Annotated in this window: 76 protein-coding genes, 1 tRNA gene and 2 pseudogenes (2 of these 79 cut by a window edge); 22 read left to right on the top strand and 57 right to left on the bottom strand. The window is 43.6% G+C overall.

The window, feature by feature from the left end:
- Positions 1 to 91, top strand: the end of a protein-coding gene (locus tag HMPREF9447_RS08545; protein ID WP_009129309.1) for a patatin-like phospholipase family protein. The gene continues 1,946 nt to the left of window position 1, outside the view; 91 of the gene's 2,037 nt are visible here — the last part of the coding sequence; the start codon falls outside the window, past its left edge; it ends in the stop codon at positions 89 to 91.
- A gap of 2 nt (positions 92 to 93) precedes the next feature.
- On the opposite strand, the gene HMPREF9447_RS08550 is transcribed toward HMPREF9447_RS08545, so the two are convergent.
- Together HMPREF9447_RS08550 and HMPREF9447_RS08555 are read right to left on the bottom strand one after the other, a co-directional pair.
- Positions 94 to 429 (bottom strand): hypothetical protein, encoded by a 336-nt coding sequence (locus HMPREF9447_RS08550; RefSeq protein WP_009129310.1) that lies wholly within the window; start codon positions 427 to 429, stop codon positions 94 to 96.
- Positions 426 to 734: an FtsB family cell division protein gene (locus tag HMPREF9447_RS08555; protein ID WP_009129311.1), complete on the bottom strand. Its 309-nt coding sequence runs from the start codon at positions 732 to 734 to the stop codon at positions 426 to 428. The genes HMPREF9447_RS08550 and HMPREF9447_RS08555 overlap by 4 nt, the downstream gene beginning before the upstream one ends.
- Before the next feature lie 148 nt (positions 735 to 882).
- On the opposite strand from HMPREF9447_RS08555, the gene HMPREF9447_RS08560 reads away from it, so the two are divergent.
- From HMPREF9447_RS08560 to HMPREF9447_RS08570, 3 genes are all read left to right on the top strand, one after another.
- Positions 883 to 2,736, top strand: coding sequence for a DNA polymerase III subunit gamma/tau (locus HMPREF9447_RS08560; RefSeq protein WP_009129312.1), 1,854 nt, complete (start codon positions 883 to 885; stop codon positions 2,734 to 2,736).
- 90 nt (positions 2,737 to 2,826) lie between these two features.
- The gene (locus tag HMPREF9447_RS08565) at positions 2,827 to 4,704 is read left to right on the top strand and encodes a tetratricopeptide repeat-containing sensor histidine kinase (RefSeq protein WP_009129313.1); all 1,878 of its coding nucleotides are present in this window, start codon (positions 2,827 to 2,829) and stop codon (positions 4,702 to 4,704) included.
- Positions 4,701 to 6,656, top strand: coding sequence for a tetratricopeptide repeat-containing sensor histidine kinase (locus HMPREF9447_RS08570; RefSeq protein WP_009129314.1), 1,956 nt, complete (start codon positions 4,701 to 4,703; stop codon positions 6,654 to 6,656). The genes HMPREF9447_RS08565 and HMPREF9447_RS08570 overlap by 4 nt, the downstream gene beginning before the upstream one ends.
- A 2-nt stretch (positions 6,657 to 6,658) precedes the next feature.
- Here HMPREF9447_RS08570 and porT read toward each other — a convergent pair whose 3' ends face one another.
- Positions 6,659 to 7,360: a type IX secretion/gliding motility protein PorT/SprT gene (porT, locus tag HMPREF9447_RS08575; RefSeq protein ID WP_009129315.1), complete on the bottom strand. Its 702-nt coding sequence runs from the start codon at positions 7,358 to 7,360 to the stop codon at positions 6,659 to 6,661.
- 173 nt (positions 7,361 to 7,533) lie between these two features.
- Here porT and HMPREF9447_RS08580 point away from each other — a divergent pair, with 173 nt between their 5' ends.
- Complete coding sequence (locus HMPREF9447_RS08580; protein WP_007211130.1) at positions 7,534 to 7,704, top strand: DUF362 domain-containing protein; 171 nt, start codon at positions 7,534 to 7,536, stop codon at positions 7,702 to 7,704.
- 74 nt (positions 7,705 to 7,778) lie between these two features.
- Here HMPREF9447_RS08580 and HMPREF9447_RS08585 read toward each other — a convergent pair whose 3' ends face one another.
- From HMPREF9447_RS08585 to HMPREF9447_RS08650, 14 genes are all read right to left on the bottom strand, one after another.
- The gene (locus HMPREF9447_RS08585; protein ID WP_009129316.1) at positions 7,779 to 8,972 is read right to left on the bottom strand and encodes a pyridoxal phosphate-dependent aminotransferase; all 1,194 of its coding nucleotides are present in this window, start codon (positions 8,970 to 8,972) and stop codon (positions 7,779 to 7,781) included.
- Positions 8,973 to 9,055: 83 nt separating this feature from the next.
- Entirely contained in the window at positions 9,056 to 10,270 is a 1,215-nt protein-coding gene (locus HMPREF9447_RS08590; RefSeq protein WP_009129317.1) for a bifunctional 3,4-dihydroxy-2-butanone-4-phosphate synthase/GTP cyclohydrolase II, read from the bottom strand.
- Positions 10,271 to 10,294: 24 nt separating this feature from the next.
- Positions 10,295 to 12,193: an LptF/LptG family permease gene (locus HMPREF9447_RS08595; protein WP_044137929.1), complete on the bottom strand. Its 1,899-nt coding sequence runs from the start codon at positions 12,191 to 12,193 to the stop codon at positions 10,295 to 10,297.
- 76 nt (positions 12,194 to 12,269) lie between these two features.
- A complete protein-coding gene (locus tag HMPREF9447_RS08600; protein WP_009129319.1) occupies positions 12,270 to 12,656 on the bottom strand; it encodes an START-like domain-containing protein in 387 nt (128 codons plus the stop codon).
- 136 nt (positions 12,657 to 12,792) lie between these two features.
- Complete coding sequence (locus HMPREF9447_RS08605) at positions 12,793 to 13,230, bottom strand: helix-turn-helix transcriptional regulator (protein WP_044138093.1); 438 nt, start codon at positions 13,228 to 13,230, stop codon at positions 12,793 to 12,795.
- 34 nt (positions 13,231 to 13,264) lie between these two features.
- Complete coding sequence (locus HMPREF9447_RS08610; RefSeq protein WP_009129321.1) at positions 13,265 to 15,226, bottom strand: discoidin domain-containing protein; 1,962 nt, start codon at positions 15,224 to 15,226, stop codon at positions 13,265 to 13,267.
- A 5-nt stretch (positions 15,227 to 15,231) separates the two neighbouring features.
- Positions 15,232 to 16,899 carry an O-antigen ligase family protein gene (locus HMPREF9447_RS08615; protein ID WP_009129322.1) on the bottom strand — a complete coding sequence of 556 codons (1,668 nt, stop codon included), beginning with the start codon at positions 16,897 to 16,899 and terminating at the stop codon, positions 15,232 to 15,234.
- Positions 16,896 to 17,807: a signal peptidase I gene (gene lepB / locus HMPREF9447_RS08620; protein ID WP_009129323.1), complete on the bottom strand. Its 912-nt coding sequence runs from the start codon at positions 17,805 to 17,807 to the stop codon at positions 16,896 to 16,898. The genes HMPREF9447_RS08615 and lepB overlap by 4 nt, the downstream gene beginning before the upstream one ends.
- Positions 17,797 to 18,675: a DUF1573 domain-containing protein gene (locus tag HMPREF9447_RS08625; RefSeq protein ID WP_009129324.1), complete on the bottom strand. Its 879-nt coding sequence runs from the start codon at positions 18,673 to 18,675 to the stop codon at positions 17,797 to 17,799. Before HMPREF9447_RS08625 ends, lepB begins: the two co-directional genes overlap by 11 nt.
- A 30-nt stretch (positions 18,676 to 18,705) precedes the next feature.
- A complete protein-coding gene (locus HMPREF9447_RS08630) occupies positions 18,706 to 19,704 on the bottom strand; it encodes a 6-bladed beta-propeller (RefSeq protein ID WP_009129325.1) in 999 nt (332 codons plus the stop codon).
- Between the two features lie 110 nt (positions 19,705 to 19,814).
- A complete protein-coding gene (locus HMPREF9447_RS08635) occupies positions 19,815 to 20,819 on the bottom strand; it encodes a 6-bladed beta-propeller (protein WP_009129326.1) in 1,005 nt (334 codons plus the stop codon).
- Positions 20,820 to 20,939: 120 nt separating this feature from the next.
- Entirely contained in the window at positions 20,940 to 21,173 is a 234-nt protein-coding gene (locus tag HMPREF9447_RS08640) for an NVEALA domain-containing protein (RefSeq protein ID WP_009129328.1), read from the bottom strand.
- A gap of 272 nt (positions 21,174 to 21,445) precedes the next feature.
- The gene (locus HMPREF9447_RS08645; RefSeq protein WP_394330286.1) at positions 21,446 to 22,429 is read right to left on the bottom strand and encodes a BF3164 family lipoprotein; all 984 of its coding nucleotides are present in this window, start codon (positions 22,427 to 22,429) and stop codon (positions 21,446 to 21,448) included.
- Positions 22,430 to 22,484: 55 nt separating this feature from the next.
- A complete protein-coding gene (locus HMPREF9447_RS08650) occupies positions 22,485 to 22,727 on the bottom strand; it encodes an NVEALA domain-containing protein (RefSeq protein ID WP_009129330.1) in 243 nt (80 codons plus the stop codon).
- A gap of 28 nt (positions 22,728 to 22,755) precedes the next feature.
- Here HMPREF9447_RS08650 and HMPREF9447_RS29255 point away from each other — a divergent pair, with 28 nt between their 5' ends.
- Positions 22,756 to 22,884, top strand: a complete 129-nt coding sequence (locus tag HMPREF9447_RS29255; RefSeq protein WP_262482424.1) for a hypothetical protein — start codon at positions 22,756 to 22,758, stop codon at positions 22,882 to 22,884.
- An 11-nt stretch (positions 22,885 to 22,895) separates the two neighbouring features.
- On the opposite strand, the gene HMPREF9447_RS08655 is transcribed toward HMPREF9447_RS29255, so the two are convergent.
- The gene (locus HMPREF9447_RS08655; RefSeq protein ID WP_009129331.1) at positions 22,896 to 24,008 is read right to left on the bottom strand and encodes a hypothetical protein; all 1,113 of its coding nucleotides are present in this window, start codon (positions 24,006 to 24,008) and stop codon (positions 22,896 to 22,898) included.
- Positions 24,009 to 24,236: 228 nt separating this feature from the next.
- Between HMPREF9447_RS08655 and HMPREF9447_RS08660 the strand changes: the two genes are divergently transcribed.
- A tRNA-Met gene (locus HMPREF9447_RS08660) sits at positions 24,237 to 24,310 on the top strand.
- Positions 24,311 to 24,454: 144 nt separating this feature from the next.
- Here the strand turns inward: HMPREF9447_RS08660 and HMPREF9447_RS08665 are convergent.
- The 13 genes from HMPREF9447_RS08665 to HMPREF9447_RS08725 form a co-directional block, all read right to left on the bottom strand.
- Positions 24,455 to 24,853, bottom strand: coding sequence for a VOC family protein (locus HMPREF9447_RS08665; RefSeq protein WP_009129332.1), 399 nt, complete (start codon positions 24,851 to 24,853; stop codon positions 24,455 to 24,457).
- 115 nt (positions 24,854 to 24,968) lie between these two features.
- Positions 24,969 to 26,276 (bottom strand): glutamine-hydrolyzing GMP synthase, encoded by a 1,308-nt coding sequence (gene guaA / locus HMPREF9447_RS08670; RefSeq protein ID WP_009129333.1) that lies wholly within the window; start codon positions 26,274 to 26,276, stop codon positions 24,969 to 24,971.
- A gap of 198 nt (positions 26,277 to 26,474) precedes the next feature.
- On the bottom strand, positions 26,475 to 27,224 hold the full coding sequence (locus HMPREF9447_RS08675) for a NigD1/NigD2 family lipoprotein (RefSeq protein WP_009129335.1): 750 nt from the start codon (positions 27,222 to 27,224) through the stop codon (positions 26,475 to 26,477).
- Between the two features lie 746 nt (positions 27,225 to 27,970).
- On the bottom strand, positions 27,971 to 31,168 hold the full coding sequence (locus tag HMPREF9447_RS08680; RefSeq protein ID WP_009129336.1) for a S41 family peptidase: 3,198 nt from the start codon (positions 31,166 to 31,168) through the stop codon (positions 27,971 to 27,973).
- Positions 31,169 to 31,507: 339 nt separating this feature from the next.
- On the bottom strand, positions 31,508 to 35,488 hold the full coding sequence (locus tag HMPREF9447_RS08685; protein WP_009129337.1) for a hybrid sensor histidine kinase/response regulator transcription factor: 3,981 nt from the start codon (positions 35,486 to 35,488) through the stop codon (positions 31,508 to 31,510).
- Positions 35,485 to 36,369, bottom strand: coding sequence for a DMT family transporter (locus HMPREF9447_RS08690; RefSeq protein WP_009129338.1), 885 nt, complete (start codon positions 36,367 to 36,369; stop codon positions 35,485 to 35,487). Before HMPREF9447_RS08690 ends, HMPREF9447_RS08685 begins: the two co-directional genes overlap by 4 nt.
- Before the next feature lie 46 nt (positions 36,370 to 36,415).
- Positions 36,416 to 37,738: a DUF6055 domain-containing protein gene (locus HMPREF9447_RS08695; RefSeq protein WP_009129339.1), complete on the bottom strand. Its 1,323-nt coding sequence runs from the start codon at positions 37,736 to 37,738 to the stop codon at positions 36,416 to 36,418.
- Positions 37,739 to 37,755: 17 nt separating this feature from the next.
- Complete coding sequence (locus tag HMPREF9447_RS08700; protein WP_009129340.1) at positions 37,756 to 40,089, bottom strand: glycoside hydrolase family 127 protein; 2,334 nt, start codon at positions 40,087 to 40,089, stop codon at positions 37,756 to 37,758.
- Between the two features lie 21 nt (positions 40,090 to 40,110).
- The gene (locus HMPREF9447_RS08705) at positions 40,111 to 41,595 is read right to left on the bottom strand and encodes a DUF6055 domain-containing protein (protein WP_009129341.1); all 1,485 of its coding nucleotides are present in this window, start codon (positions 41,593 to 41,595) and stop codon (positions 40,111 to 40,113) included.
- 116 nt (positions 41,596 to 41,711) lie between these two features.
- On the bottom strand, positions 41,712 to 42,698 hold the full coding sequence (locus HMPREF9447_RS08710; protein ID WP_009129342.1) for a DUF4859 domain-containing protein: 987 nt from the start codon (positions 42,696 to 42,698) through the stop codon (positions 41,712 to 41,714).
- An 18-nt stretch (positions 42,699 to 42,716) separates the two neighbouring features.
- Positions 42,717 to 44,387, bottom strand: coding sequence for a RagB/SusD family nutrient uptake outer membrane protein (locus HMPREF9447_RS08715; protein WP_009129343.1), 1,671 nt, complete (start codon positions 44,385 to 44,387; stop codon positions 42,717 to 42,719).
- Positions 44,388 to 44,400: 13 nt separating this feature from the next.
- The gene (locus HMPREF9447_RS08720) at positions 44,401 to 47,427 is read right to left on the bottom strand and encodes a SusC/RagA family TonB-linked outer membrane protein (protein ID WP_009129344.1); all 3,027 of its coding nucleotides are present in this window, start codon (positions 47,425 to 47,427) and stop codon (positions 44,401 to 44,403) included.
- A 74-nt stretch (positions 47,428 to 47,501) separates the two neighbouring features.
- Positions 47,502 to 49,937 carry a glycoside hydrolase family 127 protein gene (locus tag HMPREF9447_RS08725; protein ID WP_009129345.1) on the bottom strand — a complete coding sequence of 812 codons (2,436 nt, stop codon included), beginning with the start codon at positions 49,935 to 49,937 and terminating at the stop codon, positions 47,502 to 47,504.
- 411 nt (positions 49,938 to 50,348) lie between these two features.
- On the opposite strand from HMPREF9447_RS08725, the pseudogene HMPREF9447_RS08730 reads away from it, so the two are divergent.
- The 9 genes and pseudogenes from HMPREF9447_RS08730 to HMPREF9447_RS08770 all read left to right on the top strand — a co-directional run bounded on the left by HMPREF9447_RS08730 (position 50,349) and on the right by HMPREF9447_RS08770 (position 72,004).
- Positions 50,349 to 52,096, top strand: a pseudogene (locus tag HMPREF9447_RS08730) (AAA family ATPase).
- Between the two features lie 183 nt (positions 52,097 to 52,279).
- Positions 52,280 to 55,009, top strand: coding sequence for a glycoside hydrolase family 97 catalytic domain-containing protein (locus HMPREF9447_RS08735; RefSeq protein WP_009129348.1), 2,730 nt, complete (start codon positions 52,280 to 52,282; stop codon positions 55,007 to 55,009).
- A gap of 9 nt (positions 55,010 to 55,018) precedes the next feature.
- Entirely contained in the window at positions 55,019 to 57,421 is a 2,403-nt protein-coding gene (locus tag HMPREF9447_RS08740) for a family 43 glycosylhydrolase (RefSeq protein WP_009129349.1), read from the top strand.
- A 22-nt stretch (positions 57,422 to 57,443) separates the two neighbouring features.
- Entirely contained in the window at positions 57,444 to 59,849 is a 2,406-nt protein-coding gene (locus HMPREF9447_RS08745) for a glycoside hydrolase family 127 protein (protein WP_009129350.1), read from the top strand.
- Positions 59,850 to 59,860: 11 nt separating this feature from the next.
- Positions 59,861 to 62,110: pseudogene (locus HMPREF9447_RS08750) on the top strand (DPP IV N-terminal domain-containing protein).
- Between the two features lie 200 nt (positions 62,111 to 62,310).
- On the top strand, positions 62,311 to 65,133 hold the full coding sequence (locus HMPREF9447_RS08755; RefSeq protein WP_244267596.1) for a two-component regulator propeller domain-containing protein: 2,823 nt from the start codon (positions 62,311 to 62,313) through the stop codon (positions 65,131 to 65,133).
- 205 nt (positions 65,134 to 65,338) lie between these two features.
- Positions 65,339 to 68,341: a SusC/RagA family TonB-linked outer membrane protein gene (locus HMPREF9447_RS08760; RefSeq protein ID WP_009129354.1), complete on the top strand. Its 3,003-nt coding sequence runs from the start codon at positions 65,339 to 65,341 to the stop codon at positions 68,339 to 68,341.
- A 19-nt stretch (positions 68,342 to 68,360) separates the two neighbouring features.
- Entirely contained in the window at positions 68,361 to 69,980 is a 1,620-nt protein-coding gene (locus HMPREF9447_RS08765) for a RagB/SusD family nutrient uptake outer membrane protein (RefSeq protein WP_009129355.1), read from the top strand.
- A 35-nt stretch (positions 69,981 to 70,015) separates the two neighbouring features.
- The gene (locus tag HMPREF9447_RS08770; protein ID WP_009129356.1) at positions 70,016 to 72,004 is read left to right on the top strand and encodes a beta-L-arabinofuranosidase domain-containing protein; all 1,989 of its coding nucleotides are present in this window, start codon (positions 70,016 to 70,018) and stop codon (positions 72,002 to 72,004) included.
- 63 nt (positions 72,005 to 72,067) lie between these two features.
- Here HMPREF9447_RS08770 and HMPREF9447_RS08775 read toward each other — a convergent pair whose 3' ends face one another.
- The 10 genes from HMPREF9447_RS08775 to HMPREF9447_RS08815 all read right to left on the bottom strand — a co-directional run bounded on the left by HMPREF9447_RS08775 (position 72,068) and on the right by HMPREF9447_RS08815 (position 82,800).
- On the bottom strand, positions 72,068 to 73,507 hold the full coding sequence (locus HMPREF9447_RS08775; protein ID WP_009129357.1) for a HAMP domain-containing histidine kinase: 1,440 nt from the start codon (positions 73,505 to 73,507) through the stop codon (positions 72,068 to 72,070).
- 21 nt (positions 73,508 to 73,528) lie between these two features.
- The gene (locus HMPREF9447_RS08780; RefSeq protein ID WP_009129358.1) at positions 73,529 to 74,653 is read right to left on the bottom strand and encodes a hypothetical protein; all 1,125 of its coding nucleotides are present in this window, start codon (positions 74,651 to 74,653) and stop codon (positions 73,529 to 73,531) included.
- 158 nt (positions 74,654 to 74,811) lie between these two features.
- On the bottom strand, positions 74,812 to 75,561 hold the full coding sequence (locus HMPREF9447_RS08785) for a hypothetical protein (RefSeq protein ID WP_009129359.1): 750 nt from the start codon (positions 75,559 to 75,561) through the stop codon (positions 74,812 to 74,814).
- A gap of 178 nt (positions 75,562 to 75,739) precedes the next feature.
- The gene (locus HMPREF9447_RS08790) at positions 75,740 to 76,312 is read right to left on the bottom strand and encodes a K(+)-transporting ATPase subunit C (protein ID WP_009129360.1); all 573 of its coding nucleotides are present in this window, start codon (positions 76,310 to 76,312) and stop codon (positions 75,740 to 75,742) included.
- A gap of 24 nt (positions 76,313 to 76,336) precedes the next feature.
- Positions 76,337 to 78,385, bottom strand: coding sequence for a potassium-transporting ATPase subunit KdpB (gene kdpB, locus HMPREF9447_RS08795; RefSeq protein WP_009129361.1), 2,049 nt, complete (start codon positions 78,383 to 78,385; stop codon positions 76,337 to 76,339).
- Positions 78,386 to 78,404: 19 nt separating this feature from the next.
- The gene (gene kdpA / locus HMPREF9447_RS08800) at positions 78,405 to 80,111 is read right to left on the bottom strand and encodes a potassium-transporting ATPase subunit KdpA (protein ID WP_009129362.1); all 1,707 of its coding nucleotides are present in this window, start codon (positions 80,109 to 80,111) and stop codon (positions 78,405 to 78,407) included.
- Between the two features lie 43 nt (positions 80,112 to 80,154).
- Positions 80,155 to 80,235, bottom strand: coding sequence for a potassium-transporting ATPase subunit F (locus tag HMPREF9447_RS29425; RefSeq protein ID WP_074435147.1), 81 nt, complete (start codon positions 80,233 to 80,235; stop codon positions 80,155 to 80,157).
- A gap of 394 nt (positions 80,236 to 80,629) precedes the next feature.
- Entirely contained in the window at positions 80,630 to 81,040 is a 411-nt protein-coding gene (locus HMPREF9447_RS08805) for a HEPN domain-containing protein (RefSeq protein ID WP_009129364.1), read from the bottom strand.
- Entirely contained in the window at positions 81,037 to 81,348 is a 312-nt protein-coding gene (locus tag HMPREF9447_RS08810) for a nucleotidyltransferase domain-containing protein (protein ID WP_009129365.1), read from the bottom strand. Before HMPREF9447_RS08810 ends, HMPREF9447_RS08805 begins: the two co-directional genes overlap by 4 nt.
- Positions 81,349 to 81,456: 108 nt before the next feature.
- Positions 81,457 to 82,800 (bottom strand): sigma-54-dependent transcriptional regulator, encoded by a 1,344-nt coding sequence (locus HMPREF9447_RS08815; RefSeq protein WP_009129366.1) that lies wholly within the window; start codon positions 82,798 to 82,800, stop codon positions 81,457 to 81,459.
- A gap of 287 nt (positions 82,801 to 83,087) precedes the next feature.
- Between HMPREF9447_RS08815 and HMPREF9447_RS08820 the strand changes: the two genes are divergently transcribed.
- A complete protein-coding gene (locus HMPREF9447_RS08820) occupies positions 83,088 to 84,425 on the top strand; it encodes an amino acid kinase family protein (protein WP_009129367.1) in 1,338 nt (445 codons plus the stop codon).
- On the opposite strand, the gene HMPREF9447_RS08825 is transcribed toward HMPREF9447_RS08820, so the two are convergent.
- The 12 genes from HMPREF9447_RS08825 to HMPREF9447_RS08880 form a co-directional block, all read right to left on the bottom strand.
- Positions 84,422 to 85,612 carry an AGE family epimerase/isomerase gene (locus tag HMPREF9447_RS08825; protein WP_009129368.1) on the bottom strand — a complete coding sequence of 397 codons (1,191 nt, stop codon included), beginning with the start codon at positions 85,610 to 85,612 and terminating at the stop codon, positions 84,422 to 84,424. The two genes, HMPREF9447_RS08820 and HMPREF9447_RS08825, sit on opposite strands and share 4 nt — an antisense overlap.
- Positions 85,613 to 85,658: 46 nt before the next feature.
- Positions 85,659 to 87,038, bottom strand: coding sequence for an MFS transporter (locus HMPREF9447_RS08830; protein WP_009129369.1), 1,380 nt, complete (start codon positions 87,036 to 87,038; stop codon positions 85,659 to 85,661).
- A gap of 64 nt (positions 87,039 to 87,102) precedes the next feature.
- Positions 87,103 to 88,290, bottom strand: a complete 1,188-nt coding sequence (locus HMPREF9447_RS08835; protein WP_009129370.1) for a glycoside hydrolase family 130 protein — start codon at positions 88,288 to 88,290, stop codon at positions 87,103 to 87,105.
- Between the two features lie 32 nt (positions 88,291 to 88,322).
- Entirely contained in the window at positions 88,323 to 89,489 is a 1,167-nt protein-coding gene (locus HMPREF9447_RS08840) for an esterase (protein ID WP_244267597.1), read from the bottom strand.
- A 42-nt stretch (positions 89,490 to 89,531) separates the two neighbouring features.
- Entirely contained in the window at positions 89,532 to 91,223 is a 1,692-nt protein-coding gene (locus HMPREF9447_RS08845) for a carboxylesterase/lipase family protein (RefSeq protein ID WP_009129372.1), read from the bottom strand.
- 18 nt (positions 91,224 to 91,241) lie between these two features.
- On the bottom strand, positions 91,242 to 92,744 hold the full coding sequence (locus tag HMPREF9447_RS08850) for a glycoside hydrolase family 30 protein (protein ID WP_044137935.1): 1,503 nt from the start codon (positions 92,742 to 92,744) through the stop codon (positions 91,242 to 91,244).
- Positions 92,745 to 92,757: 13 nt separating this feature from the next.
- Entirely contained in the window at positions 92,758 to 94,443 is a 1,686-nt protein-coding gene (locus HMPREF9447_RS08855) for a DUF5060 domain-containing protein (protein ID WP_009129374.1), read from the bottom strand.
- Between the two features lie 14 nt (positions 94,444 to 94,457).
- The gene (locus HMPREF9447_RS08860) at positions 94,458 to 96,194 is read right to left on the bottom strand and encodes a RagB/SusD family nutrient uptake outer membrane protein (RefSeq protein WP_009129375.1); all 1,737 of its coding nucleotides are present in this window, start codon (positions 96,192 to 96,194) and stop codon (positions 94,458 to 94,460) included.
- Between the two features lie 6 nt (positions 96,195 to 96,200).
- Entirely contained in the window at positions 96,201 to 99,395 is a 3,195-nt protein-coding gene (locus HMPREF9447_RS08865) for a SusC/RagA family TonB-linked outer membrane protein (RefSeq protein WP_009129376.1), read from the bottom strand.
- Between the two features lie 115 nt (positions 99,396 to 99,510).
- Positions 99,511 to 100,479, bottom strand: coding sequence for a hypothetical protein (locus tag HMPREF9447_RS08870; protein WP_009129377.1), 969 nt, complete (start codon positions 100,477 to 100,479; stop codon positions 99,511 to 99,513).
- A 17-nt stretch (positions 100,480 to 100,496) separates the two neighbouring features.
- The gene (locus HMPREF9447_RS08875; protein WP_244267598.1) at positions 100,497 to 101,576 is read right to left on the bottom strand and encodes a glycoside hydrolase family 26 protein; all 1,080 of its coding nucleotides are present in this window, start codon (positions 101,574 to 101,576) and stop codon (positions 100,497 to 100,499) included.
- 286 nt (positions 101,577 to 101,862) lie between these two features.
- Entirely contained in the window at positions 101,863 to 102,750 is an 888-nt protein-coding gene (locus HMPREF9447_RS08880) for a helix-turn-helix domain-containing protein (protein WP_009129379.1), read from the bottom strand.
- Positions 102,751 to 102,939: 189 nt separating this feature from the next.
- On the opposite strand from HMPREF9447_RS08880, the gene HMPREF9447_RS08885 reads away from it, so the two are divergent.
- The 3 genes from HMPREF9447_RS08885 to HMPREF9447_RS08895 all read left to right on the top strand — a co-directional run bounded on the left by HMPREF9447_RS08885 (position 102,940) and on the right by HMPREF9447_RS08895 (position 105,726).
- Positions 102,940 to 103,947 carry an aldo/keto reductase gene (locus HMPREF9447_RS08885; RefSeq protein WP_009129380.1) on the top strand — a complete coding sequence of 336 codons (1,008 nt, stop codon included), beginning with the start codon at positions 102,940 to 102,942 and terminating at the stop codon, positions 103,945 to 103,947.
- A 445-nt stretch (positions 103,948 to 104,392) separates the two neighbouring features.
- Positions 104,393 to 105,025 (top strand): DUF4136 domain-containing protein, encoded by a 633-nt coding sequence (locus HMPREF9447_RS08890; protein WP_009129381.1) that lies wholly within the window; start codon positions 104,393 to 104,395, stop codon positions 105,023 to 105,025.
- A gap of 71 nt (positions 105,026 to 105,096) precedes the next feature.
- Complete coding sequence (locus HMPREF9447_RS08895; RefSeq protein ID WP_044137937.1) at positions 105,097 to 105,726, top strand: outer membrane beta-barrel protein; 630 nt, start codon at positions 105,097 to 105,099, stop codon at positions 105,724 to 105,726.
- Between the two features lie 127 nt (positions 105,727 to 105,853).
- Here the strand turns inward: HMPREF9447_RS08895 and HMPREF9447_RS08900 are convergent, their stop codons facing one another.
- The 4 genes from HMPREF9447_RS08900 to HMPREF9447_RS08915 form a co-directional block, all read right to left on the bottom strand.
- Complete coding sequence (locus tag HMPREF9447_RS08900; protein WP_009129383.1) at positions 105,854 to 109,054, bottom strand: glycoside hydrolase family 3 N-terminal domain-containing protein; 3,201 nt, start codon at positions 109,052 to 109,054, stop codon at positions 105,854 to 105,856.
- 130 nt (positions 109,055 to 109,184) lie between these two features.
- The gene (locus tag HMPREF9447_RS08905) at positions 109,185 to 112,187 is read right to left on the bottom strand and encodes a glycoside hydrolase family 3 N-terminal domain-containing protein (RefSeq protein ID WP_009129384.1); all 3,003 of its coding nucleotides are present in this window, start codon (positions 112,185 to 112,187) and stop codon (positions 109,185 to 109,187) included.
- Between the two features lie 8 nt (positions 112,188 to 112,195).
- On the bottom strand, positions 112,196 to 113,125 hold the full coding sequence (locus HMPREF9447_RS08910; protein WP_009129385.1) for a bifunctional metallophosphatase/5'-nucleotidase: 930 nt from the start codon (positions 113,123 to 113,125) through the stop codon (positions 112,196 to 112,198).
- A 52-nt stretch (positions 113,126 to 113,177) separates the two neighbouring features.
- Positions 113,178 to 113,951: a 5'-nucleotidase C-terminal domain-containing protein gene (locus HMPREF9447_RS08915; protein WP_009129386.1), complete on the bottom strand. Its 774-nt coding sequence runs from the start codon at positions 113,949 to 113,951 to the stop codon at positions 113,178 to 113,180.
- A gap of 344 nt (positions 113,952 to 114,295) precedes the next feature.
- Here HMPREF9447_RS08915 and HMPREF9447_RS08920 point away from each other — a divergent pair, with 344 nt between their 5' ends.
- A complete protein-coding gene (locus HMPREF9447_RS08920; protein WP_009129387.1) occupies positions 114,296 to 115,261 on the top strand; it encodes a GNAT family N-acetyltransferase in 966 nt (321 codons plus the stop codon).
- Positions 115,262 to 115,282: 21 nt separating this feature from the next.
- A protein-coding gene (locus HMPREF9447_RS08925) for a DegT/DnrJ/EryC1/StrS family aminotransferase (protein ID WP_009129388.1) crosses the window boundary here: on the top strand, positions 115,283 to 115,343 show its start. 1,082 nt of this gene lie beyond the right edge of the window; 61 of the gene's 1,143 nt are visible here — the first part of the coding sequence; it begins with the start codon at positions 115,283 to 115,285; its stop codon lies off the right edge, out of view.

Below are 115,343 nucleotides of genomic sequence, written 5' to 3' on the forward strand. Positions count from 1 at the left end.
TAGTATCATCGGACCGATTGAGGCAGAACTGAATTATTCTAACCAATCAAAGAAGCTGGGATATTATATCGGGATTGGATTTACATTTTAAAATTACTCTTTCGCCTCTTCCTGCGGAATGCGTATCGATGTGTACAACTCCAGCACAGCCGCAACCGTCAGGCAGACAATCCACTCATTGCCACGAGTGAAGAGCATGAATGCGCCTGTAAGTACCAATAGCAACGCACCGAAAATCTGTTGACGGCGAAGACGTTTCACATTAGGTTTATTACTCTTGGAAGGGGAATTAATCTGGGCCAGCGCCACCATAGTAGCGCCAATCGTATATATATAAGGTGCAAATTCCCAGCCGGTGATGTACACGGCAGCACCAAACAGCGCCATCACAGCGCCTACAGTAAACAAAGCAGGTATCAGGGATTTCATTCTTCGATGTCTTCTTCAAATACGTAAATATCTTCATTCGGTTTCTTCATCAGGTACTTCTCGCGCGCAATGCGCTCGATGGCACCGGAATCCACAGCCAACTCGTTCAGCCGTTCCGTGTTATCTTCATACTCCACCCGGTATTTCTCTATTTCAGAGTTCAGGCGGCTGATTTCATTCGCATACCCCATACGGCGCACAATGCTGTTCTCGTCCAGAAAGCCGACAATCACCACAAACGCCACAAACGTAATCAGGTATTTATGCTTGCGGACAAATATCCAAAGCGTCGCTAATTTATCCATTGATAAACAAATTAATAATGAAAGAATTAATAATTAAAAAGAAGCCGGGGACAGTTTCTTCGCCTACAAAGATAAGAGGAATAACTGAGAAATTCCTTTTTTTTGTGTACATTTGCACAAATTGTAACGGACAAGAATATCCCGAATCATGGAAAACTATATCGTATCGGCACGAAAATACCGCCCTGCCACCTTTGAGTCGGTAGTGGGACAACGTGCCCTGACCACTACGCTGAAGAATGCCATCGCCACCGGTAAACTGGCTCATGCCTACCTGTTCTGCGGACCACGCGGTGTAGGGAAAACAACCTGTGCCCGCATCTTCGCCAAGACCATCAACTGCATGAGCCCCACAGCAGACGGAGAGGCCTGCAACCAATGTGAGTCATGCACAGCTTTCAACGAGCAGCGGTCATACAACATCCATGAACTGGATGCCGCATCCAACAACTCCGTGGATGACATCCGCCAACTGGTGGAACAGGTGCGCATTCCGCCCCAGATAGGAAAATACAAAGTATACATCATTGACGAGGTACATATGTTGTCAGCATCAGCTTTCAACGCTTTCCTGAAAACTCTGGAAGAACCGCCCCGTCATGCCATCTTTATCCTCGCCACCACGGAGAAGCACAAGATTCTGCCGACCATCCTGTCACGCTGCCAAATATACGACTTCAACCGCATCAATGTGGACGATACGGTCGCTCATCTGGCATACGTTGCCTCCAAAGAAGGGATTACCGCAGAGCCGGAAGCTCTGAACGTCATTGCCCTGAAAGCCGACGGCGGTATGCGCGATGCCTTGTCCATCTTCGACCAGGTAGTCAGCTTCACCGGCGGACACATCAGCTATAAGAGTGTAATCGAGAATCTGAATGTGCTGGATTATGAATACTACTTCCGGCTGACAGACCATTTTCTGGCAAACCAAGTCGGCAATGCCTTGTTATTGCTGAATGATGTACTGAACAAGGGATTCGATGCCAGCCATTTTGTAACTGGTCTGTCTTCGCACTTCCGCGACCTGCTGGTAAGTAAAGACCCTGCCACATTGGCATTGCTCGAAGTGGGTGCCAGCATCCGCGAACGCTATCAGGCTCAGGCACAAAAGTGTCCGTTGCCTTTCCTCTATCGGGCGATGAAACTCTGCAATGATTGCGACCTGAATTACCGTGCCAGCAAGAACAAGCGATTGCTGGTGGAACTAACCTTGATACAGGTTGCTCAGCTTACCGCCGAGGGGGACGACGTGAGCGGTGGGCGCCGCCCTAAACAAGCTATAAAACCCATATTCTCGCAACCTGCCGCTGCTCAGCAGCCACAGGCTGTATCTGCTATGCCCCAACCACAAGCAACAACTAATGCCGCTCCGGCTCATCCCCAGCCGACACAGCAAGCCCCCGCAGCCCAGGCTGCCCCTGCATCACCGCAATCTCAACAGCCCTTTGGTTCACAGGCTGCCATGCGCCCCACTCCTACCGCCGTATTGATGGCACAAGGAAAAGAAGAAAAGAAGATACCTGTAATGAAAATGTCCGGCCTGGGTGTCTCCATCAAGCGTTCACAGGCTGAAGAAGATAAGAAGCAGGCTGCTGAAACCGTTACTGCCCGGCAAAACGCACAACCTGAAGAAGACTTCATCTTCAATGAGAAAGATGTGAATTACTACTGGCAGGAATATGCCGGACGTCTGCCTCAGGAACAGACCGCTCTTGCCAAACGTATGCAAGTAATCCGTCTGACGATGCTGGATGCTACAACTTTCGAAGCTGTAGTAGAAAATGACATCGCAGCCAAAGAGTTCACCGACCTGATTCCTACCCTGCAAGGATACTTGCGTAAACGGCTTAAAAACAGTAAAGCTACTATGACTGTCCGCGTCAGCGCCCCCACCGAAAAAGTGCGTGCCTACAGCCGCGTAGAGAAGTTCCAGTTGATGGCACAAAAGAATAATGCACTATTACAGCTAAAGGAAGAGTTCGGTCTTGAGCTCTATTGACAACTAAATAAAACATTTATCCAACAAAAAATTTTATTTTTTTAGTTTTATCATTACATTTGCGAAGAAACTAATAAAATATCTTCTACTTTGAGAAAGATTGCTATTATATCGGCAATGGCTGGCCTTTTACTCTTATCCTTCGCGACGGGAATATGTGCCAACAACACAGACCAGAAACATCTGGCTGCCATGCAATCGCTCATAGCTCGGGAGGTACCCTATGATGCTAACATACCGGTAGATAGCGTCATTGCATGGAGCAATGAATTAGCCCCTACACTGAAATCCCATAAAACAGAAGAAACATACTTTACGATGCTATTATGGCAGGTGAGCGCATACATCATGCGAGGTGACCTCAGTCTGGCAATAGACCGTGCACGTTTGATGTACGAGAATGCCAAAAAAATGAATTCGACTTTTGGTATCGCTCTCGCTAATCAGGCTATCGGACAGGCTTATACCGCCTCTTATATCCAAGAAAAGGCATTGAGTTCTTATCTTGACGCTCTGCGCTATCTACCCGAAAACAATCCGCAAACTTATCGGTTGCTGGTGAAGATCTCTACACTTTTACAGCAAATGAACCGTCTGGATGAAGCGATGATATACGTATCCAAATTGAACCCGCTTCTCGAACAGCAGCCAGAGCACCCACTTGCCGTTCCTATACTTATAGAGAACGCCACCTATTATATTTCATCGGGTGATCAGGACACCGCACTCAAATATCTGCAACGGGCAGACTCAATCTATAAAAATCACACCCATGAGCTTGCCCATGAGTTTTCTATCAACTATTATACAGCTGCCTGCTACAGGGCATTGGCCGCCGATCATAACGATAAGCAGAAGGCAGACGAAGCTCTGGCGCTTTATAACAAACTACTGGAAGTGGTATCCAACAATAAACGTTCTCTGGAATACCGTTGGATTTGTGCGGAGAAAATCTACTTATACAAGTTACTGGGACGTTTTGATGAAGCATGCAAAATCTATCAGGAATTATACACTGTCACCGATACCCTTGCTTCGAAAAGCTATATCCGGCAAATAAATGCACTGAAAGCTACGTACCAGATAGATGAACTGGAATTGGAAAACAGAGCACAACAGAACAGGATGATAGTTTATTTCATATTCATTGGTCTCGGTCTGCTGACTTTTATTTCAATACTTGCCGTCTGGATCAGAAGACAGAAACGGATAGTGACAATATCTAAAGAGACATTGGAAGAATCGAGATGGAATGCAGAGAATGCGACACGTGCTAAAAGTGTCTTCCTGTCAAACATGAGCCACGAGATACGAACACCGCTCAATGCCTTGTCCGGTTTTTCATCCCTGTTGACAGAGGAGGGACTGGATGAAGCAACCCGCAGACAATGTACCGAGATTATACAGCAGAACTCAGAGCTTTTACTGAAGCTGATTAATGATGTAATTGACTTATCGAGCCTGGAATTCGGAAAAATGCAGTTCAGCATAGGCAAACATGACGCCGTAGCAATCTGTAAAAATGTAACAGACACTGTAGGAAAAGTAAAACAGACACAAGCGGAATTATTGTTCGACTCGTCACTGGAAGAACTATACATAGAGACAGATGCTTCACGGTTACAGCAAGTATTGATTAATTTACTGATCAATGCCACCAAGTTTACACCAGACGGTAGCATTACACTGAAACTTGAAAAAGAGTCGGACGAAACAGCCTCGTTTTCCGTCACAGATACCGGTTGCGGCATCCCGAAAGAAAAACAAGCGAGTATATTCCAACGTTTCGAGAAACTGGATGAAAACGCACAGGGAAGCGGTCTCGGCTTATCTATCTGTCAACTAATCATAGAACATATAGGTGGCAGAATATGGATTGATCCGGATTACACGGAAGGGTCTCGCTTTATGTTTACCCATCCCATCAACCAGACACGGAGCAAACAAAAGAAGGAGGCCCGGTCATGATGAAGCATTTATTTACTATATATCTGATTTTAAGTCTCGGTTGCCTCTCAGTCAGTGCCCAAAGTAGTGCCGTGAAAGATAGTTTGTTGCGCATCTATGTTAATGCACCGCACGATTCTGCCCGGTTGGCTGTATTGCATGACATTGCCCGCCTGGACCAGCAAACACCGGTGTTCCTCTATTATGAAAACAAAATGTTGGAAGAGGCTACGGCACAGAACAACATACGTTATCAGAGTCTTGCCACTTACGAGCATATCATTTACTTTTTCAACAAACTGGATCTGAAACGCGCAACGTACTGGATGGGCAGGATGGAAACTTTGGCTGAGAAAAACAATTATTATAATGATTATTTCAAAGCCAAAAAGCTACAAATTGAATTGTACACCATCAACCAGCAGATAGAGCTTGCCATCCACGAAGCACACATTATGTACGAGAAAGCAAAGAAGCTGAACAACCGCAACGGTATGCGAGAAGCACGCCTGTGCCTGATGACCAGCTACATTGCAACACTACGCTACGAAGACGGAGCACAAGCACTGGAAGAAGCATTCCAGCTAATGAGTCCGCAAGATAGCCCGATGGATAAAATTAACTTGTTATCGAAAGCAGTCCTGGCTTATTCATTCTTACATAAAAATGAGAAGATGTATGCCTCGCTGGAACAAATGAAAGTGGCCACACAAGAACTAATCGCCGCCGCCCCGACACTCAAAAATGCATACTCAGCTTTATACATGGGAATGGAAACCCAGTATGCCCTTTATTATGTTCGTACGGAGGACCTACAGAAAGCCTGGGAACATCTGCTAAAGGTAGATGAATATTATACTCCCAATACCTTCCTGCCTTATAAGGTGTCACGCCTGCAAGCTTATGCAGAATACTATCGTGCAAAGAAGGAGCATGATAAAGCTTTGCAGTGTCTGGATGAAGCCATTACCCTAACGCTTCAGATGTCTTTTCCCGATGCTATATTGTATATGGCTATGAAAGCGGATATATTGGTAGATATGGGACGGTCGGATGTGGCTATCGGCATCTATAAGAAGGTGATGCATGACAAAGACTCACTATACAGAGGTCTGTCAAATTCACAAATGGAACAGATACAAAGCCTGTATAATATGGACAAGTTGGTGCTGAAAAGAGAACAGCAACAGGAAAAGATACATTACTTTATTCTGGCTGTAATCGGAATAGCCCTGCTGGCACTCATTTTTTTTGTGGGCCGTATGTATATCAGCCGGAAAAGGTTGCAGAAAGATGAAAAGGAAGTAGCCCGGTTGAGCAAGATTGCCGAAGAAGCCAATGAAGTGAAAAGTCGCTTCCTCGCGAACATGAGTTATAATATCCGTATCCCCCTGAACAATGTAGTAGGTTTTTCACAACTACTCTCTACCGATACTGAATTGGATGATAAAGAGAAGCTGGAGTATTCCGAAATTATCCAGGCTAACTCCACCGAACTTATCCAACTGGTGAACGATGTGCTCGACCTCTCACGGTTGGAAGCTAAAATGATGAAATTCCAGATACTTGATTGCGAGATGCGTGAAATATGCAACGACCTGATATATATGGCCCGGAGAGATAGTGAGGGACACATTCATGCCGAACTGGAAAGCGATATGGAGCATCAGATGCTCAGAATGGATGCCAACCGTTTCAATCAAGCTGTACTAAGTATGCTGATTTATCCGGTATCCAATAGCACTGACCGTGAAGTAAGGATGAAATTGAGTAAGGACGAAAGAAATGAATTATTGATATTCCATATCATCAATAGTCCGCTGGCTGATCCGGCATTTGCTTCTCAGAAAGTTTCCATACGTCTTAAAATCAACCAGTTGTTATTCGAGCACTTCGGCGGCAGTTTCATGGTAAGTGATAGCGCCGAGGACGGGTATCCTATTACTTTCACAATCTCTTACAAAGAAAGATAAGTCTATTCAAAATAGAAGGTGAGCACAATCATACGGGAAGTAATTTTGTCGACTGATTGTGTGAACTTCAATAATGACTGATCCGTAAGGTCTTTACGATCTTTCTTAATCAGGTTTGCCAGTCCGAAGCAGAATTTCAGTTCGGGTATCAACTTGAAATAAGGTAAATAAAAATCGCATCCCAATCCTACTTCCACATAGCAATCAAAAGGTTTTACCAATAAAGCGCCCTGTTTTTTCACACTGAAATCATATGTAGGGGCAATACCCGCCATCATATAGGGACGGTAGTTATTAAAGCGCTCAGCAGCAAACTTCACATCTATCGGCACAGAAAGATAAGCCGACTTCATAGATTGTGAATGCTCTTCACCACTCTCTTGCTCACGGAATATCACTCTCTTATCTCCAAAATGCAGTGTCGGCACAAGACGCAGGGAAAGGAACTGGTTCAGGTAAAGTTCACCCAACACACCAACCGTAAATCCGGGAGAATATTCAGGAACGTCAGCAAACCAAGTTTGCCCGTCTTCAGTCACATAGCCGGTATTCACCAATTTATAATCCTGTACATGGATGCCTGCTAAAAAACCATAGTGCCATTTCCGCTGGTCGATATACGGGCGGTTTTGCACCTTACGTTTCTGTGCCGAGACACCGAAAGCAAGTAGTAAAGTAAGGATTATCAGACTAATGCGCTTCACAACCCTAAAACGGTAAAAGTGACATTTTATTGCATTTATCCCTAGTTTTCTCCCTTCTATTATTTAGACGAGGTACAAATTAAGGGAATTTAAACAGGATTGATAACAACTAATCAAGAAAACCGTTATTTTTGTCGAACTAATTAGTACTAATAATTTAAATTTTTAAGAAAATGGCTTACGTAATTAATGACAGTTGTGTTGCTTGTGGTACTTGTATTGACGAATGTCCGGTAGGAGCTATCTCTGAAGGTGATATCTATGCTATCGACCCCGAAACTTGCACAGATTGTGGTACTTGTGCTGATGTTTGTCCGTCTGAAGCAATTCACCCGGCAGAATAATAACAACACTCAGAAAAAAGAAAAGCCCGGTTTCAATTATGAAACCGGGCTTTCTCATTTTTATATACCGTCTCTTATTTCAGTTCAGCCAATGCTTCCTTTATGCGGCGGATAGACTCAACGATATTCTCGTCGCTGGTAGCATAACTCATACGGATGCACTCAGGTGCACCGAATGAAGCACCACCCACACAAGCCACGTGAGCTACTTCCAACAAGTACATTGCCAGGTCGTCAGAGTTCTCAATCTTACGATCACCAACAGCCTTGCCAAAGAAAGAATCACATTTCGGGAAAAGATAGAAAGCGCCCTGCGGAACATTCACCTCAAAGCCCGGTACTTCTTTAGCCAACTTCACAATCAGGTCACGGCGACGCTCGAAAGCCTTACGCATTTCTTCTACCGGTGCCTGTGTTCCTGTATACGCAGCTTCAGCAGCCTTCTGAGATACAGAACAAGGACCTGAAGTATACTGACCTTGCAGTTTGTTGCAAGCCTTCACAAGCCATTCCGGTCCAGCAATGAAACCAATACGCCAGCCTGTCATAGCATACGCCTTAGAAACACCATTTACGATTACCGTACGGTCTTTCATTTCGGGGAACTGAGCAATGCTCTGATGTTTGCCGATATAGTTGATATGCTCGTAAATCTCATCAGCAATGACGATTACCTGCGGATGTTTTGCCAATACGTCAGCCAGACCTTTCAGTTCTTCCTGAGAATAAACAGACCCGGTCGGATTGGAAGGTGAACAAAGAATCAGCGCCTTGGTCTTCGGAGTAATGGCAGCTTCCAGTTGTGTAGGGGTAATCTTAAAATCTTGTTCGATACCTGCAGTAACAATCACCGGAGTGCCCTCAGCCAGCTTCACCATTTCCGGATAGCTTACCCAGTAAGGAGCAGGTACAATTACTTCATCACCCGGATTCACTAATACCAATACAGCATTACAAACCGATTGTTTGGCACCGTTAGCACATGAGATTTGTGCGGCTGTATATTCCAGACCGTTTTCCTTTTTCAATTTCTCCACGATTGCATTGCGCAAAGCCGGGTATCCCGGAACCGGAGAATAGCGAGAGAAGTTGTCGTCTATCGCTTTTTTCGCAGCCTCTTTGATGTGGTCAGGAGTATTGAAGTCGGGTTCTCCCACACTCAGGTTAATTACGTCAACGCCTTGAGCTTTCAGCTCAGCGCTCTTTTGCGACATAGCCAGCGTCGCTGACGGCGACAAACTGTTCAAACGATCTGATAATTGATTCATTTTTCTATCTATTTTATGGTTGTTGCATAAATTTGGCTACAAATTAAGCTATTTTCTTTGATATTAGAAAACAAAACAGCAAATTACTTATTAAAATGTAACGTATGTCCCATGCGCTCTTTTTTTGTACGCAGGTAACGTTCATTGTATGGGTTGGGAGTTGTCTCGATAGGGACAATTTCCGTAATCTCCAATCCATAGGCTTCCAGACCGACACGCTTTACAGGATTATTCGTCATTAGTCTCATCTTGTGCACACTCAGTTCTCGCAAAATCTGAGCGCCTACACCATAGTCGCGTTCGTCCGCCAAGTGTCCCAGGCAGATATTGGCATCCACCGTATCCAGTCCGTCTTCCTGCAACTTATATGCTTTCATCTTCTCCATCAAACCAATTCCACGACCTTCCTGGTTCAGATAAACCACTACTCCCTTGCCGGCTTTATCAATCATCTCCATCGCTTTGTGCAGTTGGTCGCCACAATCGCAACGTCTGGAACCGAAAATATCTCCCGTTGCGCAAGAAGAATGTACACGCACCAGAATCGGTTCATCCTGTTCCCACGTTCCTCTAAACAAAGCCACATGTTCCAGGCCGTTAGATTTCTGGCGGAACGGAATCAGGCGGAAGTGCCCGTGCTCAGTAGGCATATCTACTTCTACACCTTTCTCTACAATAGATTCTTGTTTCAGGCGATAAGCAATCATGTCGCGGATAGAAATCAGTTTCAGATTAAACTCATCAGCCATCTTTCTCAACTCTGGCAGACGTGCCATGGTACCGTCTTCGTTCATGATTTCCATAAGCGCACCTGCGGGATATAAACCTGCCATGCGGGCCATATCAATCGTAGCTTCCGTATGTCCGGCACGACGCAAAACACCTTTTTCCTGGGCATACAACGGGTTGATGTGTCCCGGGCGCCCAAAAGTAGCCGGAGTAGAAGCAGGATCGGCAAGTGCCTGAATAGTAGCGGCGCGGTCGGCAGCAGAAACACCAGTTGAGCAGCCTTCCAGCTTGTCAATAGTCACTGTGAAAGGGGTGCCCAGCACAGAAGTGTTGTCACTCACCTGATGGGGTAAGTCCAGCTCCTTGCAACGGGATACGGTAACCGGTGCACAAAGCACACCACGCGCATGTTTCAACATGAAGTTCACTTTCTCCGGAGTTATCATCTCCGCAGCGATAATTAGGTCACCCTCGTTTTCACGATCTTCATCGTCCACCACAATCACAAAGTTACCGGCCTTGAAGTCTTCAATCGCCTCTTCTATTGTATTTAATTTCACTTTTTCCATTCTGGATTCTCCTTATTATTTAGGTTATTTCAGATTAGTTTCTATTATCTTTTGAACGTCTTCATTGGTTTTAATAATCCGCTCCATGTCCTTATTCAGCCGGATGCGGAAAGCCCAGATGCGGAAGTAGAAGAACAGTCCTATGGGTACTAACAATCCACAGGCCAGATTCAGCCAGTAATTGCGGAAAGGCCGCAAGTGGGCAGAAACTGGAATAATAGGATAGTTATTCAATGCATTCAGCAGATGAATGGATTTGGTATTGGACATTTCGTCTACCAAACTTTCAAGACGTTCGTTAATTCCTTCTATCTCTTCATCATTCGCCCCTGCCATCCACAATTTAAAGTAATTGGGAGCACGCCTCAATGCTTTCTTCTCGGCATACGCGCGACAGTCGGCCGACAACGCCTGCAAGTCGGCAGGCAAGTGCGTGTAGTCAGGATCATGTATGATTACTTCCTTACGGAACAAATGACGCATACTGCGAATGCCCAGAATCCTCTTGAACCAATTGACGTAAGCATCAGCATTCAGCACCACCGAGTCATTATTCGACTTATAAGTAAGGAATGCACCCAGTGGAGCCAGGATAGCTGTACTTGTCCACATACCCATCCAGACAATCCACTGTCCGTCACGTGCCATCTTATAACCCGTATTATTGATGATATAATAGATAATAAAGATAAGCACGGACACTACAACCGGCATGCCTAAACCACCTTTACGTATAATTCCACCCAACGGCGCACCAATAAAGAAAAAGATGAGACATGCCACTGAAAGCGTCAGCTTCTCATGCCAGGACGTCATATGGCGGCGCAGACTGGTATCTGTCTGCGAAATATTGTAGCTCTTGAAACTCCAATCGCTCCCCGCACTCTCAGCACGGTTCACGGCAGTTGAAATAATCTTCTGTTTTTGCGACAGGGTAGCTACATTAAAAAGACTATCTACATTGTATTCACCCAAATGCGCTTGTTCTATTTTCAGCGTATCAGCTTTCTTTAAGTCTGCTGTAATCTTGTATGTGCCATTCATGGCTTCCTTAAAGTAACCACGTCCTACACTATCGTTCTGCACTTTCATGGAGTCGATGCCGGCTTGCAGCATCTTCATGTTCTTGCTATTGGACTGATTGCTCATAATACCGGCATCCACCATGTTGAAGTCAGAGTTGAACTCAATAATGGCATGCTTTTCTCGGAATGCTTCCCGACGATAAGGCACATTCTTTTGGTTCATATTCTGCGATTTCAAGTTCTCAAACTGCTCACCATCATAGAGGTGCAGATATAAATGCTGCTTATCCGCGGTCATTTCCAGCCGTCCTGAATCCGACTTGATGATTTGGGCATTCTCGAAACCCTTCTCAAAATTATAAATCAGCACATCATAAAGCATACCCGTCTTACGATTTTTATGCTTCACGTACAGGTTGTATCCTTCTATCTCATCATAGAAAACCCCTTCCGGTATATCCAGTTCCGGTGATTTCTGCTTCATGGAAATGAGCAACGTCCACAGTTTAGTCTGTGCCTCCGGACCAATCACATTTTGAAAATAAAAAGAAACGCCACAGATGAAAATGATGAACACAATCAACGGGCGCATGATTTTGAGTAGTGATATACCTGCCGCTTTCATAGCAAGCAGTTCAAAACGTTCACCAAAATTACCGAAAGTGATAAGTGCCGCCAGCAGAATAGCCAACGGCAATGAAGCCGGCACCAATGTGAGTGCGGAATAAAAGAAAAATTGTGCAAGGACACTCATTTCCAGTCCTTTTCCCACCATCTCATCTACATACTTCCATAGGAACTGCATCATGAAGATGAAAAGGCAAATGAAAAAAGTGCCCATAAAGAGCGTACAGAAGCTCTTTAATATAAATATATCTAACTTTTTTATGCGCAGCATTTTACTCGTTTCATGCAATGAAGACACAAAATTAGCATAAAAAAGGGAGTGTGGAAAATTTTTATATCAAAGTTAACTAAAAACCGCACGTTCTCCGCAAAGTATCCACCTGAGAGTCCCACAATTCGCGCAAATCGTTCACCTCGTCTACTGCCGCAAAGTCAGTTACTTCCAGCACGAAGTCGTTTGTCAGCTCATTGTTTGTCATCTTTAATTCAAAATATTCCCGCTCATATTCATCATCCAGCCAACGGAATCGAATAAAAGAGAATGCCCGCACGGCAATTATCTCTGCGTCACGATGTTCTGTCTTTCCCCAGAAGAAAGTAACGGTTTTATCGTCCGACTGCACCCTGTCTGCAAACCAGCCCTCCAAACCGGTGGGGGTACTTATCGCGGACCAAAGAATGCTTTTAGAAGTTGCATTCAAGAGGTATTCCCGATGAATTTTCTGTCTTTCCATAGTTCATATTTGCTTTTCTATTGCGGTGCCAAGATAGAGACTTTTTTCTAATTACAAAAAGGAATACGTCTTTTTTATTCATATCCTACAAAAGGCTGTTCTCCATTCTTTATATAAAACATCCATTTCGAATAAGTTAGCATTGTTGTATATACCTATCAAAACTATCTGTACCCGATAAAGACAGTTTAGCCTTGATACGCTGTTTTGACTTCAATACAGACCTGGGTGTAATATTAAAAAGCAAGGCAATAGTCTTATTAGGCAATCGAGCACGTATCAGATAGCACAATCTCAATTCCTGAGCACTCAAGTGGAATGATGCCAAAGTTTCTAACAAACAACCTCCATAAAACAAATCAATGACAATAAACAAACTATGCCACTCTGCCTCATCCCGAACAATTCCATAAGCCGGTTTTTGATGCAGACACAATAACTGTCCCATTGCAACCATAAGAGAAGAAGAACATTCAACTAATGCTGTAACTTTTTGATAGTCCTTCAGTTGCCTTGTCAATTGTTTATTACGATATAATAAGCAAGCACTCCAATTATCCTTATAAGTATCCATAATCTCTCTGGAGGAACTTTTATCGACGTTAATATCACCAAAATATTTGTCTTCGACCCTCATACTCAAAAATTCTTTCGTCATTGCCTGTTGTATGATTCTTCAGATATAACAAAGCATTCCGAGGTACAGTATATACTAACGAATCAGCAACAGCTGTTTGTCTGCCAAGAGAATTCCAGTTCCCTTTATCCCAGTAAAATAGTTCATAGACATGATCCTTATAAATAAAACTCACATCATTCCGGGGGGTATATATTGCTTTACTTACCCGATAAGATTTTCCTAAATCTAAACCAGCCCAACCGGTATCGGGAAATTTATAATCAAAAGATGTATCTGGATTACCATCAAAGACATTTGTATATTCACGCCTACCGTCGTCTCCATAACATCCCGGAGTACCTATGACCTGCCCCTTCAAAGGCAATGTATCCAAACTGTTTTCATAGAAAGAAAGTTCTGCTATATTACAATAACTACCTTTTCCACCACGATAGCGAACATACCTATATGCCCTATCCGGATCCAGATAAGCGACAGTATACAGCCGATAGGGAGCCTCTTTTATTAACAATAGCGTATCCACATTCTGAAAGTCCTTCTGATTGCTGCCCTCTATTACTCCACCAATCATACGAGTATTAAAATAATTCCTAACTGCAAAATAGAACTTCTTATAAACACTAATCTTATGACATTCTTGCAATGGATTAAGATAATGAATTTCCCCTGTATTATGATTTAGCGTAAAAGGATTGGATAATGCTTGAAGACCATTTTCATTATATGTTGCCAGAATAGCCACTATCCCTCCTTCTACATTATCAAAACAAGCAGCCTTCCTATTAAAAGAAGTATAAGCGACAGGAATCCATTCTTGTTTGTTTGCAAAACACAAGTATACCAATTCACCAGTACGAGGGCAATCATACAGTTCTTTTTGAGGAATAGTTATCTGTCTATTCTGTTGCCCCAGATAAGTAGCCGTTACATCATGAAAAAAAGGATATCTGAAAATAGGATGAACAGACAGCACATCTTTCAATTCTTTTGTCAATTCCTCATTCAGGCTATAAGTCACGCGATATACTTTTCCTTTAGTCATATCATATTCCGATGCCTTTTTCCACATTTTTTGATCAGGAAATTCCGCCATATATGTATTACGGTCCTTATCCAATATAAAATTCCAAAAATGCGAAGCATTAGTATCGCCACGCTGTATTACCCTATCCATACCACATGGAAAGCCAAGAGCACGCATCACATATATCATTGCATCAGCAAATTCACGACAACTTCCTGTTTTCCATTTCAATGCTACCGGACCTATATGAGGTCCTTTTGGGAAAAGACTTGTATAGCGATACTTCCCTTGTCTTAAAGTATCCATTAAAATCTGAGCCGCTTTTGTTATATCATTGCTATCAGCTGATTTGCGAAATTTATCGAGCAGAGGATTATATTTATCATACAACTCCTTACGCCATAACGAAAGAGGCTCATCCCCAATCCTATAAGGCAATATATACTCACAGAAATCCCCAAAATTTACATTTCCTCCCCATGGCTGTTCTTTCCAAACCTTGAATGCCCATTCTATATGTTCAACTAAGAAAGCGGAGTCTACCACTTCAATATCCTTTTTACGGCTAAGCATATCTATTGAAAACTCTCCATCCGCCTTTTTCAGTGAATCTACAATAAATTGAGCTCCTTTTATATTAGTGGAATGAGCCTCAAAATAACGAAGATATTTCTGCAATTCTTTCCCTTCATAGAAACCATAATAGGGCATGTTCTTTATAAGAAAACATGCAGCATGGTATTTTTGATTATCACTTTCCCGATAATGGCTTAACACCTTCAATAACTCACCTTTATTGGCACCTGCCATATTCAATGCACTTTCTAAACGGCTATCTTGTTGTTCAATGCAAGCAGATAAAAAAGTCAGAGCACACACGCATACAAATATATAAATACACCTCATATAAATCACTCCAGTTTATTTACTATTTTCTTTATTTCCTTACGCATCTCTTCGATTGCCGTCGAATGTACCTTAGGCTTTTTAGTCAACACAACATCAGCAACTTCTTTCAATTTATCGGGCCGATAAAACTCCGGTTCGGCATAAAGATTTGCTAATAAATAATAGGGATAAATCCTGCCCGGCAGGCGATGAACCGACCGTAGGAAAAAAGCTTCCGCCTGTTCATAACGATGCAGTTCCTGATAGTTCTTACCTATAATATTCAGAACCATTGGATCGGTAGAATATAGGCAAGCCTCTTTCAAATATTTATTGGACTCATTATAAAAGCCCGACTTATACAGGCTATGCCCGTACTCAAACAGAAACGCCCCTTTCTCCTTCAATACCGGATAAAGTTCTCCATAAGATTTATTGGCAACTTTATAAGCTCCCGAATTATAGAACATTTTTGCATACACCCACTTTCGGCAGGCATCTTCTTCTTGCTTCCACTTCTCCGTATAGCCGCCTATCCACAAAATGAGGCAAATACACAAGATTAGTGGTTTATAGATAAAATCTCCCACCCCGCAAGCAAGAAGCAGCAATATCCCTGCTACCACAAAAGCCGGAAAATACATAGGATAGGAAGAAAAGGAGAAGATAAGCAAAGACAGGATTGCACCGCAGATGCCGTAGCGCCCACGCTTCGCCCCCATCCATAAACATGTCCCAATAGCAACCAGCACTATTACACAGACGACAACTCCTTCCGTCAAAGCCAGCGACAAATATTCATTGAACACATATTCCGGACTTCCGACCACACGTTCTTCCCACTCTTCATAATCACCCCGAACAAAATAATCTTCCTGTGCCTCACCATACGCAAAAGCAAATCCCTTGTCACACCCCGATGGGTAGTTAACAATAGCCTGACAAGTTATTTTCCATAGAAACAGGCGGCCCAATGCAGAATCAGGTTTCAGAAGAAACGCCCCGACACCTCCCAATATCAGGATAAAAAGTGCACTCATTCCCAACAAAATAGATCGTTTCTTATACCTCTGCCACAACACATTCCATTTGCTTTTATCGCGATGCATATATGCTACCCAACCGCAACCAACCGCCGCAGCCACCCAGGCAGAGCGGCTCATTGTAGCGGGCAACACACAAAGAATCAAGATACCTGCTATGGCAACTACGACTTTCTCTATTTTATAGCGAACAGAGCGTTCCTTACAAGTACGGGCACGTAAATATAAATGCAAGCAGACAGGCAACACCATAGCCAAATACCCTGCATAGGGTCCCGGATTGAAGAAAGACCCTGTTAGTGCATAGCGGGAGTGACCTGAAGCGGAAAAGCCATACAATTGCCGCAAGCCCCAAACCGCTTCGACACTCCCCCAAAGCACCAAACTCCATGAAACATAGACAGAAAAACGAAAGAAACATATCACTTTTTTCAAGGAGTCTCTCTTCACAAGTTGTAACAGGCAGGTTATAATAATACAGGCGGCTGAAAACAGAGTAGATTTACCAAGCCATATCCATTGTCCTACATTTTCTCCCACAGGAAGTTCGAGTGTAACCACCCCTACCACACTCAACAAAGAGCAGACGGTAGCAAGCAGCAACACTACTACCACCTCTTTTACTCTATTTATCCATAGCCTTATCACTTTATCTTTTTAAATATCCGGTTCCACCTTATTTTATTTGTATTATTATCTACCGACTTCCATACCCTGACGGCTTTTCCCACAATAAAAGGTTCAGGCAATAATCCCCAATAACGGGAATCTTGAGAGTTCATGACCTTATCCCCCGCTACAAAATAATAATTTTCTATAAAGCTGTAGGTTTGTATCACACTATCATTCAGCGAAACAGTATCTCCACGTACAAACAATTTCTTTTTTTGTTCCCATTCTATTATGTTCTTATATAGAATAACATGCATAGAATCCATCTTCAAGTTATCACCTTTAGCAGGAATATAAAGAGGTCCAAAGTTTACTATGTCCCAAGTAAATGCCGAATTATAGGGATACCCCTTCATTACAATTCCCAGCTCTTCCGCTTCCCCCCTCTTCACTAAACCCATCAAAGTTTCTTGTGTCTCCACATTACCTAAATACGTATCCTTTCCTCGCACCTTATATCGTGCATCCTTTATTTCAAATGTATCTCCCGGCAATGCAACACAGCGCTTTACATAATACTTCATTATATCAAAGGCAATGCTATCCCAACGCTGTTTAGAATAGGGAAAATTAAAGACTATTACATCATTTCTTTTTATCTTCCCTAATCCCGGCAAACGATATATATGTGTGTCCTTTCCTTCCAAAGCATCCCATACATTGAACAAACGTCCTCCCATTACACCTTTATTCACCAAGATGTTATCTCCTGCAAGCAGAGCAGGTTCCATAGAATCAGAAGGAATTTTGAATGTGGCAATACAGATCACTTGAAGGACTATGCAGATCAATACCACTCCACAGATTATTAAGAATAGATTAATAATCTTATCAAGATACCAATCTAAGCTTCTTTTCGTATGGGAATCATTGCTATTCTGCATTTCCCGTTATTTTCAAAACTATCGGAGAAGTTTCCACATTGCAATATACGGTTATTGTCTTATCAAAATATTCAGGGTGCTCAGCTTTATAGGTGACATTCAATATCATCTCCTTTCCCGGCTGCACAGGCTCTTTGGAATAATCTACAGAAGTACAGCCACAGGACGTATTGACGTATTCAACAACTAATGGTTTATTGCCTGTGTTCTTTAAAACAAAAGCCGATTTTTGTTCCTTTTCCCAATCAAAGTTACCCAATGAAACAGAGGTTTTGCCGATATCCACTTTCGTTCTTATTACCTTGCTTTCATCTTTCTGTTCCACTACTTCTCCTTGAATAATCTTTAAGTACAATTCTTTCACTTTAGGATTATGGATAGGATTACCGATTGCCAAAACTTTATCATCCTTATCCAACAAAAATGTATGGAAGTTCATATCTGATACAGGAAAATGGTTCAATTCATTTAACCTATTCTCTTTATCAATGCAAATAGGATAAGTAAATCTCTCCGATTTTAATGTAATCAAAAGATCTCTTCTTTTCTCAGGAGAGAAAAAAAATAGAAACTTCACAGAATTCATCCCTAAGCTATCCACTTCTTCCATAAAAGTTTTCCATTTCTCCAATTGCAATTTACAACTTATGCAACCAATAGAATCCACATAAGTTAGGATTTTGTATTTTCCTGACATTGAAAAGTCAATAGTATCTTTATCCTGTACTGTAAATACAGGATTTGTGGGAAACAAAATTTCTTTCCCACTCCATATCTTCAACAATGCTGCAACATCCTCTTTCTTCTGATCGCCACAAGAAAATAGAGAAAAGAGAATAAAGATGGTTATAAAGTTTCTAAAGTTCATACCAATCAAAATTAACCATATCCTAATTTTCTAATTACTAATGTATTTTTCAAGATCAAGATAAGCAAATTGATATTCGTCGTCCAAATTCATAATAATTCGCTTATTCTCCTCATCATAACATAAATCATTAATTCTACGTCCTATATCTAATGTCTTTAAATAATCTCCCGTGATATTAAACACATGAAGTATCCTCGCCCCATCATTATGATTCCAATCTTCTCCTATGTATGAAACAACTATCTTATCACCACAGATAGCTGCATCTACAAAATGCTCCTTTCCATCACCATTTTCATCCCAATTAGGACCATAAACATTGCATTGTAATTCTCCATCCAGATTGTACAAGCTTATCAAATCATATCGCCGGTTACACTCCACCAATGTATTATATCGGGGTGAAACAGCAAAAGTCACCCGTTTCTTTTTATCTGCAGGATGAACATAATCGATCAGTTCTGCTTCTCCTGTTATCATATTCCATTTTCCACTGGTTTGTTTAAAAGAAGAAATGGAAGTCTCTACGAACGAACCATACGACAATGTATCATTAATATAATAATAGTCATCAGGAAAAGGCACATTTCCAAATTTCAATTTAACAGTTGGAGCATATAGAGAGTCATTTAAAAGGCTATCTAAATTATACCTAAGGATTTTCCGCTGTCCATTGTCTGTAACATATAAATCATGCTCCTTCTCATTCCATGCAATAGATCCAATAACGGCTATTTCTGTTGGTCCTTGACCTCTGTCTCCAAGACTCAATATATGTTTAAACGTATGTTTATCAAACACATGTACGAGATTATCAACCGACTTGTAATCGATGACAGCCAAATATTCACCACACATATATGGTTGTGCCACAGCACCTATCAGAACATCCTCCGTATCTATTTCCTTCACATCGTCTTTTACATTAACGATATTCGCCCTCCGGTTCTGTCGTTTCTCATTTATTTCCTTTGAAGTACATGCACCGCAGACTAAAACCACCAAAAGATATAACACTAATTTCATAAGCTATTATATAATCTAAAATTAATCATAATCGTTTTATGTAAAAGTATGATCCAAGATATTAATGGTGTTCTTTTTCTAATTTTCTTTCATTCTTTCTTTTTTACATATTATTCCAAAAGGTCATCTAAGTCAAGATAAGCAAACTGTATCTCATCATCTAACACCATTATAATCCGGTTATATTCTGAATCATAACAGAATATAATAATATTATAACCCACATTTAACGTCTTTATATAGTTACCATCCAAATCATAGACCAAAAGTTTAGAAACATATATATTACCCACATCAGGACTCCTCTCACCCGAATAGCCTACAATAATATGATTTTTACAAATAGCAATGCTTCCATAATAATAAATCATAGCATTACTCGTCGCATTGTCCCAATCAGGACCATAAATATAATGTTTAAGATTTCCTTGAAGGTCATAAGTGGCTAATAAATCGTGATGGTCATAGCTCACTGCTATCAGGTTCTTTTCCAAAGAAACTGCATATCGAATTCTTTTTCTTTCAACCTCCGGATGTCCATTTATCAATGGATGTATATCTCCAGTTCTCATATTCCACGTAACTAAAGACTCTTGAAAATGTTTGCCCGGTTCTGCCGTAACACAACAAGCATAACAAAGGGTATCATTGCCATAGGAAAGCATGACTGGTGTAGCTGCTTTATTCATATCTAATCGATATTTAGGCAAAGGATTTAACAAAACGCTATCTAAATCATAACCAGATATTTGCATCTTACCGTAATCAGCAACATATATACGTTGATGTAGCACGTCCGGCATAAGCTCCCCTAATCTTGTTATCTCATCAGGACCTTCTCCAGAATGTCCTATTCCTGCTATATATGAAAAATTCTTTTTATCAAAAAGAAAAATTTGGTTATCTTCAGAATAGCCATCGGATAAAATAAAATATTTGTCTAAGATATAAGGTCTTGCTCCTCCGCCAATAAGAGGAGTATCTATCACTATTTCTCTAACTAATTCTTTTACATTCATTATATTACCGGAATGACGCAAGTGTTTGTCAACGCCTGAATTATTAGAACATCCCCACAATAAGGTAAACAGAATAAAAAACAAAAGGTATTTCATAAAAACAATTTTAAGTTACATGAAATCTTAATACTGCATAAAGGAAGAGGCACATGAAAAATGTAACCTCTTTCCCTTATGTTTCTAAAAATACTCTATTGAGCAAAAATACAAGAATGATTACTGCCAATGTACCTCTCTCATGTCTGGGTATATTTTAAAGCAATGACAATACGAATTAAGACTGCTAGTACATCCATTCGGACAATCAGGGTTCACCTCATACCTCGCTAATGCTTCTACATTAGCCAACATCAAATCCGACATGGTATCTACTCTCTGATTTGCATAAATACCATATCCTGCAATCGCCGCAAATGCTGCAACAAATGCTATCTTAATCATTTTCTTCATACTATTCTTCATTTTTATTAGTATAAGATTATTCTTTTTTCATCATTTACCACAAGCACAATGCTCGTTTATCTTAGTCAAGATTATAAATCTTGTGAGAACTTTTTCATGCCATCCTATCGTAATGACAGAAAAAACACTTCCATCTCAGTTTTAATCACTACCTTTGCCAAGACCTCCTTTCTTTTTTGGGGTTATGGAACAAACGGTACACAATGCACCAACAAAACGTCCGCCGTTTGTTCCTTCTAATTGTATTATCTCTAAAAAAACTAAATTAATTTATATTCTATTATCGGCTCATCCTTATTCACATCCGTAGCTATCATAATGCCCTTCTGCTCATCTACCGAAATTCCATGAATATAGTGATCCAACGCGTACTTCCGAAGTGGTTTACCCTCCAGACTAAATACATAAATATTTTGTCCACCATTCGGTAAGTTAATACCTTGCTGCGCTTTCTGCATAATATCTTTAAATGCATGTCCTTGAAAGACAACATAAATAACATTATCCGTCACTTGTATATCACTGAATCCCATGATACCGGTCGGTATGCCATAGCCTTGGGATATCTGAAACTCCGGTTCGCCATTAGGCCCGATACAGGCAAGATGCGTGCTGTCTTTCAAATTATAGATTTCAAGCACCTCCCCCAGTTGAGTAGCTGCTACAAGTATTCCATTGCGAGGATTGTAATCAATAAAGCTTCGCCATGCCTGCGCTAAAGCAGGACGGGCATTCTTCAAAGCATCCTCATTGGCAGTAGGAATAGTCCCTATTTTACGAAGTAACCTATCCTGCCGACTTACCAAACAGAAGCGACTGTCGCCGGAATAATCGGGAGTGATAAAAGTGGAATCATCATATTGTACAAAGTCCAGTGTCCGAAGTAGTTCTTCATCCAGGCTCACGGCTTCCAAACGAAGCAAAGAATCGCCGGATGAAGCAAAACCTAATCGAGTTAATTCAGACTTATTAGAATCAAGTGTCCACAAAAAACTCCCATTCCATCGAAGATTTTCGGCTGAAAGCATCTCTTCGGGAGCATCGCCTCGTTTGCCGAAAGAGGACAAGTAATGAAAGTCGGGATAGTGAAAGGCATGGAAGAAATATTCCGTTCCATGCAAATCAAGCACTACAGCCTTGTCGTCCTGTACACGTACCCTATAAGGATAACGAAACAAAGCTGTATCCAATGACAAAGTCCGGGCTGTCAATTCTCTTGTTTCAGGAAAATCAACGTAGGACATAGTTCTCTCATCAGACACGGAAGTGCAAGCTGCGAAGAGAAATACTAATAATATGTTAATAGAGGTCTTCAAGGCTGTAACCGCTCATTACATATTCAACTTTATATTGAGTAATAGGGCAATCTACACTGCCTACACCTAAACAATAAGTATATCCATCTCCTTCACCCCGAGCTAAAGCTTCTATGTTTTTCAATAGCAAATCATCCATTTGTTTACTGGACTTCCGACTGCAAAACACAGTTATTGAGACAACTGCACACAAGCTGATAACAACAATTTTAATCTTGTTTTTCATATTCCACTATTTTATATTAGATATTTGTATGAGGCAAACAAGTAGTATTGCTCATAAATTGCCTGTAAAGGTAGATGAGTTCCTGCATCAAACCAACTATTTTGCCTTACAACGACTTACCAACCTTTATCAAGCACCTTTTGGTAAGCATTGGTAATTCTTTCTTTCCTATTCGTCATTAGCATTTTCCTCGATGGAATGGGGCATTTTCAAACAATAGAATCCATCCTTGTATTCTACAATAAGAGAAGAGACATCTTTCAACATTTCACGTAAACGACGGATAGCAGCATAAAGTTGGTTGGGATTTCCTTCCCCTCCCCATAGTTCCTTGTCTATTTCCACTGCAGTCAGTCGATAATCTTTTGTCCGTAAAAAAAGTTTCAACAAGATAATTGCTTGCGGCTGCACTTGCTGTATTTTTTCCCCATTCAACAAGATACCTTTTTCCGAATCCAAAATAGTCCCGTCAGCCAATTCATATAATCCGGTTTGTCCTACTTCTTCTTCCAAATGCATTTTTCTTTCAACAATTATCTTTTTCTCATGAATACAGACAACCGTTTCCTTTTTCACCAGCTTTCGTCGCAAGAAGGAAGTTATCTGCCTATAATATAAAAGAAGAAGGAAAAAACAAAGCCAAAGTAAAAATAATATCATGATGGGCGGCCCTACCTTTAACACCTGCCACCAGTTATAAGAAACAAAACCCGTTGCCTCCACTTCACAACGAAATCCTATATAACGAGACAACAAGCTATCTCCCCGTAGCACTTTTACACTGTCGGAAGAATAAACAGCGGAAGTATTTTTCAATAAATCAGTAGTTGAAAGACGAATACCGGTAGTAGCCGCAACAGATTTCCCAACCAATAAACTATCCCAAGATATATTCAGTATATCAACATTCAAAGGATGTTTCTCAAGCACATAGCTGAGCATCATTCTCTTTTCAGTATATTGAACAAGACTATTATCAAATTTCACACGCGGTATATCATAGTTGCGCGTTCCATACTTGCTTGTCAAAGTCACAGAACTTCGAAACGGAGTTTCCAATGTTTGTACTTCAGGAGAATCAGCAAGTATACATAACACAGCAACATCCCCCCGTTTCTGTACCTCCAGCTTTAACGCCTCCACAAATGTTTCCTCCGCCAATGCGTCCCATTCCAGTATCTGTTCCTTATAGCTATTATAGAAGATATAGACATATATCCCTGTAACCATAGTACAGATGAAAGCTCCTATCCACAAACATATTAATCTACCGGATTCCATAGTCTTGCCTTTTTATTCATAGCCCGTCAAACATTTTATTCTGCAAAATTAGTATAAAAAAGCCGATAAGCACACTAATCTACAATTAATCTGACAAGTAGGAAGAGGGAAAAGGGAGAAGACATCGCATCAGAACCAAGAAGAGAGAAGAAAAGTACAGAAAAAGATGCAAAAGTTTTGGAGATTTAAAGAAAAGCTATATCTTTGCACCCGCAATCGAGAAACGATGGCGGGATAGCTCAGCTGGTTAGAGCGCATGATTCATAATCATGAGGTCCCCGGTTCAATCCCGGGTCCCGCTACTGATGAAGATTTAGACTGTTGAGAGGCTTCCACTCTTGGCGGTCTTTTTTGTTTTCAGACCGTTCTCAATAGCAGGTGGCATTACGGATTTCCGATAAAGTTCACGGCTATCATTAGAGAAAGCCTCGTCAACAAAAATCTATCTATTCCACTTTCAAAGGTGTGAAAAGTTCAATTAGATTTTCCTCAGGATCTCTCAGGTAAACAACCCTCATCCCCCAATCAGGCATATCGGTTGGCTGATTAATAAGCTCAACACCCTTTTCAGAAAGGGTTTTAAAGGTTTCATCAACACTATCCACTTCAAATGATACCATCATTTTTTCCCTGCAATCAGTCGGCTGATTTTTGTCCACATTACCAACAGCAGGTGCCATAAGGTCGGACGTAAATATCGCCAATCCTTCGATACCTTCGGCTACCTTGAAACTTCCATAGCAACCTTCAATATTAAAAACTTCTTCTAAACCAAGTTTTTCGGTATAGAACTTGAAACACTTTTCATAGTCTTTGACTAGTAATCTTACATTGCTAAATTTCATAATTGTTTAATTTCAGATTGATTTAGTAACGATAAAAAAATAACTTGGTAAATGTTTCTTAAGAGTATCTACCAAGTTATTGTTTTATCGTTACTTAAAAGTTTATTCTATTCTTTTATTCCCACTCTATCGTCGCATTCGGTTTCGGCGACATATCGTAGCAAACACGATTTACATTCTTCACTTCTTTCAGAATACGGTCGGTGATTTTCATCAGGATGGGCCACTCCACCGGTTCAATGGTAGCCGTCATGGCATCTACCGTATTGACGGCACGAATAATAACCGGCCAGTCGAAAGAACGGGCGTTATCGCGTACACCCACAGACTTGAAGTCAGGTACTACCGTAAAGTATTGCCATACCTTCTTATCCAATCCGGCAATCTGGAATTCCTCACGAAGAATGGCATCGGATTCACGTACAGCCTCCAAACGGTCGCGCGTGATAGCTCCCAAACAACGTACACCTAAACCGGGACCGGGGAAGGGCTGGCGATAAACCATCTCATAAGGCAAGCCCAATTCCAAGCCACAGGCACGGACTTCATCTTTGAATAATTGACGCAAAGGTTCTACCAACTGGAACTTGAGGTCTTCGGGCAGTCCGCCTACGTTATGATGGGATTTCACCATTTTAGCAGTCTTCGTTCCGCTTTCCACAATATCCGGATAAATAGTGCCCTGACCTAAGAAGTCGATACCATTCAGTTTACGTGCTTCTTCTTCGAACACACGGATAAACTCACCACCGATAATCTTACGTTTTTGTTCCGGATCTTCCACACCTGCCAGTTTATTTAGGAAGCGGTCGGTAACATCTACATAAACAAGGTTTGCTTTCAGTTGATTACTGAATACTTCGACCACATCTTCCGATTCACCTTTACGCATCAGACCATGATTGACATGCACGCATACCAGGTTATCGCCAATTGCTTTCAGCAACAAAGCGGCTACCACAGAACTGTCAACACCACCCGACAGAGCCAGTAATACTTTCTTATCACCCACCTGACGCTTAATCAACTCGATCTGATCGTTGACAAAGTTCGTCATATTCCAGTTAGCTTCAGCTTTGCAAGTATCGAAAACGAAAGATTTCACGGCTGCCTTAATAGCTTCGATATCGTCTGCAAATTCAGCCAGTTTCACTGCACAAGTAGCCTTATCATGACCGGCAGCCATAACAGGAATACCCAGCGAATAGATAGCCGGATTTACGTCGATAGCAACGCCATCAATCACATTGTTCGGCCCACCATTGATAATGATACCCTTTACGTTGGGTAATGCTTTCAATTCTTCCACTGTGATGTCGTGAGGATAAATCTCACTATACACTCCTAATGCACGGATGGCGCGCGCCAATACCGTATTCTCATGACTACCCAAGTCAAGGATAACAATCATGTCCTGTTTCATCTGATTCCTTTTTTAGTTTTTATATTGTTAATAGTTTGACTTTACTTTCAATTCATCCGCAAATATAAAGATTAAAAAAAACGCAGCAATGCATTGATTCTCTAAAGTTTCATTTCAAATGAAATTGAGTATAAAAAAAGGAAGGATGTCCAAACTACAGACATCCTTCCAGTTATCAATCACAGTCTCACAAAAAAACTATTTCAAATCCTGTTTACTTCTTACCGCCGCAACTTCCGGATTAGCCGGTGTAAGAGACTTATTGGTGCAATAATCGAACTCTGCCGACTTTTCGCCAGTAAACGACTTCCATTTCAGTTTCAGTTTAACCGTTTTACCTTCCGTATCGGGCAGCCCATCCAATTTAAAGGCTACCAGACGGTCTTCTGTTGTTCCATAAGTATCCTCATACGCATTATGTCGGAACTCTACTTCATAAGGATTCTCAGGATTCTGCCCCAACAGCAGATTCACAAAATGCTTATTACGACCTCCCCATACAGTCCTGAAACGAAGTGTCAGATAACCGTCTTCCGCAATAGTCACCCAGTCATTTATAATCTCTACAGGATCAGTACCGTATATCTTATCATTTTCCTCTCCCAAATCCGGTGCGATGGGTTTTGTAAGGATACTATCTATCCAATTGATATGAATAGCTTTACTATAATCACCGCTTGACTCGTCCACTTCATCGTAATTCACCAAAGCTCTGACTTCTTTATCGCCAAAAGGAGATTTCTTCACATTAGTCGGCAATAATGTTGTTTTATCATCCAATTGTAAAAACAATGAACCGTCCGCATCGCTCTTCACCGTTACAAGAGCATTCGGGTACCTCAGGGAATAATTGTTATCGTCATCGTCCAGACAGGACTGAAAACCCAAAGTAAAAAACATAGTCCCCGCAAATAAAAGTGCTTTACTAAATACTGAATTAATTTTCATAGTGTGGTTCCTCCTATTAAACATTTTAAATAATTTCTCTACGTTATAGAAATGAAATATGGGGGAAAAGACTGCATGGTATATTGTTAATTAACAATAATGTGTCAGAGAGAATAATGCGCATCGCATAACCCTTCTCCGACTAACCACCAAACCGCAAACCGGACAGAGGGCTAAACAGACATTTTTCCACTTACGAAACATCTCATTAATAATCAAGACATTGAAGTTTCCGACAGGTAGGAAACGATCGTTTCTATTGGCGGAAACGACTGTTTCTAACAGCAGGAAACTGTCGTTTCCAAGCCTTAGACACGAGCGTTCCCATTAAAGGAAACTGTCGTTTCCATTAGGAGAAACTGCAGTTTCCATCAAGGGGAACGGGCGTTCCCATCAAGGGAAACTGACACTCGCATTGCTGGACTGATTTCACCCTATAGGAATGAAAAGAAAATGCAAACGGTATATAAACAATGAAGCCCTACAGAATACAAATAAAGGCAAGGCCTTCGCACACAATTCAACAACATTCGCATAAAATGCTTATATGGGCTGGTAATAAAGGAATTAGGCTCTATAAATGTAAAGAAACAGAACGAAAACGGTGTAGGTAAGTGATTTATCAACACTTACCTACACCGTGCCTACACCCCGTTAATCAGCTACATATCTGCAACTTACGCATCGGGTGTAGGAGTGCATGCAAAAAGGCATAAAACTCTTCTTTGTACAGCAAGCAATTCTCACTACTTACTGAAATCTCTCGGAGCCGGAACAGGAGGCAACGGCTTGCGATTCTGTAATTCTTTCATCACCTCCTCAATAGCCTTATTGAGCTGTTCATCCTCTCCGTTCCATTCCTTCAACGGATCATTATCAATCAGGATATCCGGATCTACACCATGATTTTCAATAATCCACTGCCCCGTCTTCGGGTCATAGCTGGTGAAGAAGGGCACACGGATATCCGTGCCGTCCATATAAGGAAGTGGGCCACTGATGCCGACAATTCCTCCCCAAGTACGTGTTCCAATCAGCTTTCCAAGTCCCAGTGCACGGAAGCCCCACGGGAAGAGGTCGCCATCGGAAGCGGAGTATTTATTTATCAGACAAACCTTCGGACCTACCTGCACAGCATCAGGCACAGTACCCGTTTTAGTAGAACCACGACGCATCGTCACACGATAAGGTTCGCGGGACAAACGTTCCAGAATCATCGGTGAAACATTACCGCCACCATTGGCACGGTCGTCAATTATCAAACCTTCCTTATCGAGTTGGGGATAGAAATAACGGGCAAACTCATTCAATCCTTCCGGTCCCATATCAGGTATATAAATATAACCGATACGGCCTTTTGAAGCCTCATCCACCTTCTTCAGATTATTCTGCACCCAATTATAATGATAAAGAGGATATTCATCTTCAATCGGACTGATGACAATCTTTGTGGCACCTGCCAACTGGGGTTTGCCGTTCAGCGAAATCTCTGTCGGCACACCGGCTTTGCCCACCAGCAATGCATACAGGTTCTTCACGGTATTCGTCGGCACACCGTCAATGGCAACAATATAGTCTCCCACTTTGGCTTCAATGCCCGGCTCCGTCAGCGGCGAACACAGTTCCTTGCTCCAGGAAGCTCCGGTCAGTATCTTCTCCAAACGGAAAAAACCACTCTTATCAGCAGATACTTCAGCACCCAGCAGACCGGTCTTTATGCGTTTAGGCTTTTCCGCCTCACCCGGATTGACGTATGCATGACCGCAATTCAATTCACCAATCATTTCACCAATGATATAGTTCAAATCGAGACGCGTCTTTGCATAAGGTAACAGGACGGCATATTTCTGTTTGATAGCCTTCCAGTCCACCCCATGCATGTTTTCCAGATAGAAGCCGTCACGGTAGGCACGCCAAGCCTCATCAAATATCTGCGCCCATTCTTTGGGATAGTCCACAGGGATGGACATATTATCAAGATTAACAGCAGTGCTTAGGTTAGCCTGTCCTGCGGGAATATCCGTTACGTAGACTTGCTCGTCTTTGTAGAACGTAGCTTTCTTGCTGCCCGGAGTAACAAACATCATAGCACCATCGACCACCGTTTCTTCTTTCTGTTCTCCCAGATCGAAGACTTTTGTACCGCCACGTCCCCAGTAGTAGACTTTCTTTCCGTCGGAATAGAAATTGCCGTAATAAGAAGCAGCCACAGGCAGTTTGATGATGCGTTCGGCGATACCTTTCGGACTGAATTTCACGAGGGAGTCCTTCGGGGTTTCGCCCTTTGTGCTGTTGCTTACTCCCGCATCTTTCTGCAAGAAAGGCGACGGGGTATCTTCTGCCAACAAGGCAATATAAACTCCGTACATATTATTGTAAACATGGTTCCACTCCAACCAACCATAAGTCGGATTGAAGTCGCGGGCAGACGAGAATATCAGATATTTACCATCGGTACTGAATACAGGTGAAGAGGAATTATACCATTTGTCCGTTACTGGATACTCTTTTTTATCAGCAATGTTATAGACGTACACAATGGTGATTTCATTATCCGCATCCCGGGTGTAGGTCAGCCACTTACTGTCCGGTGAGAAGGTGACATCATCCGGTTCGCTCACCGGGTCCTGCAACAGCATGGTCACCCGGCGTGAGGCTACATCCAACAGATTGATGCGGTTCTTACGGTCGGTATAAACTATTGTTTTACTATCCGGGCTCCACTCAAAAGTGCGGATATATGTATCGTTACCTTTGGTCAGTTGCACCGGGTTGCCTTCGATGGCATCTTGCAGATAGAGTTCTGTTTCTCCCGTAGTATCGGAGATATAAGCGATGAACTTCCCATCGGGCGACCACTGGGCACTGCGCTCGTGAGCACCGGGAGTACGGGTGATATTCTTGGTCACTCCCTTGGTTGCCGGAAGGTTGAATACTTCGCCACGAGCCGTGATTGCCACCCGTTCTCCATCCGGAGAGGTGCTGATGGATGTAATATACTTGGCACCCTTCTTAATATCGCCACGGGCATAGATGTTATCGGAAGCAAGGCTGATATTCACCTTCTCGGGTTTACGGGTAGAGGCATCCATCTTATAGATGTATCCGCCATTCTCAAAGACAAGGGTATTGCCGGAAGCACTCGGGAACTTGACATCATATTCGGTAAAATCAGTCACCTTCTCCGTTTGTTTCGTCTTTGTGTTGTAGACGAAGATATTCATTGTGCGGTCGCGGTCGGAAAGGAAAAAGATATCGTCGCCAATCCACATGGGGAAGATGTCCTGAGCCACGTTATTCGTGATATTCTCCACCGACTTCTTGGCGGGATTGTATATCCAAATGTCATCTGCCATACCGCCCTTGTAGTACTTCCAGGTGCGGAATTCGCGCATGGTGCGGTTATAGGCCAGTTGTTTCCCGTCGGGAGAGTAGCTACAAAAGCCACCTTCGGGCAGAGGAATGATTTCGGGCAAGCCGCCTTCTTGGTTAACAGTATAGAGTTTGCCGGAAAAACCACTGCTGATGCGGTTACGATATACGATTTGTTTGCCGTCGGGGCTCCATGCCATTACGATATTATTAGGCCCCATACGGTCGCCCAAGTCATCACGGGCATTGGTTGCAGTGTAAGTAAGGCGCTGCGGTTCGCCGCCTATGGAGGGGATGGTATACACTTCCGTATTTCCATCATACTGGCCTGTAAAGGCAATTGTCTTACCGTCCGGTGAGAAACGGGGAAACATTTCGTATCCCACATGTGAAGTCAGGCGCTGCGCCTCTCCTCCTGTGACAGGCACTTTGTAAAGATCGCCTGCATACGAGAAGACAATCTCACTACCGTTCGTGGCCGGAAAGCGCAACAAACGCGCTTCATCTGCCGCAGAAAGCCATGCAGATGCACCGATCAGAACGAATAAGGATAAAAGTAATTTCTTATTCATGCTATTTGAATTTAGTCAACTTACAAAAGTAAGAAAAGAATAAGAATAATTACACGAAAAGTATGCAAAAAAACAAATCAATTCTGCCAATTCTCATCTACGCGGTTTTGAATGAAATGATATACTGGGTATCTTCATTCCCCTCCTCCAGTTGGAGGAGGGGTGCCCGTAGGGCGGGGTGGTAGGTGAGAAAGAATACCTTATTCTTATGATTAATAGGTATTTTATTGTTTCACCTACCACCTCCCCCCGTTGGGGTACTCCTCCTCCCAAGAGGAGGAGAATTGAGATAGTACTACTGAATTATTTCCTTCCTTTCTGCACAGTTATGAATTAAATTCAACCAATGCTCGCATTATTAACAAACTCCCCCGGCTTTATGCCAAATTGTTTCTGGAAACACTTTGCAAAATACGACGGACTGTTAAAACCTACCATATAGCATATTTCATTAATACGGTATTTATTTTCCGCAAGCAGGGCTGCCGCTTTCTTCAACCTTACTATCTGTATCAATTCATTCGGAGTGACATTAGCCAGTGTCTTTATTTTGGAAAACAAACTGGAACGGCTGATACCAAGCTGTTCAGCCAGAAAATCAATTGTCAGTTCCGGTTCAGAGAAGTTTTGTTCGATAATCTCATTGATACGGGTCAGGAACTTATTGTCCACCGAGTTGCTGGCTATGCTGTTCAAAGGAACCATCGGCATTTTAGAAAACTTCTGGCGTAACAGATTACGCAAGTCAAGAAGATTCTTGATACATGCCTCCAGATATTGTACAGAGAAAGGTTTCTCGATATAAGCATCCGCACCGCAGTCCATACCTTCTATTTTAGAGTTCGTATCAGTTTTTGCCGTCAGCAATATGAACGGGATATGACTGATAGCCTGGTCCGCCCGCAAAACCTTGCAAAACTCCACCCCGTCCATGCGTGGCATCATCCAGTCGCTCACAATCAGAGTGACCTCATGTTCCTTCAGTTTTTCCAATGCTTCCATTCCGTCTTCTGCCGTCAGAATGGAATATTGAGCGGAGAAACTGCTTGAAAGGAAGTTCAGCATCTCTTCGTTATCATCCACAATCAGCATCAGCGGTTTGTCCTTAGAAGACACCACCGGCAGGCTTTCCGACAAGATATCTTCGGGTATTGCCGGATTGAGGACGCTTACCTCCCCTTCCTGAACCGCCGCCCCGACTTGTTCAATGGGCAACGTCACTATGAAAGAGGAACCTTTATTGATTTCGGACTCAACCTCTATGCAACCGTTATGCGACTCCACAATACTCTTCACAATACTGAGTCCGATACCCGTACCGGGTTTATTATCCATCGCCTGATAGAAAGGCTTGAAGATTTTCTTCCGATCTTCTTTGCTGATACCGATTCCGTTATCAGTTACTTTCACCACAAACGTATGTTGTTCCGGCTGAACAACACATGAGAGGACAACTTTATCCTTAGTATATTTGCTTGCATTCGTCAGCAGATTGCTTATCAGCTTGGTGATCGCCTCACTATCCACCATAGCCGTAAAATCGGCATCGGGATATTCCACTTCCAGATGCGCACCATGCTGGGTGATAAACGGTTTGAACCGCTCGCAAACCGCCTGTAGCAACTGGCGAATATTCTGCGAAGCATATCTCATGGTTATACCTTCCTGCTCCACTTTACGAAAGTCCAGCAATTGATTGACTAGGAACAGCAGTCGCTGACTATTGCGGTCGATAATATTCAGATCGTCCCGCAGTACTGCCGGCATCGGTATGGATGATTTCATAATTTTCTCCAAAGGACCAATGATAAGCGAAACCGGGGTGCGGATTTCGTGAGCTATCATCGTGAAGAACTTAATCTTAGCTTCATGCACTTCCTTCTCTTTGCTCACATTCAACTGATTGATTTCCGCAGTATGCTTCTTCTCCGTCCGCTTCAACAGGAAACGGATAAAGAAGGTCAGCGCTATGCATACCAATATGAAATAAAGAATCTTGGAAGCCGTACTCCAATAGAAAGGAGGATGAATGGTTATCTTCAAATTTGCTTCCTGATCGCTCCAAATCCCGTCATTATTCGTGGCTTTCACCTTAAAAACATATGTTCCGGCAGGCAGATTGGTATAAGTAGCTTTATTCTGGGAACCTACATAATTCCAGTCTTTATCGAAACCTTCCAGCTTATAGGCGTACTGGTTCTTTTCGGGTGTGCAATAGCTCAATGAAGCATAGAGCAGACTGAAAACATGGTCTTTATAAGACAAATCCAGTTCCGCCATCCGGTTCAGGGCTTTTGGCAACTTCTTATCTCCTATCCGGATTTCCTTGTTGAAGATTTCCAGTCCTGTGATAATGACTGGTGGAAGCACCTTATTCGTTTTTATCTGATAAGGATAAAAGGCATTGAAGCCATTGACCGAGCCGACATATATCTTACCGTCGGAAGCCTTCAAAGCAGCATTAGGCAGGAATTGTTCACTCTGCAATCCATCGCTGCGCGTAAAAACCTGGCAACTCTCGCCGGGGGCGTAACGAACCAGTCCTTTCGTCGTGGTCAGCCACAGCACATGCTGATCTTCAACTATGCCGCAAATGTTACGGCTGGGAATATCCAGAGGTATCTCTTCAAACAGGTCTTCTTCAGCGTTATACTTACAAAGCCCGTTCATCGTTCCCACCCACATATTTCCGTTGCCATCTATCAACACACAATTCACCTGATCGTTAACCAATGCACCGGGAACATCACTGTGCACGTAGTTCTTCCAGCTCTTTTTATCCGGATTATACTTAAACAAGCCTTTCCCCTGCGTAGAAAACCAGATGTTGCCATCGGCATCCTGATCTATATCGATGGTCAGCGATTCAAAGCCTTTGACTCGAATAAAGTTGTCTTCCTTGCGGTTATACAGGTTTACTCCTGCCATAGAAGTCACCCATATTTGCTTCTCCCGGTCACGGAAGATAGCATAAGAACTGGTGCCATCAAGGGTGTTCAAGTTATCCGTATAAGATGTATAGGCTTTAAACAATCCTGTTTTTAAATTCAGCACATTGACTCCTCCTGTATAAGTGCCAATCCATAAATAGTCGTCATCCAGACAAAGTGCATGCACATTATGATAAGAAAGACTGTTTCTATGTTCATCGGGCATATAATGAGTGAATTGTTTATCTTGGGGAGAGAAACGGCTCAAACCACCATCGTCAGAAGCTATCCAAATCTGCCCGTAAGAATCTTCACAAAAGCGTCCGATAACAGTTCCATTTACAGAGTTATAAAAGCGCGAATGAGAAAAACATTCAAACTGCCCAGTATTAGGCGAAAGATAATTTACCCCACCGTAATAAGTTCCTACCCATATTCCTCCTTCACGGTCTTTTACGATAGGATAAACAAAACGATTGGATAATGAATAAGGGTTCGTTTCATCTTCCGTGAACAGTTGGTGTTCACACGTAAGGGTATTAAACAACAAAAGCCCGTCATCCGAACCTATCAATAATTGGTGGGGAGCATATTCCATCAAAGAGTGGATATGTGTAGCCCCCTTACCATCCGACGGGTGCAAATAAGTGGTTGCCTTGCCTGTGTATCTGTCTATTTTCTGCAAACCGCATTCCCAGGTTCCCAACCACAGTGCATGTTCAGAGTCCTCCAACATGACCAGAGAGTTTGAGTCATATTTGCCTGTTTCGTAAGTGATAGGGAAAGGATCGAACTTATTCTCCGCCTTATTCAATTTGGAAACAGTGGGACTTCCCCAATTAGTGACTGCCCATATCTGATTTTCACTATCAATCAGCACACTGGCCATTAATCCATTGGCATCTTTAAATTCATAATGTTCCAGATAGTGTTTGGATATATTATACTTGAAAATACCTTGTCCTACCGTCGAAAGCCACAAGTTACCGTCTCTGTCTTCTACGATATGATTCACATTGCTCTTAATGCTATCACCTTGGGCTGTCAAGACTTTGAACCGCTCAAAGCTTTCTGTTTCATAATCAAAAATATAAATGCCGTCTTCTGTCCCTACCCAGATTTCATCTGTTGTGTCGTAAAGAGAGGATATATAATTATTAGAACCTTGCGGATTCAGATTATAAACCTTTATAGTAGTACCATCATAACGGTTCAATCCGTCATCCGTACCAAGCCACATAAAACCATGTTTATCCTGCATAATAGCACGCACTGAGTTGGATGATAATCCATCTTCCACAGAAAAATGGCGGAACCAGAAGTCAGTAGAAGCCGCCGGAAGAATCAACGGAATAATACCGGCTATTATAGCAAGGACAATCTTTTTCATTTCTTCACCAGATATTGATTGAACATAATTCCCATTACAATCAATGCAAGGCCGATGTAAGTTGTAAATACAATCTGCTCACCCAATATCATTGCAATAAAGAATAAAGACAAGAAGGGAGATAAGTAACAAAGCTGGTTGACTAGTGCCGGATTGGATGTTTTCCGCATGGCAAGACTAAAAAAGATAAAAGGAATACCCATTTCGAACCCGCCGACATACATACCCGACAAAATACCGGGCAACGTATCAAGATGTACGCCTACCCCCACAGCTCCTATCAGCAAATAGGCCGTGCCAAACAGGAAACTCATAAACAGCGCAATACTGCCGTCTGTTTTATCTTTGAACTTATTGTTTATCATCCAATACATAGCCCACAACAACGCACTCAATGCCGCTAACAACAAACCATGCACAGGTATGTCCATACCTCCCGACTGCCCCGTACCTACAGATATAAGCACCACTCCACCCAGAGAAATGAACATGCCGATATATTTCTTCGGTGGTATGGGCTGATGGGCGAACAAAGCCAACAGAATGAGCAGCACAATAGGCCATGCATAGTTAATGGGTTGAGCCACTTGTGCAGGTAGCAGATCATAAGCTTTGAACAACACCAGATAATAAGCGACAGGATTCAGTAATCCTAACAATGCAAAATATCCCCATTGGCGACCGGAAAGTTCCGACACTAATTTCCACTTTTTCTGGAAAGTCAGCAAAAGGGCAAATATGATTAATGAAGTACAACTGGCTATCAGCAGCATCTCAAAATGAGTAAGATGCGTCAAAGCTATCTTAAAAGCAGTGGCTACAGTAGACCAACTAAGCACTGCAATGCAGGCATAAACAACGGCACTTGTACTGTTTTTCATCGGTTTATATACGTTTCTTTTGCAGACATAGTATTTATCTGTATGTTTATAAAGGATTGCTTCCCGTAACCCTGATGCGGTATGGCCATTGAGCATCTTTCTCTCCCGGAGTAGGATTCATCCAATGCTCCGTCGGCGCTCCCATCACAACCAGCCACAAATAAGTCAGAGTTTGATCTTTTGGAGCTGTAAAAATAATACTTTTCCCGCTATTATCGCCCATTTCCCCATAAATAGATTCACCTTCTGCCGTTACGGCAACAAAACCATAACGCCAACCTGCCTTATCTGTATGAATTGCAGTATATCCTTCCTTTCCCGCTTCTCCGCAGAAATCCACTTTCACCTTCTCTCCCGGTCGAGGAACAGCCAAAGGAATCGCATTGAAACCATAATTCTCAGGACAATTCTCCGGTGCTATCCTATACCAACCATCCGGCTGAGCTATTAGCTGATAAGTATATTTATTGGCATACGGGCGTGTTTCTTTCCAGACGCGCGGAAAATCCCAGTTAATAAAGTGCCGGTAAGTATCAAACATCTCGTCACAGAATTGTCTCTGATTCAAAGCAGCCAAACGTTTGTAGGTGATAACTGGGTCTTCTCCCCGCTTTCCCTGACGGTAAAGTTCGGCTATGATGGGAAGTCCCCGTTTCATGCCCCAGTATTCCAATACGTAAGGTGAATGATAAATGTTCTCCATGTGGAGATAAGCCTTGTGAGTCAACTTCATGAAAGCATCCCAATGATATTTTTCATCAGTAATCCATTCGGGATTAACCTGCCACAGCATCCATTGCGAAGTCATCTCAAAGAAACCGCATCCTCCCCAGGCTTCGCCTTGCCCGTCACAACTGATCTGTGCCTGAAAACTATGTCCCAATTCATGGGCGATGCAGTTCAGTTTCTTATCTTGCACACGGTTGGGAGCAATCCATAATGCACCGATTTCTCCGTCATAATCTCCACCATAGGCTGTGCCTTCCAAAGAGTAGTTCAGCATGACCATCATACGATACTTGTCGCACTTGGAACCGGGACGTGAGAACTCCAGTGTATCACGGAAGAAACGGTAAAAGCTCTCCAACTTATCCATCAGATTCGGTAAATCGACCTGCATATTGTGCCCTTCCAGCTGAGGCGGATTGGATAAATCATTCCCAAACCCTTTCTCCCAGAAGATGACAAAGTTCTCTGTACAAGCCATACGATGATAACTCCATCTGCTTTCAGGATCATTGAGGTTCATACTCTGCAAATCTTTCGGAATATAGATTGCTTTACCTTCAGGAAGAACGGGCTGTTGAGCCGAAAGAGAGTTTCCGGCTACCAGTCCGATTAAAAGAAATATGAAAATATGTAGCTTCATTAGTATTGAGTCTATTTTTACTTCTTCATTAATCTACAATTATAAATATTGCTCACACGAGTTTTATCATTAGCACGGAACATAACTCTTACTTTGTCTTTACCTTTCGTTACTTTCAGCGGGATGTTGACTACATGTTCTACAAACCCTTGTGTGGCATCTGTGAGACTAACCGGCTGTACCCAATCGTCAATTAGAACATCGAACGTATATTTCCGGCTATCCCCTCCGTAATAAGTCAATAAAAGTTCCATGGGTTGATCGTAACCACATTTCATATCAAAAGCAAACCAGCCATTCTCGTAAGCAAAACGATATTTGCGCAGATAGCCTTCGCCGTTACGAGTATTTTCGCCTTTAAGGTTATGATCCCGCTCGGGTTGCATTTCACCAAGAACAATATAATCCGTTGTCATTTTATCCAGTTCAGCAATGCGCTCTAATTCTGCTTTACGTTTTTCCTCAACGACCTGCCATTCAGCAGGTGAATATACATCCCAATAAACGGTCTGGTTATCATCTGCTACTTTGTAGAAAGGCAACATTTTCACGTTATCCGGGCCTCCGGGTAATGTAGTTACAAAATTGATTGGAGTATCACTAATCTTTTTTATGTAGTTTGTCAGACTCTTCTCTTCGGATACAAATACAGGGATATCTCCCATCTTTCGTTTTTCCGTACCAAAGGTTCCCGCCAAAATAGTAGGCCCGTAGAAGACAGCACGGCGGTCAGCATTATCAGGCATAGACACCGTGTAAAGTGGCATAGGTAATATCAGTTCTATCACATCATTCTTTTTCCATCTGTGATGTAGACTGATAAATGAACCGGGAGTATTTCCTACTTTTTGCTTACTGCCGTTTATACGAACAACAACATCTCCCGTAGCCCAAGCTGGACGACGCAAGTTGATGGTAAGTGATTGTTTCGAAGTTTCTTCCAGTTTTATCACTATTTTACCATGTTCGGGATAATCGGTAGTCATACGAAGCTTTAGACTTTTCTCTTTCCAAGTTAACACAGAAGGTATGTAAAGATTTATATTTATCATTTCTTTTCCAGGCACATAGCTATAGATGGTTCCACCATACTTGGAGTGGTTCTCGAAGCCACTACCCATGCAACAACTGAAATTATTGTGCCGGCTACCGAAACCTTTATGTGTGCCCATCCCTAATGAAAGGAAATAGCAGACATTTCCGGTTTCGGGATGCTGTGAAGCTAGAATATGATTGTATAATGCCCGTTCGTAATAGTCGAGGTATTGCACGTCGTTCGTCCACTCATAAAGGTGTCCGGTCAGTTTCAACATATTGTAGGTGTTACAAGTTTCACAGGTATTACTCCCCAAACGGTCACTTAGTTTGTCGGGTACAGAAAGATATTCGCCCATACTATTTCCACCATTAGCATAAGAATGATGAAGAACAATAGTTTCCCAAGAGAAACGAGCAATTTTCTCATCGCGTTGATTTCCTGTTAATTCATATTGACGAGCACTACCGATCAGTTTAGGTATCTGGGTATTGGAGTGCAAACCTTGCAAAGCATCTATCCCCTCCGCTAATTTATCCTGCAAACGCTTATGATAGAAAGCGTAGGAGGCATCAAGGTATTTTTCATCTCCGGTCAACGCATACACTTGCGCGAAGGCTTCATTCATACCACCATATTCACAATTCAGCATGGTCTGCATCTGTTCTTCATTCAGAGGAGCAATAACATCTGCCAGATAATCGGACAAGTTGATCAATACTTTCTTTGCTGTTTCGTTTCCTGCCAGCAAATAAGCATCGTTCAGGCCCATCATTGTCTTGTGCTCATTGTACCAAGGTACCCAAATGCCGTTCAAGTCAAAGCCCATAGAACGAATAATGCCTTTCTTTACTTCCTTGAACACTTTATCACCTCCGGGCATTCCGCCAATGAAACCGTTAACAAAGTTCATTTGGCAAGAATCCAGTTCATTGACCACATAGTCTATCTTAGTTTTAAAAGTCTCGTCACCCGTAGCGGCATAATGCTGTGACATGGCAGTAAGCAAATGTCCCAACGTATGTCCGGCAATGCCCATTGACTCCCAGCTATCGTAAGGTTCCGCCTTCGGCCTCAAATTCGCATTCTTGCGGAAGTTAGAAAGTAGTCGATCTAAGTCTAGCTCTTTCATCCATTGTTCATTCTGATTCATGGCATGCAAAAAGGGACTTTCAAGAAGACGGACATCCTGAATACCAAAATACTTTGTTTTAGGAGCAATAACATCCTTTACTACGGGTTCATATTCCTGTGCCAATACCACCTGACTTACAAGAAGAAAGATGGTAAATATTATTATATACTTTGCTCTCATTTCACTCTTATATTTAAATTACTAATTTAATAAGTCTGTCCCTTCAAATTTCACTTTATAAGGACATTGAACATCATCTATCTCGTCTTCGTTCCAAGCATGAGACATATATTGTTCAGGAGCTCCCATCACTACAAAAAAGAGTTTATTAGTCCCTTCCAAAATTGTATAAAATACTGTACTCTCTTTGTCTTTATTCATCGGAGTATATTGAGCTACACCATTGACGACAGCCACCAATCCGTACCTCCATCCAGCAGCAACATTATTTCTGTTATAATTAGTAACAACACCGACTTTTTCGCCATCTGCATTAACAATAGTTCCCGGATCTTCCGATGCCAAACTACTGCCTGTGTCCAATCCTACAAAATCAACCTTAACAGTGCTGCCCGCCTCCCGAACATCTAATGATATAACATTAAATCCCGTACTCCCCGGACAACTGGAATAACCTACTTGATAATATCCACCACTAATATATAGTTTGGTAGAATATTTTTTTGCGCTCTCAGTAACATATTTGCGCACAATATCAATGTCATAAGTAGCCATTCGTGTAGCATAGTCATAGAGTACTTCATAAAGAGCGGTCACCTTACCATCGCAATACAACCGCTGATAAGTCATAAGCGGATCTTCAGGAAATCTCGATAATTTCCATATCTCTCCTACTACACTAACACCATGTTTCTGTGCCCAGTAATAAGGTAACCAGTAACTGGCATAACGCATCCATTCGTGATTGAAATGACGGTGGTAGTTGGCTTTCCAAACATCCACATGATATCCAAATAGTTCCTGAGGATAAGTTTGAAGAGATTGCCATTGCGCACACTGTTCCCAAAAAACATTGCCTCCTTCACCATTCGGTCCAAAGCCATAACGAAAACCTTGATGAAAGTCTTTGGCAGCTCCATTCAACAGCTTGTCACAATACACTTGATATTGGAAACTATGCCCTATTTCATGTGCAATCGTAGAGCCTACCGGTTTGCAAGTACTCGGATTTACCCATAAAGCACCGATTACATCGTCATAACCAGAACCTGTAGCCAACCACTCCTCTTGATAAAGCAAATAAATTTGCATCTTGTACCGATCCAAATAAGATTTACCCTGCCCTACTTCGGCAAACTTCAACGTCTCAATATTCGTCTGATAAAATTGTTCAGCTTTTGCCAGTAGGTCATCTACATCAACCCGCATAGACTCCGAAACACTTTTAGCATTAGGTTTTTTTCCGAATCCTGCTTCCCAGAACACAATAAAATGTTCACTCTGCTGATAGCGATAGAAGGACCATTTAGCATCCTTCGAAAACATATCCATTGTTGCAAACTCTGAGGGTTTGTAATATTTCTCATAGTCTGATATGTCTGAAGGTTTAAGTACATCGGGCTGCTTAACTCCTTCAGGGTCATCCTGACAACTCAAAAAAAACAAAGCAGCAACAATAAACATGAAGCCAATCATCCCGTTATTATAGTTTCTTCTTCTATTCATGGAAATATATATTATACAATTGCTTTCTGAATGAAAAATGAGGATCCCTACTTTATAATATAGAGATCCCCACCTCATTCTGAATAACAAAAGAATATCATTCTTTATTCATAAGTTTATTCCATTGTAATACTAATTACAAAACGCAATAGATTTGCCTTATTTGTTTTGTCGCGGAAACCAATGCTGATAGTATATTTATCACCTGCAACCGGTGTAGCTGAACGACCAATGTTCAAAGCTTCATCACTTATGCTACATTCTGCGAAAAGAGAATACCCTGCCACTCCCCAATTGGTAACCGTACCGTCTTTCATCATCCAATAGCCGGGAGCATTTGCTGTATATGAGCTTTCTTCATCCCATTTCAAGGATTCAAGGTTAACAGAATACATATGAATATCACCTTTTCCGTCACCATCAAGCCCTTCACAGAATTCTGCAACAGTCATCCCAAAACGTTCCTGTATCTTGTCTGCATAATCATTAAATTCAATAGAAGCAGCCGAATACTCGCCATCCGGAATATTGATAGATACTTCAATCGGGACGTCTATAATTACAATTTCACTGAGAATACGTACATATTGATCGAAGTCAGTTCCATTGATTGCAAACCCTACATTAATACTAAGTGTCGAACCTGCCACAACATTTTCCAATGCATTTATCATGATTGTTTTGTCCGAAGTATTTAGCTCTACGGTAAAATTGGCATCAGCTTGGCTGGAGATATTGCCCATCACATCAAAATACCATCCTGCTGTTCCCTTGTTCGGAACCGTTCTATCCCAAGTATTACGGGCGGCATTTATACTACGAAACACTACTTTACCGCTTGATATTCCGGCAATGGTTTCATCTACCGTCATCCCCAATTTCGTTTGAAACAATTCAGCATAATCAGCCAAATTGATGATTTGAGTTTGACCAGCACCAAATTGTATCTTTTTCGTTACTGTTGCTTCTGCATCAGCACGCAAATAAGGATTTTCATTCTCGCCATACGCATGCTTGCTTGTGGCATCTTCCCAGTTTTCGCTGCATGCTGTCAAAGAGAGGAGTAATCCTCCCAATAGTACATAAAGTATATTCTTTTTCATTGTTTACATATTTAGCTATTAATACCCGGGATTTTGTTTTAAATTCACATTACCTTCCATCGCTTCCTTCGGAATGGGGAAGATATTAAGATGATTATCCGAAACATCCGTCACCCGAGGCTTACAGAACCATGATTTACCATTGTATACATTTTGACCATTTGTCATTTTGAAACGAATAAGATCCTGACGACGAACATATTCTCCCACAAATTCCCAAGCACGTTCATCAAGCAAACCGCCCAATTCAATGTCAGCACCACCTTCTATTTCATTAAAGATCTTTGCAGGATCATTTTTCCCCATTTCATTGCGGTTTTCACGATGCCCATACGGATAGTTACTGCCACCTTTAAGTTGCGCTACGGTACGAACAGCCTTTGCTGGATTGGATTTAAAATTACGTGCACGAACTTGTGTTACCAAGTCGGCAGCATCTTGTTCTGTTTCTCCTTTGTATCCACCCAATCTGAGCAAACATTCGGCTTTTTTCAACAGCACATCGGCATAACGGTAGAAGGGTACATCATCGTAATTTGTAGCCATATCACCGGGAAGAATCTCATATTTTACTAAACGCCCGCCTTCATATTCGTAACAACCAGGTTGGTCGATACTACGTATTTCTTTGGTGTAAACTACCTGCACACCATTAGCTATAAGAGGCGTTCCATCCATTGCATATTGAGGCGTATCTACATTCCAACAATCTTTGTAGCGCCCATCCGCAGCATCATACGAATCAAGAAACTGTGACAATACGTTAGCACCGCTAGTAGCCCATGTATTAAAGCCATAAGTCTTCTTACTGATAACAGCAAGCCACATACTGGCATAATAGTTACCACCTCCATATTTTTCTGTATAAGGTATTCCAAAGATAATTTCCGGATTACCGGATATATCTTCCTTGAAATTATCCAGATAGTTGGGAGCCAAAGAATAAAGGCCACTCTCAATAATTTCATTCAGCTCATCGATACACTTACCATACCATGACTTGTCGGAATCATCATTAAACCATGCATTGTGGTTTATATACATATTGGCAAGTAGCATATTTACGCTATAGTTATTGATACGTCCCATGATCTTCTCATTTCCGCACTTGCCTTTTACATCATTTAGTTCAGAGATAATAAAATTCCACATTTCCTGAGGGGTAGCTTGTTCTGGCAACCATCCTGCTTCATGGTCAGCCTCCGTGTCCAACGGAACATTACGATATGCATCAAACAACATATAGTAATATAGTGCGCGGTATGCTCTAAGTTGTGACACAGTAGTCTCTACTGATTGTACGGCAGGATCGGCTAATAACCGATTACAAGCGGTAACACCAGCAAAAGCACGTGTCCAAAAAGCGCCAAAATGCCATATCGTAGGATTAAATTCATGCTTGTGCAACGGGATATAAAGGTCACCCCAACCAATACCGATACGATTCGGAATACACCAAAGGTCGCCTGAAAGCCCTGATATATCAGAATAACTATACCATCCCCAAAGGACATCACGCAAACTATTGTATACAGGAATAAACAAAGCCTGTGCATCTTCGGGAGTAAATTGATAAATGTCGGGAGACATGGTATCATAAATCTTCTCGGTTAAGTCAGTACAACTGTTGAACGAGAGTGAACATGCAATAAGTGCAGTTCCAACATATGTTTTTATTTTTGTTTTCATATTTAGTATTATTTTAGAATCCAATGTTAACACCAAAAGTAAAAGAACGAGTAGTAGGATAAGTATCGCGATATTCAATACCAGGAGCCTGTACATTGTTAATGTCAAGTTCCGGATCTAAACCCGAGTAACCGGTTATACAGAACAAATTATTACCCGATACATATACGCGAAGACTCTTCATGTATTTGTTATTGCGTATCGGAAGAGTGTAACCAATAGTCAGGTTACTCAATTTAACAAAATCGCCATCTTCCAGATAATAACTTACCACTGCCTGCTTTTGTGCTCTCGACAAAGTATATTCTCCACCATAAGGAGCATTGAGCACACTCTTGAGTTTATTCAGGAACACTGCGTTATTCTCATAGAAAGCGCGTGGAGAGTTGAGTATCTTAAAGAAAAACTGCCCGGTGAACTGTGCAGACAAATCGAAGTTTTTGTAACGCAACTGATTACTCCAACCTGCAAATAGCTGTGGCATACCTGTTCCCATGTCCTGGCGATAGCTTTCGTCAGCCAACATAGCATCGCTCATTTCTTCTATTTCTCCGGTATTGGGATTTTCAACTAGGAATACTCCACGTTCTGCAACGCCCACCGATTTAATCATATAAAAATGACCTAACTCTTTTCCTACTTCCATGTAGTGTGTTCCTTGAGATATAGGGGCATCCAATCCTCCTGTAATACGGAAGTTTGCTGTTTCGTAAAGATCATTCGAAAGACTTACCAATTTATTCTTGTTATGTGAAGCGGTCAATGTTGTCTTCCATTCAAAGTCTTTTGTACGCACCGGAACAGCATTGATGGCTATTTCAATACCTGTATTGCGCATTTTACCTACATTGGCCAACGTTTGATTATACAAGTTAGGCGGTACCGGAACAGTATAATTCCACAACATATCTGTTGTATTCTTCTGATAAACATCAATTGAACCGCCTAATCGATCATTCAGCGTACTGAAATCAAGACCAATATTATATTCAGTTGATTTCTCCCATTTCAAATCCGGGTTAGGATTTGAAGTTGCTATCAGACCAGGTTTCCATTCTCCCTTATCATAGAAATACTCGCTACCAAAGCTATATTTCAGTAACGAAAGATAGTTATCATTAGGAATAACACCCGTAGTACCCATACCGGCACGCAGTTTTAAATTATTGAGCCAGGTAATATCCTTCATAAATTCTTCTTTACTGATAGTCCAACCCAAAGATATTGACGGGAATGTTCCCCATTTATGATTGGTACCGAAGCGGGAAGAACCTTCGCGGCGAATACTGGCAAGAATATTGTACTTATCGGCAAATCCATAACTTATACGCCCGAAGAAACCTATCAATTTATTGTCATTTTTATAACTGCCCATACCTGCTTTACCATCCTTCAAGTAAGCACCTAAACCCAGATTATTGTATTGGAAGAAATCGTTGGGAAAATCGGTATTATTGGCATTGAAACCTGAGTTCTGCGTGTATTGGTAACTATAACCTGCCAATGCATCAAAACGGTGCTGACCAATCGTCATTTGATAGTTTGAAGTAAATTCTAATTCGTTAGTATAACTGGTAGCATACGATTGGTACGCATAACCTGTATGTCCGGAACTGCGTTGATCTGGATAATCAGCAGTATAATAACCTTTATCATGTGCGCCCCAAGTACGACGTGAAGCCCGAAGGTTATTTTGCCAACCCTTGATAGGCTCAAATGTCAATGTACCTGTCATACGAGTCCAATCGGTTTTGTAATCACCTATACGTTCTTCGTTCATAGCCAACGGATTGGAATACTCACTACGGCCAAAGTTCTCGTACCAGTTACCGTCTACATCTTTAATAGGCTCAGTAGGGTTATGGATAATAGCCTGACGATATTGGTAAGTAGCGTTATTGGCACTGTTGGTATGCTCTCCTTTTAACAGGTTTATACTTACTTTCAACATATCGTCCAAGAACCAATGTGTCAAGTTCATGTTCAGCGTAAGGTCTTTGCTGTAAGTATTCAGAATCACACCTTGGTCATCACGATAGGTTACATCGGCAGAATAAGTCGTTTTCTGCGTACCCCCGCGAACACTGAGGTTATGATTATGAGAGAAACTGGTACGTGTAATGGCATCCAACCAGTCGGTATCATAACCTTCGTCTGTAAAGTCGGTATAACCCTTACGGATCTCTTCGGGCCCCATAAAGTCATGCTTTTTACCGAATTGAGACAATGACATGTAACCAGAATAGTTGATAGAAGTTTTCTGTTCACGTTTTCCATCAACTGTAGTAATAAGGATTACACCATTGGCACCACGTGTACCGTAGATAGCGGCTGCAGAAGCATCTTTCAAGACATCTACTGATGCAATGTTCTCGGGAGACACTGTACTCATATCACCAGGAATACCATCAATCAACACCAACGGGCTATTGCTACCAGTTAGCGTAATGACACCACGCAAACGAATACTTGATCCGGAGTTCGGATCACCACTACCTTTCGATATAACAAGACCGGCCACTTTACCTTTAATCAAGTCAGCTGCATCACTCACTTTACCTTGAATAAAGTCATCTTTTTTCACGCTGCTAATGGCGCTCGTTACATCCCCTTTCTTTTGCGTTCCATAACCGATAACTACAACTTCATCCAACAATTCGGTATCATCAGCCAAAGTAACATTGACCTTCCGTTGAGAACCTACTGCTATTTCCTGGCTCTTATAACCAATGTAAGAAATTAGCAAAACAGAGTTTGCTCCTTTCACTTTCAGTGTATACTCACCATCGATATTAGTGATAACACCGTTCGATGTTCCTTTTTCAAGAATATTGGCACCGATAACAGGTTCACCACTCTTGTCTTTTACTACACCGGTAATTATAACAGTCTGTTGCTGCACCATCTCGGTTGTCATTGATGCTATCGTTCCCGGAGTTGCAAATACCGGACTAATACCGATACCTGCCGCAAGGAAAAGACAAGCTGTCGCCTTGAGTAAAGCTTTGCTTACCAAAGGCTGGTTTTCATGTGTTTTCATATTACATCTTTAATTAAAAGGTTAATATTCAATATACAAGTTACAAATTTCTAATTTTTTAAAAAGAGATTAATTTAGTTTACTTTCCATTCAATCACCCCGCCCGAAGCACCTTTCTGCAACTGAGCGGCAATTTTTAATCCTGTCGTTTTTACCGGTTTAAAATCAAGGCTATTATAGCAGTCCTTCTTCACCACATACTCATTCAACGCCTCTACTTCTTTCCAATTTTTACCATCTTTATAGTAGAGTTTCCAGCTTTCCGGCACACGGAAGTTTCCATCATAATGATCGAAGTCCAGCCAATAAACCTGTACGTTTGAAACGGTGTAAGGCTGATCGAATTGGTAAGCCAGAGTTTCCTGTGTTCCGTTTCTCAACCACCAATAGTGGTAAGGCTTAGAAATATCCGACGAACGTTTCGGTTCCCATTGGTCATTCACACCCCATGCCCAGCTTTCTACAGAGGCTGATTCAGGAGCATCTTTCTGGATAGGAGCCTGTATCATCAGAGTCCGTGCCTTGCTGGCAATTGTCGGTTCGGGAATAGGACGGGCATATTCGGCAGCTTCAGGAATCCAAACCGCCATCTGGTCTGCACCGCGATTATTCCAGGTTGAATAAGGAATGGCTTTAAAAGGAACCTCTTTCACACTACCATCTTTACCCACTTCTTTTGCATTACCGGTCAGCACCACAACACCGTTCAACAGATTAGCGTCATAAGCTGCTTCCATTGGAGTGGCATCAGGAATAAACTTGTTGAAAACAGTGCTGTCAGCCTGATCTTTGCCTTCCAGGCAGAACATGATAGGGCCACGTTCGATAGCCAGTTTGCCACGGTCGTCTTCTACATTATCATTGGCTTTAATACGGCGCACATCCATCGGAAGACTGATTTCTACTACATCACCCGCTTTCCAGGTACGTGAAATAGTAGCGTAGCCATCATATTGTTTAGCATTTACTTTCTTACCGTTAACAGAGATGCTGTAAGCACCTGCCTTATCAGTAAATGAATAAAGATCCGTCGGTACGGGAGCATCCTGCGCCCAACCCGGGATACGGAAACGTAAAGCAAATTCCTGCTCTTTCTCAGGAGTAACTAAGATGGAAACCTTTCCTTCCCAAGGATACTCAGTAGTCTGTTCCAAAGCTACATTATTGCTGTCCGTATTAAGGTCAGCTTTACTCTGGATATAAAGATTGACATAAATATCATTGCCCTGAGTGGCGTACATATAATAAGGTACGGAAGCCATGAAGCGGGTTACATTACCCGGGCAACAAGCACAACCAAACCAATGCTGGCGTTCGTGCTGCCCCATAGATTCGAGCGGATTATCATAGAAGAACTTGTCACCGCTAAGGGAAACACCCGAAATCACACCATTATAAAGTGCACGTTCCAGTACATCGGCATATTTGGCGTTTCCCGTAGCCAAAAACATGCGGTGATTCCAATAAACATTGGCGATAGCTGCACAAGTTTCGCAATATGCGGTATGATTGTTCAGTTCATAGTTAGGTCCAAAGCCTTCACCCTGCGGACGGGAACCTATACCTCCGGTAATAAAGAGTTTCTTGCTTGCCATATTCTCCCAAATACGACTCAGTGCGTTGAAGTAAGCTGTGTCCTGAGTCAGGGCAGCTACATCGGCAACACCCGAATAAAGGTATCCGGCACGCACGGCATGCCCTACGATTTCATCTTGCTGCAAAATGGGTTTATGATCCTGACTGTATTCGCTGAGGCGATGACCGTCTGTTCCGCGTCCGGTTTCCTCCACGAAATATTTAGCCATTTTCAGATATTTCTCGTCACCTGTCACTTTATATAATTTAGCAAGCGCCATTTCAGCGATGGGATGCCCCGAAGGAACATGCTTTTGTCCTTCACCCGGACCAAATACCTGACAAACAAGGTCGGCGTTTTTGATAGCTACATCGAGCAAGGAGCGTTTACCTGTCGCACGATAGTGAGCAACGGCAGCTTCGTACAAGTGACCGCTATTATAAAGTTCGTGACTATTGATTTTTTCCCAACGATGCGTTCCCCACCAACCGGAAAGGCGGTAACATTTATTAGTTACGCACGTAGTGAGATAGCCGTCCGGTTCCTGAGCGGCTGCGATAAGGGAGATGACACTATCCAGATAAGCATCCAGTGCTTTGTCATACTTCACAGCCAGCGAGTAAGAGGCTCCTTCTATTATCTTATAAGGATCGGTATCGTCAAAAGAGAAATCACCACGGTGTTCGCCTTTCATTAATCCTCCGGCAATGGCAAAGTTATCGAAGCGCCCGTTCTTCTCACATTCTTTAAATGCGGAAGGTATGGAGACTGTGCGATTGGTTTCAATACGCGGAGTCCAGAAGTTATCGTTCAGGTGAACTTGTGTAAAAGGGACTTCTTTAATCGGAGCATCAGGCTGAACGTAAAGTTCGCTACAAGCACTCATGCTCAGAAGGGCGATGCTACCGAAAAGGAATTGGATTCGTTTCTTCATAATATCATATATGTATTTTTAGTTCGTTACCAAAAGTGTACGGCAAAGGAAAAGGATTTATCTTAAACTGAATAAAACGAAAGTCCATATGAATGCCAAAATAGTCGGGTTAGAAAGGTTCTGGAGGATATTTAGATTATTATTTCATTGGTTTGGATTATTCTTTCATGGCTGCAGATATTATACCCGAACCGTACCCGGGATGCACTTGCTCCGTACATTCTTCGCTCAGAAGTACCTCTACACGGAGAAAGTACGGAGAAGGTACGGAGCAAGTACGGTACAGGTACGACGCAGGGGCGTTTCTGATACAGCGCGGAGGCATAGTTTCTCAAGAATAGTTTCTTAATCTAATGGAAATCATCTATCTTTGTCATTCAGAAACATTGCTTAAAGGAGGAACTGATTGTGATGTATATGGCACCTGCGAACAGAAAACGTTTACCTTATGGTATGATGAACTTCGAGGATATCCGCCTCGAAAACTATTATTATGTAGACAAGACCGCCTTTATTCCCATGATTGAGCAGGCAGACCGCTTCTTTTTCTTTATCCGTCCCCGCCGCTTCGGCAAGAGCCTGACGCTGAACTTGCTACAACACTACTATGACGTGCGTGCCAAGGACAAGTTTGACACGCTGTTCGGCGACCTCTACATTGGGCAGCATCCTACGCACGACCGCAACAGCTATCTGGTACTGAAGCTCAACTTCTCCGGCATCATCGGTGAGCAGAACAATTACCGCCAAGGACTGGATGCGCACTGCCAGACCATGTTCGACTATTTTTGTGATATTTATGCCGACTATCTACCACAGGGCATCAAGGAAAAGCTGGATGAAAAAGATGGTGCGGTAGAGCAGCTTGAATATCTATATACAGAATGTCAAAAGACGAATCAGAAGATTTACCTCTTCATTGATGAATACGATCATTTTACCAATACCATCCTTTCGGATGCCGGAAATTTGCACCGTTACACAGACGAGACACATAAGGAAGGTTATCTGCGCGCTTTCTTCAATAAGGTGAAAGCTGGAACCGACTCTTGCATCAAACGCTGCTTCATCACCGGAGTCAGTCCCGTGACGATGGATGACCTGACCAGCGGTTTCAATATCGGGACAAACTATTCCTTACGCCGGAATTTAACGCAATGATGGGCTTTACGGAAGAAGAAGTGCGCGAAATGCTGACATACTATTCCACGAACAGCCCATTCCATCACAGCGTGGACGAATTGATAGAGATAATAAAACCATGGTATGACAATTATTGCTTTGCCGAGGAATGCTATGGCGGAACTACGATGTACAATTCCAACATGGTGCTCTATTTCGTCAAGAACTATATTCAAAATGGAAAAGCTCCGCGGAGTATGTTAGAAGATAACATTCGTATCGACTACGAGAAGCTGCGCATGCTCATCCGCAAGGACAAGGAGTTTGCACACGATGCTTCCATTATCCAAACCTTGGTAAGCCAAGGCTTCATCACTGGAGAATTGAAAAAAGGTTTTCCGGCTGTCAACATAACCAATCCCAACAACTTCGTGAGCCTGCTCTATTATTTTGGGATGCTTACCATCAGCGGCACGCACGAAGGAAAGACGAAGCTCACCATCCCCAACATGGTAGTCCGCGAACAGTTATACACCTATCTGCTGAACACCTACAACGATGCCGACCTCAGTTTTGACAGTTACGAAAAGAGTGAACTGGCAAGTGCCTTGGCTTATCGTGGCGACTGGCAAGCTTACTTCGGTTACATCGCTGATTGCCTGAAACGTTACGCCTCCCAGCGCGACAAGCAGAAAGGCGAATTCTTCGTCCACGGCTTTACCCTTGCCATGACGGCTCAGAACCGCTTCTACCGTCCCATCTCCGAGCAGGACACGCAGGCCGGCTATGTAGATATCTTTCTTTGTCCGATGCTGGAGATTTACTCTGACATGAAGCACAGTTACATCGTGGAACTGAAATATGCCAAATACAAAGACCCCGAAACCCGAGTGGAGGAACTTCGCCGGGAAGCCATCGAACAGGCCAACCGTTATGCAGAGACAGACACGGTGAAGTGTGCCATCGGCGCCACAGAATTACATAAGATTGTGGTGGTATATAAAGGAATGGAAATGCGGGTGTGCGAAGAGGTGTAGCCTCCGTCCCGGTGCCTATGCAAAAATAATCCAAAGACTAAAAAAATAATCCAAACACAGTCCAAGAATACCACAAACGGGCGATTCTTGGACTATTCTTTTATTACATTATATTATTCAGTCCTTCCACTCACTCCTTTTTCACTTACTTTGCACACGAACCAAATAAAGAGCTAATCGATTATGAAAAACTGCACATCTCTCAAATTAGTCGTTATTTCCTTATTTTTATACTTCGGAAATAATTCACTCGGAGCATCCCCCGGAAAGAAATATGCACTCTCCTCTCCCGATGGAAAGTTGAAAGTGGAGGTGACTGCCGGAAATGAACTGTCTTATCAGGTGATGCACGAAAACGATACAATTCTCTCTCATTCTAACATAGGATTAGTTCTGGCAGACGGAACTACAATAGGAAACAATTCTCAGGTGACAGGTATTAAAAGGAAAAAGGTCAGGGATAATGTAGAGTCTCCTTTCTATCGCTTCAAGGAGTTCATAGCCACATGCAATGAACTCAACTTGAAGCTGAAAGGTGATTTCGGCGTTACCTTCCGCGCCTATAATGAAGGAGTGGCTTATCGTTTTTACACAACACAAAAGACAGAAGTAACCATCAAAGAAGAAGTGGCAGAATTTAACTTCAACCAGGATTACACAGCCTATCTTCCTTATACAACCAACGATAAGAAGCCAATGGCAATGGCTTTCCAGAATGTCTACGACGTTACTCCACTATCGAAAGCACAGCCGAAGCTGGCTTTCCTGCCCGTAACCGTAGACTGTGGTAAAGCCAAGCTGACGATATTGGAGTCTGACCTCGAAGCTTATCCAGGTATGTTTGTACAATCACAAGGCGAAAAATATAGTTTAAAAGGAGCATTTGCTCCCTACCCCACCAAGACAGATTTCTATCCCTGGCGCAGACAGGAATATGTGACAGAGACAACCGATTTCATAGCCCGCAGTAAAGGTGCCCGTCCTTATCCCTGGCGTGTGCTGGCTGTGACGGAAAAAGATACGGATATGCCCGTTAACAATCTGGTTTATGCGCTGGCGTCCCCCAACCGCATAGGTGACACTTCCTGGATAAAAACCGGGAAAGTGGCCTGGGACTGGTGGAATGACTGGAACCTGAAAGGCGTTCCCTTCAAGGCAGGCATCAATATGGATACCTACAAATATTATATAGATTTCGCCAGCCGCAACGGCATCGAGTTTATTGTGCTCGACGAAGGCTGGTACGACCCCAAAAGCGGTGATATGCTGACCGTCATTCCCGAACTGAACCTCCCGGAGCTGGTTGCTTACGGAAAGGAGAAGGGAGTGGAACTCATACTCTGGACAGTATTCAACGTACTCGACAACCAACTGGAAACTGCTTGCAAGAAGTACTCCGACATGGGCATCAAAGGTTTTAAAGTCGACTTCCTTGACCGCGACGACCAGACAGCCGTTGAAATGGTATACCGTATTGCCGAAGCCACTGCCAAGCATAAACTGACGCTCGACCTGCACGGCATCTATAAACCGACAGACATCAACCGTACTTATCCGAACATCATCAACTTCGAAAGTCTGTTTAGCATGGAAGAAGTGAAATGGACGGATATAAAAAATAATATGCCGCTTTATGATGTCACTTTCCCCTACATCCGTATGATGGCAGGTCCGGTAGACTACACACCGGGAGCTATGCGTAATGCCACAAAAGCTGACTGGCGTGCCGTTTACTATACGCCAATAAGTATGGGAACCCGTTGCCATCAACTGGCTGCCTATATCGTGCATGATTCCCCCCTCACCATGCTATGTGATGCACCGACAAATTATCTGAATGAACAGGAATGTGTGGATTTCATCACCTCCATTCCTGTAGAAACTGATTCTACTTTTATCGCCGCAGGCAAATTAGGAGAATACATTGTGACCGTCCGTAAGAAAGACATCAACTGGTACATCGGTGGAATGACGAACTGGGACGAACGGGATGTGGAAATAGACTTCTCTTTCCTGCCAACAGGTGCCTGTTACACCACCACGTTATTCACTGACGGCATCAACGCCAACAAACAGGCGGAAGATTACCGTACAGAAACGCTCACAATAGATAAAAACAAGCGGATGAAATTACATTTAGCTTCAGGTGGAGGATTTGCAATGAAGCTCGAAGCCTGTCCGGTACGCGGAACGGTGACAACAATACCCGAAGGCAAGGATATTCCTTCTTTCTATAAGAAATACATTGAAACGGAAGGTTTATATGTCACTTCATCCGAGCGGGTGAGCGACGAGGCATTGCTAAAAGCCTGTGATATTATCAGTCTGATGCTGGCCAAACGGCCTGACGTGAAAGCACACATGGTGAAGAAGGGTTGCCACGTAATGGTAATAGGGAAAGATGAAGCAACTTGCGACTTGCCGGAGTTTGCCCATATCTGTAATTCCCCCGATAGCATTGCTTACTGGAACTGGCGCGCCCGCGGTTTCGGAGGTGCACCGGAAGATGAATTCTCCGCCAGTTGCGGAGAGGAGAACCTGTTGGGTTTGCCTCAGGATAAGTATACGGGTGAGAATATCCTGATTCATGAATTTGCGCACTTGATACATCTGGTAGGGATAGTTGGTATAGAACCTGATTTCAATGACCGACTGGAGACTTTATGGAAAAACGCAGGCGAAAAAGGATTATGGGCAAATACTTATGCCTTAAGCAATAAAGAGGAATATTTTGCCGAATGTGTACAGTCTTTCTTTAACTGTAATCGCCATGCCGAGCCTGCCGATGGAGTACATAATTCCATGAACCGACGTGTGAAACTGAAAGCATATGATCCGGATATGTATAAGTTGTTGAAAGAATACTTTTATGAAATAGAGATACCAATTAATAACAATTCTTTCAGACAATAAAGTAACAATATGAATAGAATCATCCTTTTAATCACTTCCCTTTTAATAGGAGTTGCCTCTGCCTTTGCGCAGACCGATTTCAATACCCCGGGCGCAGGTAATCCCATCATCCCCGGATATTTTGCAGACCCTACTATAAAAAAGTTCGGTAACACTTATTATATGTATGCCACAACTGATGGTAGCGGTGCCGGCTTCGGTCCTGCCCAAGTGTGGACGAGCAAAGACTTCGTAAACTGGACCTTGATGCCCATGAACTGGCCCGACAGCCACTGGATATGGGCTCCCGACGTGATGCAGCACACCGATGGCAAGTATTACTATTTCTATTGCCAACCCTGCATCATCCATTGCGGTGTAGGAGAAACCCCGCGCGGCCCGTGGAAGAACATTCTGGGAGAAAGCGAAGCAGTCCTCATTCCAGATCGTTTTGTAACAAATGCCATCACACTGGACGGGCAGACTTTTGTAGATGACGACGGCTCGGTATATATGTACTGGGGCACTTGGGGAATATACAAAGGCTTCGGCTGCGGTGCCGGAAAGCTGGCCTCTGACTTGAAAAGTTTCACCGAAACCCGCCTCATCCCCAATACCGAAGCTACGGATTTCTTCGAAGCTCCCTTCGTCATCAAACGGAATGGAACTTACTACTTCATGTATTCTTCCGGTTCCTGCCACGACCATACCTACCGTGTGCAATATGCCACTTCGGACCAACCTCTAGGCCCTTATAAATATGGCGGCTGCATCCTCGAAACCAATACTGACGGAACCATTCACGGTCCCGGACACCACAGCATCTTACAGGAGGGTGACAACTACTATATCGTCTACCACCGTCACGATAATCCGCACTCCAACCGTGGCTTCCACCGCCAGCTTTGCATCGACCGCATGGAGTTTGCCGAAGACGGAAGCATCCGAAAGATTACTCCCACCCACGACGGTGTAGGCGCACTGGCTCCCGCTGTAGTCAAGTCAACTAATCTGGCCTTTGGCAAGAGCGTCCTCGCCTCTTCTTTTTATGACGATAATTTCCGTCCCGAATATGCCGTAGATGATAACAACGGAACCTTGTGGCGTCCACGCGGCATGGGACAGGAATGGATTGAAATAGACCTGGGACGTACCCAACCGATACAAACCATCTGGACACAATTTGAATACGGCACGCAGTTCTATCAATATCTGATAGAGACTTCCACCGATGGAAAACGCTGGAATATCTTTGCCGATAAACGGAACAACCACCTGGCAGGCAGCCCGATGGTGGACTTCGGAAAGACCAAAGCCCGCTACGTCCGCCTCACCTGTACCGGTGGGCAAAAGAATGGTTTCGGTGGTGCCATCTGGAACATCAAAGTATTCTCCGGCATCGAAGCCTCCGCCCCGCAGCAATGGCTCGGACTGACTGCCGCCGACTGGAATGGTCGCGAATGGCAAAACAACGAAGGGATGTTGGGAGGAGCTTTCACCCTCAAAGAAGGCGCAGCCCGCACCGGCCGTATGGACGGACGTGATGCTTTGATACTTGAACCGGGCACTACGTTGGAATTCCGTCATCCGCTGATTTCTCCTTCCAAAGAACATACAATTAGTGGGTTAGTTTATAGATTAGGTAGGTGGCAAAGCTACGAAGCGGAGTCCGCCCTTTCATCGGGTGTGATTTCGCTTCAAAGCGGAACCGAACCTTTGATAATCACTAATATCCGTTATTATAACTGGAAACAGGAACCTGCCGAACAAGCCTACGATGCCACCACGGACATTGTTCGTCTGCCGGCAGCCAACCAGCAAAAGCGCGGCCTGGTAGTGAGCATTACCGCCGATGACTTTGAAGCCGGAGACACTGTGCACTACTTCTCCAATCATGGAGTAGACGGATACTTCGAAGCTCAGAAAGCGCCTTCTGTCATCCGGGAAGTGCAAGGAAAGAAAAGCTTCCACTTTGAAGGACATCAGGTATTCCGTTCCAGTTTCTCCCTCCCTGCGACTTTGCTGGACAATGCTCCCTATACATTGGAAGCCTGGATATTGAACGATTCCATCGCAGAAAACGAATGTGTGGCCGATTTCACGACATCGCATGACGAACTGGAAAAGATTATGCTGGTAAACGGAATAGAACCGCGCTGTGGAGTTATCAACCACTACGGTTGGTATGAGGATGCCAGTTATAAGGATATGAAAACGCTGGAAGGCAAATGGCAACACGTCTATATCTGCTTTGACGGTCGGATGGAGCAGGTATATATAAATGGACAACTAATCAGCGAAAAAGATATCCAATTACTGATAAAACCGTCACAATACGTAACTTTGGGGCAGAATGCAGAACGCAACTGGCCGTTCACTGGTAATCTGCATTCGCTGAAACTCTGGGACGAATATATTCCGATGAAAAAATAACACCATAAATAGAATGATAACCATGAAGAAACTTTTAGTAAGCACTCTGATGCTTGCCACTGCAATAGGCGGTCAGGCACAAGTGAAAAATCAGTCGCACGGATACCCCATTGACCCTGTGCCCTTCACTTCGGTGAAAGTAACCGACTCCTTTTGGGGGCAGCGCCTCAACGCAAGCCGTGAAGTAACCATTCCTCTTGCTTTCAGCAAATGCGAGGAAACAGGAAGGTATCAGAACTTCGTCAACGCAGCGCATCCCAACGATACGATAAAAGTCGGCGGACTGGCCTTTGACGATACGGATGTCTATAAAACCATTGAGGGTGCCAGTTACCTGTTGCAAACTTATCCGGACAAGAAACTGGCTAAGTACATCGACAGCGTACTGGTGATTGTAGCCGCCGCACAGGAACCGGACGGATACCTTTACACCAGTCGCACCATGAATCCGAAGCATCCGCACGAATGGGCGGGAAGCAAACGCTGGGAAAAAGTAGAAGACTTGAGCCACGAGTTCTATAATCTGGGACACATGGTGGAAGGTGCAATAGCACACTATCAGGCAACCGGGAAAAAGAATTTCCTTGATATCGCCATTAAATATGCCGATTGCGTATGCCGTGAGATAGGCACAGGCGAAGGACAGCAAATCCGTGTTCCCGGACATCAGATTGCAGAAATGGCACTGGCTAAACTATATCTGGTCACCGGTCAGCAAAAGTACCTCGACCAGGCTAAATTCTTCCTCGACCAGCGCGGATACACCAGCCGCACGGACGAATACAGCCAGGCACACAAGCCCGTTGTCCAGCAGGATGAAGCAGTGGGACATGCCGTTCGCGCCGCTTATATGTACGCAGGGATGGCCGACGTGGCAGCTCTCACCGGAGACACCGCCTACATTCATGCCATCGACCGTATCTGGAACAATATCGTCGGTAAGAAGTATTACATCACCGGAGGTATCGGAGCCACGGCTGCCGGAGAGGCTTTCGGTAAAAACTACGAGTTGCCCAATATGTCAGCTTATTGCGAGACTTGTGCAGCTATCGGTAATGTATATGTCAACTACCGTCTTTTCCTGTTACACGGCGAATCAAAGTATTATGATGTACTGGAACGCACTTTATATAACGGTTTGATTTCGGGCGTATCACTGGACGGCGGCGGTTTCTTCTACCCGAATCCGCTGGAAAGTATGGGACAACATCAACGCCAGCCTTGGTTCGGCTGCGCTTGCTGCCCCTCTAATATCTGCCGTTTCATTCCGTCATTGCCGGGATATATCTATGCGGTAAAAGACAAAGACGTCTATGTTAACCTCTTTATGTCCAATACTTCAGACCTAAAAGTAGGCGGTAAGGCTGTTTCTATCGAACAAACAACAAAGTATCCCTGGAACGGAGACATCGCCATCGGCATTAAGAAGAACAATGCCGGGCAGTTCACTATGAAAGTACGTATCCCGGGATGGGTACGGGGGCAGGTAGTTCCGAGTGACCTTTACACCTACAGCGACGGCAAGCGTCTGAAATATACGGTAGCCGTGAACGGAGAACCCGCACAAAGCGAACTGAAAGACGGCTACTTCTGCATCGACCGCCGTTGGAAGAAGGGCGACAAAATAGAAATACACTTCGACATGGAACCACGGACTGTCAAAGCAAACAATAAAGTGGAAGCCGACCGTGGACGCATTGCCGTGGAACGCGGCCCGATTGTATATTGTGCTGAATGGCCGGATAATAACTTCGATATTTTCAGTGTATTCATGAACCGCAACCCGAAGTTTGAAGTAGTGGAAAAGCCCTATTTACTGTATGGCATCAACCAACTGAAGACAGGGGCGCAGATTCTTGGATACGATGACCAGGGGCGCTTGACTACCACTGACGTGGATTTGACCATGATTCCTTATTATGCATGGGCACACCGTGGTTCGGGAGCCATGGGAGTATGGTTGCCGCAGGAATTAAGCGCATCCCGCCCCACCATGCCTGCAACACTGGCTTCGGAAAGCAAGATTGATGCTTCACACAAAGTAAAATCTATCTCAGCCATCAACGACCGCCTGGTGCCGAAAGATGAGAACGACCGCTCCATGCCTTACTATCACTGGTGGCCGAAACAAGGAAGCACCGAATGGATTTCTTATGAATTCCCGGTAGAAGCAACCGTCAGCAGTGCTACCGTATATTGGTTTGACGATGCTCCCTGGGGTGGTTGCCGCGTACCGAAGAGCTGGAAGATTTATTATAAAGATGCACAAGGCGAATGGCAATCCGTTACCGGTGCCGACAAATACGGAGTTGAAAAAGGTACAGGAAATGTAGTTAACTTTGACCCGGTAAAAACAAAAACTGTTAAACTGGAAATCAGACAGCCGGATAAATATTCATCAGGCTTATTTGAATGGGAAGTTAAGTAAAGGTTAGGTATATGAAAATGGTTAGATTAGGTTTGTCAGTAGCCATGCTCCTTTGCGGGGGCATGGCTATTGCCCAAGGTACGGTAGAGGATTACAACCGTGCCTATTCATTGAGAGAAAAGTTCAGTGCAAACAAGGTATTCTACTCCAATGTCACGCCGACGTGGATAGAGGGTACACATCAGTTCTGGTATGTGCGCAATACACCGGAAGGACGTATGTATGTATCGGTGAACGCAGACAAGAAAGGGAGAAAAGAGTTGTTCGACCATAGCCGCCTAGCTGACGCACTTACCAAAGCATCCGGCAAAGAAGTGAAATCTTCCGCCATCAATCTGGAGCGATTGCATGTTAACAAGAGTCTGGATACACTCCGCTTTGTTTTCAATAACCAGCGATGGATGTATGCCACCCGGAAAAACCAGTTGGCAAACGAAGGCAGCCTCCCCACTCCCCAAAAGCAGAAACACTGGATGGAACGGGATGATGAAAAGACTGCCAATCCTATTCCCTCGCCTGATGGCAAGTACACGGCATTCATCAAGAATCATAATATATATGTGAAAGAAGTTGCCACAGGAAAAGAAAAACAGTTGAGTATAGACGGCACACTGAGCAATTATTATTCAGCCTATATCCGTTGGTCACCGGACAGTAAGAAGGTGGCTTCCTGCAAAATACGTCCGGTTGAGAAGCGTTATGTATATTACGTGGAGTCTTCTCCAACGGATCAACTGCAACCTAAGCTCCACAAACAGGAGTATGCCAAACCGGGAGATGAACTCCCATTTAAGGTGCCTTGCATCTACGAAGTGGAGACAGGAAAAAGTATTATTCCTTCCACTGATTTGTTTGCCCAACAGTATGAGATATACGGCCCCGAATGGAACAACGACAGCCGTGCCGTAACCTTCGAATACAATCAGCGCGGGCATCAGGTGTACAGGGTATTGGAACTTTCGGCAGAAACCGGCAAGGTACGTCCACTGATAGAGGAAGGCAGTGATAAATACGTAAATTACACCCGCCATTTCCGCCATGACCTGAGGGACAACAAGCATATCATCTGGATGAGCGAACGCGACAACTGGAACCATCTGTATATGTACGACCGCACCACTGCGCAGCCCGTCCACCAAATCACCAAAGGCGAATGGTATGTGCGCGAAGTGCTTCGTGTAGATGAAGACAACCAGCAGATTTACTTCTCCGCAAATGGTGTACAACCCGGTGAAGACCCTTATCTCATCCGCTATTACCGCATCGGCTTCGACGGAAAAGACTTGGTTTGCCTTACTCCGGAAGAAGGAATGCACCGTGCCTAGTTCTCGGGAGATATGAATTATCTGGTAGACGTTTACTCTATGGTAGACAAAGCTCCTGTAGCCGTGCTGCGCAGCGCCAAGGATGGCCAAGTAGTAATGCCATTAGAAACTGCCGACATCAGCCGCCTGATAGCCGAAGGCTGGAAAGCACCGGAAGTATTTACCGCCAAAGGACGTGACGGCAAAACGGATATGTGGGGACTGATTGTCCGTCCCACTAACTTCGACCCGAACAAGAAGTATCCGGTTATCGAATACATTTACCAAGGTCCCGGCGACCAGTATGTACCCAAAAATTTCATTCCGTACAACTGGTATATGACTTCACTGGCAGAACTTGGTTTCATCGTTGTCATGGTGGATGGAATGGGAACTTCTTTCCGTTCACGCGAATTTGAAAATGTATGTTATAAGAATCTGAAAGATGCCGGACTGCCTGACCATATAGCCTGGATAAAGGCAGCAGCGCAAAAGTATTCCTATATGGATATCGAACGCGTTGGCATCTACGGCTGTTCCGCTGGCGGACAGGAGTCAACGAATGCCGTATTGCTGCATCCTGACTTTTACAAAGCGGCCTACTCCGCTTGTGGCTGCCATGACAACCGCATGGATAAGATTTGGTGGAATGAACTTTGGCTGGGATATCCTGTAGGAGATCAATACAAAGAAGGTTCGAACGTGGAGAATGCCCATTTGTTGAGTCGTCCCCTGATGCTGGTAGTCGGTGAACTGGACGACAATGTAGACCCTGCCTCAACCATGCAGGTAGTAAATGCTTTGATTAAGGCGAACAAGGATTTTGAACTGGTAGTCATCCCTGGCGCACACCACACGATGGGCGAAGATTTCGGAGAGCATAAGCGATATGATTTCTTTGTAAGACATCTGATGGGGGGAAACCCGCCAAAGTGGGATGAGATAAAAAAACAATAAAGTATTCACCTTCAAAAGTAGAGTTCAAATTTCAATTGAACTCTACTTTTTTTATATGATTATGAGTTTTATTTCTACCTTTGTGTATCAATACGTGAGAAAACACATGTAATGAGTTACTCAAAGATACAATGATAAACATACAGAAACATATTATCTATAGACGGAGAGTTTACGTAGTAATCCTCTTTTTCTTACTTATGTTCAGTCCCTTAGTCCATGCCCAGGACATAGTGGTAAGGGAAATTCCATCATTGGATAAACTTCCGGTCAACGCCATCCACCGCATCTTTCAGGACAGCGACGGATATATATGGTATGGTACCTTCAATGGTCTGTGCCGGAATGACGGGTATAATATTCGTGTGTTCCGCTCTGACTTATATCATCCGGGACTCTTATCCGACAATTATATAACCTACATTTCCGAAGATTATGAAAAGAAAATCTGGTTCGGAACAATGAAAGGGGGATATATACTGGATAAGGCCACCTCCCAAATTACTCCGATGGATTTACAAGAGTTCTCTGATCAGAATGTATTTACCATAAATGTGACCAAAGACGGAAATATATGGGTGAGCATGCGGGGAGTGCTATTCCGGTTCAGAGCAGACGGGACTCTGGTGAAACGGTATAAGACAGAGTATAATCATTCTCCCGAATTTGTGTACATAGTCTATGAAGATAAAGCAGGTGATTTACTGATATCCATCACCAGAGGCGGCATGTATAAGCTCAATAAGGAAACGGACGATTTTGAAGCTTATTTCCATAATGAGGATTATATGGATATCGAACGGATCATCTGGGATGAAACAAACGGATATTATTGGCTAGGAACTTGGGGAAAAGGAATTGTACGTTTCAATCCGGACGGCAAAACTAAGGAAGAGCAGTATATTCCACAGCCACTTCCCGTCGACATCACAGGAAATCCCACAGGAGCTATTTACCACATGGTGCAGGATGATATATTCCATTATATATGGGTCACTTCCTGGAAGGACTTATTCGCTTTTCGCATTACAGAAAAAGGAATGCTGAAACAAGTAGACACTTCTTCCTTCCTTACTCCCGGCAACAAAATACTTTATGAGATATACAAAGATAAAGAGGGTAAATTATGGGTATCTTCTTTTGATGTAGAAAGTTTCATTATTGATATCCGCGATTACATCGTCAAAAAGTATCCCTTACCGGACTTAAGAAACCGCTTAAAGGCTAATCCGGCTATCAATTCATTATGTAAAGAGGAGGAGGATATCTTCTGGTTTTCGCAAGACCGGTATGGGCTATGTATTTATGATAGCCAAAAAGATAAGCTTAAACACTATTCAGAATGTCCGGGAACCAGGCATCTACCCTTCGGAGATGTATACGATTTAGTCCGTTCTCATAGTCACAACAGGATATGGGCGATGCCTTATGGTTCCACAGTCTTTGGATTAAGCCAACAAAACCTGGAGATGAAAGAGGAACTCCGGGTTGACATCAGCCAGATCACAAAGAATCCGGGAACTAATACATCTTTGTTTGAAGACTCCAATGATAATTTATGGATAGGCACCACGACAGGCCTATTCGTATACAGAATAAAAGCCTCAACTCTTGAAAGCATTCCGGAGGTATCGGGACATGTCGCCGGTATCACGCAAACAGCCGATGGCCGGATATGGGCAGTAGTCAAGAATAAAGGGATTTATCAAGTCGGGCAAAACAAACACATAGAACATTACTCATTCAACAAAGATTTTATTTGTGTGGATGCTACCAGTGACGGAAATCTCTGGATAGGAACTGCCGAAGGAGAAGTGTTGATGTTCGACCACCGGTTCAAGGAGAAACTGACGGATTACAGTTTCAATTGCGGAATGAAAGGAGATATCATCAATAATATCACAGTAGACATCTACAACCATGTATGGATTACCACCAATCAAATGATTAAAGAGTTTAATCCACGCAATGGTGCCTATCGCAGTTATAGTACCAAAGACAAGAACTTTTTACTTACCCGCCTATTATCCCATGCCGTTTACTATGATAAGAAAGGAGAAATATATTTCGGAGGAATTTCAGGCATAGTATCCATTTCGCCAACCCAGCAACTGGAAAGTATTCCCGAACAAGTTAAAACGCATATCACCGACATCAAAATCATGGGGAAAAGTATCTGGGAGAATAAGCTCAAACAGAATCCCATCACTACTTCTGTATGCGTATCGCCCAACGACCAGAATCTGGAAATAGAATTCTCTTCCTTAGACTTCCACAATCTAGACCAGATACGTTATGCCTATCGGATGGTAGGCGTAGATCTTGACTGGATTTATCTGGACGACAGAAAAAACTCCGCATTCTACAACAGGCTGGATAAAGGAAAATACATATTCCAGGTGAAAGCTACGGATAAGAACGGATTATGGAGCAATGAAATCACCGAAGTGGTTATTCACCGCCTGCCTGCATGGTATGAAACCTGGTGGGCATATCTCATTTACGTCCTTCTTTGTGCAGGCTTTTTGTCATATTGTATCTATATCTACCTGAAGCGCATGAAACGTAAAAACGATGAAAAGTGGGCGGATAGCGCCGAACTGGTAAAAATGCACCAGTATCTGGATACAAAAGAGAGCCTGTCCGTTCCTGAATTTGCCGAAATAGACAAATTATTGCTGAACAGAGCCACAAAGGCAGTGGAAGAACATCTGGGTGAAGCAGAATTCAATGTGGTGTCTCTGGCAGAGGCCATGAACATGTCCCGCTCTACCCTTTCACGGAAAATAAAGGTGATTACCGGGAAAACCCCATTAGACTTCATAAAAGATATAAAGATGCAACATGCCTGCCGGATGCTGGAAAATAAAACCGCTACTATAGCGGATGTTATCACAGCATTGGGCTACAGTGACTATAAGAATTTTACGCAATCTTTTAAAGAAGCATTTGGTATGACTCCCAGTGAATACCAGAAACAGATAAAAGAAAAAGCAGAAGAGTCTGCCGATTCATCTCGCTGAACAACAAAAAGCACCTCTCCTTTTGGGTGATTTTGCTCAAACCATAGGGGATAATTAGTCAATTTTACCTTGATTAATTATCCCCTATGGTTTGATTTATAAGCATTAACAGTTTTATCCTTATTTGTTTTCCTTTGCCACAGAAAGATGGATGAGCTCATCTCTATCAAAAGAAAAAGAAACCGTTAATTTTAAATTCAATTTCATGAAGAACTATCATTTAAGAAAATCATCAAAGAAAACTTTTCTCTCCGTGATGATGGCTTCCGCACTTTACGCAGGTTGCCCGCAAGCTGTTTTTGCAACAGTGAATGAAGTACAAGTAATCCTGCAATCCAGCACTGTAAAAGGCCAGATAGTGGATGAAAACGGAGAGCCCATTATCGGGGCAACCGTCATGCTAAAAGGCACATCGAAAGGAGCAATCACAGACCTCAACGGTAACTTCACTCTGGAAAACGCTTCAAAAGGCATATTGGTAATCTCTTATATAGGTTACATCACAGAGGAAGTACAAACTAATGGTCAAGGTTCTGTCAACGTAGTATTAAAAGAAGATACCAAGCGACTGGATGAAGTGGTAGTTGTCGGTTATGGAACACAGCGCAAAGAGGAACTGAGTAGTTCCGTGATGAGCGTGAAATCCAGCGAATTCGTACAAGCAACCAAACCGGATGTAGCAGGGTTGATCAGAGGTAAGGTTGCAGGTCTGGCCGTCATTTCGCCTGACGCCAATCCATTGTCCACTTCACAAGTTTCGTTACGTGGGGTTGCTACGCTTAATCTGGGGACTTTCCCCTTGGTAATTATCGATGGCGTGCAAGGAGATCTCAACAGTGTCTCTCCGAATGATATTGCACAAATTGATGTACTGAAGGATGGTTCGGCCGCCGCTATCTATGGAACCAGAGGCACCAACGGTGTAATACTGATAACCACCAAAAGTGGAAAAACGGAAATGAAGCCATCAATCGAAGTTAACAGCTATATTTCGTTTCAGAAGATAAATAAGAAGCTCCCTATGATGAATGCTGCTCAATATCTGGATAAAGTCCAGCAAGGAATCCCCGGAGCAATGGATAACGGAGCCAGAGTAGATTGGATGGACGAAATACTACAAACTCCATTCAATCAAACATACAGTATTAACCTTAAGGGTGGATCAGCAAATACCAGCTACATAGCCAGTTTCGATTATACCTCAAATGAGGGAATTGTAAAACGCTCAAAAGTAGATATGATTTATCCTCGCATCAACGTTGTCCACCGTATGTTCGACAACAAACTTAAAATTGAGGCAAATCTGAATGGCTATCAAAGGAAGTACGACATCGGATACAGTAATGATGTATATCAGAGTGCATTGATTTTCAACCCAACAAGTCCTGTGAAAGATGAAAATGGTAATTGGACCGAGATTGCACGTGATATGATTTTTAATCCGGTTGCCCTTCTGAACGAAACAAAAGGAGAAAATAAATCAACGAACTTAAGAGCCTATTCGGCTATAACTCTTATTCCTGTTGAAGGTCTGGATATTAAATTCCTCATCTCGAATGAGACATACAACAACTTTTCTGGGTATTATGAGACTAAAAAGCATAAATCAACCACAATCAGTAAAAAGAACGGGTATGCTTCACGTTCAACAGCCCGCAATGAAAATACCATGATGGAGTTGACTGCTCAATATAACAAGCAATTCAACAATTCACACAACCTGAATGCATTAGCTGGATATAGCTGGAACAAATGGAATTATCAATCCGCTTCTATGGATAACTATGACTTTCCGTCCGACGACTATTCGTATAACAATATAGGTTTAGGCAATGCGCTGAAAGAAGGAAAAGCCAACCAATCGTCCTATCAAGGTGAGAATAAGCTCATAGGATTCTTCGCAAGGGTAAACTACAACTATAAAGGCAAATATTTCATTTCTGCCAGCATGAGGCACGAAGGCTCTTCTAAATTCGGTAAAGACCACAAATGGGGTAATTTCCCGGCAATGTCTTTAGCATGGAACATAAAGGGAGAACAATTCCTTAATAATATTCAAGCAATTAGTACACTCAAGCTAAGAGCCGGTTTTGGTATAACAGGAACAGAACCAGGTTCAGCCTATATCTCTTTAAATTCACTAAATTTGGGAGGTTATGGTTACTACAACGGACAATGGACTAATCTTCTACGGCCAGGCGGAAACCCCAACCCCGATTTACGATGGGAGAAAAAAGAAGAATTGAATATCGGTCTTGACTTCGGCTTCCTTAATGACAGAATATCCGGAAGCATTGATTTCTATAATCGGGAGACGAAAGACCTTATAGGAAGCTATCAGGTTCCTGTACCGCCTTATTATAGTGCATGGATTACAGCAAATGCCGGTTCGATACGAAATACCGGTCTTGAAGTATCATTGAATGTGGTTCCCGTCCAGAATAAGAATTTCACCTGGGATTCAGGTATCAACTTCTCAACGAATAAGAATAAGCTCCTATCCTTGTCCAGTGACAAGTATTTCTCTGACTCTTACCAGAATGTAGGAAACACGCTTGCCCCTATTCAGCAACCAACCCATAGAATAGAGGAAGGAGAACCGATTGGTAATTTCTACGGCTACAAAAGTATTGATATAGACGAAGACGGTCACTGGATCATAGAAGGTGCAGATGGTAAACCCAAACCGATTTCAGAGCAACAGGAATCCGACAAGAAAGTTTTGGGTAACGGTCTTCCTAAGTTTTACCTGAACTGGAATAATACAATCAGATACAAGCAGGTTGACCTGTCTGTCACTATGCGGGGAGCCTTTGGTTTTCAGATATTAAATATGGCAGAGATGCATTATGCCGCTCCGGTTTCATTATTGGGAGGAGATAATGTGATGGAAAAAGCCTTTGATAATGTGTATGGTAAGCGTCCATTAGCTTACGACCAGTCCTTACAATATGTAAGCTATTTCGTTCAAGATGGTGATTATTGGAAAATTGACAATATCACAATAGGATATACGCCAAAGATTGGAAAAAATAAATGGGTAAAAAACTTTAGAATTTACGGTAGTATATCAAATCTTGCCACCATAACCGGTTACAGTGGAATTGACCCGGAAGTCGGCATTACCGGTCAGACTCCCGGTATAGATGACAGGTACAGATACCCTTCTGCCCGTACATTCTCTTTAGGAGTAAACCTGAGTTTCTAATTTATTAAAATGAGCTATTATGAAAAAAAGAACTTTCACTGAATATATATTTTTATTCTTATTGACAATAGGTATTACAAGTTGTACCAATCTGGACGAAAAAGTATTTTCATCTGTTACGGAAGAAACATACAACTATACTGTCAATGATTTCGGTCCTAATATTGCAGGAGCTTATGCCGCATTGAATTATGGTTATGTAGGCACGTATTGGCAAACTCAGGAATTAACGGGATGTTGTATATCAATACCTGCCAATGCAAGCGGTTGGGATGACGGAGGTATCTATAAACGCCTGCAATTCCATAACTGGAATTCTGAACTGGGACAGATTTTAGACTTGTGGAACAACTATTATACTGGTGTAATCTTGTGTAATAGTGCTATCGACAAAATTGAACGGGGATTGATTCCTGCTCCGTCAGATGCAGAAAGGCAGTCCGGGCTGGCAGAATTAAGGGCATTGAGAGCTTATTATTATTGGATTCTCTTTGATAATTTTGGTGATATACCATTGGTAACGACCATGTCTCAGGACCTTCCGGAAAAGACATCGAGAGCGGATGTTTACGATTTCGTTGTAAGGGAATTGAATGAAGTGATACCCGCCCTGAACGAAGAACAAGGAGGCAGCATGTATGGACGCATCAACAAATGGGCAGGAAAAGCCATATTAGCCAATGTATATCTGAACGCTGAAGTCTACACGGGTACCGCCCGCTGGAATGAATGCCTGTCACAATGCAACGATATCATTAATAGCGGAAAATGCGATCTGTCACCTGAATTTAAAGACTCCTTCAGGGCTCAAGGGGTGGAATCTTCAAAGGAAGTGTTGTTTACAATCCCTTACGACTACAATCGGGGAATAGTAGGAAACTACCTTTTCATGAATTCATGGCATAGTGAATTACAAAAGAAATTCCTGTTGAATGCAGTGCCCAATGCAGCCGGTGGGCCGAAAGGTACAACCCAATTCATTGATACCTATCAGGACGGCGACTCCAGGCTTGAGGACTCCTGGTTAATGGGACAGCAGTTTGATGCAGAAGGAAATCCATTATATGGTGCCTATGACAAGAAAGGAGAACTATTAATATTCTCCAAAGAACTTCCCGACGGGAATTTTACAAACGAGATGGAAGGATACAGGTATAATAAACAAGAAGTTCCGGCCGGTTCTGAATGGAGTTGCAGTACGGATATCCCGCTTTTACGTTATTCGGAAGTGTTATTAATGAAAGCCGAATGCTTATTAAGAACCAACCAGTCCGGAGCGGGTGAATTAGTAACTGAGGTAAGAAAACGAGCTTTTAAAGCAGACCCATCCAAGGCAACCGTAACAGATGATGAATTGAAAGAGAATTCCAGTTACCAATGGGGAGTAGTTGAAAATTACCAGATCACAGATCGCGGTAACCAAGACCCGATAGAATTCGGACGACTATTTGATGAAAGATGTTGGGAGTTTGTATGGGAAGGATATACCCGAAGGGATATGATACGCTTTGGCATATTCTGTAAGAAAAGCTGGTTGTCGCATAAACCGCAAGGAGACCATCGCATTGTATTCCCAATTCCTCAAAGAGCTGTGGACGCTAATCCGAAATTAACACAGAATCCGGATTATGCCAATTAAAAGAGTCAGAATTAATTCATTATCAACAATAAAGTATGAGAACAAAAATTATTGCTATTTTATTATTTGCCAATTTGACAACAAGTCTTAATGCCCAGAATCATGACAAAGTAGGATTACTGGAAAAGCCGGTACCCGTCTCATCCGTAAAAAACATTACGGGATTCTTCGGACATCGTATGGAAGTGAACCGCGATGCTTATCTGAAGCACTTCCCGATAGAAAAGTATGTGGATTTTGTTGTGAACAGACAGCACACCGCATGGGACTGGACTCAGGCGGAACAACACGGTAAGTGGATAGAATCAGCCTATTTGTCGGCTGTGCAAAGCGGAGACCAGGAACTATTGGCTAAAGCAGAAGCAGTACTGAACCGCATCATCGGCTCACAGGAAGAAAGCGGTTACGTGGGAGCCACAGCCAAGAGTTTCCGTTCTCCCGAAAGACCGGTAAGAGGAATGGATGCTTACGAGCTGTATTTTGTTTTTCATGCTTTCATCACAGTGTACGAGGAGACAGGAGATAAGAAAGCCCTGGCTGCCGCAGAAAAGCTGGCAGACTACTTCCTGCAATACTTTGGACCAGGCAAACTGGAGTTCTGGCCTTCCAAACTGAGGGCACCCGAAAACAAGCAAAAGCATTTGGACGGTCAGTCAGAATTTGCAGGTCACAGCGTGCACTATTCCTGGGAAGGTACCCTACTCTGTGACCCTGTAACAAGACTGTATGAACTGACCGGAAAGAAAAAGTATCTGGACTGGAGCCAGTGGGTGGTTAGCAACATTGATAAATGGAGCGGTTGGGATGCTTTCTCACGCCTGGACTCTGTTGCCGACGGCACGTTAGGAGTAGACAAACTCCAGCCTTATGTACACTCCCACACTTTCCATATGAACTTTATGGGTTTTCTCCGCCTGTACCGCATCACCGGAGATAAATCCCTGTTGCGCAAAGTGGCAGGTGCCTGGGATGATATTCACGAACGCCAGATGTACATCACCGGTGGAGTCAGCGTTGCCGAGCATTACGAACACGATTATGTGAAGCCTCTTTCCGGTAATATCGTGGAAACCTGTGCCACCATGTCCTGGATGCAACTGACCCAACAATTACTGGAACTGACCGGAGAGTCCAAATATGCCGATGCCATGGAACGCCTGATGATTAACCATGTATTTGCAGCCCAGGACTGCGAGAACGGAGTATGCCGCTATCATACAGCCCCCAACGGAAGCAAGCCCGACGGCTACTTCCACGGACCTGACTGTTGCACGGCAAGCGGGCACCGCATTATTTCGATGTTGCCCACCTTCATTTATGCAGAAAAAGGGAAGGAATTCTACGTCAATCAGTACATGCCCTCACAATACAACGGAAAGGATTTCGCTTTCAGCATCACCGGCAACTATCCGGAATCGGAAAACATGGAGCTGGTTATTGAGTCGGAAAAAGCTAAAAATAAAACAATAAATTTGCGTATCCCTTCCTGGTGCGAGAATCCCAAAGTATCCGTAAATGGAGAAGCTGTTGCAGACATAAAACCGGGTACTTATCTGAAACTATCGCGCAAATGGGGCAAAGGAGATAAAATAAATATCATCTTCCCTATGGAAGAAAAATGGATATCACGCAGTCATCACAGCAAATACATTTCTTACAGATTGCCAGGCGGCGAAGTCATGTATAAGGAAGAACCTGCGGACAAAATACCTTATGCTTTCGTACGCGGTCCTATCGTCTATTCGCTGGATATGGTGTGGAATAAGCAGCTTTGCAATGATGACGTGGATATGGAACAGGATATGCGTATGAATGTAACATCTAAACCCACAGCAATTAACAAACCGCGCAAAGACATGTTAGGTCCGGTATATCAGGCTAAAGCTCTTTATAAAGGCAGCGAAGTGGACGTAGTGCTCACCCCGTTTGCCAATATCGGACAATGGTTCCGCCCAGATGGAGTGAAACCGCAGAAGAACGCTGATGCTTTCACATATGCAATCTGGCTATATAAGGCAGAGTGAGAGGAGGATAAGAAATAGTAGAGTGATAAAGTGATAAGTGATACTTATCACTTTATCACTCCCCTACGCCTTCAACCGGATAATGAACCTGCTCCCTTTTCCCAATTCACTTTCCACCGTCAACGTTCCGCCATGAGCTTCTACAAAATCCTTTGAGATGGATAAGCCCAAGCCACTGCCTTGCACCTTCGTTCCCGGTACACGGAAATAACGGTCGAAAATGCTTTGATGATAGCGTGGGTCGATACCCTTGCCAAAGTCCTGCACATACATCTCAATGATTTCGTTTTCATGCTTGGCACCAATCACCACACGCCCGTTTTCTTTGGAATAACGGATGGCGTTGCTCAGAAGATTTGTCAGCACCCAGGCTATCTTTTCACTGTCCACAAACAGTTTCGGCATCTTTTCATCAGGATATTCCACTTCTATCTGGATACCGAATTTATCAGCCTGCACCTGGTTGGCCTTGATGGCATACTCAATAAGCTCGATAGGCTTCGTTATCTTCGGCATCATTTGGAGCTTCCCGGCTTCCACTTGTGTCATATTCAGAAGTTCACCGGTAATGCCCAACAGACGGTCGGCATTCTCCCTGATGCTCTTTGATAATTGTTCCTGTTCATCATTCAAGGCACCCACGCGTTTATCTTCCAACAGTTGCAGACTCATAAGAATGGCAGAAATAGGCGTTTTCAGTTCATGGGAGATGGTGGAGATAAAGGTAGTCTTGGCAGAATCCAGTTCCTTGAACTCGGTGATATTCTTCAACAGGATGACGTCACCCAGGTTTTGCGGTTCGTCCGTATCGGTTTCCGTGTTCATAATCGTGATATAGGACGCTTGGAAATAACTCTCCTTGTTGTCAGCATAGATTTTCAGCGGTTCCTTCTTTTCACTGGGAGTGATGAGTTCGCGCACCAGACGGCGGAGCAGGTCGTTCTTCAGCGAGAGCTCTTCGGCGGAATGGCGGATTACATCTTCCCGCTTCAAGTTCAGCACGGTGAGCGCCTCTTTGTTGATGAAAAGTATTTCATGCTCCCGGTTCAGGCCGATGATAGGCTCATGGATACTGTTCACGATGGCTTCCAGAAACTTTTTGGCGGAGAGAATATCATTCAGCGTGCTGGCACGGTATTCCGTCAGCCGTTCCGCCATGCGGTTGAAGCTGTCGGCCACTGCGCTGAATTCTTCGTGCCCGCTCATGTCGAGGCGTTTCTCGTAATTGTGATTGGCTATTTCAAATATGCCGTGCGTCAGTTCCTGAATAGGCTTACTGATGGAACGGGGCAACCAAACAAGCAACACGATGCTGGCAAGAATGCAAACGCCTCCTGTAACGGAAATCCACAGCAAAGCACGCTGCAACCCCGGCATGGCGGCGGGACTGTCCGGTTCGGTGGCCGTCAAAATCTGGAGGTTAACGACCGAAAGAGCAACCAGCAGGATAATCATGCCGGAGAGGATGCCTACACTGAGTATTAATTTAGTACGAATATTCATAATGCACTGATGAATTAAATTTTATGCAAGTATAATCAAATCTATGTTTGCTTGCGCCAATTCGCTCACAAATTTTCTGTATTTCAACACCATGAACAAGGATTGCGGAAAGCGGAAAGCAGGACTGCCCATGCAAACCGTCGTAATTTGCCGCTCTTTACAGGCCCGTACCACGGCATCCAGCACGTCCCGGGACTGTACCTGGAGGACTTCACCATCCAACTCTGTGACCAGTTTGAAGTGGTTCAGCAGATAACGCTGGCTTGCCAGGTCGATGCGGTCGGCACTCTCGCGGGGCGTCTGCACATACAGGGCAATGAAAGAAGTATTGTAGCGGGTAGCCAGCCGTGCCGCCTTACGGATGATGCGCCGTGGCGTCTTCTCATGACTGCTGATGCATGCCAGAAACTTCTCGTGCCGGACACCTACGCTCGAAATGACGACTTCGTTCTCCACCTTCTTCTCCACTCGCAGGGCTACTTCCTTCAAGGCCAGTTCACGGAGTTGGAGGATGTTCTCGGTCCGGAAGAAGTTGGTCAGTGCCGTCTGCACCTTCTCCGGGCGATAAATCTTGCCGGCTTTCAGACGGGTTATCAGTTCTTCGGCAGTCAGGTCGATGTTCACCACCTCGTCCGCTTCCTGAAGGACACTGTCGGGGATGCGCTCTTTGACTTCGATGCCGGAGATGCCTTGTACCTCTTCGTTCACGCTCTCGATGTGCTGGATGTTGACGGCGGAAATCACGTTGATGCCTTCGTCCAAAAGGTCCATCACGTCCTGCCAGCGCTTTTCGTTGCGACTACCTTCTACGTTGGTATGCGCCAGTTCGTCCACGATGACTATTTCGGGATGGATGCGGATGATACCCTCCAAATCCATTTCTTCCAGTTCCTTGCCTTTGTAGAATATCCGGCGGCGGGGGATGACGGGCAGGCCTGCAAGGAGAGCTTCCGTCCCGGCACGTCCGTGGGTTTCGATGTAGCCGATTTGCACGTCTACGCCGTTGTCCAGCAGGTCGTGGGCTTCCTGGAGCATCCGGTAAGACTTGCCCACACCGGCTATCATGCCGATGTAAATCTTGAACTTGCCACGACGGGATTTCTTTATCAGGTCGAGGAAGTGTTGCACGTTTTGTTCTCTGTCCATACCTTTAAGTAGTTATCATTATGGGTTAGCTGGGATTAGTAAGTGAGTTGGCATATCATCAATGCCGATGATGGGTATCATCAATGCCAATGATGCCTATCATCAATGCCATTGATGATAGGCTAAGTCATAGAGACAAGATACCTCTGTCACTTACATTAAGGCTTTAAGGTTATGCCAAAGACTAAGTGGGTATCTTCCAAACAAGGATTCCAGATAGCCTGTGCAAATATAGGCAATGAAAACGAGTCTGTTATCCTGATAGCCGTAGTAGCTTTCAATGCTACATTGGTAAAGGCAAAACCGGAGTTTCCATATCCTACCGTATAAGTTTCATAAGGAACGAATCCTACGGTTGCATTCAAACCTACCGACTTCACGCTGAACGGATAGTTCACTTCACAATAGGAAGAATAGTTTTGCGCGCCTTCCTCATTCTTATCGGCACCGGCAAACATAGTGTACCAAGCTATGGACAGGGGGAACTTCTCACAAGGCAGGGCATAGGCCAGACCGGCTTCGAAGAAGTGCGCCGTCTCATGACTCGTGAAGTTGAAATACTGACGGGCACCCTGTCCCGCCCACCAGAGGCTTGCCACGGACAGCGACAGACCGGACTCGCCGAATGCGTAAGCTGCCGTCAGGTCTATCTCTTTGTTTGCCCGGCCTTCGGTAGATTTATAACCATCGAAGTCTGTGGAACCCCAGGCAGTCAGAGAGAAGCCTCCGATGCCGAAACCCAGTGTAGGCTGGAAGCTGGCTCCTGTCTGGTATACGCCGCGCCAGACGTAAGAACTTACTAAATCACCTTGCACAGTGAATTCCTGTGCCTTTACATCGTTTGTCCCGAAAATACATGCAGCAACAATGGCTGCTATTACAAAAAACTTTCTTTTTACTTGTTTCATAATTCATTCAATCTTTTAAAAACAATGCTCTTAAGAAAAGAGAGGCGTGTCTCCGTTCACCCTGTTTTTAGACATCACCATGGCAAAATATGAACGGAGCCTCCCGCCTCTCTTCTACCAACCTAAAGTTATGTTCTGATTATTAAAATAATTGATTATATAAATGATATCAAAGTATCTATTTGTCTGTCTCTTCGAGTGCAATATTCAGCTTCAACACATTCACCTTCTCTGTCCCGAAAAGGCCGAGCAACGGTTTCTGCACCGCCTCGTCTACAATACTTTTCACCTTCGCCTCATCCATGCCACGAGCCCGGGCCACACGCTTCACCTGCACATAAGCACATGCAGGAGTGATATCCGGATCGAGACCGGAGGCACTGGCCGTCACCATTTCAGCCGGAACATCCTTGCGTTGCAGATAAGGATGGTGCACCAGGAAAGTGTCGATGCGTGCTTCGACTTCCGCCAGATACTCCTCATTCGTAGGACCTTTGTTGCTGCCAGACGAACTGGAAGCATCATAACCATCGCCGGCAGCCGAGGGACGTCCCCAGAAATAAATATCCTTTGTAAACATCTGCCCCACATTGGCAGCACCCACCACCTTACCGTTCAGGGTAGCGACTTCCGCATTACCGCCATTCGGTCCTGCCACTTGGGCGAATATCCACAGGACAAGTATATAGAACACTGAGAAGAACACGCAAAAAGCAAGTGTTATTTTGAGGGATTTCAATAAAGTTTTCATTACTGTTATTATTTAATTAATATATTACAAGAATAGACTGACAATCATATCTATCAACTTGATACCAACGAACGGAGCAATGACACCACCCAAACCATAAACGAACAGGTTACGGCGAAGCAATGCACTGGCACCTATCGGCTTGTATTGCACACCGCGCAGCGCCAACGGAATCAGGATAGGAATAATGATTGCATTAAAGATGATTGCCGAAAGGATAGCCGTCTCCGGGCTATGCAATCCCATAACGTTCAGCGGTGCCAACTGCGGTATGGCAACCATAAACAAGGCCGGAATAATGGCAAAGTACTTGGCTACATCATTCGCAATAGAAAAAGTAGTCAGCGTGCCGCGTGTCATCAACAATTGCTTGCCGATTTCTACAATTTCAATCAACTTAGTCGGGTCATTGTCCAGATCCACCATGTTACCGGCTTCCTTAGCGGCCTGTGTACCGCTGTTCATGGCGACTCCCACGTTGGCCTGCGCCAATGCCGGAGCATCGTTCGTACCATCGCCCATCATAGCCACCAGTTTACCGGATTCTTGTTCTTTTTTAATATACTCCATCTTATCTTCCGGCTTAGCTTCAGCAATAAAGTCATCCACCCCGGCTTTTTCGGCAATATACTTAGCAGTCAGCGGATTGTCACCGGTCACCATAACCGTCTTCACACCCATTTTACGCAGACGCTCGAAACGTTCCTGAATACCCGGTTTGATAATATCCTGCAACTCAATAACACCGGCCACCTTCCGGTTGACACACACCACCAGCGGAGTTCCGCCATTACTTGAGATTGCAGCTATCGTATCTTCTATTTCTTTTGGAAAGTGATTCCCATCACCCTCCACTATTTTACGAATAGCATCAAAAGCACCTTTACGTATCTCGGTGCCGTCCTGCAAATCTACACCGGAGCATTTGGTTTCGGCTGTAAACTTAATCATGCGGGCACCCGTAACACTCAAATCGCGCATGCGGCGGCCTGTTTCACGTCCCAGTTCGATGATGGACTTGCCTTCCGGCGTTTCATCAGAAAGAGAGGAGAGCAGACAGGCTTCCACAAAATCGGCTTCGTTCACTCCGGGAGCAGCATAGAACTTCGTCGCCTTGCGGTTACCGATAGTGATGGTGCCCGTCTTGTCCAGCAGCAGCGTGTCGATGTCTCCGGCAGTCTCCACCGCCTTACCCGATTTAGTGATTACATTGGCACGGAGCGCACGGTCCATACCTGCAATGCCGATGGCAGAAAGCAAACCGCCGATAGTAGTCGGTATCAGGCAGACAAACAGAGAGAGGATGGCAGCGATGGAAATATACGTTCCCGGATGGTCGATGTTCGTATAGTCCGCCATCGGAATCAGTGTCACGCAGACAATCACGAACACCAGAGTAAAACCTGCCAGAAGGATGGTCAGTGCAATCTCATTCGGCGTTTTCTTACGTGTGGCACCTTCCACCAATGCAATCATTTTGTCGAGGAAGCTCTCACCCGGTTGCTGGGTCACCAGTACCTTAATTTTATCAGACAGTACTTTCGTACCACCTGTTACAGAACTTTTATCGCCACCCGCCTCACGGATTACCGGAGCGGATTCGCCCGTAATGGCACTCTCGTCGATAGATGCCAGACCTTCTACAATCTCGCCGTCGGCGGGAATGGTGTCTCCGGCTTCACAAACGAAGTAATCTCCCTTCTTCAACCGTGAGCTGCTGATGGTACGCACTTTACCGTCAATCAATATCTTGGCGGGAGTCTCCTCACGCGTCTTGCGTAAGCTGTCGGCCTGTGCCTTGCCGCGTGCTTCGGCAATGGCCTCGGCAAAGTTGGCAAACAACAGGGTGACGAACAGGATGACGAACACGAGGAAGTTATATCCGAACGTTCCGTATTCCGGGGTGCCCAGCGAGAGGAGGCACACCACCAGCATCACCAGTGTCACAAGCTCCACCGTGAACATTATCGGGTTCTTTATCATCATTCGCGGGTTCAGCTTCACGAATGATTGCTTCAAGCTTTCCATTACTTGCTCCTTCTGAAACAGAGAAGCTGATTTCTTATCTTTCATAATCTTCTTTTTCTTCTACTTACAAACTAAAATGTTCAGCAATCGTACTCAACGCATGTACCGGGAAGAATGACAATGCAGCCACAATGAAGATTACTGCAAAAGTCATCACGCCGAATGTCAGTGTATCCGTCTTCAGCGTACCGGCGCTCTCCGGAATAAACTTCTTCTGCGCTAACAAACCGGCAATGGCAACCTGCCCTATGATAGGAAGGAATCGACTCAAAATAAGTACCCAACCGCATGAATAATTCCAGAAATACGTATTATCACCTAGTCCTTCAAAGCCGGAACCGTTATTTGCCGCGCACGACGTAAACTCATACAGTTGCTCGCTCAAACCATGGAAACCAGGGTTATTCAGCCAACCTCCCTCACTTGCCACAAAGTCGGGATGATGGGCAAAGAGATAACCGGACAATGCCGTGCCCACCAAAATCACAAACGGATGGAGTAATGCCACAATGGTAGCAATCTTCATTTCGCGTGCCTCCACCTTCTTGCCAAGGAACTCCGGTGTACGTCCCACCATCAGCCCGCTGATGAACACTGCGATAATGATGAAAGTATAATAGTTCATCCATCCTACGCCGACACCGCCGAACCAGGTATTAATCTGCATATTCAACATCTCCATCAGTCCGCTGAGGGGCATTGTAGAGTCATGCATACCGTTGACAGAGCCGTTGGAAGTCACCGTAGTCGTAATGCTCCACAGAGCAGTGGCACCTGAACCAAGACGCACTTCCTTACCTTCCATCGCTCCGCCTGTCTGCGCAATGCCCATGTCGTCGATGCGCGGATTGCCATTCATCTCTTGATACACATTAATGCCCACACCTGTCAGATAAGCAAAGAGCATCACACCGAAGATGCTATAAGCCAGCTTCTTGCGTTTGGAGTAGAAACCAAGTGCGAAGACCATTGCCATCGGGATTATGAGGATAGACCAGCACTCTGCCATATTTGTCAGATACGACGGATTCTCCAATGGATGCGATGAGTTCACACCGAAATAACCGCCGCCATTAGTACCCAATTGTTTGATGGGCACAATGGCAGCCGCAGGACCTTGTGAAACCATCTGTTCCTGCCCTTCGAGCGTGGTCACCTCCATCTTTCCGTCAAAGCCCATCGGGGTACCTTCTATAATAAGGATGAAACCCACAATCAGCGAAAGCGGTAACAGGATACGGGTGCAACTCAGCACCAGAAAGTTCCAGAAGTTACCTATCGTCTTGGTCGTCTTCACGGAAATGGACTTCATGATACCTGCCATAGCCGCCATACCCGTTGCAGCCGTAATAAACTGGAAAAGCATGATGACAAATAACTGCGTGAAGTAAGTCAGCCCGCTCTCACCGGAATAGTGCTGCAAGTTACAGTTCACCATGAAACTGATGCAGGTGTTGAATGCCTGGTCCGGCGTCTGCGGGCCGTTGCCATCCGGGTTCAACGGTAGCCAGCCCTGACTGACCAACAGCACCATGCCCCATACAAACCAGAAAGCGTTTAATATCAAAAGTGCTTTCAGGAACTGTTTCCAGTTCATTTCCTCAGCGGGGTTGATGCCACACACTTTAAAAATAAGTCTCTCAATCGGCTTCATGAAGTCCGACCATGTTTTTTGTCCTTTATAGACTTTTGCAATATATTTTCCCAGTGGGTAAGCCAGCACCACCATCAGGACAATTTGCAGGACTACACCTAAAATTTCTGTGTTCATTTCTCTAATTCATTAATAGAATGATACCTTAATTGCCAATTGACTAAAACTTCTCCGGTTTTACGAGTACATACATCAAATACCCGAAAACCGCAATACCTAATACAAATAATGTTGTGTACATAATTCTCTCTCCTTCTTAAATCTTTTCAAACCAATCCACACATTTCCAGAACAGCCCGAAAGCGAGCAACCCGCTCAACAGGCAGAAAATAAATGAAATCGTTATTCCCATGTCTTTTACCTTTTTAAAATTGATACTATTATTTCATCATGCTAAGGTATGCCAATTGCGTGCCATACATGCAGAAAAGTACATAACAGTCTAATATCCAAGATTGTGAGGGTTACAAACAGAAAAGTATAAAACAGAAATACCCTTTCAAAATGAAAGGGTATTTATCAAAATAGGGCGAGATGAGTTTTATCCTGCATTCTATCCGAAGTACAGTTCAGATAGAATACGGATACATATAAAAATAAATGGTAAAAGAAGATAGATAGCAGATTAAACGAATTTAATCGTTTCCTTTAATCAAAGCTTCAACTGCGACAATAAAAGCTTCTGCACGAGGACGAAGCATATTTACTAATGGCGCATCACAATAAGCGAAATCACTGTAATCACTACTGTGCCGCTTATCGAAAAGTAAACCAAAAGTAGTGCTATGTTCCAGACTAAGACGCCCGTTACGAACAAAGTGCATGGAAAGTTGTGTTTTCACGCCATTGTGCGTAGCCGCTTCTATGTGATGACTTAATAAAAGAGCAGTAGCCGCATAATAGCAAGCATAATATAACCGATTAACAGCAGCATTGAAATATCCGCCACCGTATAGTAAATCCGCTTCTCCAAGAGTGCTGTGAGCACGTTCCAGGCGGTAATCAACCATTGCCGCACGAGTTTCGGCATCTAATTGTTGCTTCATAACACGATGCCCTCCCGACTAACATTTATAGTAAATGGACTGACAAGTTGTTCCCAAGCATGGCGGAGAAGCACTAATGCATTAATGGCTACTCCTGTCTGTGCTTCCAGTTCAGAGAGAGGGCGACGAAGTTCAAGTTCCCTATCGGGAGTGAGTTCTTCGCTATCATCAAGCAAGATAAGCAAGTCGATGTCTGAGTCGTGACGAGCATCACCACGGGCCTCGGAACCATAAAGAATGGTCTTCGCATCGGGAGCAATATGATGTATCACTTCTGCAATACGACGGACAATATCAGGTCGTTTCATTAGCTTTCCTCCTATTCGTAATTATAATCTCTTATCTCTTTCAGTTGAACAACACAAAGATAGCAATGTTTTCCGAAAAGCCCATCTCTACATACCCCGAAATGCAGCTCAAATCTTATATTCCTCTATCTTCCTGTACAACGTCGTCAACCCGATTTTCAGCAATCGCGCTGCTTCCGTCTTGTTGCCCTTCGTGTATTCCAGCACGCGGGCGATGTGCCGCCTCTCCATTGCCGAAAGTTCGAAACTACCGGGAGTTTCCTCATCCGACTGTTCATAATGGGCATTCTGAATATCGAGAGGAAGGTCGGTAATATCCAGTCGTGCCCCTTCGCAGACGATGAGGCTGCGCTCTATCACGTTGCGGAGTTCACGGATATTCCCCTTCCACGGTTGCAGTTCAAGCGTAGTGAGAAAATCAGGAGTGATCTCGGTTATCGAACGAGCCAGTTGTGCAGAGAAGTTCTTCACGAAAGCCTTTGCCAGCAGGCGGATGTCTCCCGCACGCTCACGCAACGGTGGCAGATGCACCTGGAACACCGAAAGGCGATAGAACAAATCTTCACGGAAACGCCCTTTGGCTATTTCTTCCGGCAGATTGCGGTTAGTTGCCGCAATGATACGCACATTGACGCGTGTCGGCTTGGTATCGCCTATCTTGATATATTCGCCTGTTTCGAGGATGCGCAACAACTTCGCTTGCAGTTCAAAGGCCATCTCTCCGATTTCATCCAGGAAGATAGTTCCGTTGTTCGCCTCTTCAAACAATCCCTTCTTATCTTTCAATGCTCCGGTAAACGAACCTGCCTTGTGTCCGAACATCTCGCTCTCCAGCAATTCCTTGCTGAATGAGGAACAGTTCACCGCAACGAAATTCTGTCGGGCACGCTTACTACTGTAATGAATGGCTTGCGCAAACACCTCCTTGCCAGTTCCCGTCTCTCCGGTCAGCAACACAGGCACATCGGTCACCGCTACTTTCTGCGCCAACGACACAGCATCTTTCAGAGACTTGGACTCTCCCAATATAGAATCGAAAGAGTACGTCCGTCCCACCTTCTTCTCCAACTTCTCCAGGCGGACATTCATCGCGGCCTTCTCTACCGCACGGCTGATAAGGGGAATAATCTTGTTATTGTCATCTCCTTTGGTGATATAATCGAAAGCCCCATTCTTGATGGCCTGCACCCCGTCGGGGATATTGCCGTGGGCAGTCAGCAGAATGACTTCCACATTGGGAGCCGCCTTTTTGATGGACAGCACCAGGTCCACCCCGTTCCCGTCGGGCAGAAACACATCACACAAAGCTACATCGGGGCTCTGGACTTCCAACTGTCGTAGAGCAGCCCTGCAATCACCGGCCTGGCAGACTTCGTATCCTTCCAACTCCATCATACGTGCCAGCAGGGTACGGATTTGTACCTCGTCGTCAACGATTAAAATCTTACTCATATCTCTTCAGATAAGTTTTAAACTGATAATGGTAAAAAACAGGGTGTGCAAATATAAAGCTTTTCCTGAAATGCCACGGCACATCTTTTGAACTTTTATGATAGAGAAGCAAATCTCCCCGCAACGTCTTCAGCAGCTTAACCGCACGGATACAAGGAGATAAAGGCTTCTGGAGAAATAAACGACTTTCTTCACCTCTGTTTCATTTTGATAAAATCACTCCGAAATGAAAGGGAAAGGATAAGAAGCCTGAACTGATTTATATAAACGACTAAAAATAAAAGAATATGAAAATCTACAAATTCGATGGAAATTCCACCGCATCCGTAAAAGGGATGCAACACGTAGCAGAACTGATCCGCAACAACGAACCCAAAATCGTCGTATTGTCCGCAGCGGAAAACGTCACCAAACATCTGGACGAAATACCTGCCTGCTTCTTCAGCCGCAACATCGAAGAAGCCCATGAGAAAATAACCAAACTGGAGTTCCAATTCATCGACTTCGCCAACGAACTGCTTTCGGACGACAACATCAAGCACGAAGCGGTGAAAAGCATCCTCGACTGTTTTCAGGCTATCTGGAAATACAGTCTGGAACCATTCTATTCTACCGATGAAAAGGAAATACTGGCACAGGGCGACTTACTGATATCCACCCTAATGGGATTTTACTTGCGGGAGCAAGGAGTGGACAACCGCGTCATCTGTGCTTTCGACTTCATACGCACAGGACTGGACGGCGAACCCGACCAAGAGTACATCACCGATAAGCTGAAAGAGATTTGCGCCCCCTACCCCGGCACACGCTTATTCATCACCCAGGGAAGTATTTGCAGGAATGCTTTCGGCGAAACCGACTATCTGAAGCAAGGTGGCAGCGATTATACCGCCGCCCTTATCGGCACGGCCCTACAAGCAGAAGAAATACAAATATGGACGGACACTCATATCCGTAGCAATGATACGCTGGTCGTGAAAGATGCCGACATCATTAGAGAACTGAGTTTCAGTGAAGCCGAACGGCTCACTTACTTCAATACCCGTATCCTGCATCCGCTTTGTCTGACCACAGCATGGAAAGGGGATGTCCCCATCCGTCTGCTCAACCCCACAGCTCCCAAAGCGGAAGGAACTTATATATCAAACAATCAACAGAAAACTAAAACCGCAAAAGCGATAGCCGCCAAAGACGGTATCACCTACATACGCTTTGAATCGAACGATATATTGAGACCTTATATGTTTATCAGCAAAATTCTCGACACCTTCTCCAAATATAAGACGATGCCCTGTCTCCTCACTTCGTCCAACGATAACCTGTCGATAGCCACGGACAATAAAGAACATCTGTCGCTCATCCTGCGGGAACTCAACCGGTATGCCCGGATATGGGTGGAGGACCGAATGAGTATTATCTCCGTCATAGGAAACAGGAAGTCTTCGGGCATAGAGTTCGAAGCCCGCATTATGGACGCACTGAAGGATATTCCGTTAAGGATGATTTCATACGGCAGCGACGAGAATGATGTGTCACTCGTCATCAGGACGGCAGACAAGGCGGAAGCGCTCCGTCTGCTTGATGAGAAGTTGTTTAAAACGGTATGTTTCAGGAAGGCTTGCTAAAAAGGCAAGCGTTCCATTACTTCTAAACACATACGCCCGTTATGGTACGGACATTTCCAGAATCCGGCTTTATCATCTTCGGTATTTACCGTACCATCGGCACGCACACTCCAATGCCATTCACCATTCTTTTCATCTATCAGGTTCTTCCTGATGAAGTCCCAGCAACAAAAAGCTTTCCTCAGTGCCACTTCATCATCAAAATGCTGATAGAGATTGACGTGCCCCACTACATTCTCCGCCTGCACCCACCAATGGCGGTCGGTATCGGTCTTTTGCTTATCCGGAAAGGTTTCATAAATCATGGAGCCGTCAGGAGTCAGCCCTTCATCGGCTGCGGCGGCGATAAACTCAACCAGCGGTTCCACTTTTTCCAGCAACGCCTCATCTCCCAGCACCAAGGCGGCTTCATGTATCAGCCAGGAAGCTTCGATGTCATGCCCGTAAGAAATAATGTGGTATTTGCTGTGCCAGTCATCGTCGAAAAAGAGTTCCAGATGGCCTGTTTCGATATTAAGAATCTTATCCGTAAATAGTTCTATCAGATTGCGCAACTGTCGTTTCAGACGTTCGTCTTTCCATACACGGTAAAGATTAGTGTAGGGTTCCAATATATGCAGATGCGTATTCATCGTTTTGCGCTCGTTCTCATCTTTATCACTGAGCCGCATATCGGCAATCTCGCCCCACTGACGGGTAAGTGCCTCGCAATATCCGTTCTTCACGGGATCGAAGCTATGCTTCTCAATATCTTCAAAAAGACGAATCGCATACTCCAATGCCTCAGCATCTCCCGTGGCACGGTGATACTCGCTCAGTCCGTAGATGGCAAAACCGATGGCATATATCTGTTTTTTCGTATCCAGCGGACAACCTTTATAATCGAGTGACCAATAGATGCCTCCGAACTCTTTATCATAGAAATTTTCTACAATCACCCGTTTGGCACGAGCTGCCGTCACAAGATATTCTTCTTTCTTCAGCAGACGGTAGGCAGCTGAAAAGGTCCAAAGGATACGAGCATTCAGAATAGCACCTTTCTCTGCTTCCGGCATCAGTTCTCCGGTTCCGGTGATACGCCCATAGAAACCGCCGTTTGCTTCATCCGTCATTCGTTTCATCCAGAAGGGAAGAATATCGGCTACCAACTCTTCCTCCATCTCTTTCTTTATATTCCTAACATCCATAGTCTATAATTTAGCCATTTACAATATAGAATCAAACTACACACCATTAAAGAGAATTTCTGATAGGTTTCAGTTTCTCATTAATCTCTGCCACCCGGTCCTTCGTCAGCGGATAAAAGTATACAACCACTATTGCCAGCACAGCCACAGCAGCAGGAATCCAACTCATCAGCAAGTTTAACCCCGTCAACGCCTCCTCTGTCTGCACCACTCCCTCTGCAGTGTTATAGCCGAACGCCGCAAGTATCCACATCACAGCCGCCCCTCCGAAGGCACCGCCAAACTTCTGCGCCATCGACGAAGAAGAGAATATCAGTCCCGTGGACGCTGTACCGTCTTTTAACTCGGCATAATCAGAAACGTCGGCATACATACTCCAGACAAGCGGAGACACAATGCCCGTACAGATTGAAATGATGACCTGCATCACCAGCATCAGCCAGAAGCCCACCGGCGTACAAGGCAGATAGAAGAACAAAATGCTCAATACAGCCAGTACAGCCATCGTCAGGATATAAGTGGATTTCTTACCCAATCCGCGTGAAAGAGGTACAGCCAGCACTACTCCTATCATATTCGACACTTCGCCCACACCAAGGAACAATCCGGCATAGAACAAAATTGTGAAATCACCCAAGTTCAGGAATATACTGTCACCAATATAATCTTTAAAGAAATAAGCAGCCGTAGCACCCCGCACCGTACAAAAGAGATTGGAACACAGTGCCGCCCCGATAAGCAGCCACCAGGGAACATTAGCCAGCAAAGACTTGAAGTCTTTCCCGATAGAAGCAGTAGACACGGTTTTCACATATTCGCGTGTCATCCGGAAACAAAGCAGGAAACAGAGGAAGCATAGAGTAGCAATCACTATCATAGAATATTGCCAACTGATATGCACTGAACCAGTCATATCCTTAAACCATGTACACAACGGCTCCCAGGCAAACAACGCAATAAAACTGCCTCCATAGGCAAAAAACATCCGGTAAGAAGAAAACACGGTTTTCGTATCCGAGTCATCTGTCATTACTCCAAGCATAGCGCCATAAGGCACATTGATAGCCGTATAGACCGTCATCATCATGATATACGTGACATATGCCCAGACCAGCTTACCCGTCGCCCCAAAATCCGGAGTGGTAAACATCAATACACCACAAACGGCAAACGGAAGGGAAATCCATAACAGATAAGGACGGTATTTCCCCCAACGTGTATGCGTCCTGTCAGCTATTATCCCCATCATCGGATCAGAGACGGCATCCCAAATGCGCGTCACCAGCAACAGGACACCGGTATCCGCCAGACTCAAACCATATATATTTGAATAAAATATAGGCAGATAATAGGAGAATATCTTCCAGAACATAGAAGAAGACATATCGCCAAAACCATAACCAATTTTCTCTTTCAGTGTTGCCATGATACTAAATATTAGGTATCAAATATAAAATATTAATTCTGTGCAGAACGCTGTCAGCTAATATTTAATATCTAAATAAATTAAGATTTTGTTTAAGGTTCTTGTCAATTAGCCTCTTCAACGTCTCCACAGAAGCAGAAGAAGACAAGCCATCAACCGGAGTATTCATACAATAGTCCACCAGTTTATCAACCGTAGAAGTAGCCACATGCATCCGCGTATCCGAAGAAGCATAGTAGATGAAAACCTTACCATCTTCATCAGCAATCCAGCCATTGGAGAAAAGCACATTGCTCACATCGCCAATGCGTTCGTCTCCTTCGGGAGCCATAAAATAGCCACCGGGAGCAGCTATTAGTTGGGTAGGATCATCCAAAGCGGTCATATACATGTAGAGCACATAACGTAATCCGGCTGCACAAGCACGTACACCGTGGGCCAAGTGCAGCCAGCCTTTAGGTGTCTTTATAGGATGGGGACCCTCACCGTTCTTCACTTCTTTAATGGTGTGATAGTAACGCTGGTCGATGATTTTTTCCTCTTTCACTTCTGCATGTGTCATGTCATCTACCAGAGCCCAACCGATGCCACCGCCGCTACCGGCATCAATAAATCCATCTTGCGGACGGGTATAAAGTGCATACTTACCGTCAACGAATTCAGGATGAAGCACCACATTGCGCTGTTGGCTCTTCGTCTTCAGGTCCGGCAGGCGTTCCCAGTGCTTTAAATCTTTAGTACGTGCAATGCCGGCCGTAGCTGTGGCCGAAGATAAATCCCCCAAAGACGCATTGTTGTCGTGACGCTCTGCACAGAAGACGCCATAAATCCAACCGTCCTCATGAGCTGTGAGGCGCATATCATAAATATTAGTAGCCGGGACCATATCTTCGGGCATAGTGATGGGGTAGTCCCAAAAACGAAAGTTATCTATCCCATTAGGACTTTCGGCTATGGCAAAGAATGATTTACGGTCTGCACCTTCCACACGCACAACCATCAGATATTTACTATTCCACTTGATAGCACCGGAATTCATCGCAGCATTGATCCCTATGCGCTCCATTAAATAAGGATTGTTATTCTCATCCAAATCGTAACGCCAGAACACGGGAGTATGCGCCGCTGTCACTACCGGATATTTATAGCGCGTAAATATGCCATTACCATTTTCTACAGGTATATTCTTTCTTGTAATCAATGCTTCATGTTCCTGAAAAAGCTTTGATACCTTATCTTTAAAAGTTTCCATCTATATTTATAATTATTTGTTATTAAAATCACCTACATGAACAATCTCTGTAAAAAGTCGCGTAATTGCTGCCGCCAGAACTCCCACTCATGTCCGTAAACGGCATCATGAAACTCACAATTCACTCCCTGTTGCTTAAGTTCCTCTACAAAAGCGACGTGTCCATCATAACGAGGGTCTTTTGTTCCGCAGCTAATCCACAGTAGTTGAAGTTGTTTATTGATGTTTGCCGGAGTATCCATTACTCCGGGAGTGTAAGTATCATGACTAAACTTACCATCTCCTATTATTCCCGCACTAAACTGACCAATATAAGAGAACTTATCCAGATTGCGCAAACCAAGCACATAAGCCTGACCGCCACCCATAGAAAGACCGGCAATAGCCCTATATTTCTTGTTTTTTTCAACTTTATAGTTCTGTTCTATGATGGGAATTATATCCATCAAAAGTTCCTCCTCCAATGTATCCATTCCTTCAACAGTACTTCCACCTGCCCAAGACCCATCAGTCAAACCGTTGGACATCACAATCAGCATAGGTATAGCCTTGCCCGAAGCTATCAGATTATCTAAAATAATGGCAGCCCGTCCATCCTTCACCCAGCTACTTTCATTATCTCCCCCACCATGACGCAAATAAAGAACCGGAAAAGTTTTCTTTCGCTCTTTTCGATATTCAGCCGGAACATATACATACATCTCACGAGGCTTCTTCAAGGGAGTTGATGTGTATTTCACAATATGTACTTCTCCATGTTGTACGTTCTGTAACTCATCATAACGGGATGGAGTGCCATGTACTTCCACCACACTACCATAAACAGAAGTACCGACTTTTACCACAGGGTTGGCAAAATCAATGGTACGGATACCATCAATTTCAAAGAGATATTGGTATAAGCGTGGAGCCACAGGTTCAATGGTGATCGACCAGACTCCCTGCCCATCTTTTACCATTGGTTTTGACAATATATCCCATTCATCAAAATGCAGGATAACCTTTTGTGCATCCGGCGCTTTCACTCTGAAAGTGATACTATTATCATCATTAACTACCGGAGAAAAGGGCGGTTCGGCAGGTTTCCACCAACCTTCAGTGCTAAATGTATTTTCCTTCTGCTGAGCCCTGACAACCTGCGTCATACCATTTATAACGGTAGCCCATATTATAATAACTAATACCTTTATTTTCATCATTTAAAAATTTAATCCGTACATAAGCATTATTTCTAGAAGCATTTACTGCTTTAAACTATTCAACAAAACAGTGCGCCCTTCCCTGTCAGGATCATTTTTCACTTCGCATATATCATTCAGTACCATAGTTTCACCACCTTTTATTGAAAACTCCGGCCACTTCGGTAAAGATGAACAATTTGGATTACCTGTCCGAGCAAAGTTCAATAAGGCATCTGCCATTTTATACGATAGTTTACGTGGGCGGGCGCCTCCACCGGAATGCGTTATCATTAAATCTGTATTCAACAACCAGAAACTTATATCCAAACAATGAAATGCACGCATACGTCCATCAAACAAAGATGGGCAAAAGCCAAACCATGCCATATAGACAGGAGATTTCTGTTTTTTCTTCGCCGTTGCAGCCTCAATAACCGACAAACGGCTTGAACGGACTAATATCAGAACTTCTATCGGCTTTGCTTCCGGAAAATTACGGGCATATGCATTATAAATTTCTTCAGCCTTTTCGCCATAAGGGTCGGATAATTGTTCGATAGCCTGTACAGCCGTTATTCCTTCCTGACTGGAGTCTGCACGATTCACTCCCCATTCATGAAATGTAGTACAGAATATCATTGGTATATCAGGAGAAGAAGCATTACTAAAAAACTCTCCTTCGGGAAGATGCACTCCATCTCCTACCGGTCCAAAGCTACCTCTAACCATCCCGGAACCTCCTTCTTCTTTCTCCATTCGGGCAGCAGCACGGTAGGCCAATGTCATATAATCTCTCCAAGGCATATCCTGAAGTTTATCCATTTCTGCTGCGGAAAGCCCTGCTTCTTTTACGATATACTCACCTAATAACCGCGAATACTTTGGCTGATTAGCACGGACTGCCGACCCGCTCAATGACACCCCTTTATGAATTAGACCACGCATCTCGGGCATGGTAGCTAACAAACAAACCTTAGCACCACCACCTGACTGCCCTATAACAGTTATATTATCAGGATCACCACCAAAATTGGAGATATTGTCATGTATCCATCGTATAGCAGCAGCCATATCCAATAAGCCAGCATTACCCGAGTCTTTATATTTCTCTCCAAAAGCAGACAAATCAGTAAATCCAAAAACGCCCAAACGATGATTGACAGAGCAATAGACAACATCACCATATCGTGTAATATTCTCTCCGTTATATCCATCTTGTTCTATGCCGTTGCCTCGTGTAAAACCACCACCATGCAGCCAAACAATTACCGGACGTTTCTTACCGTCAGTAATATCTTGTGTCCAAATATTAAGGCAGAGACAGTTTTCGCTGATTTCATCATAATTCCAGTGATCTACAAACATATCATAAGAAGTAGAAGCACGGCTATACACATCTTGAGGAGCAGTATTGCCATAAAAGACAGCAGGCCGGATACCCGTCCACGGTTCATGTTTACGAGGCGGCATAAAGCGGTTTTTACCGGATGTTTCAGCAGCATAGGGAATGCCCAGAAAAGTATAGATACCACGCATAATGTATCCTTTCACCTTTCCATACTCCGTTTCAGCAATAGCGATATTATCACCTATCTGTACCTGAGAACCATCATCCGTATAAGCATCCTTATCTAACGAACCACCCTCATCGGGCAAAACAATCCCCGAAGACAATGCAGCGAAAGGATGGGCACCCAGCATAATGGTGCCCAGTCCTATGCTTTTGATAAATTTTCTTCTATCAATACTCATAAATATAACGTCCTATATTTACCAAATGAATGTTCCTACAGACCCGGGAGCCAAACGTAAATTGGCAAAACGACCATTGTATTGTATCTTAACAGCCTGTTGTGACCAACTATCATTAGCAACAATCAAAACTATCTTTCCATCAGGAGTTTTGAAAGCAACATTAGGCAAAACATTGCTATGTTCCACAACTGTCGCACGACGCACTTCAGCACGTTCTTCATCTTCTGTGATATCCACTCCCGGATCGAAAGCATCGGTAGATGATATACGTACCGAGCCGGGACGAACAAATTTGGAGGCATGTGCCATCGCATAATATGCGATATTACGAGTAACTTTATCTCCGTCGATAGTAATCGCACCCTGACACATAGAGCAGCCACCGTTATCCGTATGTGGGTCATTCTGTGGATCGGCAGCGTAATTCCACAAAATAGAGTTCTTACTCCAATTGCGGGTTACATCAACCACCAAACGCCTTACGGACGACGCTATATTGATTGATTTGCTGTCAGGACGCTCTGTCAGCATCTGCTCGGTAAAATAGATATTTTTATCCGGACGTGCTCTATGCACAATGCTCATGCCACTCATATAACCACGATAGTGATGAAAGGCAGATCCATCTACATATTGACTAGTAACAGGATCGCTTAATATAGCCAATGGATAATCCGGACGATCACAGTTGTGGTCAAAAATAACAATCTTAGTTTTTAAACCGGCAGCTTTAAAGGCCGGACCTAAATGGTCTCTTACAAATTCATTCTGCTGTTGCCAGTACCAAGGCATACTTGGAGTATTGCGTGAATTAAGGGGTTCATTTTGCACGGTAACCACATCAATGTTTATCCCTTCTTTCTCCATAGCCTGAACATATTTTGTAAAATAGCGGGCATAAGCATTGTAGTATTCATTTTTAAGTGCGCCACCTCGCACATTAAAGCTTTCCTTCATCCATGCAGGAGCAGACCAAGGTGATGCCATAATCTTAATATCCGGAACAATTTTCAGAATTTCTTTCATTACCGGGATTACATCATCATAATCATGTCCCAAACTGAATTTCTTCATTTCTACATCCTTTTTTCCCTCTGGCAAATCATTATAGGAATAAACAAAATTATTCAAGTCCGATGCTCCCAAAGTTAATCGTATATAGCTAAAGCCAACACTGTTTCCATCAGTTGCAAACATTTCTTTTAATATCTGCTCACGGGCAGGAGCACTCATATGATGAAGATGAAATGCACTTCCTTCTGTCAATGCAAATCCAAATCCATCTATCGTTTGAAACTCCTGACGATCATCTATAATAATAGGTAATCCTTTCCCCTCTTCAGCCCCTAAAGTTATTTTTTCCGGTTGTTGCTGGAAAAGCATAGAACGATCGGCGTTCGTAACCCATGCTTCTATTTCCTGGGCACTCAATGCCCCTACACCACATGCCATAAACGACATTATAGCAAAAGCCTTCAAATAGTTATTCTTCATTATATCAACAATTAAAGTTTTCATATTAATCTTTATTCTATTCAGTCAGTGGAGTTAAGATATATATCACTTCTTTCTCGGCACCTAAGATTATTTCCTTCAAGTTCACAGAAGAAGATGTATAATTGATATCCAGAATATCTTTAGTAACCAACATTGTTGGATCAATAGCCTGCACTTTATATTTCCGTCCCCCAGAAACCGGTATAATGACATTAGTAATAAGGGTCGCATGCTCAGGATTAAACAAATACACAAATATCTCTTCTCCGCATTTTACGCCAAAGGCATGGGACGTTCCTGCTTTTACGGTTAAGGATTCGAAAGAGCCCCTACCGGCAGCAAGCATTCTATCACTAACTTCTCTAACTTTCCGATAATATGGTGTCAAACCACGAGCATCAAAATACTCCCACCACCAACTCATTGGTGTAACCGGGGTTGGAGAAAACAGTCCATACCATACACCGCGTTTGAAATCGACATCCATTTCGTGAGAGAAATCATCAAAGTTCTTTGACCAATCCCATTCCCTGCTAAATTCTCCGATTATGTAGGGTTTGCCAAACTCCTGAACATACCGTTCAATTTCGGCAGGTATACTCGATGTATTATTATATATATGCTTTTGGTTAATATCTATATTCTTGATAGAGTTTAAGCCTTCAATATCCCGATGTGAAATGCTGGTAGTAACAATGTGACGATAAAGATCTATCTGCTTCATATAAGTACTCATTTCATCATGCCAGTCAGCAATCACTTTTCCATCGATAGGATTATTCTTATTTTGGAATTGCACATTGTCAACTTCATTAAAGAATTCCCACATAGCAATAGAGGTACTATATCCCCAACGGGCTACAATATAGCGTAACCGGTTCTTATACCAGGCACGTGCCTTTTTACTGACAAAGAAGTCTTCGGCATTATCCACAACACCACGATCTCTTGTTAAATAGCCGCCTTGCCCTAATGTCAGCATAATATATAAGTCCAGACTTTCCGATAACTCCACCAGATAATCCATACGTGCAAGTGCACTCGGATTATAATATTCGTCACTTGGGGTATAGCGTACATTATTGAACGAACTTTTATAATCAATTGGCAAATTCCAGGAACACATCCATGTACGGAAAAAGTTTCCACCATTCTTCGCAAACTCAGTCAACAGATAATCATAATTATAGAGTTCTGCCTTTTCATGAAGTTGTTTAAAGAACTTCGAGTCATCCTCATCCCTCGATTCCCAACATATATTTTCTCCAATCCCCCGGAAAGGACAACCATTGTCAAATTCTAATATCCAATCTGATTTTGCATGTAAGAAGCCGGGGTTCTTCGATTTAACCACTTCAAAGTTCAATGCCTTTGAAGTCGTTTTCTTCTTTCCTTTCTTCGTCAATTGAATTTTGTATTGATATAGCCCGCTCTCTTGGGGAGCATACCTTGCCTTCCAACAAGAGATATTACGTTCCTTCTCCGATACAAAATAACAAGGCAATACTTGTTCTTTCCCCGAAGGAGTAACAATCAACATATCCAAGGCAGCCTCTTCCTGCATATAGGGATTATTAAACTTCTGCATCAGTTCAATATCAACTTCAACTTTACTATATTGCTCTGGCTGAGTGGTATGTATGCTACTTTTTATTATTTGCCCGTATATAGAGATACTCATGCTCAACAGACAGATAAAAAAGAATATTCTATTTTTCATGTTCTTTCTATATTTTAGTCCGTATAAATTGCACCGGCACCTTCCCACGCCTGATCCTGTACTAAGACACCTGCCGAGAGATTAACCTGGCTTACAGGTATAGGAAAGAATCCACCTGTTTCTTCAACTCTTTTCTGCATATCGCCAAAGTTTGCTGTAGTCCATACACCAGCATTGCAAATAGGTACTCCGTTCTTCTTGTTCAACTGTGTACCGGCAATATGCCAACGCAGCAAATCATAGTAGCGAATGCCTTCAAAGCATAATTCATGTCTGCGTTCATTACGCAATGCTTCATCCGTATATGCTTGCAATCCAGGCAAACCAGCCCTATCTCTTACCTGATTTATATAAGATACATCTTTCGTAAGTTCGGCTAACATTAAGAGTACATCTGAGAAACGCATAATATATGTATCCTGAGTATTATTCTTTCTGTAATCATCCGGAGCATTGAATAAAATACAACTATAATTCACAAAATCAGTACCGCCCTCTGCATTTTTTCTTTTAGCATTCATAGCAATATACTTCTTATTCCAATAGCCGGTTTCTTCCATTTGTCCATCTCCACCCCAGGTATATTTCTCCATTTCATTCGGATCTCTGACGTCCATAATGGATGCCTGACGACGAATGTCTTCAGGTTCATTCTCTTTCCATTCATCCCACAACTGAGAATTGACCGTTCCGCCTCCCCAGCCTAAGCCTAAAGGAAACATCTCTGCACCGGCATTAGACACTCCCCAGCCACGAATAGAGCTATATAATACAAGCTGATTAGCATGGTTTTCGCCATAAGTATCGGCCAACGATGAATATTTGTAACCAAATATATTTTCGATATTGGCACCTTCCTCTTTAATCCAAGTAATATTGCCATATTCCTGAGCATATTCAGTCTTTATTTTTTGCATATACTTATAGTCCTTGGATGTTTCCTCATTACTATAAGGCCATAATGACCAAAAATTAGGTAAAAGTCCATGTCCGCTATTAGTAACAACATCTTCTAACCATGTAATGACCTGATCTTTGGAAATACTTCCACCCTCAGCAAGAGGCATATTCTCCTTTTCATAATAACCGGTATAGAATAGCCAAGCCCGCGCCATTATAGATTCGGCAGCCCACTTTGTTGCATGTCCTAAACGTGCCTTATCCATACTCTGGTATTTCACAGCCGGCATTTTTTCAATGGCAGCTTTAAAATCCGAAGCAATTTGTCCCCATAGTTCTTCCGGAGTCGCACGAGGCAAATTAACCTGCTCCGTAGTCAACACCAAAGGAACTGTTCCATAAGTACGGCAAAGATTCATATATGCATAAGCCCTAAGAAACAGACTTTCTCCTTCAACAGCATCTCTATTTGCCTGACTACTCCAGGTTACCATATCCATACCCTTCAAAATAGTATTTACTCTGAATATAGCAGCATACATTTGCTGCCAGGGATTCTTATACTGCTCCTCGCCATTGCGTTTTAAACGACCGATAGCACGATTATCCCTATCACTCTGTCCGGCACCTCCAAAACGGTCATCAGAAGCTAAATCACTCATATAAAACGGATTATTCAGAGGAGCTATTTGGACAATTGTCTGATAAGTCGCTGCTATCAGCATATCAACGTCAGCTTCCGTCTTCGGGAAGTTCGAAGAGTCCTTCTTCGTCAGGTTATCTGTATCCAGGAAGCTTTCGCAACTCATAAACATACATACAGAAAAGCATAATAATAGTATCTTTTTCATGACTAATTAAAATTTAAGATTGAAACCTACAATTATAGTACGCGGAGAAGGATAAGAGCCGATATCAATGCCTGATGCCCAGCTATGACCATCGCCATAACCAACTTCCGGATCCATGCCTGAATAACCGGTAATTGTCAAGAGGTTCTGCACAGCAAAGTACAAACGTGCTTTTTCAAGAAACATCTGTGGGAAGAGTTTTTTAAAATCATATCCGACAGCAAGATTCTGAATACGAAAGTAATCACCATCCTTAATATATATGTCAGAGATATTTTGCCAATTCAGATGAGAAGTACTCGTTAATCTTGGCAATGTATTGGATGTTCCTTCGCCATGCCAGCGTCCGTATATTTCCGTTGTATAATTATCCAATGGCTCATCTTTATAATTCCTATATGATTGTGCAATCTGATTACCCAAAACAGCAACGGTTGCAATATTCAAGTCAAATCCTTTATATTCCATATTAACATTAAAACCCATATTAACCTTAGGATAAGGATTTCCAATCATAGTACGGTCTTTAGAGTCAATCTTGTTGTCTTTATTAGTATCGACAAAAATCAAGTCACCAGGTTGTACATTGTCATATTTAGCTCCCTGATAAGCATCTATCTGGGCTTGGCTCTGAAAAACTCCGGCAGTTTTGTAGCCATAGAAAAAGCCAATGGGATAGCCCACTTGTGCACGATACATCTCATCACTATTTCTGAACAAGGTACCTGTGCTACCATAGATTATCTGTTCACTGTTATTAATCTTGGTTACTTCATTCTTGTTATGCGCAATATTATAGCTCAAACCATAAGAAAAGTCACCTACCTGATCTCTCCAAGTCAACCCCAGTTCAATACCTTTATTTTGCACATCACCACCATTTACATAAGGTGCTCCCGAACCGTAACTTGTTAATGCCGGAGCCCTCAACAGCCAGTCCTTAGTGTTTTTTACATAATAATCAAATGCAACCCCTAAACGACTTCTCAGAAAACGAGCGTCAAAACCAACATTAATCTGTTCTGACGTTTCCCAAGTAACGTCTTCATTTGCCAGAATATCAGGATAAGCGCCAGTAGAAATAGAGCCCTTATCAGTACCGAAGAAATAGCGGGCATTAAAATCAATGGTAGATAAATATTGGAACCCATCAATAGATTGATTACCGTTTTGTCCCCAGCTTGCTCTTAATTTAAAGAAATCCATAAATGAGGTTACTCTTTCCATAAACGATTCATTGGTAAGTACCCATCCGGCTGATATCGAAGGAAAATATCCCCAACGTTTCCCACGCTTGAAATTAGATGAACCGTCGGCTCTCATTACAAAGGTCAACATGTATTTTTCATTATAATCATAGTTAACCCTACCAAAAAATGACGCCATCTTATGAGGAGCTATCGGGGCACCACCAAGAGTTGTTGAACCGGGAAGAATCACTTTCGTATTATCCAAATAAGCGTGTTCAAAATCATTAAATAGAGAATTCTTATTTGAACCATTCATACTCATGCCCAAACCATTATTTTCCACAGATTGTCCTAGTAATACATCAAAATTATTACGACCTGCCGAGAAGACATAGTTGACTGTGTTTTCAATCATCCAGTTCATTCGCGTGGCCATTCTCTGCTGTACTTCATTTTCATTTCTGAAATTGTCACTTGACAGATTATATACAGGAGCAAACTTTCTATAGTTGTTTTGTGAGTAACGTACACCAAAGCTGCTTCTGAACTTCAAATTCTTAATGGGTTGCAATACAAGATAAGCATTTGCATGAAGACCATAAGTTTTGGTTTCATTTTGTCCATGTTCATAATCCATGATACCGATAGGATTGGCTCTACTACTATTAAGAGGAATAGCAGTTGTATAGTTACCGTCAGCATCATACACATCAAAAACCGGATAAGTATTCATCAGTCTATATATACTGTTAGAATCCATGTTGCCAATAGCAATTCCATTCTTGCTGCCAGCATTGAAATTGATGTTCTCCCCAAATTTCAATACCTCTAAATTATTATATTTATATAAGGTATGCTCTGAATTGATACGAACAGTTGTTCTTTCATAAACCGGAGCAACCGGTTTGCCGATAGTACCTTCCTGACTTGTATTTGAGATACCTACTGAGAATACAGAACGCTCGCTACCGCCACTGATATTCAGCGAATGATTTCTGATAAAAGCATTCTTATTCAATGCACTTTCAAACCACTGCGGACCTTCCCAACCACTCTGAATTCTATTCCAATCTGGCACAAGATTAGCCCAATCTATGGTTCTGTTATCATTGGCGTATGCCTCATTCATTATTTCCACATATTGTTGGGCATTCAGAAGTTCCGGTTTCTTATATACATTCTGCCAACCGATATAAGTATCCAATGTAACATCCAACTTACCTGTACGTCCCTGTTTTGTTGTTACCAAAACAACACCGTTTGCAGCACGTGCACCATAGATAGCAGCTGAAGCAGCATCTTTCAAAATATCAATAGACTCAATATCTGAAGGATTCAAGGAATTGATATCTCCTCCCGTTACGCCATCAATAATATATAGCGGTTCTGAGTTACCCACAGTGCCCAAACCACGAACAGCTACTTTAAAGCCCTCGCCCGGCATACCCGACAACGATGTAATATTGACACCTGGTGTTTGACTGGCCAATGCGCCTAAAGCATTTACCGTATTCAGCTTTGTAATGTCTTCGCCCTTCACCTGTGAAGTTGCACCTGTCACCAGTTTCTTCTTTTGCACACCATATCCCACAACTACCACATCATCAAGTTCCAGTGCATTCATTTGTAAAATGACCTTAATGTTTGTTTGATTCCCAACTACGATATCCTGAGATATAAATCCAACGAATGAAAAAGTAAGAATTGCATCTTTATCAGGTACCGAAATTTTAAAATTACCATCAATATCAGTAATGACTCCGATAGTTGTTCCTTTTACAAGAATATTTACCCCCGGTATTGTCAAACCATCCGTATCGACCACTGTTCCGGTAACAGTGATGCCAGATTGCATTATCTCATTAGAAGATAGACTTCCCATACCACTGTAAGCGTTAGCGAAAGTAACGCTCACACTCATCAATAACAAAAAAGAGCATAATTTCATAAACAAAGGTATCTTTGCTATCAAAGACCTTGCATCTATTCCTTTTACATAATGTTTCTGCATGTTTTTCATTTTTTAGGTTCTTATTTAAAGAGTTTAATTTATTATATTCCAAAAAAATTATCAATCACTCATGTTCCATAGGCAAATCTGTTAGCGTTATAGACTCTACTGTTTTTCATTTTACGTAAAAAGTATATTCAAATTCCCAGGATATTTTATTTTGAGGCAATACTTCAATATGGATGTAAGGCTCCGGGCAATATGTTCTTTCCGAAGCCCAGAAGTGAACCGTGGAATATCCGGTATCAGAAACGATACGTACTCCTGCTTTTAGCTTCCGATTCTCTATAATGATAGGTCCGTTTGTTACACTATCCCCCAATATGCTATACAACATTACGTTTTCATTAGCAGCAAGTTGTCTTCTAAATCCAATCTCGTTTTTATCGATATTCAGAATATTGCTTTTGTCATAAGCAATACTTCTCACCGCATCTTCCGGAAACTTCACTGTTACATCAGCATTAGTGGGCAGATGTCCTATCGTAAAGAAATTGTGGTTGTAGACATTCGTCCGGATCAATTTCTTTCCGGTATTTTCCAATGTATGCTTTATAAGCAATTTAGGACTGCCGTTAACTAATTCAATACATTTTGTATATCGATACGAATAGCCGGACACATCCTCAACTTCATGTATAAACTGAACCTTACAATCCAACCGGTTTATAGTCCACTTTCCCGGATTGGTCATCTCATAAAGTTTAAATTTATCATATTTCTCTGCCTGAAGTTTACGAAGCCCACCTACACCTATTTTCAGGAAATCCGCATTATCCTCATCATACCATCCTATTTCTTCAAATTCTTCAGCCGGTCCACATATGGCATCATTAACACTAGGATTATGTTTCGAATACCATGGTCCCAGATAATCACATCCTTTATATTTCAATTCATATATAATGCCGGACCAATCAAATCTTGAAGCCCTATAAAATCCATTCTCATTATCCGGCAAGTAGATTCCAGCCGTTATTATCCCATTAGAAATGGAGTGGGAAGGATAATCCTGACTTTTTATTTCCCCAAGATGAAAGAAAACAGGAAGTAAAAGCAATATGCTAATAAACAACAGTCTCATATTGAAAAGCAAAACGGCTATTTTTTCAACTTATATGTTTGGTCAGAAAAATCTATCATGTCAAGATTGACACTACGCGGATGATTATAGATATCTTTGGCTATTTTCACGTTATCGCTATTCAGGATGAAATATCCCCAAGGCATAAACCAAGACCATTGTGGTTGATTTTCATACACTTCGGTTGAAGGCAAAGCTCCCACTTCACCTAGAGATATAATCTTCCCCTTGCCCAAAGCAACAAGTTCGTCGTGGTGCGATTGTTTCCAATCGGCATGGTAAACGTCAGCAGCCAAGACGTCCACATAATCCGAGCCGGGATAATAATCGGCATACGGACCGGCCTCATCACCGGGATTATTACGGGGAGCATTCGTATTCCACACCCAAAGCAGATTGTTTAGTTTATGATAATCAGTCAGATAGTTATACATTGAAATCCACAGTTTCTTAAAGCCATTTTCACCCGGTTTGTTACACCACCAGAACCAAACACCATTCATCTCATGAAAAGGACGCCACAAAACAGGAACACCAGCAGCCTGAAGTTGCTTCAGATACACTGCAATTCCATCCATTTGTTTTTTCCAGAGGTTATTGAGTTCCGTACCATCAGTTGTCAGTTCATCCCACTCTTCCTGGCTTGGAAGATTATCGGCCCATCGCCAAATATCGTCACCATTGCAGTCATCACCATTGGTAGGCCAGCAGCAATGCCACATCAAAGTAATAATACGGCCTTCATGATATTTTTTAATTGCCGCATCCACTATTAACTGTCTTTGCTGGGTAGTCGATAAGTTGAGCACTTCACAAGGAACAGTTCTATTTCCCGGAACAGTCAGATTCAAAGGTCCGCAATGACGAAAATCACATTGATTTTCTCCTAAAGCATTAAAGCTAAAATCGGAACCCCAGATAACAGGAGTCTTTCCGGTTAAAGAATCCACCACCTGATCGTAACGGTTGATGTCACTAGCAAAATTATGTATCCCCGTCAGTGTATACTTCCCTTGTATGGAATATAAAAAATCCAGTAGCTGCACAACTTCGGGCATTGCATTCTTATTAACCGGCATATACCTTTTTTCTTCCATTTTGGCACAACTTACCAAACTTAACAAAACCGCAATAAAAAAAAGACTATTACTCTGTTTCATAATTCAATTAGATTAACGTTAAAAAGTGATAGTGCAAAATTAGGGACATTCGAGCATATACTTTGATACTATTTTATCCAAAGCATACACTATTCATTTTTATCACAAATAAGCTCAACTTTCTAACAACTAACAGAGTATGCTAGCTATGTAAACTCAACAAAATAAAGAATAGTTATTCAGTCAGTACTACCTTTTCCCGTGCTTAGCAGGACACATACTATTATATCACAATCTTCTTCTTCCTGTAATTCTCCCGGAATTCCTTCGGCGAACAGCCTTTCTTGCGTTTGAATATCCTATTAAAATTAGAAAGGTTATTGAAACCGCAATCATAACAGATTTCTGCAATGGTATGTGCCGAGTCTACCAACAAACGTATGGCAGACCCCAAACGAATGTCAATAATATAATCGGAAAGCGTTCTGCCTGTGCGCAGCCGGAAGAAACGACTGAACGAGACAGGGGTCATACCTACCATATCTGCCAAAGTATTCAGACGAATATCTTCCTGATAATGATCGGCAATGTACTTCTGAACCCGTTGTACCCGTCGACTATCCGAGAAGACTTCAATCTTGGCAAACGAGGAACTGGACAGGACTTTCGCATTGTCATATTGAGACAACTCATACAAGATGCGCAGAAAGTTCATCACTGCATAGAATCCCTGTTCTTCGGAAGCCAGCCTGTCCAGCCAGTTATATACTTTCATGATGGCCTGCATCGGAAAGCTGATGCCACACTGTGCTTTCTCCAACATATGACGGATACTGTCGAACTGGTTCTTATTCATGAAATTCTTGAAAAACAGATCAGGAGAGAACTGAATCGTTATTTCGCGTATTTCCTTTGAATCACATTCATATTGTTCCCACACGTGTTCCAGTTCCTTACCGGTTATCAGTACCAGATCATAGTCTCCAATAACTTCGGCAGAATCCCCCACCACCCGGCGAACCCCGGCAGCATGTTCCGTAAAGTTCAATTCAAACTCGGCATGACAATGGATGGGATAAGTAAACTCTGTTTTACGACGGTCGGCGATATAGAAACAATCGCGGTCGGACAAGGGGGTAATTTCCCTCATAATGTAGTTTTGGTTCTCCATATAGTATTAGTTAAAAAAGTATCACTCGGCAAATATAATCATTCTTTTCAATCTGATGTATTTAGACTTACTTTTATTTGCTCTATTAACTTATTGGTATGTCGGTGAGAAATATAAAAAGCAGATACACTGATCTACACGATAAAATTATATACTTTTGTATCCGAACAATCTCTTAAACTCAATAACATGATAAACCCCATTTACTCTCCCGACAGCAACCGGTATGACAATGGTATGAAGTACCGCCGGTGCGGACGAAGCGGCATCCTGTTGCCCGAAATTTCCTTAGGCTTATGGCATAACTTCGGTGACGTAAACACGTTTGCCAATTCTCAGGCGATGGCGCATTACGCTTTCGACCAAGGTATCACCCATTTCGACCTTGCCAATAACTACGGTCCATCCTACGGCTCGGCCGAAGAAACCTTCGGAATGATTATGAAGAAATCATTCCTCCCCTACCGGGACGAACTGTTCATCTCAACCAAAGCAGGACATGACATGTGGCCCGGCCCCTATGGCGAATGGGGGTCTAGAAAGTATCTGATGAACAGCCTCAACCAAAGTCTGAAACGGATGAATCTGGACTATGTAGACATCTTCTATTCTCACCGCTACGACCCGGAAACTCCATTGGAAGAAACACTGCAAACCCTCGTCGACATTGTCCGCCAAGGCAAAGCCATCTACGTGGGCATCTCCAAATACCCGAAAGAAGCCGCCGAATTTGCTTATCGCTATCTGGCAGAAAGAGATGTGCATTGTTTGCTTTATCAGGGAAGATATAATATGTTCAATCGGGAGCCGGAGGAAGAAGGCATTCTGCAACAGGCCAAAGAGAATGGAACAGGTTTCATCGCCTTCTCGCCGTTGGCGCAAGGACTGCTAACGAACCGTTATCTGAAAGGCATTCCCGAAGACTCACGTATCGCCAAAGGCGGTTTCCTGAAGAAAGAAGCACTGACGGAAGAAGTCCTGAACAAGATTAAAGCCCTCAACGAACTTGCCACCCTCCGCGGACAGACACTTGCCGAAATGGCATTAGCGTGGGTGTTGAAAGATGAAATGGTGACTTCCGTCATCATAGGCGCAAGCTCCGTAGCCCAACTGGACGACAATCTGAAAGCAATAAAGAACACTACCTTTACAGCAGAAGAGATAGAAAAGATGAATCTGATATATAATCAGAAGTAGAGCCATTAAGGAGATACTTCTTCCATCAGGTCAGGCTAATTTATTTCCATGAGGAGTCACGAGCGTTTCCACGAAAGGGAACGCTCGTTACCATTAAAGGAAACTCGAGTTTCCATTAGGGGAAATTGTAATTTCCAAGCTTAGGAAACTACAGTTCCCAAGGCAAGAAACTGCAGTTCCCTACCTATAGGAAACTACAACGAACTACTTATCAATCAGATACGCACCTATCTTTCATCAGAAACATTCCACTAAGGCAAGGCTCAGGTACCTGAGTCCCCGATTTACCCTACGCCTGAGCCACAACACAGCAACACTTTCCGACAAAAGAATACAAATTTAACATACCCCTTTCTGAACCTTTTATTTTTTATCTTGTTCATGTACCAAAAGCCTGAGGTACCAGGGCAGGATTTTTATATTTAACCTAAACATTATAAGAAGTATGAAGAAATTAATTCCCCTATTATTGGTGGTCTTGACTTTCGCAGCCTGCGAAAAAGACCCTGACACGGATAAGCTGGACAACAAGTATCTGGTTTATACCAATTATGATGCGAAAGCTGACTTTAAAGCTTTCCAAACGTACTACATGCCGGACAGCATCCTCATCATCGGCGACAAGAAAGAAGCTGAATATTGGAAAGATGATAACGCTCAGGAAATTCTGCAAGCTTATGCAACCAACATGAGCAATCGTGGTTATGTCCGCGTAGACGATCGTGACGAAGCCAACCTTGGTTTGCAGGTCAGCTACATCAAGAGCACTTACTACTTTAATGACTATGGACGCCCCGAATGGTGGTGGAACTACCCGGGCTACTGGGATGCACCTTACTGGGGTAACTGGGGTGGATGGTACTACCCGTATGCTGTGACTTATACTTATAGCACCGGTTCATTCATCACCGAACTTCTCAATCTGGAAGCTACCCAAGGCGAAAAAGAAAAACTGCCTGTACTCTGGACAAGCTATATGAGCGGATTGCTCAGCGGCTCCAGCTCAGTCAACGCGAAGCTGGCGGTTGAAGGTGTAAACCAGGCTTTCACTCAATCCTCATATCTTACTAATAAATAATTAGTAGTTAAGTAGTCAGTAGAAGATAGTCCGGAAGCGGGCTATCCCGGAACTTAAAAACAATAACAAGTATGAAAACAATAAAATATATTTCCATGAGAGTACTGGCAGTTGCTGCCTTGGCTCTCGTCTTCGCCATGCCGGCAAAGGCACAATTGACCGATAACGGTTATGCCAATATCGATTGGCAGTTCAACTTCCCCCTGAGCAACCACTTCGCTGACAAAGCCAGCGGATGGGGTATGAGTTTTGAAGGTGGTTATTACGTAACCCCGAACATTGCACTCGGTGCTTTCTTAGCTTACCACAGCAACCACGAATACTTCGGACGCCAGACATTGCCCGTAGGTGAAGGCGGTAGCATCAATACCGACCAGCAGCACACGCTGTTCCAGTTGCCTTTCGGTCTTGCCGGACGTTACACCTTCGACCGTGGCAGTGCTTTCCAACCTTACGTTGGCTTGAAAGTAGGCCCTCAATACGCTGAGATCAAATCTACTTTCAATGTTTACGAGGCTAACAAGAGCACTTGGGGTTTCTACGTTTCACCGGAAATCGGTCTCAACATCTACCCATGGGCTTACGGACCGGGTCTGCACATCGCAGCTTACTACAGCTACGGCACTAACAAAGGTGACTTGTTCACTTACAGTGTAGACGGTTTGAGCAACTTCGGTCTGCGTCTGGGTATTGCATTCTAACATAATTTGCATTGCAACACAGATAATAAGTTTGACTGGTATTAATTGATTGTTTCAAGACGTGAAAAAAGGGAATAACCGGCCGCGTGAGCGGGGGGCTATTCCCTTAGTTGGTTTAAGTGACAAGCTATTTCAACGCCTGATAGATTACTTCCTGTATCCGTGTCCGAATATCCAACTTCATCAGCTTCGTATTCCACACATCGGGATAAATGCGGTTGCAAAGGAAAACATAAACGAGTCCATTCGTCGGATCTACCCAAGCACAAGTGCCCGTAAAGCCGGTATGCCCATAGACCGTAGCCGGAGCGGCAACTGCACACGGACTCTTTGCCGGATTCTGGCGGTCGGGCTTATCAAAGCCAAGACCGCGACGGCTGATACGTGAAACGGTAGTAGTAAATACACGGCAAGTTTCAGGACTCAGATAGCGTTTGCCATCTAGTTCACCGCCATTCAGCAGCATCTGATAGATACGAGCCACTTCCGTAGCATTGGAGAATAGTCCGGCGTTGCCCGACACACCACCCAAAAAGGCTGCAGACTCATCATGCACAAAACCTTGAAGAACTGTTTTCCGCAAGAACGGGTCAACGGAAGAAGGTATAATTTCAGCTTTCGGTATAGGCGCATGATTGCCGGAAACAATACCGGCATAAGCGGCGCCGGCAGTAGCAGCACCATTTAAAGGCAAGTACCCCGTACGCTTCAGACCCATCGGTGCATAGAATTCCTGCTCAAGAAAAGCATCCATCGACATACCCGTTCGTGCCTCAACCACCTGTTGCAACAAGATGAAACCCACGCAACTATAGCGATAGCGACGGTCGCGCAAAGGTGCTTTCACAATCTTCTGTTGATATTCTTTTTTAAAGGAACGGTTCAGCCACAAGCTATCACTAACCTGCAACGTATGTTCTGCTGTACGCACTTTAGACATCAGTCCTTTCCGGAACTTGAATTTCGGATTCGCCCATGTACGGCTACCTATCTGCACTGAATGCGCAGCATCGGGTTTCGCCTTGAAAAGAGTTCCGCCATAACTATCCTCATCTATGGCCTCCTGATAAAAAAGTAATGTAGAAGGCAGCCCAGACTCATGTAGCAGTAACTGGCGAATAGTAATATCTTTCTTATCCGTATCCTGCAACCAAGGCAAATAATCCGAAGCCCGGTCAGTAAGACTCAGACGGCCCTTATCATACAATTTCATCACGGCAAGCAGCGTCGCTGTGGTCTTTGTCAGAGAAGCCAGGTCGTAAACATCCGTCGGAGACACGGAAAGACCAGCACCGGGAATATTCACCGCCGCAGGAAGTTTATGGGTGGAGATGCCGACAGCCCCTCCCCAAGTATGTGTTCCAAATGCTTTGTTATACATCTCCTTTCCATCTTTCAGTACCACGACCTGACAACCGGGATAGGCACCTTCTTTGATACCTTCTTTTGCTATTTCATCGATACGCGCCAGCAAACGGGAATTCACCCCATATTCATCGGGAACAAAGTGGCGCGGTGTTTTTGGAGTGATAGCCAGTCCGTCACCCGTTGCAAACAGATTGCCGATACTTGCCGAAAGGCGTCCATCAGCCGTGGCATCGGCATAAAGTATTCCAGCCACCTGGGTTTGTACATCATCAATCGAAGAATGAGCCAGTATTACAGCATCAGCCGTCGATACTCCCCGGCGTATCTGCAACACTTGTTTACCGGGAATGAAAAGCAGATAGACCACCGGTACATCCGGAGCAAATTCATTAAAGAAAGCCTGATAGGGCACCAGGCGATGTTCCGTAACACAAACAAGAATACGTTTGTATTGCAACAGAGAGTCGCGCAATTGCTTGCGTGCAGCCTCCGGCAATTCCTTTTGAAGTTGGAAGACGGCGGGCATGGTGTTGTGCATCCCGGGCGAATGATTATTCGCCCCAACAGAGGAGGTATTACCGGCAGTAGAGGCATTGATATATCCGGAAAGTTCTTTCAGGAAAGGTTGTATTTCTTTTGCATCACCCACATTGAGCACAGCCACCTCCCGGGTATCCGCATCCAACGGAAGCACATTATCTTTATTCTTCAACACGGTGATTGCTGCCTGATTCAGACGATGTATCAAGTCACGGGTATGCGCCGTATTGATACGATTTCCCAAACCGGAGAGACGAACAACAGGTTTCTTCGATAATCCGAGAGCATACTTATAGGTAAGCACCTTCCGACACTTTGCCTCAATCTCAGCCTCCGTCAATTCACCACTTTTCACAGCATCTAGCACAGCATCTACTTCTTCCTTAATCCGCCGAGGGACAAGCAACAAATCATGTCCTGCCTTCAAGGCCTGTAAGCAAACTGTCTGGTCAGTAGTAGAAACACCTTTCATGGCAAGCGCATCCGTAAACACCAATCCCTGAAACTTCATTTCCTGCGTCAGCAAATCGTGCACCACTTTGCGGGAGAGTGAAGACGGCACTCCCCGCTTCGGTTCAAGTACCGGCACTTCCAGATGTCCCACCATCATTCCGGACAATCCTGCCTGAATGGCTTTCCTGAACGGATATAGTTCCACACTATCCAAGCGTGCACGCGAAAAGGATAATATCGGCAATGAATGGTGCGAATCCACATCCGTATCGCCATGACCGGGGAAGTGTTTACTTACAGAAAGCACACCGCCCTCTTCCAGACCACGGGAGTAGGCTATTACCTTATCTGCCACATTCGCAGGACTTTCTCCAAAAGAGCGGGTATTGATGACCGGGTTTTTGGGATTGATATTCACATCCGCCACCGGAGCAAAGTTTACCTGCACACCGAGCTCGCGACATTGCCGTGCCATCTCGCGTCCATATTCATACAAAAGTTTATCGTCTTGTATACAACCCAGAACCATGTTACGGGGAAACACCGGCGTGCCACGCAATCGCATGGAAAGCCCCCATTCGCCATCGAAGGTTATCATCAACGGGACATCCGCCATTTTCTGCGCTTCATTCGTCAGAGCCACCTGGTTTTCTATCAGACCACCGGAAAAGAGCAAGCCACCCACTTTGTAGTTGTCCACCACTTTGCGCAGCAGGTCGCGGTTGGCTTTATTTTGTTGTGGAGCAATCGTATAAATGAAGAGTTGTCCGATACGTTCTTTCAGATTCATCCTGTCGATTACAGAGTCCACCCATTGCCTGCATTGCTCATCACCGGAAAGCTGGCGAATTATTATTGGTTCAACAGGAGCTATGGGAGATTGCTGTACGGGCAGACGATGCGCCTGAGCATCGAAGTGGGCACAGCAACTGCAAATCATAAGGAAGGATAGGAGTAGTTTTTTCATTATCATCTATACATTAAGGCTACCAAAGTTATATCATTTCAAACACAAAGGCACGGTAAATACAGAGTTTTTTTGACTAATTAGTAAAAAATACTGTATTTACCGTGCCTCCTATTGTTTTATGCTCAGGCTATTTCAGGCTTTTATAAATCGCTTCCTGTATGTTTGTCCGGATATTCATCTCTCCCAGTTTCGTGTTCCAGACATTGGGACACAGGCGGTTACTGAGAAATACATATACCGTCCGGTTTTCAGGGTCCACCCAAGTGCAAGTACCGGTGAACCCGGTATGCCCATAAACGGCAGCCGTAGCCGATGGAGCGCAAGGACTATTCCTCAAGTCGCTTAAATAAGGCTTATCAAAACCTAATCCCCGGCGGCTGATGGCGGAAGTTTCCGTTGTGAACAACCGGCAGGTAGCTTCACTCAAATAGCGTTTGCCATTCAGTTCACCACCGTTCAGCAGCATCTGATAGACTTTCGCAACTTCCGTAGCCGTAGAGAATAAACCCGCATTACCGGAAATACCGCCCATACAGGCGGCCGCCTCATCGTGCACATAACCACATAAGTCCTGACGGCGCAGAAAATCGTTAGCAGCCGTAGGCATTATTTCTTGTTTGGAATATCTCAGCAAGGGCAGATACATGGTACGTTGCAAGCCCATAGGTGCATAAAATTCCTTAGCCACATAGAGATCCATCGGAAGTTTGGCAACCGCTTCTACCACCTGTTGCAGTAGAATAAAACCAAGATCACTATACACATACCGTTTACCATCCACATCGCAACGGGCAATCTTTTGCAGGATAGTGTTCTTGAAGCTCTTATTCAACCACATATCATCGGCCACATGCAGAGTATAGACAGATGATTCTTTCGCAGATACCAGTCCTTTCTTAAACTTGAAATCCGAACAATAGTAGCTATGCTCGCTCACCTGCGTGCGGTGCCATTTATCTACCCAGCTTTGGGCATAAGGACCTTGCACAGAGTTCGGATCGATGGCTTCCAGATAGAAACGGATATAAGGTGGCAAACCGGATTCGTGAAGAAGCAAATCCCTGATAGTAATATTTTTCTTATTAGTATTCCTCAGGAAAGGCAGATATTGGGATGCCTTATCCGTCAATCTCAACTTACCTTCATCATAAAGCTTCATAACGGCAAGCAACGTAGCAGTTGTTTTGGTCAGCGAAGCAAGGTCGAACATATCCGTAGGACGCACGGCAGTGGTGTCTTTATCAGAATGAGTACCAAAACACTTGTCATATACAGGTTGACCATCTTTCAATACCAGCACCTGACAGCCGGGATAGGCTTTGGCAGCCAGCCCTGCCTTGACGATCTCATCAATCCGATGTAGTTCATAAGATTTCATACCCAAATCTTCGGGAATAATGTTCCCCGGTTTCATACCCGGAACAATGACACTCCCTTCGCCTGCGCGGTAAAGCTTTCCGATACTCATGGACAGCTTGCCTTGTGCAGGAACCTTGGCAAATATCACCCCAGCCACATATTGTTGAATATCCGTTTCGGAGGAATGTCCTAGAACCACAGCACTGGCCTTGCTCAGAGCGGGTTCCAGCGGTTGCATACCACGATAGGACGTAAAGAAAGCATAGACTATCGGTGCGGGCAGGCTCAGATTTGCCAGGAAGTCGTCAAAGGCAACCACCCCGGCATCACTTCCTGATACGCTGACCACAATACGGCGATAGTCCGCTAACTTACGTGCCAGTTCACCGCGAGCATCAGCAGTCATTTCTTTCGTCAAACGGAAATGATCCATAGGAACGGGAGATAATTTCTTCATCTCATTAATGAAAATACTATCTTTACCCTCACCTACACTCAACACTGCTATCGGAGCATCACCCACAGGTGTCAAAGGTAATATTCCAAAATGATTACCCAGCACCGTAACAGCAGACTGGCGCAGCTTAGTAACCAATGCCTGTGCTTCATCCGTATTAATCCGATAGCTCATTCCGCTGACTTGTAGCTGCGGGCGTGGCTGACGCAATCCCAACAAATACTTATAGGTAAGTATTTTGCGGCATTTTGCCTCAACCTCCGATTCAGGAAGCAACCCTTCTTTTACGGCCTCCAGCACTTCCTCTACCGCATTTTCTGTGTTATATTGCACCAGCACCATATCGTTTCCGGCAAGCAATGCCTTTGTCGTAAGCCGAGGCACAGACGAAACACCTTTCATATCCAGTGCATCTGTAAACACCAGTCCCCGAAAACCCATCTCATCCTTCAACAGTCCCGTCACAATCTTTTTAGAGAGCGAAGAGGGCGTTATATTATCCGGTTCCAGAGCAGGCACCTGCAAATGTCCTACCATTACACCACCCAATCCGGCATGTATCATCTCCTTGAAAGGGTATAGTTCTACACTATCCAGACGCTCACGATTGTAATAGAGTACCGGCAATCCCTTATGCGAATCCACATCCGTATCACCGTGTCCGGGAAAATGTTTGCTGACGGACAACACGCCACCGCTTTCCAATCCCCGGCTGTAAGCCACGATTTTTTCCGCCACCTTCTTCGCGTCTTCACCGAAGGAGCGTACATGAATCACCGGATTCAAAGGATTTGTATTGACGTCCGCATCCGGTGCGAAGTTAACATGCACCCCCAGTTCACGGAACTCACGTGCCACTTCACGCCCATATTCATAAATCAAACTATTATCTTCAATGCAACCCAGAGCGGCATTCTTCGGAAAATAAGGCGTGCCTTTCAGACGCATGGAAAGTCCCCACTCACCGTCAAAGGTAATCAATACGGGAACCTTGGAATTCTTCTGTGCAACATTCGTCAGTATGGCCTGTTCTTCCGGAGTACCTTCGGCAAACAGTAATCCGCCAATCTTATACTTCCTGACCAAATCACGTATTTGCTTCTTTTTCTTCTTGTCCGCCCTGGCAGGAAAGGTGGTGACAATCAACTGTCCTACTTTCTCTTGCAGATTCAATCCGGAATATACGGAGTCTACCCACTGTTTGCAACGGGCATCTGCCGCTGAAGGAAGAAAAGAGGTTTCCGTCTGTGCGCAAAGCAATGATGCATTGCCTCCTAAAAGGACAACCAACATTAAGAGAATAGTTCTCTTCATTTTATTTATTACTTAGATGATGATTGAGATACCTCGTTTTTGGCAAGCGTCAGTTTCAACATACCGACATAGATCCCGCTCTTTCCTGTGTGCAACACGGGGACATTCTTACCGTCTTTATTTAAATAGATAGCTGGTTCTTTCATAAAGGTGTGTGTATGTCCACCCAGAATGGCATCAATATGATTCGTTTTCTGTGCCAGTTCCTCATCGCAAGGAGCATCCTTCAGTTGATAGCCGAGGTGAGACAAACAGATTATGACATCACAATTCTCCTGATTCTTCAGTACATCCACCGTTTTCTGCGCTACTTCTATTGGGTCATTATAAACCACACCTTCGCATTTATCCGCCTGTACCAGTCCTTCCATCTTCGGTGAAAGACCGAATACACCAATTTTCAATCCGTTGCGGTCAAGAGTAATGTAAGGTTTCACTAAACCTTCCAACACCGTGCCCGTCACATCATAGTTGGCACATACTACAGGGAAGTTTGCCATGCGGAACAAACGTGCCATATTCTCCAGACCAAAATCAAATTCATGATTCCCAATTGTCATAGCATCATACCCCATAAGGTTCATCATTTTGACTTCCACTTCGCCCTGAAACAGATTGTAATAAGGTGTTCCCTGGGAGATGTCCCCACAGTCGAACAGCAATAGGCCAGGGTTAACCTCGCGCGCTTCCTTAATGAGAGTAGACCGGCGCACCGTTCCCCCCATACCGGCATAACGGTCGGCAGCATGTGCTGCAATGGGTTCAATGCGGCTGTGCGTATCGCTTGTCTGCAAAATAACTAATTGTTTGGTGTCTTGGGCTGACTCGGGGGAAATCAGACAAAGCTGCTCCACATGAACTTCCCTGTCTGTTTTTTGGGCCGATACCGGAAGAAGGCAGCAGACAGCCAGCATAAAAAGAGTATATATACGTTTCATGAATGATAAATTAAGAGTTATGAATGATAAATTTGAAAAAAACAATTGATGATTACTCATCTTTCACAGTTATCCTGCCTTCCAGGCGGGAAGTAATCTTCTTTCCGGCAGCAGTCTGCTGCTCCACATAGTCCATGAACAAACCACGCAAGGTAGCTCCGTCCGGACAATCCCGTTTTTCTGCTTGCGGCAAGGCTACCATGCCATCATTGCCATCGGCCAGATAATCAATGGTAGCAATCGTGTAGAGTTGCTCGTCTTCTACCGGACGACCACCAACCGTACCTTGCAGCAGCTTTCCGTCTTTCGTTATCAAAAGTTGCACCCCACTGACACCTTCACCATGGCGCACTGCAATATTGTTGAACAATTCTTTCAGGTAAACGCCTTTCATGGTCAACACACAAAGGGAATTCTCAAAAGGCAATATCTCATAAATGTTTTCGCAGGTAATAGGTCCCTCTGTCAGCACATTACGCAGACCTCCCATATTTACCAGGCCCATATCGGCAGGCTTACCCAGCACTTGCCCGGCAGCATTGCGCAGCACATCAGCCACCAAATTGGAGAGTAGACTCTCAGGGGCTCCCTTATCCATACTCATTTCCGCAGTACCCACCACGCGATACATAATACTATCAACTTTTGCCTTATACGGAGCAAGCAGTGCCACCGCTTCCGCATTGGGTTTAGCATCCCAGGTGGAATCTATCGCTATCATTGTTCCCTCTGTTTTTGTCACCTCATATACAGGGTGACAAGAACTTAACAGGAATGCAGCCGCCAAAAGTACACCGGGAGTAAATTTCAAAATCATTCTTTTCATTTTGTTCGGGTTTTTAAATTGCTACAAATATAACAAATAGTCTTTCTTTGTCACGCCCTGACGGAAAGAAAAAAAGGAAAGTTCCTTCATTTCGATGCAGAGAAGAGGTAAAGATGTACTTACAGCTTATTGAACGCATTCGGAAAGCTTTCCGAGCGTGTTCCGTAAGCTTTCCGAATACGTTCAGAAAGCTTACGGAACAAACCGTTCATATACAGGCAGGTATGAGCCACTTCACTACCGAATATCTCCGAACAAATAATAAACCTGTGAAACTTACGTTATTTATCTGATTAATATATCTACATTTGAATTCAGAAAGTTATAAAAAGACAGATAAATACATGGGAGTTAGCACAGCAACCGACCAAAAGTGGAATTTAGTCCGCTACTCGGCAGAAGATAAAGAACGCTGGGATCGCTTCGTGCGCCGCTCTAAAAACGGCACTTTCCTATTGCAGCGCGATTATATGGATTATCATGCCGACCGCTTTCAGGACTGCTCTTTACTGATCTTCTGCAACCAAAAGCTAATAGCTTTGTTTCCAGGAAACCTTTCCGGTGATTGTTTCTACTCCCACCAGGGGTTGACCTACGGTGGCATACTTCTCTCTCCTTCTATCACATTACAACAAACAGAAAACGTATTTCGTACTGCACTGAATTATTTACAGGCAGAATGCAATGTTAAGTCCCTGGTCTACCGGGCCATTCCCCATATCTACCACCGCTATCCGGCAGAAGAAGACCTGTATATACTCACCCGCCTGGGAGCCACACTTACGGCCCGCAGCATCTCATCCGTCATACCATTAGACGACCGCCTGCCTTTCCGTACTCTCCGCTGCCGCCAATTGAAAAAGGCAAGAGCATGTGCCTTGAAGGTCATAGAAGATGAAGACTTCACATCCTTCTGGAAAATACTGGAAGAAAACCTCCACGAGCGATATAGCGTGAACCCGGTACATTCTTTGGAAGAAATTCTCCGGTTGCACAGAAACTTCCCTCGCCAAATCTCCCTCTTCCGGATATGCAATGAGGCAGAAACACTGGGCGGATGCGTAGTGTATGAAACCGATGAAGTAGCTCATGTGCAATACATTGCCGCCTCATCGCGCGGGAAAAAGTGTGGTGCACTCGATTTGCTATTCCACCAACTGATATACGACCGTTATGCCCAAAAGCGTTACTTCGACTTTGGTATTTCCACCGAACACGGAGGACAGGTGCTGAATGAAGGATTACTTTTCCAAAAAGAAGGCTTCGGGGCAAGGGCAATCATGTACGACGTCTATAAACTAAAGCTATAATGACCTTTACGAATTGAAACTATGATAAAGTATTTAGACCTGCAAAAAATCAATGCTTCCTTCGAGCCGGCACTCTCGGATG

Origin of the sequence: Bacteroides oleiciplenus YIT 12058, assembly GCF_000315485.1 — a bacterium.
GTDB lineage: Bacteria > Bacteroidota > Bacteroidia > Bacteroidales > Bacteroidaceae > Bacteroides > Bacteroides oleiciplenus.

What these genes read in the sequence shown, in the direction of transcription:
- HMPREF9447_RS08870 (WP_009129377.1), bottom strand. Translation starts at nt 100,479, where the DNA reads ATGAGACTGTTGTTTATTAGCATATTGCTTTTACTTCCTGTTTTCTTT.
- HMPREF9447_RS08900 (WP_009129383.1), bottom strand. Translation starts at nt 109,054, where the DNA reads ATGAAAAAACTACTCCTATCCTTCCTTATGATTTGCAGTTGCTGTGCC.
- HMPREF9447_RS08825 (WP_009129368.1), bottom strand. Translation starts at nt 85,612, where the DNA reads ATGGATGTTAGGAATATAAAGAAAGAGATGGAGGAAGAGTTGGTAGCC.
- HMPREF9447_RS08590 (WP_009129317.1), bottom strand. Translation starts at nt 10,270, where the DNA reads ATGGAAAAAGTGAAATTAAATACAATAGAAGAGGCGATTGAAGACTTC.
- HMPREF9447_RS08865 (WP_009129376.1), bottom strand. Translation starts at nt 99,395, where the DNA reads ATGCAGAAACATTATGTAAAAGGAATAGATGCAAGGTCTTTGATAGCA.
- HMPREF9447_RS08555 (WP_009129311.1), bottom strand. Translation starts at nt 734, where the DNA reads ATGGATAAATTAGCGACGCTTTGGATATTTGTCCGCAAGCATAAATAC.
- HMPREF9447_RS08600 (WP_009129319.1), bottom strand. Translation starts at nt 12,656, where the DNA reads ATGGAAAGACAGAAAATTCATCGGGAATACCTCTTGAATGCAACTTCT.
- HMPREF9447_RS08890 (WP_009129381.1), top strand. Translation starts at nt 104,393, where the DNA reads ATGAAGAAATTAATTCCCCTATTATTGGTGGTCTTGACTTTCGCAGCC.
- HMPREF9447_RS08780 (WP_009129358.1), bottom strand. Translation starts at nt 74,653, where the DNA reads ATGGACAGAGAACAAAACGTGCAACACTTCCTCGACCTGATAAAGAAA.
- HMPREF9447_RS29425 (WP_074435147.1), bottom strand. Translation starts at nt 80,235, where the DNA reads ATGTACACAACATTATTTGTATTAGGTATTGCGGTTTTCGGGTATTTG.
- HMPREF9447_RS08685 (WP_009129337.1), bottom strand. Translation starts at nt 35,488, where the DNA reads ATGAAAAAGATTGTCCTTGCTATAATAGCCGGTATTATTCCGTTGATT.
- HMPREF9447_RS08625 (WP_009129324.1), bottom strand. Translation starts at nt 18,675, where the DNA reads ATGAACTTTAGAAACTTTATAACCATCTTTATTCTCTTTTCTCTATTT.
- HMPREF9447_RS08645 (WP_394330286.1), bottom strand. Translation starts at nt 22,429, where the DNA reads ATGTCCTACGTTGATTTTCCTGAAACAAGAGAATTGACAGCCCGGACT.
- HMPREF9447_RS08905 (WP_009129384.1), bottom strand. Translation starts at nt 112,187, where the DNA reads ATGAAGAGAACTATTCTCTTAATGTTGGTTGTCCTTTTAGGAGGCAAT.
- HMPREF9447_RS08895 (WP_044137937.1), top strand. Translation starts at nt 105,097, where the DNA reads ATGAAAACAATAAAATATATTTCCATGAGAGTACTGGCAGTTGCTGCC.
- HMPREF9447_RS08820 (WP_009129367.1), top strand. Translation starts at nt 83,088, where the DNA reads ATGAAAATCTACAAATTCGATGGAAATTCCACCGCATCCGTAAAAGGG.
- lepB (WP_009129323.1), bottom strand. Translation starts at nt 17,807, where the DNA reads ATGCAGAATAGCAATGATTCCCATACGAAAAGAAGCTTAGATTGGTAT.
- HMPREF9447_RS08755 (WP_244267596.1), top strand. Translation starts at nt 62,311, where the DNA reads ATGTTCAGTCCCTTAGTCCATGCCCAGGACATAGTGGTAAGGGAAATT.
- HMPREF9447_RS08650 (WP_009129330.1), bottom strand. Translation starts at nt 22,727, where the DNA reads ATGAAAAACAAGATTAAAATTGTTGTTATCAGCTTGTGTGCAGTTGTC.
- HMPREF9447_RS08640 (WP_009129328.1), bottom strand. Translation starts at nt 21,173, where the DNA reads ATGAAGAAAATGATTAAGATAGCATTTGTTGCAGCATTTGCGGCGATT.
- HMPREF9447_RS08770 (WP_009129356.1), top strand. Translation starts at nt 70,016, where the DNA reads ATGAGAACAAAAATTATTGCTATTTTATTATTTGCCAATTTGACAACA.
- kdpB (WP_009129361.1), bottom strand. Translation starts at nt 78,385, where the DNA reads ATGAAAGATAAGAAATCAGCTTCTCTGTTTCAGAAGGAGCAAGTAATG.
- guaA (WP_009129333.1), bottom strand. Translation starts at nt 26,276, where the DNA reads ATGAAACAGGACATGATTGTTATCCTTGACTTGGGTAGTCATGAGAAT.
- HMPREF9447_RS08690 (WP_009129338.1), bottom strand. Translation starts at nt 36,369, where the DNA reads ATGAAAAACAGTACAAGTGCCGTTGTTTATGCCTGCATTGCAGTGCTT.
- HMPREF9447_RS08680 (WP_009129336.1), bottom strand. Translation starts at nt 31,168, where the DNA reads ATGAATAAGAAATTACTTTTATCCTTATTCGTTCTGATCGGTGCATCT.
- HMPREF9447_RS08910 (WP_009129385.1), bottom strand. Translation starts at nt 113,125, where the DNA reads ATGAAACGTATATATACTCTTTTTATGCTGGCTGTCTGCTGCCTTCTT.
- HMPREF9447_RS08915 (WP_009129386.1), bottom strand. Translation starts at nt 113,951, where the DNA reads ATGAAAAGAATGATTTTGAAATTTACTCCCGGTGTACTTTTGGCGGCT.
- HMPREF9447_RS08815 (WP_009129366.1), bottom strand. Translation starts at nt 82,800, where the DNA reads ATGAGTAAGATTTTAATCGTTGACGACGAGGTACAAATCCGTACCCTG.
- HMPREF9447_RS08630 (WP_009129325.1), bottom strand. Translation starts at nt 19,704, where the DNA reads ATGAAATTAGTGTTATATCTTTTGGTGGTTTTAGTCTGCGGTGCATGT.
- HMPREF9447_RS08735 (WP_009129348.1), top strand. Translation starts at nt 52,280, where the DNA reads ATGAAAAACTGCACATCTCTCAAATTAGTCGTTATTTCCTTATTTTTA.
- HMPREF9447_RS08710 (WP_009129342.1), bottom strand. Translation starts at nt 42,698, where the DNA reads ATGAAAAAGAATATACTTTATGTACTATTGGGAGGATTACTCCTCTCT.
- HMPREF9447_RS08885 (WP_009129380.1), top strand. Translation starts at nt 102,940, where the DNA reads ATGATAAACCCCATTTACTCTCCCGACAGCAACCGGTATGACAATGGT.
- HMPREF9447_RS08605 (WP_044138093.1), bottom strand. Translation starts at nt 13,230, where the DNA reads ATGGATACTTATAAGGATAATTGGAGTGCTTGCTTATTATATCGTAAT.
- HMPREF9447_RS08805 (WP_009129364.1), bottom strand. Translation starts at nt 81,040, where the DNA reads ATGAAGCAACAATTAGATGCCGAAACTCGTGCGGCAATGGTTGATTAC.
- HMPREF9447_RS08790 (WP_009129360.1), bottom strand. Translation starts at nt 76,312, where the DNA reads ATGAAAACTTTATTGAAATCCCTCAAAATAACACTTGCTTTTTGCGTG.
- HMPREF9447_RS08725 (WP_009129345.1), bottom strand. Translation starts at nt 49,937, where the DNA reads ATGAAGAAACGAATCCAATTCCTTTTCGGTAGCATCGCCCTTCTGAGC.
- HMPREF9447_RS08580 (WP_007211130.1), top strand. Translation starts at nt 7,534, where the DNA reads ATGGCTTACGTAATTAATGACAGTTGTGTTGCTTGTGGTACTTGTATT.
- HMPREF9447_RS08635 (WP_009129326.1), bottom strand. Translation starts at nt 20,819, where the DNA reads ATGAAATACCTTTTGTTTTTTATTCTGTTTACCTTATTGTGGGGATGT.
- HMPREF9447_RS29255 (WP_262482424.1), top strand. Translation starts at nt 22,756, where the DNA reads ATGAGGCAAACAAGTAGTATTGCTCATAAATTGCCTGTAAAGGTAGAT.
- HMPREF9447_RS08920 (WP_009129387.1), top strand. Translation starts at nt 114,296, where the DNA reads ATGGGAGTTAGCACAGCAACCGACCAAAAGTGGAATTTAGTCCGCTAC.
- HMPREF9447_RS08695 (WP_009129339.1), bottom strand. Translation starts at nt 37,738, where the DNA reads ATGAAGCTACATATTTTCATATTTCTTTTAATCGGACTGGTAGCCGGA.
- HMPREF9447_RS08715 (WP_009129343.1), bottom strand. Translation starts at nt 44,387, where the DNA reads ATGAAAACAAAAATAAAAACATATGTTGGAACTGCACTTATTGCATGT.
- HMPREF9447_RS08850 (WP_044137935.1), bottom strand. Translation starts at nt 92,744, where the DNA reads ATGAAAACTTTAATTGTTGATATAATGAAGAATAACTATTTGAAGGCT.
- HMPREF9447_RS08860 (WP_009129375.1), bottom strand. Translation starts at nt 96,194, where the DNA reads ATGAAAAAGATACTATTATTATGCTTTTCTGTATGTATGTTTATGAGT.
- HMPREF9447_RS08665 (WP_009129332.1), bottom strand. Translation starts at nt 24,853, where the DNA reads ATGAAATTTAGCAATGTAAGATTACTAGTCAAAGACTATGAAAAGTGT.
- HMPREF9447_RS08760 (WP_009129354.1), top strand. Translation starts at nt 65,339, where the DNA reads ATGAAGAACTATCATTTAAGAAAATCATCAAAGAAAACTTTTCTCTCC.
- HMPREF9447_RS08845 (WP_009129372.1), bottom strand. Translation starts at nt 91,223, where the DNA reads ATGAGTATTGATAGAAGAAAATTTATCAAAAGCATAGGACTGGGCACC.
- HMPREF9447_RS08835 (WP_009129370.1), bottom strand. Translation starts at nt 88,290, where the DNA reads ATGGAAACTTTTAAAGATAAGGTATCAAAGCTTTTTCAGGAACATGAA.
- HMPREF9447_RS08810 (WP_009129365.1), bottom strand. Translation starts at nt 81,348, where the DNA reads ATGAAACGACCTGATATTGTCCGTCGTATTGCAGAAGTGATACATCAT.
- HMPREF9447_RS08775 (WP_009129357.1), bottom strand. Translation starts at nt 73,507, where the DNA reads ATGAATATTCGTACTAAATTAATACTCAGTGTAGGCATCCTCTCCGGC.
- HMPREF9447_RS08765 (WP_009129355.1), top strand. Translation starts at nt 68,361, where the DNA reads ATGAAAAAAAGAACTTTCACTGAATATATATTTTTATTCTTATTGACA.
- HMPREF9447_RS08595 (WP_044137929.1), bottom strand. Translation starts at nt 12,193, where the DNA reads ATGCTGCGCATAAAAAAGTTAGATATATTTATATTAAAGAGCTTCTGT.
- HMPREF9447_RS08550 (WP_009129310.1), bottom strand. Translation starts at nt 429, where the DNA reads ATGAAATCCCTGATACCTGCTTTGTTTACTGTAGGCGCTGTGATGGCG.
- HMPREF9447_RS08570 (WP_009129314.1), top strand. Translation starts at nt 4,701, where the DNA reads ATGATGAAGCATTTATTTACTATATATCTGATTTTAAGTCTCGGTTGC.
- HMPREF9447_RS08785 (WP_009129359.1), bottom strand. Translation starts at nt 75,561, where the DNA reads ATGAAACAAGTAAAAAGAAAGTTTTTTGTAATAGCAGCCATTGTTGCT.
- kdpA (WP_009129362.1), bottom strand. Translation starts at nt 80,111, where the DNA reads ATGAACACAGAAATTTTAGGTGTAGTCCTGCAAATTGTCCTGATGGTG.
- HMPREF9447_RS08675 (WP_009129335.1), bottom strand. Translation starts at nt 27,224, where the DNA reads ATGAAAATTAATTCAGTATTTAGTAAAGCACTTTTATTTGCGGGGACT.
- HMPREF9447_RS08830 (WP_009129369.1), bottom strand. Translation starts at nt 87,038, where the DNA reads ATGGCAACACTGAAAGAGAAAATTGGTTATGGTTTTGGCGATATGTCT.
- HMPREF9447_RS08655 (WP_009129331.1), bottom strand. Translation starts at nt 24,008, where the DNA reads ATGGAATCCGGTAGATTAATATGTTTGTGGATAGGAGCTTTCATCTGT.
- HMPREF9447_RS08745 (WP_009129350.1), top strand. Translation starts at nt 57,444, where the DNA reads ATGAAGAAACTTTTAGTAAGCACTCTGATGCTTGCCACTGCAATAGGC.
- HMPREF9447_RS08840 (WP_244267597.1), bottom strand. Translation starts at nt 89,489, where the DNA reads ATGATGAAAATAAAGGTATTAGTTATTATAATATGGGCTACCGTTATA.
- HMPREF9447_RS08875 (WP_244267598.1), bottom strand. Translation starts at nt 101,576, where the DNA reads ATGGAAGAAAAAAGGTATATGCCGGTTAATAAGAATGCAATGCCCGAA.
- HMPREF9447_RS08855 (WP_009129374.1), bottom strand. Translation starts at nt 94,443, where the DNA reads ATGAAAAATAGAATATTCTTTTTTATCTGTCTGTTGAGCATGAGTATC.
- HMPREF9447_RS08610 (WP_009129321.1), bottom strand. Translation starts at nt 15,226, where the DNA reads ATGAGGTGTATTTATATATTTGTATGCGTGTGTGCTCTGACTTTTTTA.
- HMPREF9447_RS08585 (WP_009129316.1), bottom strand. Translation starts at nt 8,972, where the DNA reads ATGAATCAATTATCAGATCGTTTGAACAGTTTGTCGCCGTCAGCGACG.
- HMPREF9447_RS08720 (WP_009129344.1), bottom strand. Translation starts at nt 47,427, where the DNA reads ATGAAAACACATGAAAACCAGCCTTTGGTAAGCAAAGCTTTACTCAAG.
- HMPREF9447_RS08705 (WP_009129341.1), bottom strand. Translation starts at nt 41,595, where the DNA reads ATGAATAGAAGAAGAAACTATAATAACGGGATGATTGGCTTCATGTTT.
- HMPREF9447_RS08740 (WP_009129349.1), top strand. Translation starts at nt 55,019, where the DNA reads ATGAATAGAATCATCCTTTTAATCACTTCCCTTTTAATAGGAGTTGCC.
- HMPREF9447_RS08880 (WP_009129379.1), bottom strand. Translation starts at nt 102,750, where the DNA reads ATGGAGAACCAAAACTACATTATGAGGGAAATTACCCCCTTGTCCGAC.
- HMPREF9447_RS08560 (WP_009129312.1), top strand. Translation starts at nt 883, where the DNA reads ATGGAAAACTATATCGTATCGGCACGAAAATACCGCCCTGCCACCTTT.
- HMPREF9447_RS08700 (WP_009129340.1), bottom strand. Translation starts at nt 40,089, where the DNA reads ATGAGAGCAAAGTATATAATAATATTTACCATCTTTCTTCTTGTAAGT.